This is a genomic window from Pseudovibrio denitrificans JCM 12308 (assembly GCF_001310815.1).
GTDB lineage: Bacteria > Pseudomonadota > Alphaproteobacteria > Rhizobiales > Stappiaceae > Pseudovibrio > Pseudovibrio denitrificans.
This window is the reverse complement of sequence record NZ_BAZK01000007.1, coordinates 1-115343: the sequence shown is the minus strand read 5'-3', so window position 1 is coordinate 115343 and position 115343 is coordinate 1. Positions and strand designations below refer to the sequence as shown.

Here is a 115343-nt window from a genome sequence, read left to right as displayed (position 1 = left end):
TGCCGCTGCCAGATCAGCAATCACAACTTCATAGAGCTCAGAAATCTTTTCAGCGCGCTCCACAACCATCATTGGCGTGTCCATGAGAACTGTCAGTTCCTGAAGGTAGACCTCACAATCAACTCCATCGCTCTGACCAGTACGGCAAGCATCAACAATTGCGCGGGACAACCGGTTCACAGTCCGTTTTGCTTCCTGCTCAGCACGCAGTCTTGCCTGGAAGGCGTCTCCAATCTGCTTGATTTCCGCAACACGCTGGCGTGCCGGTGAAAAATCAAAACCATACCCGCGGTCGATCTCACCACTTGCATCATTGCGGTAGATGAAGCGTCGGCCCGTGGAGCTGTCACGATAGGCAAGGATACCTGCTTCAACCAACCGCTTGAGCGCGCGGATTACCGTACGAGTTGAGCGGCACACATACTCGGCCAGCTTCTCGTTGGAGATTGCCACCAGCGGACGGCGGTCTTGTTTCCAGTCATCAGCCCGTGTCAGACCGATCAGGATATCCAGAATATGATAGGCAGTTCCGTCAATCCCCATGGCTGGGGCTGCCTTTTTGAGAGTGATTGCCACCTCGGCCTTTGTTGTTTTGACGATGTCATTCGCCATAGCCAGTCGCTGGCTTTCCAACATGCCGGGTGTCATTTTGCGAAAGGACGCAACACCGGTGCTTTGCATAGCAAACCCATTCACCGAGGGAAAACCCAAGGTGTTATCCAAGTAAGATTGGGGATTGAGCGCCCGAAAAAGCAAAAATGCGCCACAAAGGGTTTCAAGAAAGCATTGCTTACTTGATTCGCAGGGTGCGTTCGTCGTAGGATGATCGTGCTAAAGATGGTCCACGACGAGTATTACTACTCTCTTGGGCGACGATTTTGGGGCCTTGCTGATTGCCGTCAGCAGGGCCTTTCGTCATTCAGGGGCTACACCATCAGGCATCCTCCCCCTTCGTCTCTTCATACTTGGCAATCAGCCCCGGCAGTTCCTTCAGCAAAAACGCGCTGAAATCGCTTTGCGTTTTGCTATCAACGGAAAACACGGTTGCTTTGCCTGTGTGCTTGACCAGCACATGCTTGTTTCCAAGCCATTCAGAACTGTTTGCTTTGCGCGTATGCGCAGCCACTGGGATCTCACCGGCAGTCTGAGCAGAACTTGCTTCTGTCTCAGCAGGTGTTTCCTGCAACAACTGCAGCACTTCGCTGAAGCGTTCATCACTGTGCAGCTCGGTGAAGGAATCCAGAGCAAACAGTGAGGTCACGGCCTTCTCGTGGTTTGATGCCAGTCTTCCATCTTCAAAGAAGCTGGCCATCTCCTCCCACCGAGGGCGGCCGATCTTCGGTGCAGGACCGATCACACGCAAAAACTCCTCAGGCATGGTTGCCGCCAGCTTGCGAAGTTTGGAAACGAGTGATTTGTCTTTGCCGATCGCTTTCACAATCAGTGTCTGCGGATAATCCTGGGCCAGACGATAAACGAAGAGACAGGTTTCTATGAAACTCAGGTCCTTACGCTCATGGTTTTCCTGACCCTGAGCAACCAACAGCTCCTCATCGGAAAGCTCTTTGATCACACCGCGGACAGGTTTGCCCAATGCGCGGCAGGCCTTCCAACGACGGTGGCCGTAAGCGATCTGATAGACACCGCTTTCACCCGGGGCAGGGCGCACCAGAATAGGCACTTGCTGTCCGGTTTCAGCAATGGATTCTTTAAGCGCTTCAAAGGCAGGGTCAAACGCAACTTCCATGCGGTCTGCCACGAAAGAAGGCTGAACCTGTTCCGGATCCAGCTCAACCACGTTCACAGAAGACGCCATTTGCGTGTTCAGCGTTTTCAGCTCTTCACGCAGCCTGTCGCGTTCGTCCTTGATCAGATTGATCTCGGCAGCGCCAATAGCTCCGGAAGACAAGCGTGGGCGCGGAGCTGTTGCGTCTGCAACCATGCCTGCCATGCCGCCGCCTGAAAACAGCGTATCGAGTGCGTTTTTCCGGTCCTTAGCTTTGTTCATAGTGGTCGTCCCCAAGAGCCACGGAGGAGATCTTCAATTTCCCGGTTCACGGAATCCATGGATTCAAGCGCACGCTTCAGCGTTTCGCGGCCAATGGCTCCCGGCTCCAGCTCATAAAGCGATTTCTTTTCAAGACCCGCATTGGCAACCGCGGTGGATTCCAACGCCGGCGCAGTCAGCACATCCTCACCAAACAGGGCGCGGAGCAAGCCAACAACGCGGGTTTGCGGGCTGTCGTTTGGATTGTGGCGTGTCACGAGGAACCGCATCCAATCCAGGTTCATTTCGCCGCCATTGTTCTCAATCACTGCCATCAGGTCAGAGCTCATGCCGAGGAACTGGTTACAGCTCGCAAGATCCAACATCTGCGGGTGCAGCGTGATGAGCAGACCGGTCGACGCAAACAAAGCACCCAGTGTAAGGAAGCCAAGTTGCGGCGGGCAGTCGATTACAACAACATCATAGCGGTCATCAACTTCAGCTAGGACATTGCGAATACGGCGGAAAAAGATGTTCTCGCCTGTAGAGGCGCCGGATGCGATCGCTGTTGGCACAATGTGCTCAAACTCAGCCAGCTCAAGGTTGGCCGGGATCAGATCCAGATTATCAAAATAGGTTGGACGCACCACTTCGTTCAAAGAACGGCGGCCTTCATCATAACGAAGGGCACCAAACAAGGTGCAGTTCGGCTCAACGTCAAACTCTGGCTGCACACCAAACATGGCAGAAAGAGAGGCCTGCGGATCGAGGTCAATCGCGAGAACGCGATAGCCGCGCAGGGCCAGATAATGCGCCAAGTGGGTGCTGGTGGTGGTTTTTGCTGAGCCGCCTTTAAAGTTGGCACAGGAAATCACCTGCAGCTTCTCACCTTCACGGCGGTGCGGCAGGATATTGACCGCTTCATCGCCTTTTTTGCGTGCAGCCAGCACTTCGCGGATCGCGTTGATCTGCTCCAGCGTATAACTACGACGGCCATTGGCAAGGCGGGTCGGGGTAGGGCCTTCTCCATCCAGATCCAACTGGCGGATTGTGCTTTCAGAAACCCCGATAAGACGTGCAACGTCGACGGACGAAAAGGCGCGCAGAGCTTTGTGTGCTTCAGGCGGATAAAGTTCTTGCCTTAAGCGGTGCAGCTGGCCAGAAAGGAGCTGAGAATAACGGGAGATCTTCTCAGACGGAGTTTCCTCGCGCAAAAGAGTGTTGTTGCCGTATTCCACTTCGTTTAGCCCTCAAACGGTTCTAGTCATCTACAAACGGAAAGTGCGCCCATATGGCCCGTGTTTGCGTCGAAAGGGTAACTGACCTGTAGTTCAGTTCAATCCCTTTTTGGTTAACTCCCGTTAACTCCTGTGACCATCCACCGGATTACCGATGATTTCATCAGTAATTTCAATAGGATGGACTTATGCAGAGGCGTCAAAACGATGCGTGCATAAAATCGACGAAACAACCATTCTATTTCTGAAGAAACATATTCGCCCCTCAGATCACTCCGACTCACACTCCCTCCCGTTGATTCTCTTGGTCTGAACACGAGATATAACACCGCTCACACCAGCGGGGATAAGTTTGCGTAGCTGGGGTGATAAACTAAGCTCATAGCTGAAAGAAAACGGTCCCAGCAACTGGACAATGTTTTGGAAGAAGGCCAAATTCCATAGTCATTTACTGCTAATTTTTAGAACGTTGAATTGCCTATGAATATTCCTGAGCTCAAACCACATTACACATTTCCCAAGCTAACAACCAATGCAAGCGACAAGGCGTACGCGTTTGAAGCAAAGCGGGCTGCCATGGGGCCTTACATCGTTTCGCGTTGGGGCTGGGACGAAGACTTTCAGTGGCAGATGCACTTACAACGCTATGACGAGAAACCTTTTTTCGAAATTAGAAAAGAAGGTGACCGCCTTGGAACAGTATCCTTCCAGATTTTGACTGATCACGCGACATTTGGTGAGTTCTATCTGTTTCCTGATTTTCAAAGGCAGGGGATTGGATCAAAAATACTGGCACACTGCCTGGCGGTTGCTGACAAATTGCAACTACCAGTAAGGCTGGAGCATTTGCATTGGAACCCTGTCGGCTCCCTCTATCGCCGACATGGATTTAGAAAAACAGGACAATCAGAGATTCATTGCTTTATGGAGCGCCCTGCTAAGGTCAGTTCATGAGCAAAATTCTCAAACAGATACATGCAAAAGCTGATCTCCTATGCGATTCCACGATTTGAACTTGATAGGTGCCTCCGCCAACTTACATCAGAGCAGAAACACGGTCCGGAGGCACTAAAATGAGCAATCTATCACCTTTTACAGGGCGGATTGAGCAAGCATTTGTGAGATTTGAGCGGAGTTGCGGCTAATAGTTTCTCCCGTTTATATGGCGGGAAGAAAACCAGCAGAGTATAGTTGAGAATATTTTATTAAAATAGCGGATAAACTCTACTTCATCGCAACGAACTCTAAGTAAGTCCGATTCATATGCTGCATGAATAAGAAAGCACATGAAAAATTTTGCAAAAATAATCGATAATCTAGCATCTTTTTCCATCAAACGAGCTCGTTTTATTGGAAAGTTATGTCAGACCTACGCAATTTCATTGCTTTTATAGTTCAGATATTGTTTTACAATTGAGGGAACAAACTGGCCAGATCATATTGCAATTTAACTTGGCCGGATAACAAAGCTGAAGACCTAGTTTCCATAGCTAAGAAGAGAAACGCCAAATTGCATAGATAATAATTGTAAGGCAGATAACTTTGAAAATAGAGGATACCTTAGAAAGAGCCGTAACATCGGTCACTGCACAAAACGTCCCGTCATCCGCCTCTCTAATAGACAGGGCCTACGCGCACCTGCGGGCGGCAATCCTGTCTGGCCAATTGGAGCCGGGCAGCAAGCTGCGCATTCGCGAGATGTGCAGCACTTTTGATGTTGGACCAACACCTGTACGAGAAGCGCTTTCCCGTCTGGTTTCTCAGGGACTTGTTGCCACTCAATCGCACAAGGGATTTTATATTCCAGAACTTTCTCAAAAAGAGTTTCAGGATATTGTTGAGCAGCGCCGCCTTTTGGAAAGCGCGACGGTGAGAACCGCCGTTGAAAAGGGCGACGCACAATGGCGCGACCGCGTGCTGGACGCTTACCATGCATTGCAGGAAATTGAACGCACGTGGCAGGCGTCGCGGCGTGATTTCTGGAATGAGTGGGAAGAAGCCAACCGCGTGTTCCATATGACGCTGGTAGAAGGTGCAGGCTCCAGTTGGGCAAGCCGTTTCCTTCACATGCTTCATGACCAGTGCACTCGCTACCGCGCAGCCATGCGCCGTGCCGGTTTCATCTCTGAAGGCGTGCAGGACGATCACACTCAGCTGATCACTGCTGTGCGGACCGGAGATGGCGCTCTGGCTGAACAGACGATCAAAGCACATATTGATCGCCTGCCAGCATTGTGCATGCCATCTTAACACATTGATTTACAAAATTTATTGCCGGTGAGAGGCTTAGTCTCCCACCGCAATAGCTGCAGCGGTTTTCAGCGCAATCTTCACAGGTGAGCGCAAACGCAGCCAGGTTTGGTGTGCATCCGCCTCTGCAGTCACATCCGCATATCCCATCGCTTCATAAAACTTCAAAGCGGACTGATTGATCCGGTCCACCTTCAGCTCATGCGCGCAGCCGTAGTGTTCCAGCAGAAACTGCAGGGCCTGACGACCAAAGCCGCGTTTGTGGTGGGTGTAGCGGATGTAAAGGGAATGCAGGAAGTGTTCCGGCGTGAAATAGCCGATGAACCAACAATCTCACCGTCAGATCTTAAAACCCAGACATCTTCGCCCTCAATCAGGCTCTGAAACTGATCTGCATGGATGAAGCGCGTGTGATCGTAGGCAAAGGTGCGGCTTGCCACGTCTGCATAAAGCGCGGCAAGCTCATTGTGTTCTTCAGAGGTGTAGGGCGAAATCTGCAGCACAGGCACCCGTTTATTGACCGTCGAGGCACTCTGGCGGCAGAACGTCGGTTTTATTCTGAGAATCCAGGAAATGATCAAAGCTGTGATCGCCGGGTTGGCCCTCAACCCGCTCATAAGCAGCGCGGGACTGGGAGACCATGGCTTCCTGGAACTTCATGCGCTCTGATGACAGCGGCATGGCTTTCAGATGATCGGTCTGGTTCTGAGACAGCTCCGCGATGAAACCAGTGTAAGAGCCTTTCTGCTTCACACCTTTCAGGATCTGCGCAGATGGCGTCATGTCCGGATTATCCAGCTTCTCAGCCTGCGCGTTGACCGCATCTGTGTGGCCGGTACAGCCATAGACATCGTCCATAATCTCGGCAGTCACGCGCATTTCGTCGAGCACCTTGTGACCCGCAGCGCGAAGTTCCAGACCACCGTCACCATAAGCTGGCAGCACCAGATTTGGCAGACGACCCTGCCAGGCCACCATGCGCTGCTGATCGTTAAGCGCCTGCTGTTCAGCAGAGGTGATACAGGCGGAAGGTGCCAGCGTCATGTGGGTGAGGAACGCATTGAGGAAGTGGGCCTGCTGCTCACAAATACCAATTGGGTTCAACGGGTTAATGTCGAGAGACCGCAGCTCGATGTACTCAACGCCACGACGGCAGAGCGCGGCAATCGGGCGTTCGCCTTCTTCCGTGTTGCGCTTCGGACGCGCAGACCCGTACAGCTCGTTTTCAAGCTGCAGCTGGTGTGTGTTGATCTGCTTGTAGTCGCCCTCTTCAGCAACACCGATCTGCTCGTACTGGCGCACGGATGTGGCCAAAGCGCCGCGCAGGCCTTCGATGTAATCGCAAAGGGAGTTGTAGTGAATGTCCAGCTCACTCTGCACCACACTGGTATAACCCAGGTCGCTCATGCGCAGCGAGGTGGCGTATTCACCGAAATAGGTGTCGTCACCCAGCATGGAAAGGGTTGGGTGAGCGGATGGCAGGTAGCTCTTGTCAACCGCAGGGGAGGCGCCAAACAGATACAGCATCAGCCAGCCATGGCGCTGCAGGTTACGGATCAGACCCAGATATCCTGCACTGCGGAAGTCCTGAAGGCTGCTGCCGGAGGTACACTGCTCGTGGAATGCATGCCACAGACCATCGGAGATGGAGAAGTTGTAGTGAATACCGGAGATCGTCTGCATCCGCTTGCCATAGCGATGCGCCAATCCTTTGCGGTAGAGCGTCTTGATCTGCGCGGCGTTGGAGCTGCCGTACTCAGCGATGCGAATGGTTTCGTCGCTGGTAATTTCCGGCGGCATGGAGGCGTTCCACAGGTACTCGCCTGCTTCCGTCTTGCGCGCAGCAAAGGCCTGCAGTTCTTTCAGGAACTCAAGGCTTTCCTTAACTGAGTGCGCAGCAGGGGTGATGAACTCCAGCTGAGCTTCAGAGAAATCGGTCGTGATGAATTTGTGCGTTAGCGTCTTGCCCAGAGCGTCCGGGTGGTCACGCAATGACATAAAGTCATCTCTGCCAACACGCAGAGCTTCTTTTTCGATCCCCACGCGGAGTTCAGCAAGACCTTTGCGAACAGCGCTATTTTCCAACAGCTTCAGCGTGGCTTCACCTAATTTTGTCATTCTCGTTCCGTTAATCTGCGCAAAACGGTTATATGGGCTCAAAATATCCTAGCAAACCGCAGGGCTTACTCTCTGACATAGATACTTTGTAATTTCATGGATGCAAGAGTACAAAACCTGTCGAATTTTCCTTAGTGTTTTATGCGCAACTCCTATCATTAATGCGTGAACCAAGATCAATTCGAGAATAAAATTAAACTGAGAAAATGAAGAAATTCACGGCCTGACGATCAACACATCAGCAATATGTATTCCTGAGCACACTTCAATAATCAAAAAATATATACTTAATCCGACTAGCGGAACACTCAGACCTAAACTGCTGATTTTGCCGTAAAAGCCCTGCCTATTCTTTTAATAGGAAGACACCTCAGCCCGAACAACAAGCAGATGCGGGCCGGAATACAGTGCTGTGATCTGATAAAAAATACAGAATTTGCTCAGTCAGCTCACAAAGTTCGTGTGCATTTTGAACACTCTAACGGATATTTCGAACGCCGTGCGTTCTTTGGGGAAGCCTAAATCCTTCCGTGTAACCAGTACTCAGCTTCTACTGTTTGCAAAGTTTAAGCTGAACACATCTCAAGAGCATCGGCCTCACATAGGCCCTCTCAAGCAGCCTCATTCCATCAAGCATATTTGGAAGAAACCGCAGGTCTGACTGCAAAATCTTCAGTGGATCGCGTTTGGGATAACTTGGCCCACCACAATCACGCCTCACCAATCCTGAGGCTATCAGCAAAATAGCCTCAGCAAATCTGATGGATGTCTTCGCAAACTGCGGATCGTTAGGGTCATCACACCGATCTGATGAGGACACTGATTTGCCCAGCAAGCTCTCCCTGTGCGTTCTCGCCTTCACGCTTCCCGTTCTGGCCAGTTGCGTTTCTGATGAAGAGCGCATCCCGCAGGCGTACTCTCCAACCGTGGAGATTCCGCAAGGGGCCACGCTGATCACCGTCAACACCACACCAGATGGCGCCTTCTGCTATTTGCAGGGCTATAGGTCATCCATTTTCGTGAAGCATACGCCCGGCCCAATGGTGGTGCCTGCCGGGTTTGAAAACAAAAACCTCATTTGCGAGCTGAAAGGCTTCAAGACGACGCGCGGTGCTGTGTTGCCCGGCCCACCACCACCGGATGGCGACAAAATCATCATCCAGCGCGTGTTCATTCCGGTGGGTGTGAATGATCCCAACTCCAGTCCGGCCGGTGCCATCATACCGGATGGCTTCGTCGGCACCTATCGCCGCTAACCCAACACCGCCTCATACCGGGCTTTGAAGTTGGAGCTGAGATAATTCATCAGCTCCCGCACCCGGTGCAGCTGGTGCCGCGTTGGCGGGCTCACCAGCCACAGCGGTGTTGTCTGCTTCCAACCGGAAAGCATTTCCGTCAGTTCCCCGCGCTTGATCGGCGCATCGGTGTAAACATCCGCAAGCCGCGCAATACCAAGGCCTGCCACAGCAGCCTGACACATGACGCGGCCATTGGAGATCTGAAAGCCTTTCTCCGCCTGCACCACGATGCGTTCCTGGCCTCGCGTGAAAATCCACTCCTGCACACTGCCGGAGATAAACGGCAGGCCTTTCAGATCAGACGGGTGCCGGATTTTGGAGTGTGCCGCCACAAAGGAAGGGGAGGCCACATAGCGAGTGGTGATGGTGTGCAGTTTGCGGGCGATCAGCGTGCTGTCTTCCAGATCTCCCATGCGCAGCACAAGGTCAAAATCCGTCTCCAACAAATCCTCGCGGATGCTGGAGAAATCCAGCTTCACCTCGATCCCTGGATTGGCTTGCTGGTACTCAATTACCAGCGGTGCGATGAGCTCCTCACCAATCAACCCGCCAACGGCATTCATGCGGATAGGGCCAGTCAGACTGTCCGTCGCCTGGGACGCTAGGTCAGAGGCATCCTCAATCTGCTTCACGCCTGCGCGGCACATTTCATAGTAACGCTCACCGATCTCCGTCAGGCGCAGTTTGCGGGTAGTCCGGTAAAGCAGCTGAACGTCCAGATGCTCCTCCAACTGGCTGACCTGCTGACTTAAACTCGCTTTTGAAAGACCAGTTTCATCAGAAGCTAAGGTAAAACTGCCATGTTCCGCCACGGCCAGAAACGAGCGCAGACCATTCCAATAGATATTGTTCATTTCAGCCTAACAATCATTTTGAATTACCCTCATTTATCAGCGTGATCATTTTTGTACAATCGCCGCAACACAACGCAAGTCCATCTTGCTCAAGAAAAAGCTAACTAGGCAGGAAAACAAAATGACAAAGCCACTTATCATTATCACTGGCGCAAGTTCCGGCATTGGTGCAGCGATTGCGAAGTCTTTCAGCGCAGCTGGCCATCCACTTCTTCTGCTGGCACGTCGCGTTGAGCAGATGGAAGCTCTGGGTCTTCCAAACACTCTGTGCCGCGGTGTTGACGTCACTGATCGTGATCAGCTGATCGCTGCTATTAAAGAAGCTGAAGACAAGTTTGGTCCGGCAGACGCTATCGTCAACAACGCTGGCTGCATGCTGCTGGGTGATCTGTCTGTGCAGGATCCTTCTGAATGGGATCGCATGATCGACCTGAACGTGAAGGGCGTTCTGAACGGCATCCACGCTGTTCTGCCAGGCATGAAAGCACGCAAGGGCGGTTCCATCATCAACGTCAGCTCCATCGCTGGCCGTAAAACCTTCCCGGCACACGCAGCATACTGCGGCACCAAGTTCGCGGTTCACGCCATCAGCGAAAACCTGCGTGAAGAAGTGGCCGCGGACAATGTGCGTGTCATGACCATCGCTCCAGGTGCTGTGCAGACTGAACTGCTGTCCCACACCACTTCTCAGGAAATCATTGATGGTTATGAGCAGTGGAAGAAAGAAATGGGCGGCGTACTGGACCCACAGAACGTGGCAGACACTGTGCTGTTCGTTTATCAGCAGCCACAGAACGTCAACATCCGCGAAGTTCTACTCGCAGCAACTGGCCAGCCTGCATAAAGCTGAGTTAGACAGTTTGAATAGAAAGCCGGCTCATCCTCCAGAGCCGGCTTTTTTTTTGCAATAACGATACTTGTTAGGCCAGTTCAGCAATCTTCTGATTGGCTTTGCTCAGGCCCGCTTCAGCGGCTTGTGGCCCCATAGCCAGCCCTTTCGCATAGATGAACTCGATATCCGTGATGCCCATCAGGCCAAGGCAGATTTGAGGTAAGCCGTTGCCAGATCATGGGCAGTGCCAAGGAAGCTTCCTCCTTGCGTAATCGCCACATAACACTTTTTGCCTTCCAGCAGGCCAACCGGTCCGGTTTCCGTAAACTGAAAGGTCTGCCCTGCACGGGTCACGTAGTCGATCCATGACTTGAGCGTGGACGGGATCATCAGATTGTACATTGGCGCGCCAAGCACAATGAAATCTGCCTCTTTCAACTCAGAAACCAGCGTATCAGACAGCGCCAGTGCCGCTTGTTGTGCGGGCGTAACAGCAGCGTTTGGGTCATAGAAGCATTGAAAAAGGCTGTGTTCCAGATGCGGGATCGGATCTTTGCTCAGCTCGCGTTTGATGTGCCGCATGCCGGCAAAACGGGAGAGCAAGTTTTCTGCCATTTTGTCGGAAAGCTGCGAGGATTGAGAGTCTGTTTCCAGCATACTTGTGTTGATCTGCAACAGAGTTTTCATGTGCTTAGTCTCTTTCAAAAAATCAGGAGCGCTCCATCCCTTCATGGAGGCATGCCCATTGATTAATTTCATTTGCTGATGATACAAAGTTAGTTACTACCGCTTTTATCAATAGATTGGATGCAACTTGCCAAGCATCGAGCAATTGAAAATGTTCATCGCCGCCGCCGAATCCGGTAGTTTTTCTGCGGCAGGGAGAACACTGGGCAAAGGCCAGTCAGCCGTAAGCACGGGGATCGTGAATCTGGAGGTGGATCTGGGGTTCGAGCTTTTCGATCGCACCACACGCAAGCCCCAACTCACCGAAAACGGCGAACGTATGCTAACCTACGCTCGCGCTGTGCTGATGCAGGTCGACAACATGACCACCGCAGCCGACAGCATTTTTTCCGGCGATGAAACCAATGTTCGCCTCATGCTGGATGATGCTTTGCTGCTGCCCTCGCTCAGTCAGTTTCTGATCGAGTTTGGAGAGAGGTTTCCCGCCACACGCATCGATCTGCTCTCTGGTGTCAGTCCGGACATCCCCGGCATAGTGGCACAAGATCAGGCGGATATCGGACTGATGTTCTCTGGCGGCAGCGTGCAAAAAGGGGTGGAGCAGGTTTTCATCGGTAATCTGCCGTTTGTCTCCGTTTGCGTGCCTAACCATCCGCTCACCAAGTTGACCGAGATTGGCGCAAATGAGCTGCTGTCTCATCGCCAACTTCTGCTGCGTAGTCCGCAAGGCAGCGTGCTTGCTCAGTTTCCGGAGCTTTCAACTCAAGTCTGGCACGCAACCAGCTTCCACGCTCTTCGCGAACTGGTGATGCAAGGGGTTGGCTGGGCGTATCTGCCAGAACATCTGGTGAGCACAGCCATTGCTTCCGGCCAATTGGCCCGGCTGAACCTGCGGTTTGAGCACAAGCTCTGGAGCCCCCCAGTAGAATGCATCAAGCTCAAACACTCTCGCATGGGCCCTGCCGTTTCATGGCTGTTTGACAGTATCAAGAACGTGTTGTCGTGAGACCGGTGCTTACTGGCTCTCCAACTCAACCGTTTCCTGCTTCGTCAGATGACGTGCGATGGATTGAAACAGGGCGATTGATTTCATCTTCACCATCTCCTTATCCCGCTGGTAGGACGGATAGGTGGAGGTTTTGGCGATCACCACGTTTCGGGCAGGGTTGATGTAGAGGAACTGGCCGTGAATGCCGATGGCGGTGAAGTCACCATGATCAGATTCGAGCGGCAGCCACCACTGGTATTTGTAGCCGAGCGGGGAAGGGCTCTGCGGATTATCATAGCCCGGCATCAGACGCGGCTCATCCGGTGTTACAGAGGTCTTGATCCACTCTTCTGAAACAATGCGCTCACCCTTGTGGTTGGTACCGCCTCTTGCCAGCACCATGCCAACCCGCAGCATATCGCGCAGCCGAATGTTCACCCCGCCAAAGACCACCGGTTGACCTGCCTGATCCACCATGAGTTCAGCGGAGGACTCGGCACCAATTTTGGACCAGAGTTTTTCGTTGAACCACTCCTGATAGGGCTTACCCGTCGCCCCGCGCAGCACCCAGCCGACCACATGGGTATCGATGGAGGAATAGCGGTTGTACGTTCCCGGCTCCAGCTCTCGCGGAACATCCTTGGTGAACTCATCTTGCGAGCCAAGCAGGATCGCAACGACGGACTGCACGATATCAGAGTTCAGATCAGCGTAGTTCTCATTCCAGCGCACACCGGAGGACATCTCCAGCACATCTTTCAGACGCACGCCATCATAGGCAGTACCCTTCAGCTCCGGCACATACTTGACCACCTGATCTTCAACGCTGTCGATATAACCTTCATCCATCGCCACACCCACAAGGATCGAGGCCATGGATTTGGAAACAGACATCTGGATCGCATGGGTTTCAGCTGAGTTGCCGCGATCATAGTACTCATGGATCAGCTTACCATTGTGCATGATAGCAAGGCCGGTGGTGTGGGAATCCAGAATATAATCCGCTGTTGAAGCCGCTTCGCCTTTGTACATAAAGGTCGCTGGCATTGGAGAGGCCTGATACTGCCGCGGCAGCTGATAGGTCTCTTCCGGCGCTTCAACGGAGATGCTCGGATACTCAATGTAAAGAGAGCGGAACTTCTGATCGATGTTCTCAGGTTTAAATGCATCCGCATAGGCCATCACGGCACGGATCTCTGCAATGTCCTGTCGGAAGTAAAATGCGCCAGCGGCAAGCAGTACAACAACAGCCAGAACACCCCAGCCAATCTTCTTTAACATGATGTCCCCCCAAGATCGCGGTGAGAGGTTAAACCCTCCAGAGCGAGCTCCAAGCTTACGCATGGGTTAAAGACTTGTAAAGCGAGGAGGCTGCAACAAAAAAGCGATGTATTACCCATTTAAACGCAATTAAAACATAAGAACTCACATAGTCTTTGCCGGTCTCCTGTTTAATGGTTGCAGCCTTTATTTTCTCCGATTGGTGGGAGTATTTGTCATGCAGTCAAAAACAACAGTCTCTCTTATTGCACTGAGTTTCCTTGTGATTTCATCCAGCGCCGGTTTTACGCAGATTAATAACTTCGCTGAGGACCCAACCGCAAACGCGGATGCCAACCCGCTGAAGTCAGAATATCCCGACATTATCAGCCCGGTCTCCGATTGCCCCGGCATTGCTGAGAAATACCAATCCGGCGGCGCTGGTGCTGATCCGCTCGGTTATCCGCCCAACTTCGGTTTCGGTGATATGTCCGCCGCTGATCAAGAAGCCTGCATCAAGGAAATCAATAAGGACGGTAACATCAACGAGAAGCAGGAAACGGAAGAAGAAAACAACATCCTGCAGAACTAACTCATTGTTATTGCAAAGGAAGGAAGATCTCGACGAGGAGGTCTTCCGGCGCTGTATTCGTCGGGCTGTTCAGAAAAACCTCATAACACGGCTGGTCAGCAGCCTCTTCTCCAGAGGTTGGCAGCCAAACACCGTAAAGATAATGGAACGCGCCTCTCAGCCCGGCATACGGACCTTTGTGCTTTAACACCGCACAGCGACCACCGGGGATAACCAGAGGCTCAAGCCCCTCCGTATTCGCAAAGTTCTGCGGAACAACGGCCCCCACATGGGAGCGTAACTCGTCCAGCGGCACAATGGAGGGATCATCATAATAGATCCCGACAATAGGCCCACACTTGCGGATAACACCCCGTGACGACAACATCGCTGCCAGCTTGCTGAACACCACGCCCATCTCAAAATAAGACCCACGGTGAAACAATGCTTGCAGGCTTCGTTCCGGAACCTCTTTGATTTCAACGGGATGCATGGAAAAGATGCTTTCCTTCTCCGTTTCCAGCGTTGGCGCAGCATACTTGCTTTCACGAAATTGCCCCGGCGCCATGCCATACTCGCCTTTGAATGCACGGGAAAAACTCTGCGCACTGGGGTAGCCGTATTGCTCGGCAATCTCTGTAATCGGTTGTTTTGATTGAATAAGATCCAATGCGGCCCGGTTCAGCCTGATCCGACGAATAGAGGTCGCCAGCGTTTCGCCCCGCATGCTTTGAAACACCCGGTGCCAGTGAAACCGCGACATGCAGGCAACATCCGCCAGAGCATCCAGACTCAAATCCCCATCCAGATTGTTGTAGATGTACTCGAGAACACGCAGCATCCGCTTTTCATAGGCTGCTTTGTTCTGTTCCGGTTTCACTCTTAACGTCCCCCGTCAGTCGCCGTTAACTCCCTTACATCACAGAGGGACTGAACATATCTTGCTATTTTATCCCCGAAACATGCATGTAACTCCGACTCGCTCGCAAAACCACGTGATCGATATCCCGCGAGACAACTTGAGTATTTCCACCTATTGCTGCAATTGGCCTGCGGCTCACCTTACACGCTTTCTTCTTAAAACTGACAGTTCTTTGAGCCTGGATGGTGACTTAGTCACTTTCACGAGCAAATTTCTGAAATTTTACTTATAAAACGGTTGCTTTTGGGACCTTGGCTCGGATAAAGCGAAGGCAACAATTGGCCAAGTATCGGGCTCTGGCCTAATCAAAACAATCTAAGGATTGCACATGACCGACGCAGCGTTGGCCCCAGCTCCTGTGCTTGATCAGGAAGCCAAGACCGAATTTCCTATCCCAGCAAACGTTTTTGCTGAGAAAGTAGTGTCCGTACAGCACTACACCGACCGTCTGTTCAAATTCCGCATCACGCGCCCAGCTTCTTTCCGTTTCCGTTCTGGCGAGTTCGTCATGATCGGCCTGCCAAACGCTGAAAAGCCGGTTTTCCGCGCTTACTCCGTGGCAAGCCCTTCCTGGGACGAAGAGCTGGAGTTCTTCTCCATTAAAGTGCCAAACGGTCCACTGACGGAACACCTGCAGAAGATTCAGTCGGGCGACACTGTTCTTATGCGCAAAAAGCCAACCGGCACTCTTGTGAATGATGCCCTGATTCCAGGTAAGCGTCTTTACATGTTCTCTACCGGCACCGGTGTTGCACCTTTCGCTTCTCTGATCCGTGACCCGGAAACCTATGAGAAATTTGAAGAAGTTATCCTGACCCAGACCTGCCGCGAAGTGAACGAACTCACCTACGCGAAAGAACTGGTTGAAGAAGTGATTAACGATCCGCTCGTTGGTGAACTTGCTGCTGGCAAACTGCGCCTGCACACAGCAGCAACCCGTGAGCCTTATCCATGTCAGGAGCGCATCACCACTCTCATCGAGAATGGCAAGCTCTTTGAAGATCTGGGCGTTCCGCGTCTTGATCCGGCAGTTGACCGCGGCATGATCTGTGGTTCCATGGAAATGATCAACGACACCAAGGCTATCCTTGAAAAGCATGGCCTTGAAGAAGGGTCCAACGCGTCTCCTTCTACCTTTGTGGTTGAGCGCGCATTCGTCGGTTAATCCTTCGACACATCTGACTTTGAGAAGCCCGCTGTAATTTCAAGCGGGCTTTTCTTTTGCCTGTACGTCGAAACTCAAGCGTCTTCAGGCACTTTCATCGCATTCTCCAGCACCTGATTGAAGCGGTGCAGCGCGCCTTCAAAACGGCCAAAGGTCAGATACTCGTTGGCACCGCTGGCAAAACCTTGCTGTATTTCTTCACCTAACTCAAAGTCTTCCTCCAAGGTGGTCGTCGTGATCGCCTGATTGCGCATCCAGTGTTTCTGCATTTCTTCTGTTTGCGGAGCAGAGTTTGGAACCAATGTGGCTAACCGGACACGAGTACGGTCCACCGCAAGTGGCTCCAGGTGAACCCAGACCACATGGTCCTGCTGGACAAGCAATTGAGTTCCCGGGAAGATCGAGTAAATGATGTTAGCATGCTCGCGGATATTCCATGTCTTTCGCGGTTGATCGCGCAGCTCAAACAGAGTGATGCGCGGCAGAACGGACCGCATGTTGTCTCCCAACATCTGATAGGTGGAGAGGTTATCCGGAAAGTAGGGGCCAATTGTTTTGCGGTGTGCGACGCGGAAGTGATATGCCTCGATCCCGCCTTCAATAAGTGTTTTCCAATTGGCTGCAATCTCAAAGGTTTCTTCAACAGCGATCCTATGATCCGCCAAACCAAGCCAGTTCAGATCTTCACTGAGAGGAGCGAGTGATTTTTTGATTTCTCCAGTGTCTGAGCAAGAACTATCGGCGATCACCCACACAAAACCATAGGCTTCATAAACCGGCAGTTCTTTCAGAGAATGTTGGGATCTATCCAGATCCGGGAAGCCTTGGCTTTCTTGAGAAACGGCGATCAGCTCTCCCTGATTTGACCATGTCCACGCATGATAGGGGCAGGAGAAGCGCTTTTTGCAGCCAGCTTCATCCCGTACCAGCTTAGCGCCCCTGTGACGGCATACATTGAGGAATGCGTGCGCCAGACCATCCGCATCACGCGTTAAAAGAACAGGCAAGCCCGACACTAACCGGCTCAGGAAGGCATTGTTCTCAGCAAGTTCAAAGGATTGTGCAGCCGCTACTGGTTTACTACGGAACAAACCTTTCATTTCATCTGCAAACCGATCCGGGCAACTGTAACGCTCTATTGGAGATCGCGTAACGTTCTCATCCAAAAACTTACTGTTTTCAGCATCCAGCCCAAGCAGCTCTGCAATCAGGCCAATTTCCTCATCCCGCGTCATGGCACTCTCCTCACTTACCAATCGGTAAATATAGACTTACCACTTGGTAAGTTGTCAAGTTCAGGTTATACGAAGAGGAAAGGGAGAGTGATTTGGACCAGCACGCCGACAGCCCGAAAACGCGTTACATCTCAACAGCCAGCAGTGTTTTTGCTGAAAAGGGATACAACGCAGCAAGCCTAGCAGACATTGCAAATCAGCTTGACGTAACAAAACAAGCACTGCTGCATTTCTTTGGCTCAAAGGCAGCGCTTTATGAAGAGGTGCTGAAAGCTCTTTCAGACCGTTTGTTGTCTTCCATTCAGAACGTGGAGGGGACATCACCGGAAGAACATTTGCGCAACTTCTTTCTACAGCTCTCTACCACATCTCTCAAGAAACCAGCGGACACTCAACTGGTCCTTCGCGCACTGTTGGACGCGCAAGCCTCCAGCGGAAACTGGCCTCTAAAGCCATTTCTCGATGCATTGGGAGCTTTGGCGCATAAGACGAAACGGTGGTCACAAGCCTCTGACGCCGAGCTGTTCTGCTGGATCTATCAGCTCATTGGCTCAATCCAGCACTTCGCGATCTCACAAGTCACGCTCAAAGGAATGTATGGCGCTGAGGCATTCGACGTACTGCGAGAGACACACTCGGCTCAGCTTCGTACAGCTCTCGCAGATTTAGAGAAAAAACCAGGCTAACCGTTGAGTTCAAGCTGTTCGTGGATCTGCGCAATTTCACCTTTCCATTTCACCTGAAGGTGAGGCGACTGCCTGTTTGGGCGCCGTGCCAGATCTGCTTCCATCAGCTCTTCCAGCTCAATCAGTCGCTCAAGCTGCTCATCTTCAGAGGAACTGGCCTCAGCCTCAACCATTTCTTCGCGCTCAACCTCTAAAGGAGCTTCCTGCTCAGCAGCAACCTTGATCGGCTTCACCTGAGTTTCCGCAATCAGCGCGTAGGCAGCATCCACATCGTTGACTTCCTGCAATCGACCATTCTGAACCACCCAGAACCGGTTACAAGTCGCCTCCACCAAATGACGATCATGCGAGACGAGTAGGAATGAGCCACCAAACGACCGAAGCTGATGGGAAAGTTCGTTGCGGCCGTAAAGATCAAGGTGGTTGGTTGGCTCATCCAGCATCATTAGGTTGGCCTGCACTTGAGACAGCGAGACAAGCAACAAGCGCGCACGCTCCCCACCACTGAGTTTTGAGACCTTCTGCTGCAATTGATTGTATTTGAAACCAGCTGCAATGATGGTCTTCTCACAGTCGGGCACACGCAGGTCAACACCGAGTGCTTCACCAACAGCTACCATCCCCTCAACGAGATTAGACTCACCCGGCAACTGCTGAAGCGTTTGATCATAAAACGCAATCCGGCAGCGTGGATGAACGCGAACCTCGCCGTCATCGCTCTGTCGCTTCTCCCAACAGCAGCGCAGCAGGCTGGACTTACCGGTTCCGTTTGCGCCCATCACCGCAATCCGATCTCCCGGTCGAACGGCGATATCATCGATACGATAGAGGAACACATCCGCTACAGGCGGTGTCACATCCAGATCTTTGAGCTGCACCAGCCGATCTGCCTGAATAGTTTCACCCGCAATGGACAAGTTCCATGGATAGGCCTCAACGGCCTCCGTCTGGTCATCCTTCATGCGGTCAACCATCTTCTCCATGGACTTTGCCTTGCGCGACAGATCTTCGTTGTCGAAGGTGCGACCCCATTCTGCGATGCGTTTGGCGCTTGCTTCGACCCGCTTGATCTCTTTTTCCTCAGCCTCGCGCCGCGCAATCCGCGCTTTTGTCAGAACCTCATGTTCTTCAAGGGCTTTTGTACAAGGCAGATCAAACGCATGAAGCTTTCGATCCTGAAGGATCCATGTGCGATTTGTAACAGAATCCAGCAGTGTGGCGTCGTGCGAAATCATCAGGAAGCTGCCCTTCCAGGATTTCAGGAAGCTCTCCAGCCACATGATTGTCGGCAGATCCAGATGGTTGCTTGGCTCATCAAGAAGCAGCAGGTTGGGCTCGGTCATCAGCGCACGAGCCAACATCAGACGCGTCATCTGCCCACCACTGAGATCTTTGCAGAGCACCTCGGACTGATGAGGCTCAAACCCCATCTCCGGCAGGATCACCTCCACCTTCCAATCCATCCAGTCCCGCTTGTCATCCGGCAAGGCATCACGCACGGCTTCAGCAAGGCTGAGGTCAAAAAGATGCTTGGGAAGATGCTGCTCCACGCAGGAAACGACAGCAGCGCGGGAGACAGAAATACTGCCTTCACTCGACTCGCCACGACCCGCAAGGATGTTCAGAAACGTAGACTTACCACAGCCGTTATGTCCGACAAGGCCGATGCGATCACCCGCATTCAAGCCAAAGGAAAGATTCTCAAACAGCACACGTTCGGGCAACTGCTGCCACAGGCCACTGCCGGTTATCAATGGATTGCCACTGGACTTCGCCACAGGACCGTGCCTCCCAACACACAAACAAACACTCAGAAAGGGATTAGAGAAAAACCGCAGGGCTTCCAAGAGCACATCAGGTGTAATGCAGCAACGGCACCTCAACTTACGAGAGCACAGAGGTTTTCACGTCACACATTTCGATGAAAAACAGTGAAAATCCCTTGAATAACCGAGGCAAACACGGGGATTTCCCTCACATGCATATTGCAGGAATAATCTACATTACAGCAAAGCATATCAGCGCATTCGCGTTGAACGTTTCCCGAAATGAAAGACCTGAACCTGAGATGACAACCTCTGCTCACCTGCCTGCATCCAACTGGAACATGGGCATGCTCTTTTGCGTAGCTGCTTGTGTTCTTGCTCTGACCGCTGCAATTGGACTTGCTTATCTTGTAAACCCGAACCCAACTTCAAAATTGCACCTGGCAAAGTCAGAGGTTTCTCATTGCAGCGTGGCAGGTGCCATTGCGGTAATGGGCTCACGCGGCGAATGGAACTGCCGCGCGGCCCAATAAGGTGCTGAAAGAGCTCGTTACTTTGTATTTTGCTCTTTCATCTCGTTGTAGGCTTTTGTGAAACCCGTGGCGGAGAAGTTGATACCAACCTTCTTGCCTGCTCGGGACATCATGATAAAGCGCCCTTGCTCCGTTGCCGCTTTCATGGCCTTGATAAAGGTATCTTCTGTTTTGCCTTCAATAATACAGCCCTGCGCGGTACAGCGAGTGACACGGGCTACGGCCTGATAATCTCCCACATTTACGCCAACGCCCGGCGCAAGCAGAAAGTCCAGCGGCAGTACGTATTGCACGATGTCGGCATTGTCTTTCGGATTATGGCTGAGCGTTATCTGCATGATGGTCTGGCCGCTTTCGTTATGCACCACACGCTGCTGGATCTGGCAACTCATGCCATTCACTGCGGGGTCATAACACTCCAACATCCAATCCCCATGCTGCTGCCTGCTGACTTTAGGGCTGCTTTGAACAGCGGCCTCCGGTTTCGCGGCAGTTTGAGCAAAGCCTGACGTGGGCTCAAGAAATGCAACAGCTCCCATCGCAAGAGCTGTAATTGTACAAAGGGGAAAACCGAAAATCTTCATTTCAATATCTTGCTTACAACTATAACGATAGGACTGAGTTATCTATCTCACCATTCCAAATCTGTTGCAATATTGGAGATTTGCAGGAGAGTTCTCGTGTAGTCGCTCCCCGTTTTCCAAAGGAATTTAGTATGACCAAGTCCGGTAAAATCAATTACATCGAGCTTCCAGCTGCTGATCTGGAAGCCGCAAAAGCGTTTTATGGCAATGCACTAGGTTGGAAATTTGAGGACTACGGACCGGAATATGCCGCGTTCAACGATGGCGACTTTGACGGTGGGTTCTACAAGGCCGATATGTCATCTTCAGCTGCAAGCGGTGCAGCGCTTGTTGTGCTCTACGCAGAAGATTTGGAGGGATTGCAGGCAAAGCTTGAAGAAAACGGCGCCAAGATCTGCCGTGAGATCTTTTCCTTCCCAGGTGGACGCCGGTTCCATTTTCTTGATCCAAACAACAACGAGCTGGCCGTCTGGTCTGACAAGTAAGAAGAGAGCACTCAGCTCTCCCCTCCAAGGTATTACACTTGCTGCACTCTGAGCAGAAACTGCTCAGTTTGCTTGTTCAGTTGATCGATATGCTCTGAGATGTCGTCAGCGCTGCGTTGCAACTCTTCTGCCTGCGTACGGGTTTCGCCCGCCGCATTGGCAACCATCTCAAAGTTCGCTGTCGCAGCCTCTGTTCCCTGAGCAGAAGCTTGCGAGCTGCGGCTGATCTCTTCAGTCGAAGACTGCTGTTGCTCAACAGAACAACTGATCGCCGTCATGTAGCTGACAACTTGCTCAACTTCCTCACCAATCCGCTCCAGTGAGGCGACATTGCTCTCTGTTCGGCTGGAAGCGGAGAGCACGTGCGCTTCCAGTTCCTCAGCAGCTTTTTCCGTCTGCTCCGCCAGATCCTTCACCTCAGTGGCCACCACAGCAAAGCCCGCTCCATGAGCACCCGCACGTGCCGCTTCTATGGTCGCGTTCAGAGCCAGCAACTTGGTTTTATTGGAGATGCCTTTGATTTGCTCCAGAAACTCACTGACATCCAAGTTCAGCTTTTGCAGCACGACAGCATCTTCCTGGCAGTTAGCCGCCGTCGCCTTTGTATTGCCAACGAAACTCACAGTACGGTTGACCTGATCGCGGATTTCCTGAATGGAGGCCGTCAGCTCCTCAGACGCTGCCGCCACACTTTGCACGCTGGCGGAAGCCTGCTGTGCGCCTGTGGTGGCTGAGATCGCACCTTCTTCTGAGTTCTGCGCAAATTGGCGAAAGGAGAGGGCGGTGCCGCGCATTCTTTCAGCCAAGCTGTTCAGCACACCAACGGCGCTGGAGTATGTGTTGCGGAAGTCCTCCACGGCGTTCATAACAAGCTTCTCACGTTCAAGATTAGCTTCGTAGTTCTTGCGCGTTTCAGCTTCCATTTGCCGCTGCTGCTCAGCTTGGTCCCGAAACTTTGTCAACGCACGGGAGACATCACCCAGCTCATCCTGAGAATTGTTGTAGACACTCTCAAAATTCAGATTCCCGTTGGAAAGCTTCAGCAGGCTGGAACACAGCCATTCTACAGCCGCGGCCACACGTTTACCCAGCAAAAGCCCTATGATCAGGGAACCAAGCAGCAAAGGACCCAGGATCAGGAGAGGTTTCGAAATTGCCTCTTCCAAGTTCATGAACAGCTTGCTTTTCTGTACGCCCGTTCCGATTACCCATTCCCATTCCGGGAAGCTCTCAACATAGCTGAGCTTTGGGTTCGCCTCCCCATGCTCGTTAATGTAGTTGTAAGTGACATAACCGCTGCCATTTTGCTTGGCAGCGTCCACCATCTCCAGAACAAACGGCTTTCCGTCGCCATCCTTGGTGTTGCGCTGGTTTGCGCCAAGGAACGAGGAATTGAACGGGTGCATGACGCCATCATAGTCATAGCTGAAAATAAAGACGTACTCTTTGCCGTCGTAACGCAGCGCATTGAGAGCTGCTGATGCTGCGGCCTGAGCCTCCTCACGGGTAAGCGTGCCATCCACCTCGCGTTCATAATACTGCCGAGTAATTGAATTTGCTGCAGTAATAATCGAGGTCAGTTCACGGTTCTTCGCCGTGAGCAAGCTCTGGTAAAGCACATAGGATTGAAACGCTGCACCTATTAAGAAACATAGAAATAAGATTCCAAGAGCACCCCAAATTCTCGCCCTAAGGGTGCGTGGCATGAAAGAGGCCATCGCTAGCTCCGCCCAATATCAATAATCACATTTGAAATTACATCTCTGATATTGTTTGGTAATTAACGAAATGAACGCAGCAGAAATACCGCAATTTGCTTTATTTATTCCCGCCTGCCTCACTCAGATATATTAGTTAAATTTCTAATAGATTTATTAATTATATTGAGAGAACCTTCAATCAGCATTTTCTAATAAATAAAATGCTTTAAAACCCATGCATAAATTCAGATGTGTGTTATGAGAGTGGGAATGAAGTAGTTTTCTTCAGGCTTTGGGTGAAGTAGTGAAAACCCTTTATGCTTGAAATGATGCACCCTCAACTAAAACTATTCTAATGATAATTTACACTCAAAAGTTGTTGATAAATTGATTAAGCAAGCAGGGCCGCGGCAAGTCCTTCTCCAGCTAACCATCAGACTGCTCTGAAGGCTTACCTCTATTATTTGTGGGGGTGATTTTGGGGATTCACCCTGCTCAGCGAATAAGCGTAGCTTCCAAGCGCAATCCAGATTTTCAGGAGATTCGCGTGCGGACCGCCAAATCATCAGAAATTGGTTCTTTCAGCTCCCTTGTTTTAAAGGGAGCATCTGTCGGAGTTCTTGTTGCATCTGCAGCTTTGCTCGCCGCATGCCAATCCAACGTATTCGGGCCGGATCCTTCCAAACCACCTTCTGACGCCTATGTGGTCTCTATTGAAACCAAGCCTTCAGGCGCACAGTGCATTCTGGATGGCTTTGCAGAAAACCTGCACGTGAAGAGCCCCGGTCAACTGGTCATTCCTGAGGAGTACAAAGACGCACAGATCGTCTGTACCAAAGAAGGCCACGAAGAAGTTCGTGACGACTGGTATCCCGGCTCAAACGTAGAAATGCCGGCTGTCTCCTGGGTGAGAACACTTCCGAAGAAGAAATAGCCGGCGATGAAATTTGCTTTTTTGAGCGCTTAAGCGCTGGCTTCTGCGGAGATCGTGTTTGAGGACGCGATCTTTTCGGCTTTCTGTACCCGCGCGCCAAGAACCACCAGAACCAGCGCGATCCCACCAAACACGCAGAATGCGAAGGACAGCGGCAGCAGGGTCTGATCATAAAAACGACCAACCAGCACAGAAAGAATGAGCGCAATAAACGTGGTGGACGCACCAATCAGAGTGGCAGCCAAGCCAGCAATATGGCCAAGAGGCTCCATAGACATCGCATTGAGATTACCATTCAGCATCGGCTGACAGAAGAACGCAAAAGACAGATAGGTCATGAACAGCCACAAAGCAGGGGTACTGTCGACAAACAGCAGGTACAGTGCAAAGGCGAGGCTGGCGACAATCTGGATGCCAAGTGCAGCGCGGCACATGTTCTGTAGTCCAATACGACGCACGATGCGGCCATTAACGATGGATGCCATACCGAACACCACTGCAATTCCGGAGAAGTACAGCGGGAAGGTCTCATGCACGTCGTAGATGTCAGCAAACATCGGCTGCGCTGTGCTGAGGTAGGTCATCATGGTGCCGAACACGAAGCCAGAGGCGGCGGTATAAAGCAGGGTCGCCTTGTGGCTGACGACTTCCTCCAGGCCTTGCCAAAGCACTTTCGGCGTGATCGTGCGGCGGTTCTCCGGCTTAAGCGTTTCAGGCTGACGAACCGCAAGCCAGATACATCCAACAGAAGCCATGATCAGCATGATAACAAAGATCGCACGCCACCCAGCAGCAAACAGAATGCCCTGACCGATCAACGGTGCTAATGTTGGCACAATAATAAACACAGCTGTTACGAAAGACAGGATGCGTGCCATCTCCGCGCCAACATACTTGTCGCGGATAATCGCCATCACCACCGTCCGGTGCGCACTTGCACCAATACCTTGCAGCAGCCTTCCAAATAGCATCATGGGAAGAGATGTTGCCGTGGCCGCAAGAACAGCACCAAGCGCAAACACCACTGAGCCTGCATACACAGCAGGTTTGCGACCAAAGCGGTCTGATACCGGACCAAAGAAAAACTGTCCGACGCTGAGCCCAAGAAACAGCGCAGAAATAATGAACTGAACGTTGTTTGAGTTTTCAAGCTGCAGATCTTCTCCGATGACCGTAAAAGCAGGCAGCACTGCATCAATAGAGAGTGCAGTCAGGCTGGTCAGCGTAGCCATGAGGGCAACAAATTCAACCGTTCCCAGGCTCGCACCTGCGGTTTTCGGAGAGTCCGACATCTGGATATTCCTGTTTCATCCCGGCTGTTTTGCAGGTTCAGTCTAAAACCCAGAGCGCAGGACCTACCGTGATCACGGCATAATCTGTGGGAGCAATATCTCTCACCTATCAGGCAACAAATGTGAAATCAAGAAATGAGATGAGTTGAAACCAATGAACGGCTTTGACGTGTTCCAGCTTAGTTTTCGGTTAGTGTCATTGGCACGTTCTGCAAAACCTTAAGAAGACACTAGGATTCTTGATGCTATTACTCTCCCATATTTTGGGGGCATCATGATTTTGATTGAGCGATTTAGAGGCGCGCTTCTCACTGCAGTGTTGGGTGGGCTGGTCTTTATTCTTCTGGCAGCTATTGCATTTCGGTTGCTAGGCGAACAACCGGAAAGCAACTCATATGCGCTGTTAGCAGATGCATTCTTACAGGGCCGTTTTGATGCTGCGCGTTGTTTTGATCTGGATTGCGCACTCTTTGAAGAAAAGATCTTTGTGATTTTTCCGCCTGTGCCAGCACTAATCGCACTACCGTTTGTGGCTATCTTTGGTATCAGCTTTCATCACTTCATTGCACTGGGTTTGCTGTGTTTCGTCATAACCGGATTGGTTTGGTGGCAGATTACTCGGCAATATCAGACGGATTATCGCCTTGTTCTTCTGCTGGTTGCTGCCTTCCTGTTTGCGACACCGCTGCAGTATGTGGTGCTTCGATCTGATGGGGTCTGGTTCTTCGCTCAAGCGGTCGCGGCCATGTTGACGTCACTTGCCATCTGGTCTGCGCTGGTGAAGCGGAACGCGTGGCTGGTTGGCTTGTTCATTGGCCTTGCCTTCTTGACGCGGCAGATGAGCATTCTTTACATGCCGTTCTTCTTTGTCCTGATAACCCCGCCTGACAGATCAATCTTTGCGATCAACGCAGAGAGCATCAAACGGCTGCTCAAACTAGCTGTCTTCCCGGCCATCGCCATCGGCATTTACTTCGCCTACAACTACGCGCGCTTTGGCGATCCTATGCAGACGGGCTATGCTTATATTTTCCCGCCGGAGTGGGATGCGCTTGGAGATCCTGCTGCGGAATGGATTGAGGATAGGGTACAGGAACTTGGCCTGTTCCATAGAGACTATCTGCTCTTCAACCTGATACATTTCTTCGTGCAGGGGCCTGACATCGAGTTCTCAGGTAAGTACCTGACCGAGATGAGTGGTTTTGGAGACAAAGGCATCGCACTCTTTATCGGTGCGCCGTTCCTACTCTACTTCTTTCTGGCCAAATGGGATCGGGAATATCTCTTTGCAACACTCACGATTGCACTTATCGCTGGTGTGACACTGTTCTATCACTCCAACGGTTTCTCGCAGTATTCCGTCCAGCGCTACGTGTTGGATTGGCTACCGCTCATGATGCTGTTTGTGGTGAGAACCATTCAACGCGACAACCTCGGCATCTTTGCACTTCTGGTGGTGCAGGCATTGTTCCTGAACGTGGCCATGCAGGCGTTGGCTTTTGTCGCCAACGCCTAGCGGAAGGTAATCACCTTGTGACCAAGATAGTTGGTGACAGCACCAACAGCGATCGCAAAACCATGGGCAAGCGCCTGAGCAATAAAGAGAGGGAGTGCTGTTCGCAGCACTTCATTCACTCCAACGGATAGCCCAAGCACGATTAAAGCAGAGAACAGGTTCACTCCTAGAAAGATGAGAACCTGCCGTCTGACGCTCTCAGGCTTCTCTGCTCTGACAAACACAAAGTGCTTATAGAGTGTGTACCCAACGCTCATACCAATGAAGTAAGCCAGCAGGACTGCGAGCCAGAACGGCAAGAAGACCGAAAGGCCAATCCGCAAAAGCCAATTCACGAAGGCAGCAAAACCGCCCGCGAACAAAAAGCGGACGATCTGACGAAACTCGGGGCTCGTCTCATAAGAGGACTTGAGCGCCGCAAGGCGTGCAGCAACCATTAGAGCAAGTAGCCTCCAAACCAAGCACTTATAAACATCAAGCCAAGAACACCTCCAAGCATCAGGCTTTGCCGATCTTTCAATGCAAAGACCACCGGATCGTCATTCAGCTCCAATCGCTGGCATTTGAGCCAGACACGCCCCAACCAGAGGAACAGGATTGGCGGCATACCCCATAAGAGGGCAGGCGTTGAATAGAAGTCTGCGCTGAATGCCTCATTGGTCAGATAAAGCACCATCACCAGCGTTGCAGCCAACCCACTCGCCGCACCAAGAGCTAGCAGAACGGGAGATCTTTGTTCTGATAGCCTCGCCCCGACATCTCCCCATTGGTGCCAGCCTCCACATGGCGACCCAACTCTGTGTGCCTCTTTGCCAATGACAACGAGAGGAACAGATACATAGAAAAGACGAAGAGCCAAGGGGAGGGCGGTACATCAACAAGTGTAACACCAATGCCAAGACGCATGGTGAAGAGCATAGCGAGGACTGCGGTATCGAGAAGAGGTACGCGCTTCAAATAGAATGAGTAAGCAACCGTTGAGACAAGATAACAAAAGCATCCCAACACAACGAAGGGCCCTAAAACCGCTGCGATACTGAAGCTCAGGAGCAATCCGACTGGGATGGCGAATATGGCGTGGGCAATCTTTAGCTTGCCGGACGCCAACGGTCTGGCCTTCTTGCTCCAGTGCTGGCGATCAGCTTCGAGGTCCCAAAGATCGTTAAGCAAGTAAGTCGAGCTGGCCAAAATGCCGAGCGCGACAAAGCCAAGGAAGGCACTTCCCCAAGCTACTGGGTTCAGAGCCTGTCCGCCCAGGATGAGAGGAATAAAGAGCAGCGAATTCTTTGCCCATTGATGAAGGCGCAGGCTTTTCAGAAAGGGCTTCCAGAAACCATCTGGCCGGGCAAAAGTCATTTCAACTGCACCACACTCCTCAGCCCTTTTAGAGAATGAGCTGGAGGGGTGGACGATCAGCGACTGCAACGCCTTCTTGAACACGGGAAGATCAGAGAGGCTATCACCGGCGTATGCAAAGCCTTCTGGAAAACGGGTCTTAAGATAATCCGCCTTGTTTTCCGCCTTCAGGTTGATCTTGCCATTGCTTGCATGAACTTCTTCAACAAAGCCGAGTCGATCAGCAATTGCGAGTGCCAATAGTTCATCAGCGGCCGTCGCCATGTGAACCTTGCGCCCTTTGGCCGCTTCCGCCCGTGCATAGGCAACAACATCCTCATTTAAGGGAAGATTATCGATTTTTAAATCTACCCGGATCGCCAGCTGTTGCTTGACATAGGCTCTCCCATGGAAAAGCCACTGCAAAACGATGAATAAATTCAATGGGTTTGATTTTAGGAACAGAATGAGCGCTTCGAAAAAGCAATCTGTTCTTATCAGCGTGTGATCAAGATCTAATATGAGCGGAGGTTGTAATTCAGGATCCGCTGCCCTGTGAACTCTCTGAATTTCTTCCATATGCCCCACCCGAAGACTCTGCCCTGCAAAGAGTATGGGTTATGAATACCTAACTAATTACTCGCAATTTTGGTTAATAGTCATTCTGATTGATTCAGATATTTTTCTTTGGAAATTTTATTGGTCGCAAAACTACCTAAAAAGCTTCAAAAACCTAGGAATGTGCAAGCTTCCTAGCCTATCGTTCTAACTAGATTTCCCCCAGGATATGATGCAGCGGGCATTTCTTGCGAAGAATACAATTGAATAAGATAAAAACTACGTTAGAGTGCGTACCGGGATATGCGTATCTGCCAGCAGCGAGGGGAACTGAGCATAAAGCCACTCGTGGGGAGCTGCTAAACGGCGAAATAATTTCTATTTTGCGTTGCTCTCAGGAAAATATGCAATTTTTTGGGTTTGCCCTTCAATTGAGGTGAACTCCAGATCCTATTGAGAAATGTATCCAAGTCGGCGCTGTTGGGGAACAGGCGACCGATGTAGTGAGGAGATTCCTAGATGAAATTCAGCAAAAGCGCTCTTTTGGCGAGCGTAGTAGGCACCGCATTGCTCTCTACCTCTGCATTTGCTGCGGGTGTTCATCCAGAAACAGGCGAGAAACTCGCTGACGACCAGACTTTCACTTACCGTATTCTTGACGAGCACTCTTCTTTTGACCCACAGGTCAACGAAGACGTATCTGGCTCCGAGATCGCACGTAACCTGTTTGAAGGTCTGTACAACCAGGATAACCTCGGCAACCTGGTACCAGGTGTTGCTCTGAGCCACACCGTTTCTGATGACAAGCTGACATACACCTTCAAACTGCGCGACAACGCAAAGTGGTCTGATGGTAAGCCTGTAACAGCTGGCGACTTCGTATTCGCATGGCGCCGCCTTGCAAGCCCAGAACTGGCTTCTCCGTACCAGTGGTACGCTGAGCTGATGTCTGTAGAAAATGCTGATGCAATCGTTAAGGGCGAAATGAAGCCTGAAGAGCTAGGCATCAAAGCTATCGACGATCACACTCTCGAAGTTAAGCTGACCAAACCTCTGCCTTACTTCGCAGCAATGACCACTCACTCCAGCACTTTCCCATCCCCTTCCTGGGCGATCGAAGCACATGGTGCTGAATGGACAAAGCCTGAAAACATCGTTTCTAACGGTGCATACAAGCTGGTGAAGCACGTTCCGCAGGAAACTGCTATCATGGAACGTAACACCAACTACTGGGATAACGACGCGACCATCATCGACAAGGTTGAAACCCTTGTGATCAACGATGAAAACATCGCTCTGACCCGTTACCTGGCAGGTGAAACCGACCGTACTGAAGTTCCAGCTGGTCAGTTCCCACGTCTTCAGAAAGAGTATCCAGATCAGGCCGTGGTCTTCCCACGTCTCTGCTCTTACTACTACACCTTCAACCTGTCCGATTCCGGTCCGGAAGAGTTCAAGGACGTTCGTGTACGTAAGGCTCTGGCATACGCTCTTGACCGTCGCGTAATCACCGACGCTGTTCTTCAGGGTGGTCAGTTCCAGGCTTACACCTTCACTCCTGCAGTAACCGCTGGCTTCGACGTACCAAAAGTTGACTTTGCTGGTTGGTCTCAGGCTGAGCGTGATGCAAAAGCTAAAGAACTGATGGAAGCTGCTGGCTTCACCAAAGACAACCCACTTGAGTTCGATCTGGTGTACAACACTTCTGAAGGTCACAAGAAAATCGCTATCGCGATGACCCAGATGTGGAAGCAGAAGCTCGGCGTTAAAGTCAACATGAACAACATGGAATGGAAGACATTCCTGAATGAGCGTGGCAACCAGAACTTCGAGCTTGCTCGTGGCGCATGGTGCGGTGACTACAACGAAGCTTCTACCTTCCTTGACCTGATGGACTCCGAGTCCGGCTACAATGATGGTAAGTTTGTTAACGCAGAAGTTGACGAACTGCTGGAAGGCGCGAAGTCTGCAGCTGATCCTCAGCCAAACTACACCCGTGTAGAAGAGATCATGGCAGCTGAAATGCCAATCATTCCGATCTACCACTACACCAACGTTTACATGATGAACGCACAGTTGAAAAACTGGCCAATCAAAAACGCTGAGCAGAACTGGTACGCGAAAAACCTCTACAAGGTTGCGAAGTAATTCAGCAATCAAGAACACCGGTGTTTCTGACACCGGTGTTTTTGCATGTTTTTGTTGCTGAAACACCCGTTCTTCATACGAGACACTAATAACAATGCTCAGCTACATCCTACGAAGAGTGGCGATTGCAATTCCTACATTGCTGCTGCTCATAGTCATCTCATTCTTGCTCATGCATGCGGCACCCGGCGGCCCATTCACATCCGAGCGCCCGCTCCCACCTGCGGTTCTTGCAAACATTGAGGCCAAATACGGCCTTAACAATCCAATATACGTTCAGATCATCAACTATATTGGTGGAATCATTACGGAATTCGACTTCGGCCCATCCTTTAAGTACAAGGACCGGAGTGTTAACGACATCATTGCAAATGGCTTCCCGGTCACTCTGACCTATGGCTTCCTGTCATTCGCCGTGGCTGTCCTTGTTGGAGGCGCGCTAGGTATCGCAGCAGCGCTCAAACAGAACAGCTGGCTTGACTACTTTGCAGTTGGTGTTTCTATCGGCGCACAGGTACTGCCTAACTTCGTTATGGCACCAATCCTCGTTCTCACCTTCACCCTGTGGCTTGGCTGGTTGCCAGGCGGTGGCTGGAACGACGGCCAGTGGAACCACTTGATCCTGCCTGTGATCGCGCTTTCGACCAGTTACATGGCATCTGTCGCTCGTTTGACCCGCTCTTCCATGCTGGAAGTGCTGCATACAAACTTCATTCGCACAGCGATGGCGAAAGGCTTGCCGTACAGGGTTATCATCTTCAAGCACGCTCTTAAGCCTGCTCTGCTGCCAGTCATGTCCTATCTCGGCCCTGCGTTCGTCTCCATGATCACAGGTTCCGTTATCATCGACATGTACTTCTCTACTGGTGGTATTGGTCAGTTCTACGTGAACTCTGCACTCAACCGAGACTATGCAGTGATGATGGGTATCACCATCCTCGTTGGCGGTCTCACCATTCTCTTCAATCTCATTGTCGACATCCTGTATGCATGGGTCGACCCGAAGATTAGATACTGAGGGCTGAGCACATGATGGTAGATGTTCAAAAAATGGAGCAGTTGGCAGATAATCTGGCTGCTCAGGATGAAGTGCAAGGTCGTTCGCTCTTCGCAGATGCGCGCCGCCGCTTCCTCAAAAACAAAGCTGCTCTTGTCAGCCTGATCATTCTTATTGGCGTTCTCGCATTTTCCACCTTCGGTCATTTGATCGCCGCGTGGTCTAACGAAGAGATCGACTGGGGTGTTCTGGGCCAGATTGCAGAACTCGGTGCTCCAAGCATTGAAAATGGCCACTATTTTGGTGCTGATGAGCTTGGCCGCGACTTGTTCGCGCGTGTTGTTCAGGGTACCCAGATTTCTCTGATGGTTGGCGTGATCGGCGCTCTGATCGCAGTGGTCGTTGGTACTCTTTATGGCGCGATCGCTGGCTATACTGGCGGCAAGGTCGACAACGTGATGATGCGTATCGTCGATATTCTGCAGTCCATCCCTTACATGTTCGTTCTGATCCTTCTGCTGGTTGTGTTCGGGCGTTCCATCTTCATGCTCTTCGTGGGTATCGGCCTGATTTCCTGGCTGGACATGTCCCGTATTGCACGCGGTCAGACCCTGACGCTGAAGAACAAGGAGTTCGTGGAAGCTGCAATCGCGACAGGTGTAAAGCCAATTACGATCATTCTTCGTCACATCGTGCCGAACCTGCTGGGTGTTGTTGTTGTATACGCGACCCTTCTGGTTCCACAGATGATCCTGACCGAGAGCTTCATTTCCTTCCTTGGTCTGGGTGTTCAGGAGCCGAACACCAGCTGGGGTGCGTTGATCGCTGAAGGCGCGGGAACCATGCAGTATGGCACTTTGTGGCAGCTGGCATTCCCAATGTTCTTCTTCATCATCACTCTGTTCAGCTTTTTCTTTATCGGTGACGGTCTGCGCGATGCGCTTGACCCTAAAGACCGGTAGGAGGTGAAATCGTGGCACTTCTGGATATCCAAAACCTACGGATCACCTACGACACTCCTGACGGATTGGTGGAAGCCGTAAGAAACGTAAACCTGACGATCGACAAGGGCGAAACTCTTGCGATCGTGGGTGAATCCGGATCTGGTAAAAGCCAGACCGCCTTCGCGACCATGGGGCTTTTGCCGCACAACGCGCAGGTTTCCGGATCAATCAAGTATCAGGGACAGGAAGTTATCGGCCTTTCTCATGAGGAGATGAACAAGCTTCGATCCAATGAGATCGCGATGATCTTCCAGGATCCGATGACCTCCCTGAACCCTTACTTGCGTATTTCAGACCAGATGGCTGAGACGCTGATCTACAACTCGCCAGACGGCAAGCGCATGAAGAAGAAAGATGCGATTGCTGAATGTGTGCGTATGCTGGAAGCGGTGAAGATCCCGAATGCGAAGAACCGCATTCACCTTTACCCGCACGAATTCTCCGGTGGTATGCGCCAGCGTGTAATGATCGCGATGTCTCTGCTCTGCCGTCCAAAGCTACTGATTGCGGATGAGCCGACAACTGCGCTCGACGTAACTGTTCAGGCGCGCATCATGGACCTTCTGGTGGAACTTCAAGAAGAGTTCCACATGGCGATTGTTCTGATCACCCATAACCTTGGCATCGTGGCTGGCTCCTGTGAGCGTACCATGGTGATGTACAAGGGTGAGGTGATGGAGCAGGGCTCTACAGTTGATATCTTCGGCAAGCCAAGCCATCCATACACTAAGGGTCTGCTGAGTGCTGTTCCTCGTCTGGATCAGGACGAAGACCGCTTGATGACGCTGGACCGCAGCTTTGAATCCCAAATGGCGGAGGGCTAATTTTGAGCACGAAAGAGCCAATCTTATCCGTTCGCGACATGCGGGTGGAATTCAAAATCAAGAAGCAAAACGCTCTGCCTTGGCATCAGCCAGACATTCTGCGCGCGGTTAAAGGTGTTTCCTTTGATCTGGCAGAAGGTGAAACCCTCGGTATCGTGGGTGAATCCGGCTGTGGTAAGTCAACACTCGCTCGTGCAATCATTCGCATGATCCCGTCTCAGGGTGGCGAAGTGTTCTGGCAGGGCCGCGACCTGATGAAGATGAACGAGAAGGAACTGCTGGGTATCCGTAAGGAAATCCAGATGATCTTCCAGGATCCTCTCGCGTCTTTGAACCCACGTCTGACAGCCGGCCAGATCATTGCTGAACCGCTGAAGACACACTTCCCACAAACCTCAAAGGACGAAGTTAAAAAACGCGTTCGTGAGCTGATGGAAAAGGTGGGTCTGTCTGCCCGCATGATCAACCGCTATCCGCACGAGTTCTCTGGCGGTCAGTGTCAGCGTATTGGTATTGCCCGTGCGTTGATCACCAACCCGAAGATGATCATCTGTGATGAGCCGGTGTCTGCGCTTGATGTGTCTGTTCAGGCACAGGTGGTGAACCTGCTGATGGATCTGCAGCAAGAGTTGGGTCTGTCCCTGCTGTTCATTGCGCACGACCTCAGTGTGGTGAAGCACATCAGTAACCGCATCATGGTTCTGGAGTTTGGTGACATCGCAGAAATCGGCGAAGCTCACGATGTGATCCACAACCCGCAGAGCCCTTACACCAAAGAGCTCATCAACGCAGTTCCGATCCCGGATCCAATTGCGGAGCGTAAGCGCATTGCAGAGCGCCGCGCAGCGGAAGCAAACGCCTAAAACACAATTATGTATCAATGATACAACAGACGGCGGGGCAAAAGCTCCGCCGTTTTTTTATGCTTTGCAATTGAGAAGGCGCGCTGCCAAAGTGCGGCTCCATTCCATTTCTCTGCCCCTCAAGGCCATTATTATGCGCGAAACACATAAAGGCTCCTGCCTGTGCGGGACCGTTCAGTTTGAGATTCAAGCCACTTTCAAAAAGTTCTTCTTTTGCCATTGCAGCCATTGCCGGAAGGGAACCGGGTCTGCTCATGGTTCCAATCTCTTTGCATTCGATGCTGATTTCACCTGCAGCACTGGGGAAGAAGCTATTAAGTCCTACAATGTTCCGTCCAGCCGCCATCGCAGAAGTTTCTGCGAGAGCTGCGGCTCTCCTGTCCCAACCTATGACCGCGAGAATAGTTTTATCGTCGTTCCGGCAGGATCCTTGGACACACCGGTCTTAGCGGAACCAACAGCGCACATCTTCATGGGCAGCAAAGCCAACTGGGATGAGAAGCTGGAAGACGTGACCAAGTTCGACGAGTTACCCAAGTAACCTCAGGCTTTCTTCGTGGCCTGCTCTACTTGCAGGCCGCGCTGCTTCCAATCCATCCAGAACTTCAGGCCCATACCCACCAGCAGACCCCAGAATGCCGCGCCAATGCCGAAGAACGACAGGCCGGACGCGGTGATCAGGAATGTCAGGATCGCGGGCTCTCTGCCTTCAGCTTCTTTCAACATGCCTTGTACTGAGACGGTCAACGTACCAATCAGCGCCAGCCCTGCCACGCCGCCGATCAGAATGCGCGGTGCTAGTTCGACAACTCCGACGAAACCGGCTGAAAACACACCGAACACGATATAGACAACGCCAGCGACTACTGCAGACCAATAGCGTTTGGCCGGATCTTTGTGCGCATCCTCATTGGCGCAGATCGCTGCTGTAATAGCAGCGAGGCTAATGCCATGCCCGCCAAATGGCGCGCTGAGAACGGAGCCTACCCCAGTCCAGCTGAACAACGGCCCCGGAACCGGCTGATAGCCAAAGGACCGTAGGATGGAGACGCCGGGAATATTCTGCGAAGCCATGGTCACGATGTAAATCGGGATGCCAATGCCGATCAGCGCTGCCCAGGAGAACTCCGGCATCACGAAAACAGGGGCCTGAACCACTTCCAGAGATCCAAGCGCTGAAGTGTCCGCATGGAAGTACAGCACCACGAGGAATGCCAGCAAAGCAGCCGGAACTGCGAGAAGTTTGTTGACCTGCCCGGCGATAAACCACGCGATGACGACAGGTAGGGCAAGAGCAGGGATCTCAGCAACGGCCTCAAATGGCACCAGACACAGTGGCAGGATAACGCCTGCCAGCATCGCCTGTGCAAGCGTGACCGGGATAAGCCCTACAATACGCCCCAGAGGCTTCCAAAGCCCTGTGATGACCACGAGCAAGCCAGCGAACACGAACGCTCCCACAGCCGCCGCAAAACCGCCCTCAGGCAATCCTGAGGTCGCCAGCAGAGCTGCACTTGGTGTGGACCATGCCACAGAGATCGGAATGCGCTTCCAAAGGCTGAAGACGATACCACACAGGCCCATGGCGATTGCGAGCGCCATCAAACCAGACGTCGCCTGTTCAGCAGTAGCGCCAACACCGCTCAAGCCGTGCAAAACAATAGCAAAAGAACTGGCAAAACCAACGAATGCGGAGAGGATGCCAGCGCTGGTGGCACTAGCCGAAAAGGAGGAATTCATTAGAGCCCTGCAACATAGTGTTGGCGTGAACCTCTCAAGATTGGGGAACAGAGAAGTCACGCGAGGCGTGAGGAAATCTACGTACAATGCTAACAGCCATGCCGCTGTGAGCAAGTCTTCAACCAGCACATTTATTTGAAATTTGCTCAACAAAAGCGTGCAGAGCGGCATCTCTTTGAAAACACTCCCAATTATCGGTGGAGGTTTTTCAATATTTACCTCGCAAAGCAGGCTGATAGGCTTTTCCCAACTCTGACAATATTGCGGATTGGCCTCATGTTCTCACTTGATGATCGGCGCAGAATTCTTGTGACAGGTGGATCCGGTTTTCTCGGTTCCTATCTCAGTGAGAAGCTTTTGGAAGCAGGACACGAAGTGCTGTGTCTGGACAACTTCTTCACCGGCACCCGCATGAATGTGGAACACCTGCTGGACCACAAGCGCTTTGAGCTTCTGCGCCACGATGTGTGTCAGCCGCTGTTTGTGGAAGTAGACGAGATCTATAACCTCGCCTGCCCGGCCTCTCCCGTGCACTACCAGTTTGACCCTGTGCAGACTACCAAGACCAGTGTGCTTGGTGCGATCAACATGCTGGGGCTTGCAAAGCGGGTGAAAGCCAAGATCCTGCAGGCTTCGACCTCCGAGATTTACGGTGACCCGCAGGTTCACCCGCAGCCGGAAGAGTACTGGGGGAATGTGAACCCCATCGGTGTACGCTCTTGTTATGACGAAGGAAAACGCTGCGCTGAGACGCTGTTTTACGATTACTATCGGCAAAACAACATCAACATCCGGGTGATGCGCATCTTCAATACTTACGGACCACGTATGCACCCCAATGATGGGCGGGTGGTATCCAACTTCATCATGCAAGCGCTGATGAACAAACCGATTACGCTTTACGGCGATGGCATGCAGACGCGTTCGTTCTGTTATCGCGATGATCTGGTGGATGGCATGATCAAACTGATGAACGCACCCGATCATATCTCCATGCCGATCAACATCGGCAATCCCAAGGAGTTCACCATTAAGCAGCTTGCTGAGCTTGTGCTGGAGCTAACCGGGTCCAAGTCCCGGATCATCAGAGAACCACTTCCTCAGGATGATCCGCTCCAGCGCAAACCTGATATCACCCGCGCCAGAGATTATCTGGGATGGCGCCCAACCACAGAACTGCGGGAGGGGCTGGGCAAGACGATCCAGTATTTTGAGCAGCTTCTCTCCAAGCATGGAGAAGCCGAGGCAGTGAAGCTGATCCCAGCCGAGTAGAAGGTGTTACCAGTCCATTGGATGGTGATCGCTGAAGAAGCCACCGTTTGGTCCAGCTTCCGGCAGGGTCGCCAACCAAATCGCCGTTTCTGCGCCCTGTTCAGGCGTACGTGTCGCGGCGCTGCCGCCCATGCGAGTTTGAACCCAGCCAGGCACATGGAATTGATCTTGACGCAAGATGGCAGTTCGCGGGAAAGCGCAAGCGTCAACGCATTCAGCGCGGCTTTGGCGACACCGTAAGCGCCGGGTCCTCCCAATCCTTCAGCAAATGAGCCCCATTCAGAGCTCATGTTCACAATCCGCCCATATTGCCGGTCGATCATGGAAGGCGCGGCGCGTCGTATCATGTGATAGGGACCATGCACCATCACCTGCATGCTCTGTTCAAACTGGCGCGGATTTTCCAGCATAGGCTCTTCGTAAAGCACACCTGCGTTGTTCACCAGAACGTCAATAACCCCAATATCGTCATAGGCTTGTTCGATAGAGCGCAGGTCCGCCACATCCAGCTGTACATGCCCGCAGCCGATCTCTTTGGCCGCTTCAGCACCTGCTTCTGCATTGCGCGAGCCGATGATGACCTCAAGGCCTTCTTTCTTCAATCCTTTTGCGATGGCATACCCGATGCCTCTGTTGCCACCGGTAATCAACGCACGTCTGGCCATCTGGCACCTCTGTTGCAGTTCTTGTTTGACGTCACTCAATTTAGAAAGTGATTCATTTTTATATTATCATCAAGGTTCACTGGTTGGGAAGCTGTCAGGCTCTTTTCCCTCTTCAATGTCATAGGCAAAGCGGAAGGGTTCAGGATTAAAGTACTCCCGGTAATACTGTATCTTGCCATGGGGCACGTGGAACAATCCGCCATAAATCTGATTGTACTCCCGGCCCGTCGTCAGAATCTCCACTTCTCCGGTGAACTCCGCAAACACCCATTCCGGCGACATCATGGGGTAGAATTTGAGGTTGGAGGTGAAATCCGCTTCCCCGGCATTCTCCGGCCAGGCGCTGTAGTGCTTGATGAGGTTACTCTTGCCTTCCACCACATCGGGAAAACCATCAGGCGAGTAAGGCATATCCTGCACGGCTTTTTCTGACCAAACGTCTGCCAGTGCGTCCATATCCTTGTTTTCCAAGGCCTTTAAAAACCGGACAACAGCAGCCTGTGCTTTGCGGCGTTTTACGAACGGAGGAGGGTGGCCTTTGGCACGGTCTTTCGCGGTTTCAACAATGTCTCTATTACCGTTTTCAGATTTCAAAACAAAGCGTTGCTTGAAGATGCGCCAGTGGTTGCTACGTTTGTGCAAGCGGAACTGGTAGAGGCCTTCTACCTCCCAGACCTTCTCACTCAGATAAAGCTGTCCCACGACTGAACATGTGGTGATCGCGATGCCTTCCTCAATGCGCACGTTGAAGTCAGCAAGGGAATGACGAACAAGATCGAAACCGGGCAGCAAACCAGCCCAATCCATCAGCTGTTGTTCTCGGGTCTTCTTGTGCGCGGTGCCGCCGAACAAGGAGCTGTAATCCATCTCCACGTGATCGCTGTAGAGCGTGGCAAGGCTTTCATAATCCCCCCGATCAAAACAGTTGACCACCCCTTCTATAACCGAGGTTATGGCGGCGACATCCTTAGCCAGTTCAAGTTCGGAGGGGTCACTCATAGAAGTTCCTGCTCACATCGTTGAAAGGAAGTGCTCGGCAACAGCTTCCAAAGCACGATCAATGGGTTGGGCCTTGTCGTAGAAGTCGAACTGCGTCACATCTTCAAACCAGAGCGTCGTCGCTCTGTCGCCCATTCGCCGCGCAAACTCTCTTGCACCTTTAGGGATGGCCGCTGCTTCGCTGTGCACGATCAGGGTTGGCTGGTTCTGCTTTTCAGCGGTATGCACACCATCAAATGTCAGCCAGGCTTCCCAGGAGGCGAGGTTGAATTTGTTATCGAATTCGGGGATCAGACCGCGATCTTCCTCGGTGTAGTACTCCACATCGAACATCAGCGCCGTATCGTCTACTTTGCTCGCCGCGACGATGTAGCGTGGCTCTTCGTGGGTGAGGGCATCTCGGCCGACCTTCAGCAGTTCGCTGACGCCTTCTGCACCGCCATAAACCTCTGAAACGATTTCGGAATTATGCAGCCACGGCGCGACCAAGGCCAGCGAATGCACATGCCTGTTTCCACCTGTCGCCGCGCTCATATACCCCGCAGATGCACAGATGCCGAGGCCGCAAATCCTGTCGGGATCCACATCCGGACAGCGGCCCATGAAGTCGATCGCCGCGCGGATATCGTCGGTTTTGCGGGCTGGATCCTCCAGATACTTGGTCTTGCCGTCATGGGCAGAAAGTCCCCAGCCGCGGAAGTCAAACGCAAGCGCCACGAACCCGCGCATGGCCAGCTCTGAGGCATAAAGACCGGACATCTGCTCCTTCACGGAGGTCCATGCGCCCGTTACCACAACGCCGGGAAGTTTGCCAAAAGGCGGTCGTTTTTTAGGAAGATAGAGATCCCCGTGCAGCTTCTCGCCGTGGCACTCAAACTCCACCTGCCGCACTTCCACCTTATCCAGATTGCTCTCAAGTTTCTTCCGCTCAGGCATGTATCGATCCTTGGTTCTGCGCACCGTTATTGCCGCATAAGATCGCCCGTTGACTGGAAAAATGCCTTTAACAGACAACATGGGCTTGTCCGCATCGTAAAAACGTGACTGCAGAGACAGAGCAAAATCGCTTAAACTCCTAGCGGACAGAAGGAAGACGCTGGGTAATGACCGCAATACATTGATTGTAGATTAGAATTATCTAAATTATATGTTGCTTTCTTAGCCGGCTACTCCCATATATGCCCTGTTGCAAAGGCGAGGCCCGAGATGAACGAGAAAGTTGCACATTGGAACGCGGTTTATGATGCCCGCCAGGAAGAGCAGCTGACATGGTATGAAAACCAGCCAACGCTGTCTTATCAACTCGTTATCAGCTATCTTAAACTGGGTCAGAGCTTCATAGATGTAGGCGGTGGCGCCTCCAAGCTGACCAGCATTCTGCACGCCGCAGGCTATGGTCCGCTTTCGGTTCTGGACATCTCCTCAGTGGTGTTGGAAGCCGGGAAAGAGCGTCTGGGTGGCGTGGCTGATGATGTGGAGTGGATCGCAGCGGACGTTACCAAGTGGACGCCAGAGAGCACCTATCAGGTTTGGCATGACCGTGCGGTGTTTCATTTCCTCACCAACGAGCAGGACCAGAAAGCCTATACAGATGCGTTGGTTAAGTCCGTTCCTGTTGGTGGTATCGCCATCATTTCCACCTTTGCTGAGGATGGACCGGAGAAGTGTTCCGGCCTTCCTGTGCAGCGCTATTCTTCCCAGTCCTTGAACGAAAAACTGGAAGCACTTGCGCCGGGTGTTTTTGAGCAGATTGCAACGCAGGAACACACTCATATTACGCCGAAGAAAAACCAGCAAAAATTCCAGACAAGCGTGTTCAAGCGCGTAGCGTAATATGTAAAAGACCGACTTGAGCACCACGTAACTCATTATTAAAACAGCCGAATTCAGCAAGCGCTCGATCTTTATCAGAATTCATAGATGCCGATTTACCATCATCTTGGCAAAGTGTTGTTCCATCATGGGTTTCTAATCAGACTGCTTGCTCACACACAAAAGTAGCAGGCGTAGACGTGGAAAAGAGGCAGGTTATGAGTGACACGGACAGCACCCATGCAGGGTATTCAGAGAACTCTCCAGCCCCAGTCTCCAAGTCAGCAATTCTGGAAGCCGCGATCTGCTGCTTTGAAAAATTCGGTTATTTTGAAACCACTTACGCAGATATCGCAGCCAACGCCGGCCTGAAGGTTAAGGACGTCACGAGCATCTTTCCAACCAAGGATGAAGTGCTCGCGGAGTACATCACCACTTATGAAGACGACCTGCGCATGCAGCTGGAGGGGCATGAAGACCCTGATGCAACCCAGCTGGAGCAGATCTACTACATCTGCAAGACATCGTTGATTTTCCTGCGAACTCATAAGGTTATCACCGCGATCTGGTTTGAGTTCTATCGCCATAACGTGGCCAAGGTGGTTCTGCGCCGGTTCTTCGGGCAGATCAAAGCCCGCCTTGCCAAGCTGGTGCGCGAAGGCATTGAGCAGGGAACCATCAAGAAGAAGAACGAGCAGGATGTGGTGGAAGCCATCATTGCGCTTGTGGAAGGTACGCTGATCATTTCGCGGTTGGAGGAGTCTACTGACTTTGAGCAGCGCTTCGACAACTCGTGGGCGATCATGGAAGAGGGGCTGCGGGCATAACTGCGCCCCGGCCCAAACCTTCAGCACGCACAACCTGAGGCTTATCCCCGCCTGACATTTCCCGTCATGAAGTCAATGTGAAGAGACGTCATCAGGGATAATGCGAAGGGCACTAGACGACCGGTCTATTTTTAATTAAAACACTCCTTATGAAGATGAAGAAGAGTGAAGCCACCCGTCAACACATCTTGGAAACCGGTCGTAAGTTGATAGCAGAGCAGGGTTTTTCCAGCATGGGCCTGAGCGTACTGCTGAAAACTGCCGGAGTTCCGAAAGGCTCGTTTTATCATTACTTCGAATCCAAAGAGCACTTCGGTTGCGTATTGGTTCAGCAATACCTAGATGAGTATATGAAGAGCTTGGACGCGCTGTTTGAAACAGACGCGCTGAACATGCGAGAAAAGCTGTTCCAGTACTGGCACCTCTGGGAGAACTACCAGCATTCAGAGGATGCATCCAAGCACTGCTTGATCGTGAAGCTGAGCGCCGAGATCGCAGACATTTCTGAAGATATGAGAGAACTGCTGGCCCGAATGACCGCACAAGTCGAGAGGCGTCTTGGAGACGTTATCGAAGCGGGTGTTCAGGAAGGATCCATCGCTCCAAAACTGAATGCAAGAATGACAGCACAGATGCTCTACCAGATGTGGCTGGGTGCCAGCCTCATCGGGAAGGTCACAAGAGAAAAAACACCACTCCAGAAAGCACTGGAGGTCACTGAAATCATGCTGCCTGCTGCATAACGCCATCAACCCGTAAGACCCAAACGCCAGTCCAAAATCTAAGGTGAAGATATGAAAGTCTTCTATGAATCAGACACTAAAGCAGAGAACGGACGCTCCGGTAGCCCGACGTTGAGCGACGAAGCTGCGAAAATTCGAGTGACCCCGCCAGGAGTGGAGGGGCCAGGTGTAACGCCGGAGGAGCTCTTTGCCGTAGGCTATGCTTCCTGCTTTGAACACTCCCTCAAAATGGTCTCCGGCCATAAGGAATATCCGCTCAACGCGGTTGAGGTGCGTGCCGAAGGCAATGTCATCGAGAAGGACGAGGGCGGCTTTGTGCTGGACATTGATCTGCATCTTGAGTTCTCCGGTCTCACCCGTGAGCAGGCTGAAGATGTGATCCACACAGCCCATACGCTTTGCCCGTACTCCAACGCCATTTGTGGCAATGTGGATGTGCGCGTGTTCACCAAATTGAATTCATAAAATCAATAAAAACAAAGCATTACTGACATTAATTGAGGAACCTGAAATGCCGCAGAATACAGAAGTAAACCGCCAGATTGTGCTGGCGGAACGTCCTGTCGGGGCTCCGACATCTCAGAATTTCCGCCTGGAAGATGCTGCGATCCCAACGCCGGGTGAAGGTGAGATGCTGCTGCGGACGGTTTATCTCTCGCTGGATCCTTACATGCGTGGCCGCATGAGTGATGCCAAATCCTATGCTGACCCGGTGGAGATTGGCGCTCCAATGGTGGGCGGCACCGTGTCTGTGGTGGTGAAATCCAACCTGAAGGGCTTTGCCGAAGGTGACTGGGTGGTGAGCCTGGGTGGTTGGCAGGACTACTCAATTTCCAATGGCGAGATGGTGTTCAACCTCGGCAAAGAGCCAGCAATGCCATCCTGGGCGCTTGGCATTATGGGCATGCCGGGCTTCACAGCCTATGCAGGTCTTCTGGAAATCGGCGAACCGAAACCAGGCGAAACCATTGCTGTTGCAGCAGCAACCGGCCCTGTTGGTGCAACCGTTGGCCAGATCGGCAAGATCAAGGGTTGCCGTGTTGTTGGCATCGCAGGTGGCGCTGAAAAGTGCAAGCACGCCGTTGAGAATCTCGGCTTTGATGTTTGCCTCGACCGCAATTCCCCAACCTTTGCGCAGGACCTGAAAGACGCCTGCCCGGACGGAATTGACGTTTACTTTGAAAACGTTGGCGGTGCTGTGTTTGATGCGGTTCTGCCGCTGCTCAACCCGCATGCACGCATTCCGCTGTGCGGATTGATCTCCCAGTACAACGCCACAAGCCTGCCGGATGGTCCAGACCGGATCGGCATGCTGATGGGTACTTTGCTGGTCAAAAAGATCCGCATGCAGGGCTTCATCATCTTCGACAGTTTCCCAAATCTTTACCCTAAGTTCGCAGCGGATATGCAGCAGTGGATTGCGCAGGGTAAAGTGAAGTACCGCGAGCAAATGGTAGATGGTTTGGAGAATGCCCCGGAAGCATTCATGGGCCTCCTCGAAGGGAAAAACTTCGGCAAAGTTGTCGTAAAAGTCGGCGACTAACCTCTAAACGAGAACAACAAAAACAACATTAACATCAGTGCCTTCGGGCACTGGTGATCACTCCCCCTATGCCTGCTGAAAGGTAGATCACAATGAACGTGCTAATGGTCCTCACATCCCACGACAAGCTGGGCAACACAGGCGAGAAGACCGGCTTCTGGCTGGAAGAACTCGCGGCACCTTATTACGTCTTCAAAGACGCTGGCGCGACAATCACTCTGGCATCTCCCGCTGGTGGCAGCCTCCGCTGGACCCGAAAAGCGACCTGCCGGACTTCCAAACACCTGCCACCGATCGCTTCAAGGCAGACAACGCCGCCAATGAAGCCCTGGCAAACACTGTGAAGTTGGAGAGCATCTCTGCAGATGCATTTGATGCCGTGTTCTATCCGGGCGGCCATGGTCCCCTTTGGGATCTGGTGGACAATGCTGCCTCTATCTCATTGATTGAACAGCTGAACTCTGCGGACAAGCCAGTTGGCGTCGTCTGTCATGCGTCCGCTGCTCTTGTCAACGCAAAGGCTGCGGATGGCTCCGCTCTGGTGAAGGGCAAAAAGGTCACCGGCTTTTCCAACACGGAAGAAGACGCTGTTCAGCTGACTGATGTTGTGCCGCTGCTGGTGGAAGATGCCTTGCAGGAAAAAGGCGCGATCTACGAAAAAGGCCCGGACTGGGGTTCCTTTATTCTGGAAGATAGCAATCTCATCTCCGGTCAAAACCCAGCTTCCTCAGAAGCTGCTGCCAACGCCGTTCTGGCCCGCCTGCGCTAACATAGCAGACCTACACAGATACAAAGCCGGTGCAGACTTATGCTCTGCATCGGCTTTTTTCATGCCGCTTGCAGAAGGGGCATAAAGTTCACCGTTTCTGTTTGCGTTGAAATGTGCGTTGCTTTGCGTTCTTTTGGGTTTTCGTGCGTTCCTATGTGAAACTAACGCCGATCACGCGCTCTGCACTGCTCCGAGCAGAGCTTTGACCACCGCCTCCATTTTTTTCGAGTAGTCTTTCGCGTCCGCGCAGGAGACAAATACCCCTTTGGCGGCCATCACCAGCACCATGGTTGTCTCCGCCGGAGTAGGGGAGAGATGTCTGCTTCCGATGAATTTTTCTAAGCGTTGTTCAAAGCGATCGATGGGCGTTTCTGTCTTGGAGGCGATCAGCTGCATGCCGCCTTCCAGAATGTCGACACCATGGGGTGAGCTGCGCACCATGGCCACGTGATCACCACCCCAGCGCTCGAAGGCTTCCAGAATTGCATCCAGTGCGGCGTCTGCCGGTGCATTGTCCAAAACAGCAATCGCTGTCTCGTTGACCTCCCGCATGAACTCCAGCAGCGCCCAGTCGCGCACGCGGTCCTTGGTCTTGAACCGATTGTACAGCGTCTGCCGTGTGCATCCGACAGCCTCTGCCAGATTACCCATGGTCGCTTTCTGAATCCCGTAGTGGCTGAGCAGCTCGACCACGGGCATATGGTTGATCATCGATGCCATTTGACTCTTTTTACATTTTTTATATAACTTGTCAAAATTGAGTGACAAGAATCTTTGGTCGGATGCGTCCGGTTGAGGGAAAAGGAGAGTACCCATGAAACGCTACCGTGTCGGTTATATCGCAATGCCCGGGTTCAATGAATCCGAACTTGGCGAAATGCAGGCTGTTCTGGGCATTCATCCACTCAATCGAAGCTCAGTCATCGCGCCGTCCAAAACACCTGTAACCGGTCAACATGGCATGACCCTTGTGCCCAATGCCGACTTTCAGGACCGCACGCCGCTGGATGTGCTTGTCATTCCCGATATTCCTGAGGCCGCTCAGGATGATCCCGCGCTTCATGCCTTCCTGACAGATCAATGCGCCCGTGTTTCGCACGTTGTGGCGTCAAGCGGCGGTGTCGTTGCCCTTGCCAAGGCGGATGTGCTGGAGGGCAAAGCAGCAACGGCGGATGATCATGGCACTGCACTGCTGGCAGACTACGGTGCAAAGCCGGTGTTTGAGCGCAGAGCCGTGGTGGATGGCAAGTTCCACACCGCAGGCCACTCCACAGGCATGATCGAAGCCGCCTTTATGGTGCTGGAGAAGCTACGCGGCACCCGCTTTGCCAGATTTGCCGAGCTGACCCTGGAATACGATCCCCACTGCCAGTACACCGCCCACACGCCAAGCAGGCTGGTGGACCTGGCAGATTGCGATGCTCCAACCATCGCAATGGCACTGCCCTCAGGTTGTTATTTGCCAGACTACCTGGGGGCGGTGGAGGTGTTGAGTGTGTTCCCCAACTCAACGCTTCATGTGGTCTCCCATGATAAAACTCCGGTGCAATGTCTTCTTGGTCCAAAGGTGGTGCCAACCACCAGCTTTGAAGACTGCCCGCAAGTTGATTTTGTCATCATGGGCGCAACACAACCGTTTCTACTGAAAGATAAGCAGTTACTGGACTTTATCCGTCGGCAGGAGCCAAATGCCAAAGGCATGATCTCCGTATGCGCGGGCACATTGGTTTATGCCACTGCTGGCTTGTTGAACGGCAAAACCGCCACCTCCAACTATCACCACACCCCGCTGCTGGATAAGCTGGGCGCCAAATCCAGCGGCACCGAAGTGGCCTATGACGGCAAGTTCTACAGCGCAGGCCCAGCTATCGGCTCCTATGAGGTGGCCTTGAGAGCGGTGCAGGATGTCTATGGCAAAGATGTTGCCCACCACATTGAACAGCAGGTGCTGCAATTTGCGCCCAATCCGGTGTTCAACGTGGGCTCTCCAGAAAAGGCTGGCAAACTCATGGCGCTCTTCGGCAAGTACCTGTTTTCTCCCTCCTTGCCGATCTACCTCGCCTCTGGTCGCAAAGGAGCCAAATACGTCGCCTCAAAGGCATAAGCCGAAGCTGAGAGCCAATAAAAACAATTGATTAGCTTCTGACGGTTCCCCCTTCGCAAGAAGCAAACAGCGCGCAGTTGGTCTGACTGAGGACTGCGTGCCTGAGCCTTCCTGTGCCGTTTTTCTGTCAGAGCACACCATTCACACCGAAAGTAACTCTATGAAAAATCTTAGTTTATCGCTCCTCTCACTTACCATGATCGCAGCTTCCTCCGGCGCTTTTGCGCACGCAACGCTGGAACAGAAAGAGGCGGAGGTCGGCAGCACCTATAAGGGCGTGATCCGCATTGGCCACGGCTGCGACGGCCAGCCAACGCTGAAAGTGCGTGTTGAGATTCCAGAGGGCGTGGTTTCCGTCAAGCCAATGCCCAAAGCCGGATGGAAGCTGGAAACCCAAACCGGCCCGTATGCCAAGAGCTACGAGTATTACGGCAGAACCCTCAAGGAAGGCGTCAAGCAGATCACCTGGACCGGCACCCTGCAGCACGAGCACTACGACGAGTTCGTCTTCCGCGGCAAACTGCACAAAACGCTGGCTCCCGGCCAGACGCTCTACTTCAAAACCACACAGGAATGCGCTGATGGCGAGAACGCATGGGTCGAACTCCCTGCGGAGGGTCAGAACAGCCACGACCTGAAACGCCCAGCCCCCGGCGTGCACCTGACCAAACCATCCGAGCATTCCCACTGATCCAGTAGGCTTTCACAGCCGGACCATACCGCTGGCGGAACAGGCCCGGGCAGTCGCGTTTAGCCTTTCCCCAGCCGCATGCTGGAGCCCCAAGCCAAGCTCCAGCATGCTTTTGTTTGTGGGCGATCAGAACTTGTAGGACATGCGGCCGAAGAAGGCTGTGTCAGTTGTATTTTCGCCGTACTCGCCCAGCACGCCAACAGATGCTCCGAAGTTGCCTTTGGTGTAGTCCAGTGAGGCTGAAACGCGGGCCAGTGTCTGGTCAACATCATTGGTCGCGTATGCGACGCCGTTAGCTCCAGACCGCAGGATATCTTCAAAGCCACCATCACCGAGGATCTGACGCAGGCCAGCGCGAACATTGGCTTTCAACTCACCTTCTTCGAGCTCATAGGTACCCGTCCAGCCAAGGGATGCATCCACGGAGAACTGGTGGTTGCTGACCGCATCATAGCGAACATCCGGTGCATTCTGATTGTCGACGCTGAACGCGCCACGGGAATGCCAGAGATGGCTCAGGCCAACTTCCGGTGTGAAGGTCTTGTTGCCAAGCTCCCAGATGTATTGTGCCGCGACACGGGTTAGTAGGTTCTGGCTGGTGTAGCTTTCTTTGGCTTGAACAGAGCTGTCCTTGTAGGTGTTACTGGTGTGATAGAAGGTGCTCTGCGCACTGAAGAGCACATCATCCATGCGGTATGCACCCTGAACGCCAAACCCAAAGGTATCCACGCTCTCTTTGGCCTGATCATAAACACCATCAAACTCCAGCGCGCTGTGACCATAAAAAGCGTTGGCACCGATAATCAGTTCAGGAGAGATTACACGGTTGTAGCCTGTCAGAACGCCAGTTGTGTGGGCGGAGTAACCGAGTTCCTCAAAACCGTTGTTCTGGTAGAGGTGCAGAGGAGCTGCATAGAACACGCCATACTGCTCAACCGGCTGTTTCACACCTGCCATATCCGCAACAGCCTTCGCCGCATCTGATGTCGGCTGTCCGTCATAGGAAAGCAGCAGACCTTCACTCTCGGCAGCTTCCTGCCCAAACATCAGATCATTCAGCAACTGCGCCCCAACGCGCTGCGTCGCATCAATCACGCCGCGCTGCTGCTGCGCAACCAACTGTGGGCTGGAGACCTTCGGCGCGTATCTGAAGATGATTTGCTGATCCTTGGTATTCCAGCTGCTCTCAACAATCTCTGCGCCCCAACCATAGCCAACAATGCCATCCGTATTGAGCGTGGTGAACTGCTGAACATCCTTACCGGCAACAAGATCCGGCACTACATAGGCCTCATTGACCTTTGTGCTGTTGGAATGATGGACGTGAAGTGTGGCACTGTTGAACGTTACATTGGCCGGGTCATCAGCTTGAATGGTACCGCTGAAGTTTTCCTCCATATCGTCCTGGAAGAGAATACCGTAGGAAATCACAGTCAACGCATTAGACCAGCATGCACCTGATACGCCTCAGAACCCGCATTACCGGTCGCCGATGCCAGGATCAAACCACTGTTGTCGAGCGTTGCGTCATCTTTGAGCACCACACCATATGCAATAGCCTTGTCCTGAACACCATTTGCAGTGCCAGCAACCGCCTTTACATCAATGAGGTTTGAGTTGGTAAAATCACCTTCGATGCCATAACGCGTTGATCCGTCAACATAGCCGATACCGAAGGCGCGTGCGCCACCATTGGCTTGAGCAGCATCACCGCTCTCAGCCTTACCGCCAGTGGCACGCACAAAAATGGTTCCGCTGTTCGCTTCGGCATCTCCTTTGATCCCGACAGCAAGGCCTTCTGCATTGGCGGTCTTATTCACTTGCGTTTTTGCTGACTTTCCAACCGCTTGTGCTTCGATCAGCCCCTTATTCTCACCGCCAAGCGAGCCATCAAGACCCGTTACATCTGCGTAGCCATAAGCTGGGCCACCAACAGAACTCGCGGTGCCACCAGTACCGAGTGCCCTGACAACACCCAGATTATCGGGCTGTTCACCTGCACCAGTATCTCTGATGCCAAGGTAGACACCGATAGCCTCTGCTGAGGCACTGGCACTGCCTGAACCGTGCGCTATTGCGGTTCCGCCTCGAGTCTCAGCGAAAACGGTTCCTGTATTAGAACCCTCAAGGCGGCCAAAGAGGCCCATAACACGGGTATAGGAAGATGCGTTCCCGCTCCCTTTAGCTTCAGCTGTGCCACCATATCCGAGGGCAATCAGAGAGCCTGAGTTCTCTCCTTCCACCCCATTGTTGACGGCATACACGTTTGCTGTCGCCTCTGCTGAAAGCGCCCCTTCAGCCGTTGCTTTTCCGGCAACACCGCGTGCGTATACAATGCCGCTGTTACTTCCTCTTATGTAATTATTGACGCCCACAGCACTGGCAATTGCATCAGCCCGTCGCCAGTGGTTCCATCACTCTCTGCAGTTCCTGCAAGTGCTTCAATACGGATGACACCTGAGTTGTTGCCTTGGAGCGTATTTTCAACGCCAAACGCAGTTGCGTTCGCATTCGCACGAAGACCAGAAGCGGTTCCGGCACGAGCGATTACATCAACCTCACCCGAATTATCGCCATTCAGGTTAGCTTTCGTGCCGGACGCAATCGCAGATGCATTGGCATATCCGTTTTCCGAGGTTGCTTTTGCACCTTCTCCGGCAGCCCTCACAAAAATGAGGCCGCTGTTCGCATCAATGTAACCCTTCACACCAGCTGCAAGTGTTGCGGAATTTGCGGTTCCGTTGCCAACAGTCTCAGACTGACCGGCGCTCGAATACACACTTATCCGGCCCGTATTCTCAGCCTGTAGGTTTCCCTGAACGCCAAAGGCATCAGCTGCGGCGTTGGCTTCTCCTCCAGCCGATGTTGCTGTTGCAGTTCGGTTATCAGCATCAACAAGAATAGAACCGTTATTCGCATCAACGAAACCATTCACACCGACTGCCAGCGCCTTAGAGTTTGCAGTGGCACTGCCATCGGTCTTTGACTGGCCAGCTCTTGCGACCACATCAATCAAACCGGTGTTGCTTGTCTGAAGGTCTCCATAAAGACCATAGGCATCAGCCGCTGCCTTGGCTTCTCCACTTGCTGTGATCGCACTGGCATTGCTGTTGTCGGCAAGAACAAGAATGGAACCGCTGTTCGCGTCCGCATACCCTTTCACACCAATGGCCAGGGCATATACATCAACATTTCCTGCGCTCTCAGAGGTTGCCTGCCCACCTTTTGAAATAATGTCGATTAGGCCTTGTTCTCGCCTTCCAGATCTTCGTCAATGCCCGTGATGTCAGCATCTGCGTAGGCGATGCCTGTGCCAGTTTTCGCGGTTCCGGCGTAGCCTTCTGCTTTGATGGTACCTACGTTGTCGCTCTTAATACTGAGGTAGGTGCCAAAACCTTCGACGCTTGCATCTGCATTGCCGCTGCCAAGAGCTGTGGCAGTACCCGCCTGAGCAAAACTGGAGAGTGTCCCCAGATTGTCGCCTATCAGTCGGTCATCAATGGCCTTCACATTCACCTTTACACTGGCTTTACCACTACCCGATGTGACGGCATTTTGACTGGTGCCTTTGACAGAAATTGCTCCGAGATTGTCCTTTTCCAGAGTGCCTTCAACACCATCAATTGTAATCGCAGCGGTTGCACCTGAATTTGCACTGGTACTGCTATCCGCACTTCCGCCGCTGACATCAACTGAGATATTGCCGGTATTGTCTCCGGTGATATCGTAGCGAACACCGCGTATTGTTACTTCCGCTGTCGCTCCTGCACCAGAGGCTTCACCGCCAACGACTTCGACCTCCAGTTCCCCTGAGTAGTTAGAAAGAGGTCCTGTGATGACCTGAGTATCCAGAGATGCATCATTTGGAGCGCTGTTGGGTACGGTAATATTCACCGTCTGCGCCGCGGCTGGTACGACCAAAACACTGCTTAAAACGAGCGCGCATACGGAAACACTGCTCAAACTGCGAGATTTAAAAGTCACGGCCCCCCCAACTGTAATTATTCGTATTTTTATCGATAATTATAGTTGCAGGCGTCACACATCAAGGCAGACGCTTGGTCATCCACGTTTATATTAGATATTGCGTATAGTAGGATGTACTTGAATAAACTACCACTCAGGGTTTTGTCGCAGATCATCATTCGCGCGAAAACACGCCCAAAATCTTGACATTTGGCATCATAATCATAATATAATGCCATATGGCACTTTCAGTGTTTTGTTGGTTGGATGAGAGGGACGATGCCTAGTCTTCGAAAGATTGAGCAGCCTTTGGCGCCTGGGGGGCCTAAGTTCACGGAGGAAGAGGTCCATGCCATGCAGCGGGCCGTGATCAACCTGTTTGATCGCTGGCAGTTGACTGATGAGCAAGCCACTTTGTTGCTGGGCGATATTGCCAAGCGTACCTATCAACGCTGGAAGACCAAGCATTATGGCCGCGTGAGTGTGGACCTTGCCGCGCGCCTTTCCAACCTTCTCGGCATTCATAAAGCCCTGCGTTTGTTGTTCAGCGATCCGAACCGCGGATATGGCTGGGTGAAGCGGCCTAACACGGATTTTGGCGGTAAGACTGCTCTTGAGATTATGCTGGGCGGGCAATTGACAGATTTGATGCGCGTGCGCAGATATCTTGATGCGCAGCGAGGCAACTGGTGACCACGTTAACTCTGGTGGAGACGGACCTGAAAGCTCCAGAAACACATGTCAGCTGGCCCCAATATTATCGTCTGGTCAACTCGGCTTACCCACCCATAGATTTGTTTGAAGACATCGCTGATCCGGCAGACTGGGAGTTGCTGGCCGCTGCTGAAAGCCGCACAAACCCACGCCTTGCAGTGACCATAGGCAATCTGGATCTTGTCCCTGTGGAGCGTCGCGTGAACGGAACTGGCGCCTCATATCTGATGGCCCCGTTCACCCATGCTTCTCCAGACAGAGCAGGGCGCTTTCATGATGGCACCTATGGCGCGTTTTACGCAGCCAAGTCCTTTGAAACTGCGCTCTTTGAAACCGTCCACCACACCGGCAATTTTTATGCTGCCACACAGGAGGCTCCCGGCTGGATTGCGCAGATGCGTGAGCTGATTGGCAGTGTGGATGCAAAACTGGCAGACGTAACAGATCCCCGCTTTGATGTGCTTCTGCATCCCGATGATTACTCCGCCTCTCAGAATTTCGCGCGCAAACTGCTGGAAGATGGCGGTGACGGCATTCTTTACCCCAGCGTACGCGATGAAGGCGGCATGTGTATCGCGGCCTTCTATCCGGATGTGATTGAAGCCCCTGTTCAGGCACGTCACTTCAGTTACCACTGGAGTGGGGAGGCGATTGATATGATCAAAGACCTGAACTCCGGCGAAGTCTTTGAGATTGCCGATTAGGCCTGCCAGAACACATCACACTCATAGCTGAAATCAGGTGATAGCACGTACCTCAACAGCAAGCGCTGCGCAGGTTTCGGCGGCTAGCATCACGCCAATTGATTTTTAAAGGATAGTGATTGTGAGCATTTTCGGCGGAGGCGGATCCTCCTACAGCATTTCCAATTACAGCGTCGCCAAGTTTGTGAGCAGTGGCACCACATCGTTCGCGGCGCGCGCGACGCAGATCGCGCAACCGAAGGATGATGATTCAGAGAAGAACTCCACCAATGTGGACGTGACATCCATGCCTGACAACGCTGTCGATGCCCGGGCGAAACTGACCGAGCGCTATGGCGATCTGGACGCCACTTCTGCCAAGTACAAGGACGACATCGAGGGGTTTCGCAAAGAGATCTTTGACGATCTGAAGTTTGATCGCGCTACGCTCTTTCAAATCGCCAGCAACGACAACGGCTACTTCTCCAAGGAAGAGATCAAAGCTGCTGAGCTCGTGATGGAAGAGCAGCTGGAAAAGGCACTCAACAAGAGCGATCCTGATGCGGAGCCAACAGCTGACAATTACTTGTCGCTTCTGGAGTATCTTGAAAAGGAAAGCTCTGAGGAAGAGAAAGCAACCTTCGAATGGGCAATCAACAAGGCGAGCGCTCAGGCCAATTACAAACGGCTATCAAATGGCAAGGAAAGTGATCTTTTCTCTGATGACCCGGTCGTCAGCCTGCTCACAAAAGCCCATGAAGACCTGTTTGATGCGCAGAAAACCAATCCGGACGCCAAGCTGGACTCCATGTCTGCCTACGATTCCGCCCAGTATCAATGGGAGCGGAACAACAACACCTACGACGCCTACACGTCCCCAGATGCATGGTGGAAGTAGCATCACAGTAGACTATTTGATCCCTGTTTCAATCCTGGACAGGGATCACACAACACGTTGACATTGCAGCAACATCGGCACGTCTTTGCCCCAGAAGTCGATAAACTCTTCCAGAGGCTCAAATCCGACAGACGCGTAAAACTTCCGCGTCTTGGCATAAGCAGCATTCTCACGGGAAGGTCCGAGCGTTTTGACCGTCAGGAAGCCAGCGCCGCGCTCTTTTGCATAGCGCTTTGCGAGTTCAACAAATGCCCGGCCAATGCCAGCACCATGGTGCTCTGATCGGATCGCCAACAGATGGATATCAACGCAGGCCGCGCTGGTCTGTGTTAAGGCCATGAGGCCGACCTTCTCCCTTCCAATCTCAGCCACAAAGACAGGACGTGTTTTCACATCCTCCAGATAGTCTTTGTAGACCTCAAACGGCCCGAACCAGTCCGGCAGATCGGAGAGAACCTCGTCACAGAGCTTCACGCACTCTGTTTTGCAGGTAAGTTCTGTGAGTTGGAGCGTATCGATCATGGCGCAGGTGACACCGTCTCAAAAGGATATGAAACAATTGCACAACTGTGGTGTACTGGTCTCTCTTCTGTCAAACGTCTGCGCTGCAAACATACTCACCTTGCCTGAATAGTCCTGCCAAGTTCACGGCACCCCATCCATCTGCACACACAAAAATGGCCCGGCGATAAACCGGGCCATTTTCTTGAAAACTGCGTTTTCTGTTATTCAGCAGGTGCTTCTTCTGCGCCTTCTGGTTCGCCGTCTTCGGAGAAGAACTCCTTGGTCAACTTGAAGACAATCGGGCTGAGAAGAGCCAGCGCGATGAGGTTTGGAATAGCCATCATTGCGTTGAGCGTGTCAGCCAGCAGCCAGATGAAGCTGAGCTCTGCAGTCGCACCGAAGTAGATCGCAGCAACCCAGAGGATGCGGTATGGCTTCAGAGCACGAGGGCCGAAGAAGAAGCCAATGCACTTCTCACCGTAGAAGCTCCAGCCCAGGATGGTGGTGAACGCGAACACGGAGAGTGAGATCGCGATGATGTAACCACCAACGCCCGGCAGGGACGTCTCAAATGCCAGAGAGGTGAGCGCTGCACCGGAAGAACCGGAGGTCCACACGCCGGATGCCACAATCGCAAGACCAGTGATGGTACATACGATGATGGTGTCGATGAACGTGCCGAGCATCGCGATCAAACCCTGGTTTACAGGGCTCTTGGTTTCAGCAACCGCGTGAGCGATTGGTGCAGAACCCAGACCAGCTTCGTTGGAGAATACGCCGCGCGCAACACCAAAGCGGATAGCCGCCCACACAGCAGCACCAGCAAAGCCACCTTCAGCAGCAGTTGAGGTGAATGCCTGAGCGAAGACCAGCTGCAGAGCAGAACCGATGGAATCGATGTTCAGGATCAGAACAACCAGACCAGCAGTGATGTAAGCAACAGCCATGAATGGAACCAGCTTACCAGCAACGTTACCAATGCGAGTTACCCCTCCCAGAATAACTGCAGCGGTCAGCACCATCAGAATAACTGCGGTTGCCTGTGCCGGAATAGCGAAGTTTTCATTCAGTACGTTCGCAACGCTGTTGGCCTGTACACCGTTGCCGATGCCGAACGCAGCAACTGCGCCAAACGCGGCAAAGGTTGGAGCAAGCCAGTACCACTTACGGCCAAGACCGTTTTTGATGTAGTACATCGGACCGCCGACATAGTTGCCAGCGTTGTCACGCTCACGGTATTTCACCGCACAAACAGCTTCTGCATACTTGGTGGCCATACCCACAAGAGCGGTCATCCACATCCAGAAGAGTGCGCCAGGTCCGCCGAGGAACACTGCAGTCGCTACGCCTGCGATGTTACCGGTCCCGATTGTTGCTGAAAGAGAAGTCATCAGCGCGTTGAAGGGGCTGATTTCGCCACCACCTGCGCCTTGTCGACCTTTCCAGAGCAGGCTAAAGCCCGTGCCCAACTTAAAGATGGGCATTAGTTTGAGTCCGATCTGGAGGAAAAGTCCAACCCCGAGAATGGCTATAAGCATCACAGGGCCCCAAACGATAGAATTAATTTCGCCTAGGATATTCGTCATTGTTTCCATGGTTAGCCTCCCACCATGATTTTTATTATGATTTAGCTTACATCCTCAGCATGCATAGGGAATACATGTACAATAGAACTATTTCAAAGTTTTTCACTATATATCAATGACTTATTGCGTGAGATAGTGGGTTACCTATGGTAATCACGAAAATTTTTGGTGAAAAATTCCCGCCTAACGGGAAGAAAATATCGATTTCAACCGACCAGCCGGTACAAAAACGCAAAATTCATCCCCCATTTTGTAATTTATGAGCACATTCTCATTAACTAAGATAAGGGTATCCGCGTATTCCGTTAAGGGAAGGAAGGTTATTCTTCCTGGTAGATCTCATTTTCCGCAAAATCCCAGAAGCGAGTGACGGCGCTGTTGGTGGGAGTCGTTGGCAGGCGGGTTAAGAAGAGACTGCGCGGGGCAGGGGGATCAAGAGGCAGGGCCATCACACCTTCCAGATGCTCAGGCAGTGCCAGTTCAGCGATGATGGAACAGGCAAGGCCGGACCGGACGACAGCCAGAATGGAGGTGATCTGCTGAATGGAGTGATCCACGCGCGGTTCTGTATCTGAGCGGCTGAACCATTTACGCACCAGAGGTTCACTGCCGCCCTTGGTCATAATAAAGGGCTGGCGCTGAAAGTCCTCAGCGGACATCTGAGATGGCAACTCCATATCACGGGCAATAATGCCGACAAGCCGGTCACAGGCGATCGGAATGCTCTCGAACTCTTCATCTCCATCCAGACCTGGCACGACGGCCACATCCACCTCTCCACGGCGCAATGCGGCGATGATTTCCTGATCCTGCGCCTCCCGCAGTTCCAGCGCGATACCGGGATAGAGGCGGGAGAAGCGTTTCATTACATCTGGCAGCAGACGCGTGGAGGCAGATGGGCCGGACGATCCGATCCGTACACGCCCTCCTTTGTTCTGGCGCAGGTCATTGATGCGAGCCAATGCGTTTTCTTCTGCCGCTTGCACGCTCAGCGCATACTGCACGATCAAATCGCCTTCATCCGTCAACTGCACCGGCTGTGCCCCGCGACGGAGCACCTTCACCCCAAGTCGCTTCTCCAGTTCCGCGATGGACTGGCTCACCGCGGACTGACTGACACCCAACCGATGCGCCGTTTTGGTGACAGAGCCAACGGCCTGCACCAGAGGCAGAGCACGCACGGCTAGTTCCGGCAGGCGAGTTGCGAAATTGTTGAATCCATCAGGTTTGGTCATAGACTGCCATCACACATTATAAGCTCAGCTTATTATCTTATCTATTTTCATTAGCCTAAGACATAGCAACAGGAAAGACCAGCCAAACCGTGAGGAGAAAGCGCATGGGGATCGCGATGGCATTGCTGCCAAGTCTGGGCTTGCTGGCTTTGGGCGGTGTGTTTGGCAAACGTCTGGATCAGACAGTGTGGCGCGGCATTGATACGCTGAACTTTCAGCTGCTGTTTCCGGCACTGATGTTTTCAGCAGCGGCGGCCCGGCCCATCAATCTTGATGATGCAGCCATCATCGGATTGGGCGTTTGGGGTATTTTGGGTGTCGGGCTGTTGTTGGGGTGGTTGCTGCGCCCGTTTGGTCCGGATCGGTTTCTGGATTTCGCCGCTGGCTGGCAAACGGCATGGCGGTTCAACACAGCAATCGGGTTTGTGGCCATCAACGCGCTGGACGCGGACAGCGCTTCTCTGATGGCCATTGCCATTGGCTTTGCGGTGCCAATGGCGAACCTGATGGCTGTGACAGCTCTTTCCATGGGCAAAGGTCTTGGTCTGCGCAAGGCGGTTGGAAAGGTGGCTCTCAATCCATTCTTTTTGGCCGCCCTTGGCGGTGTTGCGGTGGGCTTGAGTGGTTATCCGCTTCCCTCAGTCCTTTCGGAAGGTCTCAATCAACTGGCTCTGGCCGCCATCCCCCTAGCATTGTTGGCGATTGGAGCGACACTTGATTGGCAGGGGCTTATGAAGCTGGATATCTATACCGGCGGGCTGAACTCCATCAAACTGCTGGCCTTGCCCTGCATCGCCTGGTTTGTGGTGCACAGCTTTGCCATTCCAAAAGAACAGGCATCCGTGCTGGTGTTGTTCGCAGCTTTGCCCACCGCTTCAGCCGCCCACGTGCTGGCCGCTGCCTTTGGTGCTGATTGCCGCCAACCGGCAACGCTGATTGCCCAGTCCACTTTACTTTCCTGCATCAGCCTGCCGCTTTGGATCGCGCTACAGACCAGCATGTAAAAGGGCCCTGCGGTAAACCGCAGAGCCCAGCCATTAGATAAGGAAGGTTTATAAGGTCAGAGCATGGGAGGCTCTGTTAAGCGGCTTGTTTAAAAGCCGTAGGCTTGAATTCCAGAACCCAGCAAGCTTCCAGCTTGTTTCTCTTCCAAGGCAGGAAGGAGCGGACACGGTACTTCACTTGGCGAAGTTCCAGATAGTCCGGCAAGCTTGCACCGGGGCCGGCAGACTTTTGAATAAGCTCCGCCCAATCCCGTGCCAACTTGGTGGGTTCTTCAACGACTGGCATTCCGTCGCTGCTTTCACCGGTAGGTTTGGAGATCAGCTGTTTGTAAACTGATGGGTTCAGCAGAGCCTTCAGCGCACCACTCAAACCATGCAGGTCTTCACCAAAGGCCTGATCTTCTTCATCTGCGATGTTACCGGCGTTTTCCTTGTCTCGTTCCGTTGGTTCGTTCAGCACAACACTGTTTGCTTCTGTGGTGCCATGTTCAACTTCCTTGACGACCACGTTGTACTGATCCTTCTTACCGCCTTCCATTGGCGTGATTTCAACACGGAACATGGCTGACCAAGGTTGTTCCTTTGCCCATCTCAGAATCTTACGGATGCTTGTGCCATTGCTCATCTTGGCCATGACTTCCTGCATTGCGTGATCTTGCAAGCTGCTGATTGCATCATGCGCATTACCATAGCTTTGCAGCAGGCCATCACCCTTGGAGCTGAGGAAATCATCCAGATGGCTCCGCTTGTCCTGAATCTCATCGTTCTTCTTCGTCTGGTCTTCCCGCAGATCGGACATGTTCAATGCCAGATCTCCAAGATCACCCGCGATGGCTCGTGGCAGGTTGTTGATCAGGTTCACTTCCGCAACTGTGTCGGAGGTTGGTTTCTGTTCAACCACCCATGCGGTCTTCACGGTATCGGTGTTTGAGAAGAAGCCCTTCTTGATGTCGTGATAGCGCACTTGCTTCAAAGTCATGTAATCTGGCAGCTGATCGCTGATGTCCCGGCCACCTTCCTGTGCGCGGGCAAGGGTTTCACCCCAGTTCATCGCCAGGTCACTTGGCTTTTCGACAAATGGGATATCGTCATTGCTGGCTTCACCCGTGGCCTTGCTGGTCAGGGCGGCCATCATTTCCGGTGAGCGCAAACCGTTGAAGATGAGCTCAGGATTGTACATGAGCTTTTCTTTTGAAAGGTTCCGCTGTGCCAGGTCGGTGTTTTCGTCGATATCAAGACCATCGGTGTCTTCGTTCTGCGGACTGTTGTCCCGCAGCTCGGCTTCAATGTTGAAGTAGTCACCCTTTGTAGTGATGTCGATATCAACGAGCTTTGCCCATGGCTGGGTTTCAACCCACTTCATGGTCTTGCGAGGACTGTTTGTCTGGGCGAGGTGGTCGTTGACCATGTTCCTTGCCATCTTTGCAAGGCCGGACGCGGCGTTTAGCGCACGGTCGTTCTGTTCTGCAAGTTCATCAACGGCGGAGTTGACGGTTTCGCCAAAGCTGATGGCGGACTGCACATCATTGGTGGTGTTCAGGGCCATACCCAGCTGCCGTGCAACAGCCATGCGGTATTCAATAACTTCCTGTTCTATTTCTTCCAGCTTTTGCCGCTCAGCATCAGAAACGGCATTTTCCTTCGCATTGTCGATGGTATCGCTCATGGCCTTACCGAAAGCGTGCTGGCGATACAGTTCGTTGACGTCCTTCACGAGGGAGTTGCCAAGCTTGACCATGTTCTGACTCATGAACACCAGCATTTCGCGGTGAGCCGGGGTCAGTTGCTTAGGATTGGAGTTAGCTGCATTTTGCAGGAACTCTGTGAAGCGAGGATCATCAGCCTGAGAGTCAAAGATCTCCTTGGTGACACTCCGGGATTCATCCTTTAGGTCTTTCTTCAGATCACGAGTGAACTGCTGCTTGACCATTTCATCAGCTTTTTCCTGAGGCATACCCAGAACATCTTTCACATGATGTTCCCATTTGGCAGCTGCAGGGTCAGCATAAGCTGTGGCAAGCGGATCTTTTAAGAAGGCTTCCCTCTTCTGCTGGAAGTCACGTAATCGACCCAGTTGCTCGCGAAGAGTTTCGGATTGTGGGAGGCCAATTTCCTCAAAGACAGCATGGACAGGACTAGGCTTGGAGCCATTTTGTCGTTCTGGAGGAGGAGTGTCGACGACGACATAGTCGCTCAAATCCGGTTCGGCAGTGCCATTGCGCTGGTCATGAGTGCCATTCACGCCGTTGGCCTGCTTGTTTGAGGCTTGCGCTGTCAGATTGGTTTCATCCCCTTCTTCCTCGGGGAAGTTCCAATGCATGTTTTGGTAAACAGCCTTGGCCCAATCGTGTTGTTCAGCATTCAACTTATTTACAGGCATGACACGTCTCCTGCTAACTAAGTTTTGTTATTGGCTAATAAAGTTGTGCTCCTCCTATCCGTTTATTTTAAGGCACGTAATCGACTTTAGTATAATAAGTTAAGACTGATTAAACCGCTCTGCTCAAATGCGACCGAGATCTTCATTTAGATCCAATTGGGCGATCACATTTTCCCAAAAACATCAATCACATCCGCTGATAGCGCAATCACGGAAGCATTGCCCAATTCTCCTGAACTCAGTGGCCAGCCCCTCAAATTTGCCTCTTATTTGAGGGGCTGAAACTGCCTGTTTGCAATGAAACCTGCTTAGGATCTGCCGGAACAGGAACAACTGGACCATCACGGATGTTGTATCTGACGTCACGCATGCGATTTTCTGATCTGAGTGAGCAGCAGGTTCTTGCCCTTGCCATCTCCTCAGAAGAAGACGACGCCCGCATCTACCGCGGCTTTGCAGCCAGATTGCATGAAGACTATCCGGGTACAGCCGCCATCTTTTCAGAAATGGCGAATGAAGAAGACCAGCACCGCATCTCCTTGATCGAACTGCATCAGAAACGCTTTGGCGATACCATTCCGCTGATCCGCCGCGAGCATGTCTCCGGCTTCTATGCCCGCAAACCCACGTGGCTCTCAGCTCACCTGACCCTCGACCAGATCCGCCACATCTCCGAGAACATGGAGACCGCTTCGCGAACCTTCTACGAGAACGCAGAGAAAAGAAGTACGGATGCAGATACTAGGCGCTTGCTGGGAGATCTGGCAGCTGTTGAAGCAAGCCATCAGGACAAAGCCCGGTTCTTGACTCAATCACACATGGAGACGGAAGCGGAGAGCGAGGATGAAACGGCGCACCGCAAGCTGGTGCTGACACTCATTCAGCCGGGTCTGGCCGGGTTGATGGATGGTTCAGTCTCCACGTTGGCCCCTGTGTTTGCTACCGCGTTCGCTACGGGCAACACATGGACCACGTTTCTGGTCGGCCTTGCAGCTCCATCGGCGCGGGCATTTCCATGGGCTTTACGGAAGCGGTCTCTGATGACGGGCAGATCTCAGGGCGCGGCTCTCCCACACTGCGCGGGCTGGCATCTGGCGTGATGACGGCCATTGGTGGGCTGGGGCACACTATCCCTTATCTCATCAGCGAGTTCTGGATAGCCACGTCTATCGCGTTCTTTGTTGTGGCTGTCGAGCTCTGCGCCATTGCGTGGATCCAGAGCAAATACATGGAAACGCCGCTCTTGCGGGCGACGTTTCAGGTTGTTCTTGGCGGCTCACTGGTGTTTGCCGCAGGCGTGCTCATCGGCGGGGGTTAGCTGCCCTGCTTTACAGGGACGCCCCACCTTCCTCGAACACATGCAGGAACTCGCGGTTGACTGAAACCGGCAACATATCCCCTTCACGCACAGTGATGGAATGGTCCACCCGCATGGTCAACGGATCAGAGGAGAAGCTGGTTTGCAGGTAGGCGAGGGACTCTGACCCCAGCTCTTCAACCAGTTCCACCTTTGCGGAGAAATCACAGGCCTCTGTATCAGAGATGCGCATGTGCTCCGGACGAATGCCGAGCGTGATCGCCCCATTGGCATGGGCCTTCTGCGCATCGGTGATGTTGAAGCCATCCAGCTGGATTGCACCTTGCTGCGCGGTTGCACCGATGAAGTTCATGGATGGCGCCCCAAGGAACCCGGCCACAAACTTGTTGGCTGGGCGCTCATAAAGATCAATCGGGCGACCAACCTGCTCGATTACACCGTGGTTGAACACCACAATCCGGTCCGCAAGCGTCATCGCCTCTGTCTGGTCGTGGGTCACGTAGATGATCGTCGCACCAAGACGCTTGTGAAGGCGGGCGATCTCCAAACGCATCTGGACACGCAGGGCGGCGTCCAGATTGGAGAGCGGCTCATCAAACAGGAACACCTGCGGATTACGGATGATCGCACGGCCAATAGCCACGCGCTGACGCTGACCACCAGAAAGCTGACGCGGGAAGCGCTCCAGCAAGTGCGTGATTTGTAGCGTATCGGCCACTTCATTCACGCGGCGCTTCACCTCATCTTTTGGCGTTTTACCAAGGCGCAGACCAAAGCTGATGTTGTCCGCAACGCTCATATGAGGAAACAGCGCGTAGGACTGGAACACCATCGCAATTTCACGCTTGGACGGGTGGGCGCGGGTTACATCCTTGTCCGCGATGCTGATCTGGCCGGACGTGACTTCCTCCAGACCGGAGATCATACGCAGCATGGTGGACTTGCCGCAGCCGGACGGCCCGACGAAGACGATGAACTCACCCTTTTCGACCTCAAGATCCACCCCATGGATGACCTCATGTTGGCCGTATGACTTCTTGATGTTTTTCAGTGACAAACTACTCATAATGTCCCCGATTATCCTTTCACGGCACCCATGGTCATGCCTTTGATGAAGTAGCGCTGGAAGAACAGGAATACGATCAGCGTTGGCAGGCTGGCGATCAGCGACATGGCGCCCTGAATGCCCCAGGCAACGGAGTATTGGCCCTTCATGAACACGAGCCCCAGCATGATGGTGCGTTTCTCATCCGACTGAGTGAAGATCAGCGGCCAGAGGAAATCGTTCCAGATCCAGGTGAATTGAAGCGTCGCCAGCACCGCAATGGCTGGCAGGCTGATGGGCAGTGCAATCTTGGTCAGCACCTGCCATTCACTGGCGCCTTCCAGAATAGCCGCTTCGCGCAGCGGGTTCGGCACTGTGGCGAAGAAATTGCGCATCAGCAGGGTACAGATTGGGATACCCAGCGCGGTGTGCACAATGATCATCGGCCACAGCGTATCAATCAGCCCCATCAGGTTGAACAGACGAAACAGCGGGATCAGGATCACCTGCGGCGGGAAGAACATACCCGACACCACCAGCAGAAAAACCAGATCACTGCCTTTGAACGGAAGCTTGGCAAACACGTAGCCCGCCAGCACACCAAGCGCGATGGAAAACGCCGTTGCCGGTGCTGCCACGAGGAATGTGTTGAGCATGTAACCATGCACTGCCGGATTGCTCAGCACCTCAACATAGTTGCCCCAGTACATGCTGCTTGGGATCGCCCAAAGATCCCCGAGTGCGATATCCCGCGTTGTTTTGACGGAAGAGAGCAGCACGCCGAAGGTTGGCGCAAGAAACAGGATTGCCAGCGTAAACAGGCAGATGAAGATGACAACAGGCCACGGATTGAACCGCTTCGGCGCCACATAATCGCCGCTGGTGCTGCCCAGAGTAGCCGTATCAGCCATAGATCTCGTCCACCTTTTTAAGCTGTTTGAAATAGAGGCGAATGATGGTCAGCGCGACGAGGAACAGCACGACGGAAATGGCACTGCCATAGCCCATCAGGTACTTCTTGAAGCTCTCGTTATACATATGCATGGCCAGCGTATCGGAGCTGTTGAACGGCCCGCCGCCTGTCATGATGTACAGAATGTCAAAGCCCTTCAGCGAGTTAATCACGCTCAGTGCAACAACAACCACCGTGGCTGGTGTCAGCAAGGGAAGGATGACGTGGCGAATGCGCTGCCATGTAGTTGCGCCTTCCAGCTCACACACTTCCAGCAGGTCACCGGGAATAGCTGTCAGGCCCGCAAGGTAGATCACCATGGACAGGCCGGTTGCCTGCCAGGACCAGGCCACGATGACCGAGTAAAGCGCACTGTCCGGTTTCGCCAGCCAGGCGTAGTTGAAACGGTCATTGGTGACGTACTCGATGATGGTGTTCAGAAGGCCCCAGTCTGGCTGGTAGATCCAGACCCAGACCTGACCAACCACCACGGCAGACAGACAAATTGGCAGATAGAAGATGGTTTTGAAGATCGGGCCACCGGGCACATGACTGTCGATGAGCAGCGCCAGCGAGAGGCCAAGAACGGTTGGAAGAACCACCGCGATGGCCATCCAGATAATCGTATTTATTGCCGCAGACATGAAGAGGCGATCGGAAAACAGCTTCCCGAAATTCTCAAAGCCAACGAAATCATAATTGTCACTGAAACCGTTCCAGTTGGTAAACCCGTAATAGAACGAGCTTAGGAGCGGCCAGATGATGATCAGCGCGAAAACGCTGAGGGGGAGCGCCAAAAGGGCAACGCGCCAGAATGTGTTGCTTTGATTCATACCCGTCTCAGAAAAAGCCTGCCTCAGATGTGCGCATATCCTGCTGCAAGACCAGCGATATGCTTGATGTTATAGAGGCAAGCCGACCGCAACCCTGTTGCGACCGGCTCTGTTTGGATTGCGATGCTTACTCGGCGAATGCGCTTGCTGCACTGGCCTGAGTTTCATCCAGAATGGTATCCACGTTGGATGGGTCATCCATGAAGCGAGCGAACATGGACAAGCCAACTTCCGCCACTGGTGGAGGCGTGGACAGGTCGTAGTTGAACGCGAAGGTCTGCGCAGCATCGATGGTATCGAGCGCTTTGAGCATCACAGCGTTGTAGTTGGACTTCGCAACATTCACGTTGGCAGACAGAGCGCCCTGAATGTTAGCCCACTTGGCCTGTGCTTCCGGATCTGACACCAGATACTCAAGCAGCTGCTCAGCACCCTCAGGGTTCTTCGCGTTTGCGGAGATCACCAGACCATCAACCGGACCAACAACAGCGTTAGGCACGCCAGCTGTCACTTCCGGGAATGGGTAGAAGTCATAGTCTTCACCCGGCTTCAGGCCGATAGAGTTCCAGTAACCGGTGATCCATGTGCCCATCAGGGTCATAGCTGCATCACCGCGGGCAACCTTGTCAGACGCATCTGTCCAGCTGTCTGCGTTTGCATTTTCAACAAAGTAGCCTTTGTCGACCATGCTCTTCCAGAGATCCATCGCCTTCTTCACTTCAGGATCGGCATAAGAGGCTGTGCCGTTCATGAGCTTCGCGCGGTAGTCAGGGCCCGCGGTGCGAAGGATAAGATAGTCAAACCAGAACTGTGCAGGCCAGCGGTTCTTGGAACCCAGCGCGATAGGGGTCACACCGTTTGCTTTCAGCTTCTCACAGGCTGCGAGGAACTCTTCCCAGGTTTTAGGAGCTTCGGTAATGCCAGCCTTTTCCATAACAGCTTTGTTAAAGAACAGACCGGAGTAGTGGTAGCCGAATGGCACCAGATAACGCTTGCCGTCATACTTGGTTGCACCGTCCGCAACAGACTTGGCGACCACGTTGTCCAGACCAGCCTTGTCCCACATGCCGTCGATTGGACGCAGGTCACCTGCATCAATGACGAATTGCGTGCGCGCACCAGCCCAATAAGAGAAGACATCTGGCAATGCGTTGCCCGCCGCACGCACCAGAATGCCGGTTTTGAAGTCTTCGTGACCGATTGGGCTGTCTTTCACAGTGATGCCGGACTTGGCTTTGAAGCCATCCAGAATCTCTTTCAGGCCTTTCTGGCCCAGCTCACCGGTGAAGTAGTGAGAAATGGTGACTTCGTCTGCTGCAAATGATGGAACCATGGATGCTGTCGCCATAACAGGCGCAAGCACCGCAGCAAGCAAAAGTTGCCTTCTGCGCTTATTCATATTTCAATCCCCTCCCAAGAGTTTGCATATGTTTTACAAAATCATTTCATCAATAAGTTGCCATATGTGCAACAAAACTGAATATACGTCCCATTTCGCCGCGCATTTCGCAAAATGTCAAGCTTATTTTGTACAAAAATACGTATACGGCCTCTTGCACTCCTGTAAAACCTGTGTCAATTCTGAAGCCAGACGCAGGAATTTTGTTGCCCTATGTTTAACTTTGTGCAATTAGTTGTCCATATTTCAACTTATTCCAGCGTGTTAGTGGAGATTGACGTTGCGCCTTTTACAATCGCTATCCCGTGGACTTCAGACGCTCGACTATCTTGTTGAGCAGGCTAAACCTTTGCGGCTTACGGATATCGCGAGTTACCTTGGTGTCGACAAGTCCAATGCGACGCATATTCTGCGTACTTTGGTTGCATGCGGTTACGCTACGCAAGGGACTGACCGACGCTATGCAGCAAGCGAAAAAATGACCAGTTCCCAAGGATCTGGGCCAACGGCGGAGGCAATTGTCGCAACACGGCAGCAGTGGCAACCTGTCCTGAAACAGCTCACACGCGAGACGGGAGAGTGCTCGCATATGGCTGTTCTGGCCAGTTCGCAGGTCTGGTATGTGGATAAAATCGATTCTGAGCTCCCGCTCAAGGTCGATCACCCCATCGGCTCTCTTGGCCCACTGCACTGCACCGCCCTTGGCAAGGCTTTTCTGGCCTTTGGTGATGCAGAGGCAGAGCAGGAGCTGAAGCAGTTCACCCCTGCAACCCTGACCGACCATAAGGCACTGGCTACTGAGATCTCCAAAAGCAGAGATCGCGGATACGCGATTGACGACGAAGAATTTACCTCCGGCATCCGCTGCGTGGCGGGACCGGTTTTTGATGAGCATGGGGTGATGATCGCCGCGATCGGCGTGTCAGGACCGACAGTTCGAATTAATGACAAGCGATTTGAGGAGCTCGGTGCGCTTGTCGAGAAAATGTGTTTTATGAGGGAGTAAGGGATGGGGAACCAGCCGGTTCGCGTTGCCATTCTGGGCACAGGTCGCATTTCGGATTTGCATGCCATTGAGTATAAGCAGAACCCGAAAGGCAATATTGTTGCCTTGTGTGATCGAAACGTAAAGCAGGCCCAGTCTCAGGCAGAGGCATGGGGCATTGATGATGCGATCATCAGTGACGACTACAAAGAGATTCTGGCTCGTCCGGATATCGATCTAGTCGAGATTCTGCTGCCACACCATTTGCATTTGCAAGCCGCGCTGGACGCGATCAACGCTGGCAAAATGGTCTCTCTGCAAAAGCCCATGTGTATGAACATGGAAGAGGCCAACACGCTGGTAGAGGCCGTTGACGGCTATGATCGCCCTTTCAAGATCTTCGAAAACTTCATCTTTCATCCTCCAGTCTTAAAAGCCAAAGAGCTGGTGGATGCAGGCGCGATTGGAGACCCGATTTCCATCCGCATCAAATCCAATCCGGGCAAAAGTAAAACCGCCTGGAAGGTGCCAGCAGCTGCCAATGCGTGGCGGCAGATGAAAGACATGGCTGGCGGCGGCCCGCTGGTGTTTGATGACGGTCACCACAAGTTCGCCCTAGCCTGGCACTTCATGGGCATGCCGTCTGACGTCCATGCCTTCATCGGCCAGACCGAGGTGTTCAAAGGCATCTATCTGGATGCTCCATCCATGGTCTCTTTCCGCTTTCCGGGCAACAAAATCGGCAATCTGGAAGTGGTTTACTCCCCAGAGCTGGAAATCGCGACCAAGCACTACGCGCAGGATGACCGTGTTGAGATCACCGGAACGCAAGGCGTTCTCTGGATCAACTGCGGCCACGGCTCCATTGGAGATCCAGCACCACTGGTGCATTACCGCGAAGGCAACGTCACCGAGTACCGCGATATCTATGCGGGCTGGGAGCAGAGCTTCGTCAACTCCACACGCCATTACCTTGATGCAATCACCGAGGGCGGCGACCCCATTCTGACAGCGCGGCAGGGCCGTGATGTCTTAAGCTTTGCGCTGGCGGCAGAAGAATCTGCACGCACAGGCCAGACAATCAGCTTTTAAGCAGCGGGAGTACAGACATGTCTTTATCTGTTCCCACCAGCATGCAAGAGCGAGCCAACTGGCTTCAAGCTCAGGGCGGTCTGGATGCCGCCATCGCCAATGGTCATTTTGCCGAGCAAGTGACCATGACGCTCTCTGAAGCGCTGGTTCTGGGCCTGATGCGGCAAGGCGTCACCAAGTATCTGGCAATCTTCGGCCATGGCTCCACAGAGCTGGGAGAGGTACTGCGCATCTATGAGGATGCTGGTCTTGTACGCACATGGCAGTTCCGCAATGAGGTGGAAATGGCCCATGCTGGTACAGCGCTGCGCTGGGTGTATGGCGAGGTGTGCGCGGTAGTGACCTCCATCGGCCCCGGTGCATTGCAGGCCATGGCTGGTTCACTGGCAGCAGCCTCCAATGGCATCGGCCTCTATCACATCTATGGTGATGAAACGACCTATGGCGAAGGCTACAACATGCAGCAGGTGCCAAAGCCGCAGCAGGGTCTGTTCCAGCAGATCACCTCGCTATGTCACAAGCCTACACGCTGCACACGCCAGAAGCCCTGCGCAATGCACTGCGTATGGGAGCCAGCTGCGTCTATCATCCGTTCAAGGCAGCCCCGTTCTACCTGAACCTGCCTTTGAACACGCAACCTCAGAAACTAGATATCCGGCTGGACAGCCTGCCGACTATTCCAACTTATGAGCCAACCATTCCAGCAGCGGATCATAACCTGCTAGAAGCCGTGGAACTGCTGAAGTCCACCGGTAAAGTCGCCATCAAAGCAGGCGGCGGTTCTCGCCCGTTCGCTTCGCAAGTTCGCGCACTGGCCGAAGCTGCAGGTGCAGTGGTGGTGGAAGCTCCGGGGTCACTGGGCATCCTTCCAGATTCCCACCCCCAGAACATGCATGTAGGGGGTTCCAAAGGTTCCATCAGCGGCAACTATGCCATGCAGGAGGCTGATCTTCTGGTCGCTATCGGTTCCCGCGCGGTATGTCAGAGTGATTGCTCCGGCATGGGCTGGCCCAAAGCTAAACACGTCATCAACATCAACGCCGACCCGGTGGACGTGCAACACTATGCCCAAACCACGGCTTTGAACGGCGATATTGGCGAAGTAGTCAAACTGTTGCTCTCAGAGCTCTCCAAAGGCGGTGTCAGCAACAAAGCTGAGTGGCTGAAAGACTGTGCTGCCAAGAAGGGCGATTGGACTGCCTTCAAATCAGACCTTTATGCAGCAGGCGCAGTCAATGACGAGGTTTGGCATCGCGGTGTGATGACCCAGCCTCAGGCCATCAAAGCGGCAGCAGATTTCTGCAAGAAGCACGATGCCATCAAGTTCTTTGATGCAGGCGATGTGCAGGCCAACGGCTTTCAGGTGGTGGAAGACGACCGTGTTGGTGAAACCATCACCGAAACCGGCGCCTCTTACATGGGCTTTGCCGTCTCTGCTCTCATTGCAGGCGGCGTGGCGGAGGAGGGCAGATACTCTGTCGCCTTCACCGGGGACGGTTCCTTCATGATGAACCCGCAGGTGCTGATTGATGGCGTGGAGCATGGCGTGCATGGCACGATCATCATCTTCGACAACCGCCGCATGGCCGCCATTAGCCACCTTCAGCTCGCCCAATACGGCAACGACTACCGCACCAATGACGGTGTCGCTGTTGACTACATCGCCATGGCCAATGCGGTCGAGGGTGTGCTGGCTATTTCTGGTGGTCACAGCGCCGAAGATCTGAGCGAAGCTCTTGAGAAAGCCAGAGCGCATAAAGGCCTCAGCGTGGTTCATGTGCCGGTTTATCACGGCGAAAACCCGATTGGCGGCATGGGCGCTTATGGCAACTGGAACGTTGGTAACTGGTGCGATGACGTTCAGGACAAATATTTGAAAATGAGCATTTAATCATGACAGATGCGAAACTTCTTATTGGTGGCGAGTGGGTGGCTGCCAGCAGCGGTGATACCCGCGATGTACACAGCCCGGTCACCGGCAAAACCATCGGCACCATCGCCGCAGCAAGTGCAGACGACATTGCCTCTGCACTGAAGCTGTCGAAGGATACCTTCCCGAAATGGGCTGCCGTTCCAGCATGGGAACGCGCCAAGGTTCTGCGCAAAGCCGCAGACCTGATCCGCGAACGCACGCAAGATATTGCCCGCGTGATGAGCACGGAAACCGGCAAGCCACTGGCGGAAGCTGTTGGCGAAACCGGAGCAGCGGCGGATCAGTTTGAATGGTACGCCGAAGAAGCCAAGCGCATCTACGGCCAGACCATTCCGGGCCGCAACGCAGATGAGCGGCTGACTGTAAACTACCAGCCGGTTGGCCCGTCTCTGGCGCTGTCCGCCTGGAACTTTCCGGCACTTCTGCCAGCCCGCAAGATCGCGGCAGCACTGGCCGCTGGATGTACTGTTATCGCTCGTCCGGCTTCTGAAGCGGCTGGCCCATGCTTTGCCATTGGTCAGGCCCTGATGGATGCTGGCCTGATGCCTGGTGCACTGGCAATCCTGACCGGTGACAGCCGCACGCTTGCACCTGCCCTGATCAACGCGCCTGAAATCCGCAAAGTGTCCCTGACTGGTTCCGTGCCGGTGGGCAAAGACGTGATGCGGCAGTGCGCAGATGGCATGAAGAAAGTCACCATGGAGCTGGGTGGCCATGCCCCCGTGGTCATCCATAAGGACTTTGACCCGATTGCAGCGGCGCAGAAGCTGGCTGCCACCAAGTTCCGCAACTGCGGGCAGGTTTGCATTTCGCCAAGCCGGTTCTATGTGCATTCTTCCATCGCGAAGGAGTTCGCGGAAGAGTTCGCTCGCTACGCCAAGTCTCTGGTGGTTGGCGATGGTTTGGAAGAGGGCGTCACCACTGGCCCGCTCATTCGCCAACGCGCCGTCGACCATGCACTGCGCCTGACTGAAGATGCCATTGCCAAGGGTGCTGAGTTGCTCGCAGGTGGCCAACAGCCGAAAAACCTGCCGGAGGGCAGTTTCCTTGAGCCGACGGTTTTGATGAACGTGCCAGATGAAGCCGCGATCATGATCGAAGAACCCTTCGCTCCAGTCGCGCCGATCTCCACCTTCGACGACGTGGAAGACGTGATCGAACGCGCCAACAACACACCATTTGGTCTGGCGGCCTATGTGTTCTCCTATGACAGCGCATTGGCAATCAAAACCGCTGAGCGGCTGGAAGCCGGCATGGTTGGTATCAACGAAACACTACTGGCAACCGCGGAAGCACCGTTTGGTGGCAACAAGGAAAGTGGCTTTGGCCGTGAGGGCGGTTCGCTCGGCATCATGGATTACCTTGTGCCGAAATACACCCGCCACCTGCTAATCTCCCGAGAGATCTGATGAGCAAAAAAGTACAGGGGCTGGAAAACGGCCTGACAAACTATGGCGACAAGGGCTTTGCCCGCTACCTGCGCCGTTCCTTCGCCAAGTCCATGGGCTACACAGATGCCAGCCTCGACAAACCAATCGTCGGCATCTGCTACACTGAAAGCGGTTTTAACAACTGCCACCGGCATTTCCCTGAGATGCTGGAAGCCATCAAGCGCGGGGTGCTGGCTTCCGGCGCACTGCCGGTACCATTCCCGATCATGTCTCTGGGCGAGGTGTTCCTGAGCCCAACCTCCATGGTCTATCGCAACATGATGGCCATGGCCGTGGAAGAGATGATCACCGCACAGCCAATGGACTCCGTCGTGCTGATGGGTGGCTGCGACAAGACTGTTCCGGCCCTGCTGATGGGCGCGGCATCTGCTGGCAAACCAGCCACGATGGTTGTGGCTGGCCCCATGATGACAGGCCGCCACAAGGGCGAGCGCCTCGGTGCCTGCACTGACTGCCGCCGCTTCTGGGCGCAGTACCGCGCGGGCACAGTGGATGAGCAGGAGATCAACCAGATCGAAGGCCGCCTTGCGACCACTGCGGGCACCTGCGCCGTGATGGGCACCGCCAGTTCCATGGCTGTGATTGCCGAAACCCTCGGTATGATCCTGCCCGGCTCCGCTGGTATTCCGGCTGTCCACGCTGACCGCCTTCGCAATGCAGAAGAAACCGGTGTTGTGGCAGCTCAAATGGCGCTCTCAGAGAACGCCCTGACACCAGACAAAATCATGACGCATGAAGCGGTCGAGAATGCCCTGCGTGTTCTGCTTGCTGTGTCCGGCTCCACCAACGCGATCATCCACCTAACCGCTGTTGCAGGTCGCCTCGGCATCGATATCTCGCTGGACCGCATGAACCAGCTTTCCGATGAAACACCGGTTGTTGTGGACCTGAAGCCAGTTGGCCAAGGTACATGGAAGACTTCCATAGTGCTGGCGGATTGGATGGTGTTCTGGAAGCGATCAAGGACAAAGTACACCGTAGTCCAATCAACATTGAGGGCGTTAGCCTTGGTGAGCGTTTGGATGCGCCAAAGGCTGATCCGATCGACCACAATGTAATCCGCACTGCTGACAATCCGGTTGACCCACAAGGCGGACTGATTGCACTAACAGGTTCATTGGCACCAGAAGGTGCTATTCTGAAGCGCGCGGCTGCTACGCCTGAACTGCTGGAGCATGAGGGCAGGGCGGTTGTGTTCTCTTCTCTGGAAGACCTCGCCAATCGCATCGATGACCCAGATCTGGACATCAACGCCGATGACGTAATGGTGCTGCAAAACGCAGGGCCACGCAGCCCATCGGGCATGCCGGAGGCTGGGTATCTTCCAATCCCGAAAAAACTGGCCCGTGCTGGCGTGAAGGACATGGTCCGCATTTCCGATGCCCGCATGAGCGGCACAGCATTCGGCACCATCGTTCTGCACGTGACACCGGAAGCGGATCTGGGCGGCCCACTGGCACTGGTGCAGAACGGCGACCGCATCCGTCTTTCAGCTCAAAACAAGAGCATCGATCTGTTGGTTCCTGAGGAAGAGTTGGAGCACCGCCGCGCGGCCTTCACCTCACCAAACCCGGAACCAGCCCGCGGCTACAAGCAGCTGTATCACAACACAGTTCTGCCAGCGACAAAGGGCTGCGACTTCGACTTCCTGCAGAAAGTCTGAGGGCTCCCACAAAACAAGTGAGCAGGGAAATCTCTGCTCACATAGGCTCACCGAGCCTTAAGCAGGCTCCACGCGTTTGGCAGAGCTTGCAATGGTCCGCAGGTTGCTCACTTCCGGCGATGTGGGCGAGGCTGCGGAAGGCAAACGAACACCTGGCAGCGTACAAACATCCAGCATTTCCTTCACCACACCGCTGAAACGGATCCACTCCACCACATTGCCAGTGTCTAAGTTGACGATCTGCACACCACACCACGGATCAGCATCCCGTTTCTTCAACTCATCATCCAGCGGCAGGCCTTTAAACGATCCATCGCGCGGAAGCGAGAGCCCAACGATGGCATGGCCATTGTGGAACGAAAGCCCGCGCGCGAACCCAGGCAGGAAGCAAACCTCCTGAAATGCCCCGCTCGCCGTATCCACCCAGCCAAGATGGCCAGTACCTGAATTCACTACCCACAACTTGCCTTGATGCCAGCGTGGCGAGTGAGGCATGGAGAGGTTTTCTGTCACCACCTCATTACTGCGCACATCAATGATGCAGCCACCAAGATCCCGTCGATCCCGCCAGCCATTAACCACATCCGCACGGCTCACCATGGTCACATAGGCCGGCCTACCTCCACGAAGCGCTATGCCATTGAGGTGACACCGATCTTCCGCCGCAAGTTTTGAGATGAAGTCCGGTGTCCACCAAGCGGCAAAGGAGTGTACCGGATGCAAGGTGGAAAGGCAGGAGTATATAGTGTTGGCAAAGACGATACTGCCATCTTTCAGTTTCACAATGTCATGGATGTCCAGATCACCGGTCGTATGCGCAACACGGGGCACATAGTACTTGTCTGCATCTCCAATACGCTGGTTCTCTTCCAGAATATTCTCAAAGCGAATGACCTGATTGGCGGTCGCGAGGATCAACGTCTGTGGCTCCGCCCACAAACCCATAGCACGATTTGTGCCCACCGCATGAAAGTGAATGCCGCCACTGGGTTTCACGCCCACCAGAAACAACTGTCCGGTCTGGTAAGAGGAAAGCGCCAACGATACCTGATGGGTGCTGAGCCATGTTGCCAACCCACGTGAGCAGGCGATATCACCCGGCCCCAACCGAACCGGCGCGTCTGTTGTCTGGCCTGCTTGTTCTGATGCAGCGCTCATCTCATCCCCTCATGTGTTGCGAGCTTAAGCAACTATAAGGGCTTTGCGTTGCCCAAACTTCAGGCAGATCTTGGGGTTAGACATGTTTGAGCATCAGAACCTGATGGTGAAATCCAGCTCGATCACATGGATCGTCGCGTTGTCACCAAACTGGCCGTTGTACTCCGCATTCAGGAAGAGGTTTTCCGTCGCCCGCGCATCAATCCCTGCTTCCAGCTCAAAGGCATCTTGTGAGATGGGCGCTCCGTCCACACCGAAGGCCGTGCTGCCACCGAAGGCCAGCAGCGCTGACGGATCTACATCCCCATAGGCATGTCGCCAGCTGAGAGATGCATTGACGTTGACCCAATCAAGAACGTTGTAAGCACCCCTCACACCCAGATTGGTGAAGGTGCTGTCAAAACTACCACCTCGTTTCGTGAGCGCTGCAATGCCGCCGTCCTCAGTGAAACCATCTGTGCGCACATCAATGTAAGACACACCAAAGAATGGCTCAAACACGAAGGCATCAATCAAAGGAAACTCGTAGTTCGCCTCCGCATAGAATTGCCAGCCGCGTCCGTTGTAGCTGCTGTGCTCCCGCTCATCGATTGTAGAGAAATCAACCGTCCTTGCCCCTTCAAGGAAGTGCCAGTTGTAGATACCTGCCAGAACGAAGCCAACGTCCTTCACATCAGTCTCACCATAAATCCCGATGGACCATGTGGTCGCTGATCCGCTGGACGAGCGCGCATCCTGCTTCACATTGGTGCGTCCGTATCCGCCCAGAACGCCTGCCAGGAAGTTATCATCAAACTCCCGATCATACCCGAAGAGCAAGCCGCCCAGACTGTTGTCGAGCGAAGCCGTATCACTTGTGCTGAAGGTGTTGGACCACGCTCCATAACCAATGCCCCAAAGACCGTTGCGACGGTCCTTTTCAGGGTCAAGCGGATCCTGTTCAGGCGCGAGAGACGCTGAGATCGCACCGAGAGAAGCATCAGCGTTGCGGATGCGGTTGTTGATCAACGCCATGCGGCGGTAGTTGTTTTCAACCAGCGCACCCTGAATGGAAGCGTAAATCTCGCCGGAGAGATCATCATAAGCCGCCTGCGCCTCTGCTCCATTGGAAAGCCCTAGCACCGCCTGCGGCAAGGGGTCTGAAAGCGGCAGACTGTCCAACCCAACACAGGCTACGGAACGTTGGTTTTCATTGCCTGCCAAACCGCAGAAGTTGTTGGCCAGTGCTGTTGCCGTCAGCGTGACGGCGGTCGCTCCATAGTTCAGCTCCCAGTCGATAAACAAGGTATCGACCACACTATCAAACGTTCCCGTAACGCCTCCTGCTGCATCCACAATGGTGAACGCACCAACCGGCGCAAATGTTGCCCCACTGGTTTGCACTACACCACCATTCAATGTGGCTGTGCCGGAGATATCCAGCGTGTCACTCGTCGTCATATCCGCATTGAAGGTGACCATATAAGTCGAAGAGGCCTCATTCTGGAAATCGCCAGTGATATCCGTTTCCTGAATATTGGCATCCCCGCCGGGCGAGAGAATCCCGGCGTTTGTCAGCAGATTGCCCGCTCCCAGAATGACTTCAGCCCCGGAGTTAAATCGCGCGCCACTCAGGTTATTGAAGGCGTTGGTTCCGGCATCAAGATCAATGCCATTGGTAGAGGTCAGCGTGCCAGAGTTGTTGATCGTGTCATCCCCGGCACCACCTTTAATGTCGTCTACAACGCCCGAGATGGCGTTGGTGCCGGTAAGCGTAAAGGTGGTATCACCGACTGTCTGAATGTTGATACCAAACGACTGTGCATTGATGGTGCTGTTGGTGAGGTTGACCTGAAAAGTACTCGCAGGTGCAAGGCCATCTGAAATAAGTATCCCATCCGAGCTCGCCCCATTAGCATTGATCGTTCCGCTGTGGGTTACAGTGGCGGTGTTTTCTGAATACACCATAATGCCGTGTGCTGAGTTGCCGCTCGTTGTAATTGTGCCGCTCTGATCAATCGTAACGGCCCCAACGCCGCGAGCACGTGCAAAAATACCGCGCGAGTCGTTACCGGCGGTGGTCAGCGTTCCAACATGCGTGATGCTAACATCTCCCGTCCCATCAGAACGTGCAAACAAGGCTGTACTTGATGTATCCAATGTATCGACATTGCCGGTCTGAGAGATGGTTATGGCACCAGTACTGCCACCTTGCGTGGTGGCGTAAATCCCTTGAGCATACATGTTGCCGGTAGTGGTGATATCACCGGTATGGGTGATCGTAATCTCTTGAGACAAAACAACTTCAATGCCCCGGCTGTAATAGCCGTCCGTTGTAATATCGCCGCTCTGGGTGATTGTCACTGCATCAGCGTCCCTCACCTCAACACCAGAGGCGTATTGGCTTATTGTCTGAATATCACCAGTGTGCGTGAGAGAGACGTTCCCGCCATCTGGGTCTATCTCAATTGCGTTTCGGCCATCTGTCGAGATGAAAAAATCACCGGTATCACTGTTGATCGTGATGTTGCCATTGGAATCAAACTGAATGCCCGGCAGAAAGAAGGAGGGCGTGATATTGCTCGTCACGTCTTCAATAATCAGCGTGGTGTAGGCTCCTCCCGCACCACCCTGAACATCCACTCCAACGGACAAATCACCTGAACACGTCACCGTCGTCCCACTGATCTGACACTGTGGCTGTGGGGAGACTGACTGCGCTCTTGCGGGAACAGTGGCCGCAACAGGCAAGGCGATAAGCGCGGTGGAGAGGAGGAGGGACTGGTATAGCCTGCTGGAAGATACCACTCGCTGTGACTTTACTGATGTGACGGTGCCGCGCATTTAAACCCTCAGACTACTGAACTAAGGCACTTAAACTTCTCGAAATACGCCGAGCACAAAACTCCACCCGTCAATTTGTGCAATGTATGCCGGGCAGTTACGCTTGGATCACTCAGACAGGTTCAACGGCTGGCTCACCACAGAACACAGGCCAAACGATTCCAAAAACAAAGAGTTAACAGTTATGCTGACCATGCATCTGGCAGGTCGCAATCTTTGAAAATTGAGGGCACAGGTTCAGTTGGATTCAACTGACGAGGCGAAGAGCAGATTCTCATTGAATCAAGTTGTCGATCTTGCCGCTTTACGCATGCAGCACGCACTTAATTGTCGCAGTTAAGATCAGGAAAGCAAATCCAGCGCGTGATCTTCAAAACCGACTAAGCGTATAACATCCTATAGAAACAAGGAGTTTTCCAGTTTCAGTGGAAAGCCAGCTAAACTTTACTTCACATATCGGTGAGGGTGCCCAATCAAAACAATCGATAAAGCATTCATTAACGCCTCTTCAGCTAGGGGATCTCCCTTATATTTGCTTAGGGGAGAGCATTGTGTCGTTTCTAGGAAGAGTTGTAGGCAGTCTGTCTGCTGCCGTTGTGTTGGGGCTCACCGGATCTCCTCTGAGTGCTGCAGACATTAATTCACTCAAAGAACAGTATCGCCGACCATTGGAAATCCCTTTTCCAGACAGCGCGCCTTACTCACCGCAGATGGCGACACTCGGCAAAATGCTGTTCTTTGATCCACGCCTGTCTGGCAACAAAAACATCAACTGCGTCAGCTGCCATAACCCGTCATTTGGCTACGAGGTTCCGGTGCCTACCGCTGTTGGATCCGCCAACACGCATCTGGGACGACAGGCACCCACCGTACTGAACGCTGCCTGGGTTGCGCCTATGTTCTGGGATGGCCGCGCAGAAACGCTAGAAGAGCAGGCCGCAGGCCCAATCACCAATCCGGAAGAAATGGACGGAAAGTTCGAGACCATCATCGAGGTCCTTGATGAGATTCCGGGCTACAATAAATGGTTCGGCTCCGTGTTCCCGAATGAAGGGATCACCCGTGACACTGTGCTCACCGCTATTGCCACCTACGAGCGCACCGTGGTTTCCGGTTGGGCACCGTTTGATCGCTGGGTTGAAGGCGATGAAGGAGCAATCTCTGCCTCTGCCAAGCGCGGGTTTGAGTTGTTCAACGACAAAGCCAACTGCGCGCCGTGTCACTCCGGCTGGAACTTCACCGACAACAAGTTCCACGACATCGGCACACCAACAGAAGATATCGGCCGTGGGCTTTATGAGGAAGACAATCCGAAAGCCCAGTTTGCTTTCAAAACTCCGGGCCTGCGCAATCTGACATATCGTGCCCCGTTTACCCATAATGGCAGCATTCCTGATCTTGAAACCATGATCGCCCATTACAACGCTGGCGGTATTGAGCGTCCATCCCGATCAGAGCATGTGCGTCCGCTGGATCTGTCAGAGCAGGAAGTGGAAGATCTCAAGAACTTCCTCGTTTCGCTGACTGCTGAGCGCACCGAAACGCCAATGCCAACGCTGCCAAACTAAGGGCCGGAATCCATGACCATTCGCTACAAAATCTTTATTCCGATCCTCAGCCTCATCATCGTTGCAATGGCTTTGATGGCCTTCCTCGTCTGGCAGGCCGCAGAAGGCCGCGAGAACCTTGGCCGCGTCACACTGAAAGCGCTGGAAGCACAGCGGCTTTCCTTCACCATCGTGAATGACTTTGAGCACGCCAAGGAAGTCGTTGATACAGCACTGGCAATGACGACCTTCATTGAGCCGGAAGAGTTCCGCCGCGAGTTCAACGATATCAATGCGTCTTTGGGTATGGATATTGAGCAGACGCTTGATGTGGCGCTCAATGACGAGATGCGACAGGCCGTGACCTCTGCGCAAACGGCCTTTAAAAACTGGAGCAAGGATGCTGCGATCCTGCTCGGCATCACACCATCTCGCATGATCCCAACCAAGGAGAAGATTGAGCGCCACAATCAGGCTCTGCGCAGCTCCATCAATGCGATTGTGTCTTCCACCGTCTCTGCCAGCCAATCCGCTCTGGCACAGGCCAATGCGGATGCACGCCGGGTGAACATCATCTCCCTCAGCTTTGCGTTGGTTGTTGGCCTTGCCGGCCTTGGCTTTGCTCTGTGGTTAGCGAATGGTCTCAGCAAGCCGATTGTGGCACTGACTTCTAAGATGGGTGAGCTTGCCTCCGGTGCCGTAGATGTGGACCTCAATCTGGCGGCCCGTAAAGATGAGATCGGTAAGATGCAGGACGCAGTGATTGTGTTTCGCGAAAACGCCATTGCCCGCCGTGATCTGGAAGAACAAGCAAAAACAGAGCGCTCCCGCGAGTTGACCCGTCAGCAGAAGAAGGAAGAGGTTGTCGAGCAGTTCCGTGTGGTTCTGGAGCGAAACGTCTCCATGCTTTCTAACCAGTCTATGGAAATGCGCAGCTCTTCTGAGCGTTTGTTTGACGTGGCCAATCAGGCAACCCAGCAAGCGAATAGCGCTGGTGAAGCTTCTGCAAGCGCTTCTCAAAACGTAGAGACTGTGGCTGCAGCGGCAGAAGAACTGGCTGTTTCCATCCAGAAGATCTCCAACCAGTCCACGCGCGCTAATACGCTGGTGGCATCCACCTCTCAGATCGCACAGAACACGGACAACGAGGTCATTGCACTGGCTAAGTCCGCCGAGCAAATCGGCACTGTGCTCAACCTGATCCGTGACATCGCTGAGCAGACCAACCTGCTGGCTTTGAACGCGACCATTGAAGCGGCACGCGCAGGCGATGCAGGAAAGGGTTTTGCTGTGGTGGCGACCGAGGTGAAAACACTGGCAAGCCAGACCGCCCATGCAACTGAGGAAATCTCAGCACAGATCAACGGCATCCAGAGTTCAACCCGCAGCACGGTAGAGGCCATTGGCTCCATCACCGCAGCGGTGAAGGAAATCAGCGAGCTGACCTCGTCCATTTCCGATGCGGTGGAACAGCAGCAGAGGGCAACTGCTGAAATTGCAGAAGCTGTTCAAGCGGCGTCTGATGGAACCGCCAAAGCAGCCAGCAACGTTGTTTCCGTAAGCGGTGCCATCAACGAGACCACCAGTGAGGCAGGTGCAGCCAACCAGTCCTCCGCTCTGCTGGAACAGGTCACCAACGACCTTTCAGCAGAAGTCGACAGCTTCCTCATCCGCATTGCAGAAGAAGAAACCGCACTTCAGGCTGCTTCAGCTTAAGAGACCTGAGATCAACCGGGCTGTCCACTGGGACAGCTCGGGCACTTTCCAGACATCCCCTTCGGCACCCAAAACCCAAAATCCACCTGTGTTACAAATCTGTACATTTTTTGGGTTGCGCGAACTTCATATTAGAATATTAGAAAGTAATAACTAACAAGTCACAGCAGAGGTGGTCCTGTGACCCATCACAATGCGCCAAACAAAGATTTGCCTTTGGAAGACACTGGCATTTCTTCCATTTCCGGTAAAGCACGCAAGGGCTTACCGTTTAAGCGGATCATTCTGCTCATCCCTGTTTTCATCGCCATCATGTTCACTGGTGGAGTCATGGGCATGTACTTCCAACCCGCTGGCCTACGCCTGTTCTATGAAATGACAGGCCTTGAACCGGGGGGAGGAAGTGATCAGAAAATCGCTGTTCCCATCAATACAACCGTTACACCAGAAGACATCAAAGCGCTGGAAGCTGGCGCTGTTGTCGCGCTTGGCAAGTTGATCCCGCGGGACGGCGTGTCAACAATTGCTCTGCCATTTGGAGCAGGGGATGCCCGCATTGCGGACCTTCCTGTTTCAGTCGGGGATTGGGTTGAGAAGGGCACCATCCTCGCATCCCTCGACAATCGCCCGTCTTTGGAGGCAAGTGTTGAAGCAGCAAAAGCTGAGGTAGCAGTTTCTGAAGCCTCGCTCAGCCAAGTTCAGCTTTCCATCAAAGCCAGTCAGGTTGAGAACGAAGCAGATCTGAACCGCGCCAAAACCAATGCGGATCTGGCACGCGCCGAACTGGAACGCACGAAGTCCCTATTTGCCCGCAAGGTTGTAACGGAGGCTCAACTGGATCGTGCAAAGGCGGAAGCAGAGAGTGCGCTGCTGGATGTGGCCCGCAAAGAAGCAACGCTCAAGCGATACAGCAGCACGGCAGATATCTCTCAGGCAGATGTGGAGCTCGCCAAGCGCAAGCTTCAGTCCGCTCAAATCGCACTGCGCACTGCTGAGGTTAATCTGGAGAAATCTATCGTTCGTGCGCCCTTTGATGGCACCGTTCTGGACCTACTGGTGCAACCCGGCGAGCGACCATCTTCTGCGGGCCTGATCGAGTTCGGCAACACCCGTGAGATGACCGCTGAGATGGAGATCTACCAGAACCAGATCGGACGCCTAAACATAGGTGATACCGTGGTTTTGCGGGCCGAAGCTCTGGCGCAGGAACTGCGTGGTACATTGACCGAGATCGGTCTGATTGTAGGTCGCCAGAACATCATTAGCGTAGATCCAGCTGCGAACACCGATGCACGTGTAGTAACGGTGGTCGTTACATTAGATGAGACTTCCTCCGAGTTGGCGGCAAACCTGACCAATCTGGAAATCCTCGGCTACTTTCAACCTGCATCTGAGAGGGACACCAAGTGACCCGCTTTCTCACATGGCTGCTGGGCCGCCTGCCCATAGGCTGGTTGCAGCTGACACACAACAAAGGGCGCTTCGCTGCGGCTCTGGCGGGTGTTGCCTTCGCCAACGTGCTGGTGTTCGTGCAGCTCGGTATGATGGGGGCGCTGACTGGCTCTACACTACAGCCCTACGAGTTGTTTGAGGCGGATATTCTCATCTCTGCCTCCGACGCCAAGTCCCTGACCGAAGGCGGTAACGTTGCCCGCGTGCATATGTTGCAAGCGCTGACGGTGCCTGAGGTGGCTTCAGCTGCACCAGTTTACATCACCAAAGTCGACTGGCGTGTGCAGGAAGATCAGATTGCGGGTTTGCAATTGGTGGGTCTTCCCATTGAGGCCATCGACTTTATGGCGCCAGTGCTGCGTCCTCAGTTCCTGCAATTAGCCTTGCCAGATACGGCGCTGGTTGATCGTAAGACCCGGGGCGGGACAGAAGAGTTTTTCAACTCACTCTCGCCGGAAACGCCCGCAATCTTTGAAATGAACAACCGCCAGATCAAACTGGTTGGCACCTTGCAGATTGGCGCTGGTTTTAGTGCTGATGGTAATCTGGTGATGTCCGACCAAAGCGTACTGCGTTTGTCCCCTTCGCGCAGCTCTGGCGCACCGGACCATATCCTGCTGAAAGTTCAACCCGGCGCCTCTATTGAGCGGGCTGTGGAGCTGCTGAAGCAGGTTCTGCCGACAGATACCCTGAAGATCAGAAGCTTTGCCAAGGCGGCGGCAGATGAGCAAGCCTACCAGACCTCAGAAAAGCCGGTTGGCATCATCTTTGGCTTTGGCACCATCATTGGCGTGCTTGTAGGGATCGTTATTGTTTATCAGGTTCTCAGCACTGACGTAGCTGATCATCTGAAAGAGTACGCCACCTTCAAAGCCATGGGTTTCAGCCAGGGCTTCTTCCTCGGCATCATCTTTGAAGAAGCCATGATCCTTGCCGTGCTTGGATTCTTCCCCGGCGCACTGGCAGCAACGGGCATTTACAAAATGCTGGCGCTGAAGTCTGGACTGCCTGTCGGATTAACACTGGCTCGTGCGCTGATCGTGTTTGTTGGCACACTCGCGGCCTGCGCCCTTTCCGGAACCATCGCAACACGTCGATTGGCACATGCTGATCCGGCTGATCTGTTCTAGGGGGCTGCATGACATACACACCACACGCCCCGATCAGCGTTTCTGGCCTCAGTCATTGGTTTGGTGAAGGGGAAGCGCGCAAGCAGGCGATCTTTGACGTCAATTTTGAGATCGAAAAAGGCAGCCTGACTGTGCTGATGGGGCCATCAGGTTCTGGCAAAACCACATTGCTCACTCTCATGGGCTGCTTGCGAGATGTGCAAAAGGGCCAGCTTTCCTTGCTGGGTCATGAGCTACACGGCGCAGATGAGACTATGAAGATCATGCTGCGCCGTCGTCTTGGGTTTATCTTTCAAGCTCACAACCTGCATGAAAGCCTGACAGCAACACAAAACGTTCTGATGGGCCTTCAGGTTCACCAGAGCGGAGTGAAGGCAACCGTGGATGCAGCGCAGCAGGAAAAAGCAGCGCGGCACATGCTGAGCTTGCTGGGACTGGAAGACCGGCTCGACTATCTGCCAGCTCACCTTTCCGGCGGCCAGAAACAACGCGTTGCTATTGCACGTGCGCTGGTTTCCTCACCGGATATCGTGTTCGCAGATGAACCAACAGCAGCACTGGACAAGGACACAGGTTTGACGGTGGTCGAGCTGCTGAAGGAGCTGGGCGGCAAGCGTGGCATCACCACCGTAATGGTCACCCATGACAACCGTATCCTGCAGCTGGCGGACCGTATTCTGACCATGGATGAAGGGCATCTGGTTGAGGAGGCTGTGCCAGCATGATCTCGCCAACCCAAACATGCAGATGCCCGTTACACCTTGCGACAAACTATTACAACATTCCCATTGAAGCGTTGTTTTGCTCATCTATTCTCAACGAAGACAAGCACAAACGCGACTTATACGGGTATATACATAGATACAGCAGGAATACATAAAAGATCCGATCTGATTTTCAATCAGATGAGAAATCTATATTTCCAATAAGACAAACAAAACCAACCAAACCTCATCAAATACTTTCCAATCACCAAACACGGAGAAATCCATGCGTAAACTATTGATCACCGCACTGGTCGCCATGACTGCAACAACGGCTTATGCAGCCGATGCCAACAAGGAAGACGTGGTCGATGCACGCCGCGCTTACTTCACTCTGCTTGGACATGACATGGGTGCACTGGCAGCGATGGCCAAAGGTGAAGTTGAATACAGCGCCGAGAAAGCAAAAGCAGCTGCAGGCAACATGATGACAGTTGCAAGCTACAACGCAGCAGGCCTTTACATGCCAGGCACCTCAAACGCTGACCTGCCAGGCAAAACCCGTGCTCGTCCAGTGATCTGGGAAGACATGGCTGGCTATCAGGCCAAAGGAAAAGACTTCTATCAAGCACTTGTTGCACTCAACGAAGTCGCTGGCGAAGGCCGTCCTGCACTGGGCAAAGCGCTCGGCCAACTGGGCGGCACTTGCAAAGGCTGCCACAAAGAATTTCGCGCGAAGGACTTTTAAGAAATGACGACTGCGAGCACTGATCATCCTTTGGAAACGCAGGAGAAAATAGGCACCCGTATCTGGGACCTGCCGCTGCGCCTGTTCCACTGGCTTTTTGCAGGCTGTGTGGCCGCCGCGTGGGGTTTAGGCAAGTTCGGGCCTGACGTGATGACGCTGCACTTCTGGTTTGGTTATGCAGTGCTCGCGCTCATTGCGTTCCGCTTGATTTGGGGTTTCATCGGGTCAGAGACAGCCCGTTTCTCAAGCTTCATTTATAGCCCCAAAGCATTGCTCTGTTACATCGCAAAACTGCCAAAACGGCAGGCAAGCAACTGGAAGGGACACAACCCGCTTGGCGGCCTGTTCGTTTTCCTATTGCTGGGCGTCATCGGAGCACAGGCGGCGCTTGGATTGTTCGTGGATCCGGAAGACTACATCAATGTAGGGCCATTCGCTTCATGGGTGGGCATCGACAGCGCCCGCACCGCATTGGCGTGGCATGGCATTCTGGCCCGCGCAACGCTTATTCTGGTGATCCTGCATGTGGCAGCTATCTTCTTCTACCGTTTCTGGAAGAGGGAAGACCTTGTCACACCAATGATTACAGGTCACCGAAAAGCCAAGTGATCAACGCAAAGTTTCAAGCCGGAGCGGAATCATCTGCTCCGGCTTTTTCATGACTAAGTCGCCTCTGTTTCTCGCGCCTGAGCCGTGCGTTTGATTGGTGGCTCTTCAATCGGGCTCTTTTCCATCATCCACGGCTTGTAGTTCATCTCAGGATTATCAACCCGCTTAAACACACTCGGATGAACATGTGGTTGCCCGCGCTCTCTGGCGTTCAGATCCAGCCTCGGCCACACACGTTGCTTCACTTTGTAGATGTACTCAAAGATACCCTCACGCGGGTTATGGATGGTGCCGGTTTCGTCTGGTTTCATCTTGGCAATCACTGCTTTGCGGCTACCTTCGTGAATACGCAGGCCATTGCGCTCCGCGTGCTCCAACATCCAGTTGAAAGTGATATCGGAGAGACGGGAATCTTCATAACCACCCCCAACATCCGTATGCACACCTGCAAACCACGTCTGCTGCATAATCTGGTTGGGAGCTGTACTCTCGTTCCACAAAACCGGATGAAACACCTCACGCTCGTCATCAATGGATAGCGCGTGGTAGGCATTCTTCACCGCTGCTGGCAAAGTCAGGTCGTGGAACTCGTGTTTGAAGCCGGGGAGCTTGTTAATGGCAGCTGAGAGCGGCTTCCATGGCAGGCCGAGTGCGGCAACGGTGTCCCACACGCCGATAAACTCAATCTCCGCCCACATGTTGTGGTGCTTTTCACGAAACTCCTGCGCCTTAGCTTTACGCGCGTGGCCATCACTGATCTGATAGATTTTGTAGGCTTGGTCGATCAGCTCGGGGCGGGATTTCGGTAGGATGCCAAACATCTCAATAAAACCTGCAAGGCTGCGCACGGTGGTGGCGCCACGGCTAAAGCCAAACAGATAAATCTTATCCTTCGCCTGATAGTTCTCGAAAATGAACTGGTAGCATTCCTTCAGGTTCTTGCTGATGCCAAATCCCGTGGCATTGCCCAAAAACCGCGTAAGGCGAGAGCGATGGGCTTTGGTCCCCAGGCCACGATCATAGAACAGCACCTGTCGCTTGGTTCTGTTTTCGCAGATTTTGAAGAGCTTATAGACGTTCGTGTCCGGACCATCGCCACCCTCCTGACCGGTCCCGTCTGAAAACACCACTATATTCTTCGCCATCGCCACCTCCCAAAACTGCAGGGCCACATAAACCTAACGAGCAATCGCAGGTAAGTACAGCTTATGCGGGTATCCACACCTCATGCACCCCGCATATTCTCATGAGCCAGACGTAAAGAAGCCCGGAGAGGGGGATCTCCGGGCTTCTGTTTGAGAAGAGAGGGTTCGGATGGAGGTGGCCGTCCTAGCCCTTATGCTTCTGGCAAAAAGGCCAGCCCCTCTTCTTTCAGGTGGATGAAGGCTTCTGTGCCTGTTGGAACCACAGTTGCACTCAGGTTGTGATCAATGGCGAACAGTTTGCCCATTCCAGTGTTGAGGGAGTACTGGATCTGGTTGCCGAGATAAGCTGCATAGGAGACGCCAGCAGCAATTCCATTGGTCGCACTCTGAGATACGGAGATTCCTTCCGGACGGATCGCCAGCTTTCCGTGCTGACATGTCGGACCGGAGTAAGGCAGCACAACAGTTGCCCCACCAACATTCAGCGAAACGGTGCCTTCGCCGAAACCTACAATTTCACAGTCCACCACGTTTGCGTCACCAATAAAGTCAGCAATAAACGCTGAGTTTGGCTGGTTGTAGAGCTCACGTGGTGTGCCGGACTGTGCAATCTCTGCTTTGTTCATCACGATGATGCGGTCAGAAACCGCCATCGCTTCTTCCTGATCGTGCGTCACGTAGACAGCGGTTAGACCAAGCTTTTGCTGAATTTCGCGGATCTCTTCACGCACGTGACGACGCAGCTTTGCGTCAAGGTTGGAGAGCGGCTCATCCAGCAACAGAACTTCTGGCTCCAGAACCACAGCACGGGCAACTGCCACTCGCTGCTGCTGACCACCGGAAAGCTCTGATGGCAGACGTTCGCCGTAGCCAGCCAGACCAACCATTGCCAAACCTTCTTCCGCTTTGGCTTTGGCTTCCTTAGCTGGCACCTTGTTGACGCGCAGACCGTACGACACGTTGTCGACAACACTCATGTGCGGGAACAAGGCGTAGGACTGGAACACCATGGAGACATTGCGGTAGGTCGCAGTCAGGTGAGTGACATCCTTGCCGCCAATGTAGATGGTGCCTTCAGTGGCTGCTTCCAGGCCTGCAATAAGACGCAGAGTGGTGGTTTTGCCGCAACCACTTGGTCCTAGCAGAGTGACAAGCTCACCCTGCTGAATGTCCAGATTGAGAGGCTTCAGTGCGGTGACAGAACCGTATTTTTTGACAACATCCCGGAACTGTACAGAGCCTGCTTTTTGCATAATAGACATGATTTACTCCAGAAACTCTAGGATTAAGCTGAAGCCAGCTCTTTGTTCTTGTTAGAGGTTTGCAGACGGTTCTGACGGCGCAACTTACGCTGCCCAATGACGACCTGCAGCAGCAAGATGGCCACAAGCATGGTGATGATCAGCACGGAGGAGTACGCAATCGCGATGCCATACTCACCATGTTCAACACGACCCACGATGAACGAGGTTGCCATGTTGTGGCGTGCACTCACCAGGAAGATCACCGCACTCACAGAAGTGATGGCGCGAACGAAGCTGTAAGCCAGAGCCGCAAGGATCGCTGGTCCCATCAGAGGCAGGATCACTTTGCGAACAGTGGTAAAGCTATTTGCACCAAGGGTGATGGACGCTTCATCCAGGCTCTTATCCAGCTGGGACATAGCCGCAATGCCACCACGGACACCCACTGGCATGTTGCGGAACACAAACACGATGATCAGGATGATGCTGGTGCCAGTCAGCTCGATTGGTGGTGTGTTGAAGGCCATGATGTAAGCCACACCAATCACAGTGCCCGGAATTGCAAAGCTGAGCATTGTGCTGAACTCAAACATGTTCTTGCCAGCAAACTTCTGGCGCACCAGCAGATACGCGGTGAGCAGACCAACAACAGCGGTCAGCGGAGCTGCCATGGTGGAGATGGTCAGCGTGGTGAAGTAACTATCCCATGCCACACCGGTCCAGCGGATACCGTTGTTGAAGCTGACGGAGAACGCGCGGATGTAGTGATCAAGCGTGAAAGTGTTGTCGTAACCCCAAAGCTTCACGAAACTACCGAACACAATCATGGAGTACACAACTGCGGTAAACGCTGCCCAAGGAAGCGCGAAGCCGTAGCAAGCCCACTTCAGAGCCGGGTTCAGCGGTGAATGCTGACCAGAGTCGGCCTTACCGGTGACAGTTGCGTAAGACTTCTTGCCGAGCCAGAGACGCTGCGCGATGAAGGCAGACAGGGTGAGCATGAGCAGAACCACAGCTAGCACAGCCGCACGGGATGGATCAGCCACAGCACCCACAATCGCAAAATAGATCTCAGTGGAAAGGACGTTGTAGTTACCGCCCAGAACCAACGGGTTGCCGAAGTCAGCGATACTTTCAATGAAGCCCAGCAGGAAGGCGTTTGCCAGACCTGGGCGCATCAAAGGCCAAGTGACGTTCTTGAAGGTTTGCCACTGGGTTGCGTTCAGTGTCTGAGAGGCTTCTTCCATGGATGGGCTGACGCCCTCAACCACACCAATCAGCACAAGGAACGCGATCGGCGTAAAGGAAAGCAGCTGCGCGAGATAAATGCCGGAGAAGCCGTAGAGCCACCGGCTCTTGGAGATGTCGAACATCTCATGCAGCACATCTGTCACTACACCAGCACGGCCGAACATAAGGATCAGCGCAAGACCAATCACAAAGGGAGGAGTGATGATTGGAATGATGGTGAGAACGCGCAGCAGCTTTTTCGCAGGAAACGCGGTTTTGGTCGCGATCAACGCAAAGGCGAGACCGAGAAGGGTTGTACCAGCACCGGTGAGCACTGCGAGGAAAACGGAATTCCATGCCGGACCACAGGTCTTGCCACCAGCAAGGCAGGCAAGACTCCAGATATCGCTGGAGAAGAAGCGGGTAAAGAAGGCCGTAATATCAAAGCTGCCATCTGATGCTTCAAAAGCGCGGATCAGGATTTGGGAGACCGGATAGAAGACGAAGGTCACTACCAGTGCAATGATGAGGCCGATACTGCCGACGATGAACGCATCACCGCGGCCCTGACCGAGACCTGAGATGCTGGTGGTGAGGATGAAGAGCAGAGCGCCAGCGGTGAGCATGGCACCGGCACCAAAGCCAATCTGTCCAGACGCAGCTGAACCGAAGTTAAGCGCATCATTGAACAGTTCAGGGCCGGTTCTGCCAATTGCAAAGCCCTGCGCAAACAACAGAACGATGCCTGTAATGGACAGAATAACAAGGGCTTTTGCACGGGTGCGTTCATCTTTCAGCACAGCAAACGACAGGGCAATGCCCACGAATGCCAGTGCCAATGGAACAAACCACCAGCGGCCATAAAGCAGAGCTTGGAAGAGGGCAGGTGCGGCGTCTTCGCTGAGGAATTCGCTGAACAACCAGCTAAAAGACCAAAAGCCGCTATCTACTGAGTACCAGGGAAATATGCAAAATCCCACTATTCCGGCGGCGAGCCAGAGCGCAATTGTCTTTCGCATGATGTTGATCCGAGAGTTTTGTATTGGCGCAAGCGCGAATACGAAGCAATGCATGTAAGGGAAGGGCGGACGGGTCCGCCCTTCAGCGCTTGATTTACTTAGTGAGAAGCGTTTTTAACTTCTTCGTTCCAGCGCTTCAGAAGGCGTTCACGAGTAGAACGCTCACCGTATGTTGCAAAGTCGTAGTCGATCAGCTTGATGCTTGCCAGATCTGGGGACTCAGGAGCAACAGATGCTTTAGAGTTGGAAGGAACCTGGAAAGATTTCACTTCAACAGAGCGGGACTGAACATCTGGACGCAGAGCGTATTCAACGAACTGTTTTGCCAGCTCAGGGTGCTTAGCACCTTTGATCACACTCACAGCACCCACTTCGTAACCGGTACCTTCGCAAGGAGCCACAATCTTCAGCGGGAAGCCGGAACCTGCCAGTTTCACCATATCGTGCATGAAGCCGATGGAGATGGTGGTTTCGCCGCGAGCCGCAGCTTTACTTGGTGCAGAACCGGACTTGGTGTACTGGTTCACGTTCTTGCCGATTTCAGTCAGCAGACGATAAGCTTCATCTTCACCAAACAGCTGAACGAATGTTGCCAGCTCAGTGTAAGCAGTGCCAGAGCTGTTCGGGTTCGCTACCTGAATTTCACCCGCATATGCTGGGTTGGTCAGGTCTTTCCAGCAAGCTGGTGCTGGCAGGCCGCGCTCTTCCAGAACTTCAGAGTTGTAAGCGATGCCCAGAGCGCCTGCGTAGATGCCCACGGTGCCACCGTTGGAGATCTTGTGCATGTTGGATGCCCAGCCAAGCAGCTCGCTGGTGTCAACGCCTGGATCCTGTGTCAGGCCTTCAAACGCTGCGATCAGGTGTGGATCGCCGGTGCCGCCCCACCAAACGTCGATTTTAGGGTTGCTTGCTTCTGCACGCACCTGAGCGAGGGTTTCACCGGTGCTCTTACGAACCATCAGAACTTCATTGCCGGTTTCTTCCTCAAAACCGCGCGCCATCAGTTCACACCAATCCTGCTCAGCACCGCAGACCATGTTGAGTTCTTCTGCAGAAGCCGTTGCAGGAAGTGCAGCAAGGAGGCCAACAGCAGCAAGACCACCTAAAAGAGCGTTTTTCATTATCTTCTCCCAAGTTAAAACGCATGTAAGTGTAACAACTTATAAGTACACCCACATCATCACGTAACTTGATTTGAAAATTACATGAAACATCACAGGAACGCTTATGATTTACCGTTAAGTATGTTCTCATTTAGCAGATATATATTTTAAATGTTACATTTATTACAGAAATGAGTTACATATGAAATATTAGAATTATTGATGACAAGGCACTTTCCCGTGCATTGTCGCCGCAATCTGAAAAAATCAAAACGACCTCCGAGTATGCGTCTGGGAGCATGGTACGGGTTGCGAGGAAGGTTACGTCAATGACCGAGAGTTGGGATAGGTCGCCCTCAAAGGTAGCTGTCGTCGATGATGATCCGGCTATCCGTGAGGTGTTGCAGGAGTTGCTGCACGAGTATGGATTTCAGGCACTGCCTTGCCATGGGAGTAAAGACCTTATTGAGCTGAAGGAGCTGGAAAGCCTTGATCTGGCTATCATCGATCTGAAACTGGACGGTGAGAGCGGCATGATGCTGGCTCAACGCCTGCGCACGTCCTATGACTTTCCAATCATCCTGCTGACTGGCACCGGCGATGAGGTAGACAAGATCGTAGGACTGGAAACCGGTGCCGATGATTTCTTGATGAAGCCGTTCAATCCGCGTGAGCTCATTGCGCGCATTCGTGCGGTTCTGCGTCGTTACAAACGCAACGTTCCGGCTGAACCTGAGCCAACTGTTGCTAAAGCACCGGCTCCACAAGCTTCAAGTGCTGGGATCATTCCACTCGGCGAGCTCTCCTTCATCTGCGATGAACGGCGTTTGCTGGATACGAACCTACGGGAAGTAAACCTGACAAACTCCGAGTTACGCCTGCTAGAGTTCCTCATCGAAAACCCGAACCGACCAATAGATCGGGTTGAGCTGCTGGAGCATCTGGGCGGCGATCTCTCTCGCTACATGGACCGCACCGTTGATGTGCTGATCCTGCGTTTGCGTCGGAAAATTGAGGCTAATCCTTCCAAACCGGTCTTTTTGCAAACCCGACGTGGCAAAGGTTATGTCTTCGCGCTGGAAGATGCGGCTATAGATCTGCCATGACCCTACTGCCTCAACGTGTGAAAGCCCTGCTTTCCATCAAAACACGCCTGCTTGCAGCCATCACTCTGCTGACCTTCGCAACTTTGTTTGCAGGGTCCATCGCGTGGTACTGGCTGGATCAGGCCAATGTGAAACTCGTTGGGCATTATCAGAAAACCATCGAAGCCATTGCAAGCTCCCTGCAGCTTGCCAACAAATCCGCTGGTCTGGTCAGTTCTGCTCCGTTCATTCTGAACCTTTCCTCTGTCTATCAGATCGAAAACGAAGGCTCCCGGTTGCTGGTGGAGCTGAGCAAGGCAGAACAGCAGTATCGCGACAACTTTCCTCTGTCTCGTCAGGAAGGAAGCCTTGGACGGTTCCTACCTGAAGTGCAGAAGAACCTCTCCCTTATGCGTTCGCAAGTGGCCGTGCTGGTCAACGCGGCTCAGCAGATCAGCGAGTCTGAAGATCAGGTGCGCCGCGTTCTTGTAGACCTGACAAAGATGGAACGTCTGGCCGTCAAAAACTCCTCCACGTTCTACCAGAGTGCAGAGGAGCGCAAAGCATGGCAAGGGATTGGACAAGCCGCCAATCTGTTGATCTCCGCAGCCCATGTCACCGACTTCCTCAGCCTTGGTGAACTGCGCCGCCGCTATCACGTGCAGATGACGGATCTTGATGGGATGCCAGCGCCAGAAATTCAGCAGGCAATTCAGGCTCTAAAAGCCATCGCCGAAGATGAAACAGGGCTTTATGCCACCCGCCATTTGGCCATGGCTGGACAGCTGGAAGCGCGCAACGCTCTTTTCAAAATCAAATCCAGCGCTCAGACGATCAACCAGCTTGTTGCTGAGTTTGTACGCTTGTCTGGTGAGGAGATCGCCAAACAGCGACAGGAAACCTACTCCTACATCTCCAGCGCCCAGCTCGTCGTTCTGGTTACCGGGATAGCCAGTATCACTCTGGCTTTGATCTCAGCGCACTACATTGCAGGATACGTTACCAAGAACATCAACCGCATCTCCCGCGCCATGTCCAATCTGGCAAAGGGAGATCATTCCACCGTACTGCCGCGTCCGGCCAGACAGGACGATGAGATCACACGTCTGCTGCACTCCTTCCGTATCTTCCGCGCCAACTCCATTCGCTTGAGACGCATTTATGGACAGCTGCAGCGCAAGACGGAGCTGTTTGAGACCACCTTCAACTGCATTGCTGAAGGGCTGGTGTTGACCAATGACTCGTTGGATATGACGGCTTGGAATCCACGCCTTGCAGAAACTCTCCGCATCAAAGAAACCGACATCAAAGCGGCTAAGGACATTCGTATCCTCATCCAGAATTCCGGCTTTCGATGGAAAGACGCGAATGTACGCCCCCATGGCAGCCGCTTCCGGTTCGCTGAGTTGATCCATGATGATGGTATCCTGATCGAAGTGCGTAAGAGCCTTTACCGGAAGGTGGTGCTGTCTGGTCATTCTCGGATGCAACAGATCGCCGCTTTGTACAGGAGCAGGCGCGGCAAAAGCAGAAGCTGGAGAGCCTTGGTCAGCTGACAGGTGAAGTGGCCCATGACTTCAATAACATCCTCACCAGCATATCTGGCAGCGTGGGCGTCATTGAGCGTAAGAGTGACAAGCTGATTGACCTGAAAGGCAATATCCAACGCATTCATAGTGCGGTTGAGATGGCAACCAACCTCACGCAGCGTCTGCTCGCCTTCGCCCGTAAACAGCACCTTGAGCCTGAGGTTATCGAGATCAACCATCTCATTGAGAGCGTTGCTGAGATCATCTCGCTGAGTGTTGATGAGCGGATCATTTTGATCACGGACCTGCCCGAGGAAGAAACTTACGTCCGCATCGATCCGGGCCAACTGGAAAGCGCTCTGCTCAACCTCTGCATCAACAGTTCGCACGCGATTGCAGAGGATGGCACCATCTCCATTCGGGTTGAGGTCAATGGTGTGGAGAGCGTCTCCATCAGCGTAACAGACAATGGCTGCGGTATGGATCAAGAGACGCTGGACCGAGTGTACGAGCCGTTCTTCACCACCCGTAGAACGTCAGCAGGCTCAGGTCTTGGTCTGAGTATGGTGTTCGGCTTCATCAAGCAATCCGGCGGTGAAATGGGCATCACCAGTGAAAAAGGGGAGGGCACAACAGTCACCCTCGTCATCCCGCAGGCGCCAGTTGAGGAGTTGGTACCCAACACAGCAATCACCTTTGACAAGCCCTATCGCATTCTGCTGGTTGAGGACGACCTGCAAACCCTGCTGCGCGCAAAAACCATGCTGCAGGAGATGGGTTTGGTGTGCATTGAAGCCAACAGCTATGGTTCGGCGAAGGTGCTGATCGATAACGGAACATTCTTTGATGTTCTGTTCACTGACGTTCAGCTGGAAGACGGCAAAACCGGCTGGGATCTGGCCGAGGCCAGTATCAAAGCTTGCGCAGACCAAAAGGTGGTTGTCACGTCAGGCCGGTTCCCCAAAGCGTTGGAGCCGGAAGGCGAGAGCCTTGAAAAAATCACCCGCCTCGCCAAACCTTATACCAAAGAAGAGCTCGCCGAAGCGCTGCACCAACAACTGCAACGCTTCAACATGGTCGGCTTCACAAAGCACTGAAATCATTCAGTGCTTCTGATGTGATCAGGCGTAGAATCTATTGGAAGATAACCCTTCCTCTTTTTGAAATGTTACTTCAGCTGAGAAATGGAGGATCGGCACCGTTCCATCTCGTGCAACGCGAGTTTTGTAGTACTCAACAGGATCAACACGTTTCGCACCATCAGATAGGCTATCAACTTCGAACCAATCGCCGTGTTCATTTTTGCGAAGTGCAACAAAGTGGCCACCTTGACCAAAGACCAATCGGTCAGTCTCACCAATAATCTTCGTCAGGCTTGCAACATTCTGATTCAACTTCGCTTCATCCTTTGGCTCAATTAACCAAGTGGATTTAAACTCAGGGACGCCAAGTGTGTCACGTTTTGCATTAATAATATCAACCCCAAAGTTAGCCTGTGATCCATGTCGACGAATATGATCAGCAGGGGAATGTCCGTTGAACATTGCAAACTCCGCAGCTGCTGTTTCCCGATAAAGCTTTAGTGGATCACGATGGAACTCACGTTGCAGATCTGCAGGTTTACGACGCAAGTAATTCGAAGCTTCCCGGAGGAAAGCCTCTTCAGACTTCTGCTTGTATCCCTCGATGAAGCCTGCCACTTGTTGATCAACCAGATCATCGACGGTCACGGCTTCAAACCCAAGACAAGCATTCAAAGCATGCTTCAGGCAGTATTGGCTCTGTTGCTTTTCGCAGTAGAAATCTGGATTTACACCAGCAGGTTTCTCACGTGCATCAACATTACTTCTGTGTGTTGCCGTTGTGTGGGCAGAGCCGTAACGCACACGATCTTCCTTAGGCGGAGCTGACACCTCTTCAGGAATTGTCGGTTCAATTTTATGTTCAACCTTCCTGATCAGTTCATTCAGCTCATTCGTTTGTAAAGACAGGTGCTCATGCCGATCTTCGCTATAGAGCTTCTGACGATAAAGATCCTGGTTCTGTAATTGGATTTCATCGTCAAGCTGGTTTGCCGCTGCGCGCAAATCCTGAAGCTGCAGAGATTGGTAGGTTGGGGGAGCATCCTCAAACGACACATCACGAACATTCTCAAACAGCTTTTCGGCCTGCTGCAAAGTGCTTTTTGCTTTGTTCTCAAGCAGTGTGTAGTCGTTCAGATCGGACAGTTTCACATTCTCATGAGAGATAGCTTCACTTAAAGCTTCTGAGAAATCAGACCGCCCCAAAGCGCTGAGAAGTTCGGCTGTAGTCGCGAACTCTTGTTCAGAGATAGCTTGTGCTTCCTGAAAGGCTGTACCACTAATTGAAGAAATAACCCGGACAACTTCTCCCAAGAACTTATCTCTGCTGTCAGACTCCACCGGATTATCATGCTCCGCATGGTCATATCTGATGTTGCATTGACACGCATCTGTAGCTGTTTCGATTGCTTGAAGTTTTGCAACGAGCAGCTCTTTCGCGCTCTTAACATCTACAATGCCTTGCTTAATGTCAGCAGTGAGATTGTCGAGATCCCGAAGAGCATCATTAAGTTTCCCGAGATCTTGTTTCAGTCCTTGCAGATCCTGAAAGTACTCCGAGGTTTTAAATATTTTGCCCTCGATGGAGCCTTTCTCAGCATGTAAAAAATGCTCAATCTTACTTATGACAGTTGAGACTACTTTATAGAGCGCTTTCACACCAAAAATTGAAGGCGAAGTACGATTGGTTTCCTTAATTACTTCTGCGCTCAAAACTTTACTGGCATCGTGCAAAACATGAGCGACATCTTTTTTAAGTTCAGCTTGCTTATGAGAGACCGTCTCAACAGCGTTCTGCTGACCAGATGGTATCGATGAACTGTGGTTGCCCTGAGCCGGAGTAATCGACGGGTGCTGAGAGGATGAAACTCCGAGTGTCATGAAAATGTTCCCTGGCATTTATACTAATGTTCTTGCCATACACATTAGCGACATCGTGCCGGGGGGAAGTGACATTTAAAACAGGATTTTCAAAAACATCGTGTTTCTTCGGTTCAAGCAGTTTGGTCAGGAAAAGCATCGATAGTTACCTCCTACGCATCAACGTTTTCTCGAAAGACAATTGGCAGAAAGTGGATCAGGTAGAGCCCGAAGGCCAACGCAAACAAGCTCCAGGCAATCTGCATAACATCCAGATCCGGCACGAGGAGCGGTCCGAGAGAGCGAACCAGACACGCTCCAATGAGAGACAGGATCGCGAGCCCTAACACCTTAGGCAGCTGCAAAGAATAGCCTGCGTGACGCAGCCCCGCGATGGTCAGAACCATGAATGTCGCTAGAGACAATCCGCCAATAAAAATCATATGTTGCCCGGATACATAAGAACCAGCAGACAACACCCCAAGCAGGCCACCGGCTTCCAAAGCAAAGCCAACTCCGAAGAACCAGTAGACCAGATAAAGCGTCTTTGCGAATGGGGTTCTTAGTGATCCGGCCTGATGCCAATCCTGCAGTATATTTAAAACGGCACAAGCGGACGCCAGTGCCAACCATCCTTGCAAGGCATCCGAAACACCCAGCACTTTGGCGAGCGTGAAAGCAGAGATGCAGAACAGCGCGGCGCGTCTCATTGGCGGGCGAAGAATAAACACCGCACCATCTTCGCGAGTTGAGAGTGCATCATTCACAATCACCATGGAGACCGGTGCCAGAGCGGTTAAAACCATCAGTACGAATGCACCTTCAGCGATCGCAAGCCCCTGATTAAGCACGCCAAGCTCGGTATACTCCCAAAAGCAAACAAGCTGCGCGACACAAAGCATCAAAACGGGCCACATGAGGTGACGCATCTTTGCTCTCAAGAGTCTTGGCAAAACCACAACAAGCAAGGCTGCTGGGAAGAGAGCCTGTATGCCGAAGACAATGGCACTCGGGAAAATATCGAGCGTCCAGAAAGCTACTCGGCCTGCCAGCCACAAGGCACCGAGGCCAGCGAGTTCAGCACCAGCTATCTTTGGTGTGTTCGACCAGGAAGGTACAGCTGTCGTCAGAAAGCCTGCCATTGCACCTGCGAACAAGCCAAAGAACATTTCGTATTGATGGAACAACAGAGGATCAGCATCGAAAGGCACTGGCAGAACATCCGCCAGAACGAGGCCCCACATAGCGATGGAAAACAAAGCATAAAGCGCCGTTAAAGGGAAGAAAACCCGAAACCCCTCCGAAAAAACAGGAGCATCGAAAAAGGAGGCTTGATGCTCAGGCATGCGCACGACATCAGTCATACCAGTTTCTCCCAGTTGCTCATGTTAAACAGGCTAGCGATGCGATCATCTGCCAGCAGACCTGCTTCCAGATCCATCAGGTTTTGGCGTGTACGCTCAGAACGCGGCAATGGCACTTCGTACTCTTTGGCAAAATGGCCCGGATCTGGCGCCATGATGAGGACACGATCACTCAAGGCCAGTGCTTCTGTCACATCGTGAGTGACCATTAAAACAGAGCACTGCTTCTGATCCACCTCGTGCAGCACCTGCCGATAAAGGTCACGACGGCGACCAATATCGAGCGCACTGAATGGTTCATCCAGAAACAGCAGATCAGGTTCAACTGCCAAGCGCGGGCCAAGGCTCCACGCTGGCGCATACCGCCAGAGAGCTCTGAGGGATACTTGATCAGATCATCCTCAGAAAAGCCCATGGCGTACGCCACTTCACGCGCCTTTTTCATACGCTGAAACTTAGTTAGCTTCTGGCCCTGCAATCCGAAACTGATGTTGTTGAGCAAGCTCTTCCATGGCAGCAGCCTGTGCTCCTGGAATAGGATTGCGGCACGCTTTGACGCGTTTGAGATTTTGCCTTCACTGGCTTCAATCAATCCAGCAGCAATGCGAAGGAAAGTGGACTTTCCGCATCCAGACGGACCGATGATGCTGACAACTTCGCCTTTTGCAAGCTCCAGCGTGCATGGTGCCAATGTCTGCTGCAGCGGATGGTATCGGTGATCTTTCACCGTAACGGACAGGGCTGATGGTTTTGGGTCAACTGACGTGTTTGGCACGACAGAGAGCAAAGGAGCGGTTTCATTCGGCATGCTTCCAGCCCTCCACATAGTCTTTGACAGGGTTAAGCAACATACCTTCGATCACCAGCAACAGGCCTACAACAATCACGATCCATGCCATAGTAGAGGCGGTGTCGATGTTTACGCGCGCTTCTGCCAAACCAGCACCTATTCCGCGCGTGCTGGAGAGCAGTTCAGCCATCACCACCACTTTCCAGCTCAACCCCAACGCTGTTGCCCACGCCGGAAAGAGGTAGGAGACGATCTGCGGTGCTTGCACCTGCCAAAACCGCTGTATCAGCGGCACATGAAAGCTCTTCGCCATTTCATCCAGCTCTTTCTCCCGCATCCGCACGCCTTGTAAGGCACCCGCGAAAATGAGCGGAAGCGTTGAGATGAACACGGTGAAGATCGGAGTTCCGTCGTCACCTCCAAACCACAGCAAGGCAAGGACGATCCACGCGATGGGAGGGACGCCGAGAGCGACGGTGATAAATGGCTTACACAGCAGAGAAAGCGTGTTGGACCAACCGGCAATCAATCCAAAGGAGATGCCGAAAGCGCTGGCCAGCAGGAAGCCAGCGAAAGCGCGCTTTGCGGTGATCAGAATGTACTCAAAACCGGAAGGCAATGCGACCAGATCAATCAGCCGGCCAAGTGCTTCCATAGGCGCGGGTAGTACCAGAGAGCCGAATGCCTCAAATCCAATCTGCCACAACGCAAATATGAGAAATACACCGGCAAGTGTGCCCCACCCACTCCAAAGTTTATTGAGCAGCGTTGATAGCATGTGATGGATCATGAGGCATTTTCTCGTTGTTCTTTAAAGGGCTCAGCAGACCAGTTGACCGTAACCTATGAGCGGCCTGCCGAGCCGACTTAGCTAGAGATAGAAGTCCGCGCTTGGAAGCTTCCCGCCAATGATGGAAGGATTTTTCTCTGCCAGAATGGAGTAGAACTGCTCCAGCTCTACCTGGATGTCTTTGGCGCGTTCTGCTGTCAGGTGCGTGTGCGGCACCGATTTGGCGATCACTGGTGCGGGAAGCTTAATGTTTTCGGCAGCGACTGCCGCTGCTTCCTTCGGATTTGCCTTAACCCATTGGGTGCCTTCAATGCAGGCCTTATGGAAACCTTCAATCAGCTCTGGCTGTACATTCAACAGGTCTTCATGCACCATCATGCCCGCCATCGGGAAACGGCCTTTGCCGCTGGTGACAGAAGCCCATTCATTTGCCAGATCGATTGACCGGTGGATCTTCTTGCCAAGCTTTTTGCCTTTCACCATGCCAGCGGTTGCTGCTGGTTCTGGCAATACGCAATGTTTGATACGGCCCGAAAGCAGGAGCTGCAGCGCCTCAAACGGAGTGCTGACATAATGCAGCGTGTAGTCTTTGCCTTCGGTCAGGCCGTTCTGCTGCATGACACGACCAAACACGAGGTCCGGCATATCATTCCGGAAGAACATGCCGATCTTCTCGCCCGCCAGATCAGCCGGTGACTTTACAGAACCATCATAGCTGAGCACGTAGAGCATGCCCCAGGTCATGATGTTGAGCATCTTAACCGGTAGGCCTTTATTGGAAAGGTTCGCAGCCACATAAGATGGAGTGCCTGCCAGTTTCCAATCTCCAGAAACAAAGCCTGCACGCAGAACATCTGGTGACTTATAGACGGAGAAATCCACCTTTGACGTGTACTCAGACAGCAAACCTTTGTTGGCGATGTAAGACAGCACAACAGATGGACCGACCGGAGGCCCATAAAGGGATAGGCTTGGCGCAGCTGCATTTGCATGATTGGCAAAGATCCGCCAATTGAGGCGGCGGCAGCAAAGCAGCAGAATGGCTCAAAAAAGAACGACGTGTGATCATTACGGGGCTTCCATCGAAACGGGATAGAAAACGGGCAGTTCGCAAATGCGAATGAGTTGCAAGAACTGTAGATCACGTTCCCGAGCGCTCTTATTTGACGAAAGTCAATAATATGAGATTTTAACTCATATTAAATCACACAGCACCCAAAATCTTAAAAAATAGACTGCGCGCAAGATTGGTTTCATCCTGCGCGCACCAAAACTCAGAGGATTGCTCCTAAGAAAACAACTTCATCGTTTTCTTAAGCTTCATTTTTTGAAAGAAGTTGCCATTTCCAGAGGGGAGGCGCTTGGTAACGAACTTTCCCTCGTAGGCATCAAAGTGATGATACCATGGGGCAGGCTTCAGAGGCCCACGCCCAAGCAGCAGCTTCACAGCCTGTGCTCCCACAACTCCAGCAGCTAACTGACACCCGGCAGCTGTAGAGGGGCCACGCTCCTCACTCAAGTTCAACTGAGAGGTATCAACCAATGAATGGCGATGCAACGCACTTGGAGCAAGACCGAGCAGGAACTTGAAGTACTGATGCAGCTCGTCTTCGCCTTCAAACTGGAAGTAGTCCTCAAAGCTCATGCCATCCGGTGTGAAGCATAGATAGGCAGTCCCCATACCAAGAGGTGCGGCAGTTACAGCCGGGATGCCAAGTTCACGACACTTCGCAAACACTTTGCGTCGCATGCCAAGCACGAAGAAATCGAACCCATCAACGAACATGTCCACGCCTTCCAGGAAGGCATCGATGTTCTCATCTGTTACGCCATCAGGAAACACACGAAGGTCCGCCTCCGGATTGATGTTTCGTACTTGCTCTGACATCACCGAGACCTTCGGCTCCTGCAGTGTGCTGACGGTTGCGCCAATCTGGCGATTGAAGTTAACGATATCGAAGTGATCAAAATCTGCGACACTGAACGCACCAATGCCCAGACGCGCCAGCGTGACGGCATGGATGCCACCGACACCACCCATTCCGGCAATGGCAACCCGCTTGCCTCGAAGCAGTTGTTGCTCCTCTTCAGTGACCCATCCAATGTTTCTGGAAAATGCAGCTTCATAGGAAAATCCGGTATTTGCGACCGGTGATACCTCATGAACTTGGGATGCAGCTAAAACAGTCAATGCCTTCCTCCACAAATAAAACGTGAATTCAATCTAAGTGCTCATCGCGCTCAGTAATATAATTTATCGATTGCGCTTAAATTTAAAACACAACCCAACTAAGCATATTTTTGACTCAACAAGTATTTGTCAATGTTAATTGTAATATTAACGTTAATATTATTTTTATTCTATTCAGATTCATCAAAGCATTGCAGAATTATAACTTTAGGTAATTTCGATTTTTATTCTGCAACAAGCGAGATTGTTCAAGTAAAGGTTATTGAGCATGATCAATACAAATCAGCACTGCGCAAATCACGAAGCAGCCAGATCGCGAAAGTTTTCCATTTTCCGGAGAAGAGTAAAGCTGCAAAACAGCCCTCCTGCAGGTGTCATTTTCAAACAAGCGGATACACCTGAAGAGCTCACTCAGGTCTGCAAGTTACTCTACAACTCTTACACTCAGGTGGGTTACATGAAGGAGGATGGCACGGGCTACAGGTTCACGCCCTACTACATTCTCCCATCCAGCTACACTCTCATCGCAAAGCAGGGCGATACCGTCATCGCAACCACAACGGTTATCGTGAAGTCTCAGGAAGAACTGCCTGTTGAGCAGATTTTCTCTCTCGATCACATCGCCAAATGGGACCGGCGCATCGCTGAAGCATCCTCACTCACAGTTCACCCGGATTACCGCTCGCAGGAGGGGTCACTCATCCACGCCTTGCTGAAGTACATGTTTCAGGTCGCAAGAGAGGATTTGGGCATCCACGATCTCGTCATGGCCTGCACTCCAAAGCACATGGATTTCTACGAGGCACTTCTGCTCTTCAGGCGCTTAAGCACGAAGTGATTGATGCGTTCGATTACGTGAACGGCACAACAGCAACCGGAGCTTATCTAAACTTCACTGAGATGCACGCCGATTACCTGAGGGTCTATGGCGACACTCCCGAGGAGCGCAACCTCTTCAAATACTACATGGAATATGAGTTCGACAGCTTTCAAAAGCTAAGCAAAGTGTCGGCAGCTTATGACGGTAATCGCTGGAGTGCAAAAGAGTTGGAGCACTTCCTTCATGGCCCAATCCAGGGCGCAGCTTCGCTGACACCGGATGAGCTGAAACTGCTCCGGCGCCACTACCCCACACATGAGCACGATCACCTTTTCGGCGCACAGGAGGTGACCTCCGCACTCATGGACACGGATATAGCGGGTCTTGTACGCCTCAGAACCAACATGGAAACGCCAGTTGTCCTGCGCCGCATCGAGACCGACAGAGTCCATCTGACCACGCCCAAACCTTATGAGTTACTGAATGCAAAGGAGCTCCGGCTGCTTCTTGGCACCTACGCACAATCGCCTATAAAGGTACAATCCATCACGCTGACTGGCGGACCGAATGCGATTGTTCGTTTCGACCCGACTTCATCCCCACAAGTAAGGGAACTACTCAACAATGCGACATCGCCAAAGCCACCAGCACGCCTGACAGATATCCTTGCGGAGGCTTTTCATCCGCCAGAACTGGCACATGCAGGCTAAACCAGAGACAGTAGCCACACTTTTCATCCTGCAATGAATGTGCAAAGTCTGTCTTGGAAAGAAGATTGTGCGCATTCGCCGCAGGGGTAACCTTGCGTAGATCAAACTAGGATTATTACAGTTTGATATGAGAGTTTTCACATAGCTGAAAAAACAGAAGCGCAAGGAAGACCCCAGATGAGAATTGCTTACACCCTGCCAAAAGGGAAACTGGTGCTGACAGAACTCTCCGAGAAACTTCGGGAAGACGGCATACGGACTTGCGGTATCGTGCAGGCAGAAACAGTGAACGAAGATCGTCACCGCTGCGATATGGACGTGCTCGTCCTGCCAGATGGCCCACAGATCTCGATCACTCAATCTCTCGGCAAGGAATCTTCCGGTTGCCGACTGGACACATCGGCCCTTGCGCAAGCTGCAGGCGAGGTGGCTCAGCGCATTGACCAGCCGTTTGATGTGTTCATCCTGAACAAGTTTGGCGAACAGGAAGCCAATGGCAGCGGCTTTAGGGATCTGATTGTAAAAGCGCTGGAAAGCGGCGCGTCAGTGCTCGTGGGCACGAATGACATCAACATTGACGCCTTCAAAGAGTTCTCAGGTGGCATGGCGGAGTTTGTTGAGCCAAACGTAGCCGACCTGAAAGCGTGGATTGAGAGCCGCTAAGCACCATATCCTCAAGATCATTCGTGAGGCACACTTGCGAATGATCCTTCAATGAATGGAAAGCGGCCAAACTTCCCAATACGTAACAGTGGTAATTATTCTTCACCTCTTTGCAGAGCGTAGAGTTTTGAAGAGATGAGTTCACGGCGTTGCTGATCCTGCCCCAGACGGAAAGACGTCTCCACGAAGTCAATATGGCGATGCGCAGCTTCTTCTGCTTTAGCGCCATTACGACTAAAGATCGCGCGACCAATCTCCTCATGCTGCTCCAGCAGCTGCTCACCTGTTCCGTCGATCGACCGCAGAAACTCGCGGTTATAGAAGACGCCTTTTTGTGTCAGCTCATAAATAGATGACATCATATGAATGAGCATGGCGTTGTGACTGGCATCAACGATTGCAAGATGGAAGGCGATGTCGTTCTTTTTTGAGGCGATATCATCCGCCCGAGCCTGTGCATCCCGCAGGTTTTCAAGGATCGCCTCTAGGCGCTCAAGGTCCAACTTCGTTGCACGCTCCGCAGCCAAACGAGCTGCAAAACCCTCCTGAACTCGGCGATATTCAAGGTAATCGTAAAAAGCCGTCTGGTTTCGACTGATCAGATTGATCAGGGCAGGGCTCATTGCCGCGCTGATCAAAGGCGCGATGAACGATCCTTCCCCATGACGAATGGTAATGAGATTGGAATCTTCCAGTCGCTTTAAAGCTTCACGAACCTTGGGACGAGACACACCCATACGCTCTGAAATGTCCCTTTCAGAAGGCAGCTTCGTGCCTTCTTTCAGTACACCGGCCAGAATGAGACCCTCGATCTGTTCAGTTACAGAATCCACCACCGTATCGTGATCGATCGGCTCAAAAAGATTATCTACAGACACCATTTTACACTTCCTGCCGGACACAAATCCAATATTGGTCGATTTTATTTTCCAATTCAAGAGGAAGAGGCCGGAGAGCCACAGTATTGATATATCAAAGCATGTATTACGCACTAATACGTTGTTTTACCGCTTAATTTCCATTCCTTAAGCACGAAACTCCCCAAATTATACGCAACCGCACCATTAGTATTTACACGCGTGTCAAGCCCGAAAAACGGCTAAAAACGCAAAATATATTTCTTGATTTATTTTAGAGGTCAATATTATTTACCATCAATCAGCTGCTTGGGAGGACAGCGCAAAAGCGCGTTTAGCAGCCGAATGCCATTTGGAGGAAACATGAAAAAATCTGTCTTAAGCCTTGCTCTCGCCGCCTCTGTCGCTGCATCTGTGCTCGCAGCTCCAATTGCGAATGCAGCCGACAAGCTGCTGCTCAAGACGCCAATCGCTTTCTCAACCTCTCTGCCAGGTCTGGGTAGCCCAATTCCTCGCGTCGCTGACCAGCTGAAGCTGATGTCTGGCGGCTCTATCAAAATGAAGGTGTATGAGCCGGGCAAGCTGGTTCCACCATTCGAAATTCTCGACGCCGTTTCTTCCGGCAAGATCAACTCCGGTTACACCACAGCAGGTTACTGGGCAGGTAAAATCCCAGCTGCCCCGCTGTTTTCTGCCGTTCCGTTCGGCCCGGAAGCTGGTGAATACGCTGCATGGCTCTACTACGGTAACGGCCTGTCCCTTTATCAGGAAATGTACGATCAGGCTGGCTACAACGTAAAAGTTCTGCCATGTGCGATCATCGCTCCTGAGACATCCGGCTGGTTCTCCAAAGAGATCAACTCCCCAGAAGACCTCAAAGGCCTGAAGATGCGTTTCTTCGGTCTTGGCGGTAAGGTGATGCAGAAACTCGGCGTTGCGACTTCTCTGCTGCCAGGCGGTGAAATCTTCCCGGCACTTGAAAAAGGCGCGATCGACGCGACTGAGTTCTCCATGCCAGCGATCGATGCACGCCTCGGCTTCCACAAACTGGTAAAGTATAATTACTTCCCAGGTTGGCACCAGCAGGCAACTGTCTTTGAGCTGCTGATCAACAAAGACGTCTGGAACAAAACCAGCGACACCAACAGAGCAATCATCGAGAACGCCTGTAAGGCATCTGTGACTGACAGCTTTGCGGAAGGTGAAGCAATCCAGCACGAAGCTCTGCTCGACAACGTCAACAACAATGGCGTTCAGATCAAGCAGTGGTCTCCTGAAATGCTCGACGTATTCCGCTCAACCTGGGACGAAGTTGCTCAGGAAGAAGCTGCGAACGATGCGTTCTTCGCGAAGGTTCTGGCTGACCTAAACCAGTTCCGCGACAACTACAAAATCTGGAAAGAAAACGCGTTCCTGCCGCGTAAATAATAAAAACTTGGGAGCGGCTCCCCCTTTTGCCGCTCCCTTTTTTGCTATTGGCCTCAGCCTTCCAGCCCAGATAGTTGCGGCGTTGACCTGCAAGAGTGAATGCTATGATAAAAAATCCTCAGGACACTTCAGATCCAATTGAGCTCTTTGAAGAAATTCTCGAGCACGAAGACACTGACAAACAACCCATAGCCGTTGCACTGGATCACTTTGTAAAGGGCGTTGGCCATGTGGTTATGTGGGCCAACCTGTTCCTGATCCTCGCAATCGTCACTCAGGTAACAATGCGCTACCTGTTTAACTACAACTTCCCCAAGCTCGATGAACTTCAATGGCACCTCTACGGTCTGGTGACCATGGTGGGTATTTCCTACGCACTGGTGACGGACAGTCACGTGCGCGTTGATCTGCTGCACATGCAGCTGAGCCCACGCACACAGCGCTTCATCGAGATTGTCGGCATTCTGGCACTGCTGGTTCCATTCATCTATCTGATGGTGGATCAGGGTTACGACTATTTCTACGACAGTTTCCGCGTTGGCGAACGCTCCTCCAGCCCAACAGGCTTGCCTGCGCGTTGGGCCTTCAAAGCAATCATCCCCTTAAGCTTTGTCCTTCTTGGAGTTGCAGCGCTCGCCCGCCTTATTCACGACGTTCACGCAATCTGGGTCAACAGTGAGAGCGAGCGAAAAGGGAAGGGCATCCGCCTCATACTCCTCGCATTCCTTGGCTTTGCTGTGGTTGCTTACGGCCTGTCTTTCCTCGTGGAGACAACCGAAGAGAAGCTCGTCATCGCAATGTTCCTCACCTTCATTGCGCTGCTCTTCTCTGGCTATCCAGTTGCATGGGTGCTGGCAGGTGTCGGCATTGCCTATTGCGGTCTGGCTTATCTGTTTGATAACGACCACATGGCGTGGACTGGCCTTGAGAGCACGTTCACTGGCCTTGACTACCTGACACTGGGCGCAACCGTAAACCGCGTTTATGCGACCATGTCCAACGCTGTGCTCGTCGCATTGCCAATGTTCATCTTCATGGGCCTGATGCTGGATGAAAGTGGTGTGGCTGAGCGCCTGATGACTTCCATGCAGAAGCTGTTTGGTACAGTGCGTGGTGGTCTTGCAATTACGGTTACGCTGATCGGTATCATCCTTGCAGCCTCCACTGGCATCATCGGTGCGTCTGTTGTGCTGCTCGGTGTGCTGTCCCTGCCATCCATGATGCAGCAGAAGTATTCCAAGTCGCTCGCAGCAGGTGTTGTGTCAGCATCTGGTACGCTTGGCATTCTCATTCCCCCATCCATCATGCTGGTGATCATGGCAGATCAGATGGCTCTGTCCGTGGGTGACCTGTTCATGGCAGCTGTGTTCCCGGGCATCATCATCGGCATGCTGTACTTGCTGTACATCTTCGTGATTGCCTTGGTGAAGCGTGATGCGGCTCCCGTGCCAGAAGGTGCAAAGGCTCCGGATTGGCACGCGATCAAAGATGTTCTGATTGCAGCGCTACCAACCCTGCTGCTGATCCTCGCTGTGCTTGGTTCCATCTTCGCAGGCCTGACCACTCCAACTGAAGCCTCCGGTATCGGTGCTCTGGGTGCAACCCTGCTGGCTCTTGGCTACCGCAAGCTCACATTCCGCAAGCTGGTCAACGTGCTGAAGTCTACCTTCAACACCACAGCTTACATCTTCGCCATCTTCCTCGGCGCGACCATCTTCTCTTACGTCCTGCGTGAGATGGGCGGTGATGCGCTGATCGAAGAAATGGTGGCCTCCACCGGGTTTGGTGCGAACGGAACGGTTCTGTTCATCCTGTTTATCGTCTTCCTGCTCGGCTTCGTGCTGGACTGGATCGAGATCACCCTGATTGTGCTGCCTCTGATGCGTCCAATCATCAACGGCCTTGGTCTCGACATTGGCGGCTATGGCGTGATTGATGAGCCTGCACTGATCTGGTTCGTGATCCTTGTGGCGGTGACACTGCAGACATCGTTCCTGACACCGCCCGTTGGCTTCGCCTTGTTCTACCTGAAGGGCGTATGCCCGCCAGAGATCAAACTGACTGACATCTACCGCGGTATCATTCCATTCGTGCTGCTGCAGTTGCTGGGTCTGATGCTGGTGTACTACATGCCTCCGCTGGCCACATGGCTGCCATCCGTCGCCTACTAGGATGTCGTGATGACCAACGCAGAACTGATCAAGCAGTTTGAGAGCATCGTTGGCAGCCGCCACACTCTCAGCGACCCAAAGAAAACAGAGCGGTTCCGTAAAGGGTTCCGCTCTGGAGAAGGGGAAGCCATCGCAGTTGTCCGCCCCGGCACATTGCTGGAGCAATGGAAAGTTCTCGAAGCCTGTGTTGCTGCAGATAAGATCGTCATCATGCAGGCGGCCAACACGGGTCTCACAGAAGGCTCAACACCGAAGGGTGTATATGAGCGCGATGTAGTGCTCATTAACACCAACCGCATGACTCAGATCCAGCCACTGGATGGCGGTAAGCAGATCATCAGCTTTCCGGGCTCAACCTTGTTCGAGCTAGAGAAACTGTTGGAACCGCTTGGTCGTCAGGCCCATTCGGTCATTGGATCATCCTGTATCGGTGCGTCTATCATCGGTGGCGTCTGCAACAACTCCGGCGGGTCACTGGTCAATCGCGGCCCGTCTTACACCGAGCTTTCTCTTTTTGCGCAGCTCAACGCAAATGGTGAGCTGGTGCTGGTCAATCACCTCGGCATAGAGCTTGGTAACTCCGCTGAAGAGATCCTCACCAATCTGGAAAACGGTAGCTACACATCCGCAGATGTGAAGGACACCAACCAGAAAGCTTCCGACAGTGAGTATCACAGCCGCGTTCGGCAAGTGGATGCCTCAACCCCCGCCCGTTTCAACGCAGACAAACGTCGCCTTTATGAGGCCAGCGGCTGTGCAGGTAAGCTGGGTGTGTTTGCTGTTCGTCTGGATACGTTCCCCAAAGCTGGCGCAGAAAAGACTTTCTACATCGGCACCAATGATCCGGCTGAACTGACTGAACTGCGCCGCCATATCCTCTCGCATTTCGAGAACCTGCCGGTTTCCGCTGAGTACATGCATCGCGAAGCCTACGACATCTCAGAGAAGTACGGCAAAGACACCGTGGTGATGATCAATCATCTCGGGACAGATCGCCTGCCCATGTTCTTTGCACTGAAAGGTGCGATGGATGCTTATCTGAACAAGATCAGCTTCCTGCCAAAGAACCTGACAGATCGCTTCATGCAGGTGCTAGCAAAAATCTGGCCAAGTGTGCTGCCAGAACGCATGACCCGGTATCGTCAAGACTACGAGCATCATCTCATCTTGAAGATGAGCGATGAAGGGATTGATGAGGCAGGGGCCTTCCTGAAAGACTTCTTTGCATCTCGCTCAGGGGACTATTTTGAGTGTGATACCACCGAAGGCAAAATGGCAGCGCTCCATCGCTTTGCTGCTGCTGGTGCGGCCGTGCGCTACAAAGCCGTTCATGGTGATGCTGCTGAAGATATTCTCGCATTGGATATTGCGCTACGCCGCGATGATCGTAGCTGGTTTGAGCAACTGCCTGACCACATCGAAGACAAGCTGATCCACCGGCTCTATTACGGGCACTTCATGTGCCATGTGCTTCATCAGGATTACATCGTGAAGAAGGGCGTTGATGTGTCTGCACTCAAGCAGGAAATGCTTGAGATTCTGGACACTCGCGGTGCGGAGTATCCGGCAGAACATAATGTCGGGCACATCTACAAAGCCAAACCGGATCTGGTCGAGTTTTACAAATCAATCGACCCGACAAACAGCTTCAACCCGGGGCTGGGCAAAACATCCCGCTGCAAACACTACCACTGATCAAAGGGCCAGAGTGACCGCTCTGGCCTAAGACCTTCTGGTGCTCTCGCGCACGCAGATATGATAGCTCAGGTCAACGATCGGATCAGTCGGCGCATCTTCTTTGCCAATCACCATCGCACCCGCCAGTCGGCCGATTTCGCGTAGGTTTGTAGAGACCGAGGTGACGCTTGGCACGGTTTCCGATGAGACGCCCAGGTCGTTAAAGCCGCAGATGCCGAACTCTTCCGGAACCTTGATTCCGCGGCGCTGACACTCAAACAAAACACCAATCGCCAGGTCATCGTTGTTGCACAAAACCGCATCGCACTCAGGAAATTGCGAAGTCAGCTTCCCAAACAATGTACCCCCAAGTTGCACATTGGAGGGCTTGTTGGTTACCGCGATGCTCTTCTCCTGCAGCTCACCATTGGCTTTGATCGCCTTCTTGAAACCTGCCAGACGCTTTTGAGCACGAGGATCCATCTGTGCGCCCATAAAGCCGATGTTTTTGTAGCCTGAATCGATGAGATGCTGCGTTGCCGTTTCAGCTGCCTTGTCGTGAGAAAACCCCACGATCTTGTCGATCGGATCTTCGCTGATGTCCATAATCTGAACAACAGGAACGCCTGCATTTTCGAGCATCTGCTTGGTTTCGGGGGTTTGCTCGATACCAGAAATAATCACACCTGAGGGAGTAGGGTTCAGGAACGACCGCAGGATACGCTCTTCCTCCAGCGAGTCGTAGTTGGTGTAACCGATCTGCATGTTGAAGCGCGATCCATACAGTGAGTCGCTGATTCCCCCGAGCACATCTGTGAACACGTTGTTCGAGATGGAAGGGACCATAACCACGATGGAACTGGACTTATTTGACGCTAGAGTAGAAGCGGACTGGTTCGGCACATAGCCAAGTTTTTTCACAGCAATTTCAACTTTGGCGCGCAAAGCCTCCGACACCTTTTCCGGTGAGCGAAGAGCGCGGGAAACTGTGATTGCGCTAACTCCAGCTTCTCGTCCAACATCTACAAGCGTCGGTTTTGGCATCAAAAAATACTCCCTATTCCTGAGCGCCTTTTTAGATATTTCAGATACCCCTTGCAAAATGATTGCGCAATCATTTATGATCAAATTCTCTTAGGAGGAAAACTAGGGCCGTGGAAGACTATAAAAAATCAGTATTTGTCGTCATGGGTGTTTGTGGCGTCGGAAAAACTTCAGTGGCACGCGCTTTGGCTACGTGTTTACCGGCGACCTATGTCGAGGCCGATGATTTTCATCCTGAAGACAATATTGAAGCAATGGGCCGGGGGCATCCGTTAACGGATGAAATGCGCCGGCCTTGGCTGAACGATCTTTCACAAGCGATTGTTGACCTGTCCAAGCAAGAGGCAACACCTGCTGTTGTTGTTGCATGCTCCGCTCTCAAGCGGTCGTACCGCGATATCATCCGCAGTTACGTGCCTCATGCCTGTTTTATCTTCCTTTCAGGATCAAAAGATCTCATTCGCGAAAGAATGGTGAATCGGCAGGATCATTTCATGCCGCTTGAGCTGCTCGACAGCCAACTGGAAATCCTGCAGCCCCCGTCATCTGACGAGCTGCACATAAACATCGATGTGAGTGGCGCCAAAACTGAAATCATCAATCAAATTTTGCGCCAAATCATGCCGGAAACTGTGGCCTGAGGTCACCAATATACTGAATACTCTTCAGGGAGGTACTGTGAGTATGAAACTTTTGAAATTTGCAGCTGCAGCAGTGATTGCAGCATCCACCGCAACCACGGCACTTGCAGCAGATTTTTCGCTGCGTTTCCAGTCTTCTGACCCAGCTGGTAACCCAAACTTTGAACTGCAGCAGGCTTGGGCGAAGCGCGTTGGCGTTCTCACCAATGACCGTGTGAACATCGAAATGCTGCCAGTAGGCACCATCGTTCAGCACACTGAAACCCAGGACGCTGTTGCTGCAGGCATCATCGACGGTCACATCACCGACACCTCTTACTTCACCGGTAAAGACGCTGCTTTCGGTTTGATCGCTAACCCAGTTGGTGCTTACGGCTCTCCTTCCGAAATGCTGAACTTCATGGAGTACGGTGGCGGTAAGCAGCTGATGAACGAACTGCTGAACCCATATGGTCTTCAGTTCATCGGTGCAACAACCCCAGGTCTTGAAGCATTCATTTCCAAGGTTCCACTGAACGGCGTTGAAGACCTGAAAGGTCTGAAAATGCGCGCACCTGAAGGTCTGGTTCAGAACGTATTTGCAGCAGCTGGCGCAGCACCTGTGAACCTGCCTGGTTCTGAAGTGTTCACCGCTCTCGATAAAGGCGTGATCGACGCAGCTGACTACACTGTGTTCTCCACCAACCACCAGCAGGGCATGCACGGCGTCGCTGGCCACCCAGTGTACCCAGGCTTCCACTCCATGCCACTGGTTGAAGTTTCCATGAACAAAGCAACATGGGACACAATGCCAGCTGACATTCAGGCAATCCTGGAAATGTCCGTTCGTGACTACGCACGTGACATCACCGCTCAGCTTTCCATGCGTGACGCTGTTGCAGTGGCAGAAGCTATTGCAGATCCAAACATCACCGTTCACAACTGGTCTGCAGAAGAACGTGCTAAGTTCCGTACAATCGCACGCTCTCAGTGGGAAAAAGTTGCTGAAAAATCTGAGAACGCAAAACGCGTTTACGCGGTACTGTCTGCTTACCTGAAAGAGCAAGGTCTGCTTGCTGAGTAAGCCGATTTTAATCGCGTGAAACATACCGGACCGTCAAATTCCCCGACGGTTCGGTACCTAGCGGGGGAGGCAAGGTGAATGTCAGATCAAGAAGATAAGGACAAAGGCCAGAAGGCCATACCTGAAGCAGGTCTGTTCGGGAGCATAATAGCAAGACTCGGCACGCTGTTTTCACTCACAATCGTATTGTCTGCGGCAATTCTGATTGTGGAAGTCGCAATGCGATATCTGTTTAACTCACCTACCACCTGGGCCCATGAAACCGTTATTTTTTTAACGGCGACAACCTTCCTGTTTGGTGGTCTTTACTGCGCATCCACGAACAAGCACATCCGTGTGGTTCTCATCTACGATGCACTTTCTCCCGAAATGCGGCGCGTTTTCAACGTTGCCATTTCCGTTGCCTGTGCGCTCGCCAGTGCCTTGTTCTCCTGGGCAGGCTGGCTCGTTGTGAAGCGCGCAATCTGGACACCTTCCGGCGATTTTCGTCTGGAGACATCCGGCTCGGCATGGAACCCGCCAACACCAGGGCTGCTGAAGCTATTCCTGCTTGGCATCCTCATTCTTATGTGCCTGCAATTTGCAATTCTGGCCGTCAACTACGCTAAGAAAAAATGACCGATTTACTCTTCCTGATCCCGGATTTTAAAGCTCTGGGCATCGAGGTGGCTACGCTTCTGATGTTCGGCTCATTGCTTCTCCTGCTGCTGACGGGCATGCCTCTTGCGTTCGTCACACTGCTGGTTGCTCTCATCTTCGCATTGGGCTGGTTCGGCCCGGGCGCGGTGCCGCTCATCGTCAGCCGCATCTTCAGCTTTGTGAACTCCTTTGTTTTCGTCTCGGTTCCCATGTTCGTGCTCATGGCCGCGATCCTTGATCGGTCGGGCATCGCCAGGGATCTGTTTGACGCCATGCGCCTGGTCGGCGGGCGCCTGCGCGGTGGTATCGCCATCCAGACACTTCTCGTGGCTGTTGTTTTGGCAGCTATGTCCGGCATCATCGGCGGTGAGGTGGTTCTTCTCGGCGTGATCGCCCTGCCACAGATGTTACGCCTTGGTTATGATCGCAAACTCGCCATTGGCGTATGCTGCGCGGGTGGTGCACTGGGAACCATGATCCCACCATCCATCGTGCTGATCATCTATGGCCTGACGGCCAGCGTTTCCATTGGCGATCTGTTCACCGCAGCATTCTTCCCGGGCCTGATGCTGGCAGCCATGTATGCGGCCTATATTCTGATCCGCGCTTACTCCAACCCTGAAGTCGCACCTATTCCGGAAGCAGGTGAGATCCCATTTTCCGAAAAGATCCGTCTTCTGAAAGGCCTGTTCCTGCCGATCCTCGTTGTGGTCTTCGTGCTCGGCTCCATCTATGGCGGCATCGCCAGTGTGACGGAAGCCTCTGCGATTGGCGTTCTGGGCGTAACTATCTCCACCATCATCCGCCGCGAGTTCACCCTGAAACTCATCATGGGTGCAGCAAAGCAGACCCTGTCTACCGTCGGTATGATCGTATGGATTGGTGTTGGTGCATCTGCACTGGTCGGCGTGTTCAACCTGATGGGCGGCATTCGCTTCGTTCAAGCACTGATCACCGGGATATCTGATGACCCAACCATCGTGATCCTGTTCATGATGCTGATCTTGTTCGTGCTCGGCATGTTCCTGGATTGGGTTGGCATCGCACTACTCACCATGCCGATCTTCGTGCCAATCGTCTCACAGCTTGGCTACGATCCGATCTGGTTTGGTGTTGTATTCGCCATGAATATGCAGGTGAGCTTCCTGTCACCGCCATTCGGTCCCGCCGCCTTCTACTTAAAGAGCGTGGCACCACCCGACATAAGCCTCGGCGAGATCTTCAAGGCCCTGCTGCCTTTCATCATGATCCAGATCGTCGCCGTAGCCCTGCTGATCATCTTCCCAGGTATCGCAGTCAGCTAACAACAATAATAACACCGCTGAACAAGAAGCCTGCGCCCCGCGCAGGCTTCTTTTGTTGTAAGCCCACCTCCGGTGGAGGACTAGAAGAGTTCTACATTTTCAGTAAGAGACCTCCCTGCTTGGGCCATTGGCGTGGCCTTTCCACAATGGAGCAGGGAGGTTTTTTATGGATACCGATCACCTTAATCACAGTACTTGGGACTGTAAATATCACGTTGTCTTTACGAGTAAGTACCGGACTAAGCGTCTTTATGGTGAGTTGCGGCGAGAGCTGAAAGATAGGTTTGTTACGTTAGCGTTGCAAAAGAGTTGCCTAATTGAAGAGGTAGAGCTGATGCCAGACCATGTGCACATGCTGATCTCAATCCCACCCAAATACTCTGTCTCCCATATTGTTGGCTTTTTGAAGGGGAAGACTTCGCTTTATGTTGCCAACAAGTATGCGAAGAAACGGCGCTACAAAGGCTATCATTTTTGGGCGCGGGGATACTTTGTCTCAACCACGGGCTATTAAGAACAGGTCGTTAGACGCTACATCCAAAATCAAGAGAAGAAGGATAAGGCAAGTGAC

Annotated in this window: 104 protein-coding genes and 6 pseudogenes (1 of these 110 running past the window's edge); 60 read left to right on the top strand and 50 right to left on the bottom strand. The window is 52.8% G+C overall.

Annotated elements, in window-relative coordinates; all coding sequences use genetic code 11:
* From repC to repA, 3 genes are all read right to left on the bottom strand, one after another.
* Positions 1–681, bottom strand: partial view of a plasmid replication protein RepC gene (gene repC, locus JCM12308_RS10635; protein ID WP_054783693.1) — the 5' portion only. It extends 621 nt beyond the left edge of the window; 681 of the gene's 1302 nt are visible here — the first part of the coding sequence; the start codon lies at positions 679–681; its stop codon lies off the left edge, out of view.
* A gap of 253 nt (positions 682–934) precedes the next feature.
* Positions 935–2008, bottom strand: a complete 1074-nt coding sequence (repB, locus tag JCM12308_RS10630; RefSeq protein ID WP_054783692.1) for a plasmid partitioning protein RepB — start codon at positions 2006–2008, stop codon at positions 935–937.
* Complete coding sequence (gene repA / locus JCM12308_RS10625; RefSeq protein WP_014284695.1) at positions 2005–3225, bottom strand: plasmid partitioning protein RepA; 1221 nt, start codon at positions 3223–3225, stop codon at positions 2005–2007. Before repA ends, repB begins: the two co-directional genes overlap by 4 nt.
* A 480-nt stretch (positions 3226–3705) precedes the next feature.
* Between repA and JCM12308_RS10620 the strand changes: the two genes are divergently transcribed.
* Positions 3706–4179, top strand: a complete 474-nt coding sequence (locus tag JCM12308_RS10620; RefSeq protein ID WP_054783691.1) for a GNAT family N-acetyltransferase — start codon at positions 3706–3708, stop codon at positions 4177–4179.
* A gap of 588 nt (positions 4180–4767) precedes the next feature.
* Entirely contained in the window at positions 4768–5475 is a 708-nt protein-coding gene (locus JCM12308_RS10615) for a GntR family transcriptional regulator (RefSeq protein ID WP_208609185.1), read from the top strand.
* A gap of 36 nt (positions 5476–5511) precedes the next feature.
* On the opposite strand, the gene JCM12308_RS29590 is transcribed toward JCM12308_RS10615, so the two are convergent.
* The 3 genes from JCM12308_RS29590 to gshA are packed head-to-tail and all read right to left on the bottom strand — an operon-like array spanning position 5512 to position 7593.
* A complete protein-coding gene (locus JCM12308_RS29590) occupies positions 5512–5754 on the bottom strand; it encodes a GNAT family N-acetyltransferase (protein ID WP_244271884.1) in 243 nt (80 codons plus the stop codon).
* Positions 5670–5978 (bottom strand): GNAT family N-acetyltransferase, encoded by a 309-nt coding sequence (locus tag JCM12308_RS31470; protein ID WP_244271875.1) that lies wholly within the window; start codon positions 5976–5978, stop codon positions 5670–5672. The genes JCM12308_RS29590 and JCM12308_RS31470 overlap by 85 nt, the downstream gene beginning before the upstream one ends.
* 10 nt (positions 5979–5988) lie before the next feature.
* Positions 5989–7593: a glutamate--cysteine ligase gene (gene gshA / locus JCM12308_RS10605; RefSeq protein WP_054783690.1), complete on the bottom strand. Its 1605-nt coding sequence runs from the start codon at positions 7591–7593 to the stop codon at positions 5989–5991.
* A gap of 761 nt (positions 7594–8354) precedes the next feature.
* On the opposite strand from gshA, the gene JCM12308_RS10600 reads away from it, so the two are divergent.
* On the top strand, positions 8355–8849 hold the full coding sequence (locus JCM12308_RS10600; protein ID WP_128647372.1) for a hypothetical protein: 495 nt from the start codon (positions 8355–8357) through the stop codon (positions 8847–8849).
* Here JCM12308_RS10600 and JCM12308_RS10595 read toward each other — a convergent pair.
* A complete protein-coding gene (locus JCM12308_RS10595; protein ID WP_014284690.1) occupies positions 8846–9745 on the bottom strand; it encodes a LysR family transcriptional regulator in 900 nt (299 codons plus the stop codon). The genes JCM12308_RS10600 and JCM12308_RS10595 overlap by 4 nt on opposite strands.
* A 121-nt stretch (positions 9746–9866) precedes the next feature.
* On the opposite strand from JCM12308_RS10595, the gene JCM12308_RS10590 reads away from it, so the two are divergent.
* Positions 9867–10589, top strand: a complete 723-nt coding sequence (locus JCM12308_RS10590) for an SDR family oxidoreductase (protein ID WP_054783688.1) — start codon at positions 9867–9869, stop codon at positions 10587–10589.
* 186 nt (positions 10590–10775) lie between these two features.
* Here JCM12308_RS10590 and JCM12308_RS10585 read toward each other — a convergent pair whose 3' ends face one another.
* The gene (locus JCM12308_RS10585) at positions 10776–11264 is read right to left on the bottom strand and encodes an FMN-dependent NADH-azoreductase (RefSeq protein ID WP_208978441.1); all 489 of its coding nucleotides are present in this window, start codon (positions 11262–11264) and stop codon (positions 10776–10778) included.
* 127 nt (positions 11265–11391) lie between these two features.
* On the opposite strand from JCM12308_RS10585, the gene JCM12308_RS10580 reads away from it, so the two are divergent.
* Complete coding sequence (locus JCM12308_RS10580; protein WP_208609182.1) at positions 11392–12270, top strand: LysR family transcriptional regulator; 879 nt, start codon at positions 11392–11394, stop codon at positions 12268–12270.
* A gap of 9 nt (positions 12271–12279) precedes the next feature.
* On the opposite strand, the gene JCM12308_RS10575 is transcribed toward JCM12308_RS10580, so the two are convergent.
* Positions 12280–13533 (bottom strand): serine hydrolase domain-containing protein, encoded by a 1254-nt coding sequence (locus JCM12308_RS10575; protein ID WP_054783686.1) that lies wholly within the window; start codon positions 13531–13533, stop codon positions 12280–12282.
* Positions 13534–13750: 217 nt separating this feature from the next.
* On the opposite strand from JCM12308_RS10575, the gene JCM12308_RS10570 reads away from it, so the two are divergent.
* Positions 13751–14104 carry a hypothetical protein gene (locus JCM12308_RS10570; RefSeq protein WP_054783685.1) on the top strand — a complete coding sequence of 118 codons (354 nt, stop codon included), beginning with the start codon at positions 13751–13753 and terminating at the stop codon, positions 14102–14104.
* Positions 14105–14111: 7 nt separating this feature from the next.
* Here JCM12308_RS10570 and JCM12308_RS10565 read toward each other — a convergent pair whose 3' ends face one another.
* Positions 14112–14963, bottom strand: a complete 852-nt coding sequence (locus tag JCM12308_RS10565; protein ID WP_054783684.1) for an AraC family transcriptional regulator — start codon at positions 14961–14963, stop codon at positions 14112–14114.
* A 370-nt stretch (positions 14964–15333) separates the two neighbouring features.
* On the opposite strand from JCM12308_RS10565, the gene JCM12308_RS10560 reads away from it, so the two are divergent.
* Complete coding sequence (locus JCM12308_RS10560; protein ID WP_083417310.1) at positions 15334–16170, top strand: ferredoxin--NADP reductase; 837 nt, start codon at positions 15334–15336, stop codon at positions 16168–16170.
* A gap of 74 nt (positions 16171–16244) precedes the next feature.
* Here the strand turns inward: JCM12308_RS10560 and JCM12308_RS10555 are convergent, their stop codons facing one another.
* Positions 16245–17405 carry an aromatic ring-hydroxylating oxygenase subunit alpha gene (locus JCM12308_RS10555; RefSeq protein WP_054783683.1) on the bottom strand — a complete coding sequence of 387 codons (1161 nt, stop codon included), beginning with the start codon at positions 17403–17405 and terminating at the stop codon, positions 16245–16247.
* A gap of 92 nt (positions 17406–17497) precedes the next feature.
* Between JCM12308_RS10555 and JCM12308_RS10550 the strand changes: the two genes are divergently transcribed.
* Entirely contained in the window at positions 17498–18091 is a 594-nt protein-coding gene (locus JCM12308_RS10550) for a TetR/AcrR family transcriptional regulator (protein WP_054783682.1), read from the top strand.
* Here the strand turns inward: JCM12308_RS10550 and JCM12308_RS10545 are convergent.
* Positions 18088–19869, bottom strand: a complete 1782-nt coding sequence (locus tag JCM12308_RS10545; RefSeq protein WP_054783681.1) for an ABC-F family ATP-binding cassette domain-containing protein — start codon at positions 19867–19869, stop codon at positions 18088–18090. The genes JCM12308_RS10550 and JCM12308_RS10545 overlap by 4 nt on opposite strands.
* 143 nt (positions 19870–20012) lie before the next feature.
* Here JCM12308_RS10545 and JCM12308_RS10540 point away from each other — a divergent pair, with 143 nt between their 5' ends.
* Entirely contained in the window at positions 20013–20390 is a 378-nt protein-coding gene (locus JCM12308_RS10540; protein WP_208609181.1) for a hypothetical protein, read from the top strand.
* Between the two features lie 17 nt (positions 20391–20407).
* Here the strand turns inward: JCM12308_RS10540 and JCM12308_RS10535 are convergent, their stop codons facing one another.
* The gene (locus tag JCM12308_RS10535; RefSeq protein WP_054783679.1) at positions 20408–20974 is read right to left on the bottom strand and encodes an invasion associated locus B family protein; all 567 of its coding nucleotides are present in this window, start codon (positions 20972–20974) and stop codon (positions 20408–20410) included.
* Positions 20975–21105: 131 nt separating this feature from the next.
* Here JCM12308_RS10535 and JCM12308_RS10530 point away from each other — a divergent pair, with 131 nt between their 5' ends.
* Complete coding sequence (locus JCM12308_RS10530) at positions 21106–21459, top strand: VOC family protein (RefSeq protein WP_008549331.1); 354 nt, start codon at positions 21106–21108, stop codon at positions 21457–21459.
* A gap of 32 nt (positions 21460–21491) precedes the next feature.
* Here JCM12308_RS10530 and JCM12308_RS10525 read toward each other — a convergent pair whose 3' ends face one another.
* A complete protein-coding gene (locus JCM12308_RS10525; protein ID WP_054783678.1) occupies positions 21492–23078 on the bottom strand; it encodes a cache domain-containing protein in 1587 nt (528 codons plus the stop codon).
* Between the two features lie 628 nt (positions 23079–23706).
* Between JCM12308_RS10525 and JCM12308_RS10520 the strand changes: the two genes are divergently transcribed.
* Positions 23707–24093 carry a hypothetical protein gene (locus JCM12308_RS10520; RefSeq protein WP_083417309.1) on the top strand — a complete coding sequence of 129 codons (387 nt, stop codon included), beginning with the start codon at positions 23707–23709 and terminating at the stop codon, positions 24091–24093.
* Positions 24094–24122: 29 nt separating this feature from the next.
* Here JCM12308_RS10520 and JCM12308_RS10515 read toward each other — a convergent pair whose 3' ends face one another.
* The gene (locus tag JCM12308_RS10515; protein WP_008549442.1) at positions 24123–25385 is read right to left on the bottom strand and encodes a multidrug effflux MFS transporter; all 1263 of its coding nucleotides are present in this window, start codon (positions 25383–25385) and stop codon (positions 24123–24125) included.
* Between the two features lie 274 nt (positions 25386–25659).
* On the opposite strand from JCM12308_RS10515, the gene JCM12308_RS10510 reads away from it, so the two are divergent.
* A complete protein-coding gene (locus tag JCM12308_RS10510) occupies positions 25660–26901 on the top strand; it encodes a hypothetical protein (protein WP_054783676.1) in 1242 nt (413 codons plus the stop codon).
* On the opposite strand, the gene JCM12308_RS10505 is transcribed toward JCM12308_RS10510, so the two are convergent.
* The 3 genes from JCM12308_RS10505 to JCM12308_RS10495 are packed head-to-tail and all read right to left on the bottom strand — an operon-like array spanning position 26898 to position 28815.
* A complete protein-coding gene (locus tag JCM12308_RS10505; protein ID WP_054783675.1) occupies positions 26898–27338 on the bottom strand; it encodes a GtrA family protein in 441 nt (146 codons plus the stop codon). The two genes, JCM12308_RS10510 and JCM12308_RS10505, sit on opposite strands and share 4 nt — an antisense overlap.
* Positions 27338–27595, bottom strand: coding sequence for a hypothetical protein (locus tag JCM12308_RS29585; RefSeq protein ID WP_054783674.1), 258 nt, complete (start codon positions 27593–27595; stop codon positions 27338–27340). Before JCM12308_RS29585 ends, JCM12308_RS10505 begins: the two co-directional genes overlap by 1 nt.
* Positions 27596–27615: 20 nt before the next feature.
* Positions 27616–28815, bottom strand: a complete 1200-nt coding sequence (locus JCM12308_RS10495) for a UbiA family prenyltransferase (RefSeq protein WP_054783673.1) — start codon at positions 28813–28815, stop codon at positions 27616–27618.
* Between the two features lie 498 nt (positions 28816–29313).
* On the opposite strand from JCM12308_RS10495, the gene JCM12308_RS10490 reads away from it, so the two are divergent.
* The 7 genes and pseudogenes from JCM12308_RS10490 (at position 29314) to JCM12308_RS31465 (ending at position 35171) form a co-directional block, all read left to right on the top strand.
* Positions 29314–30942, top strand: a complete 1629-nt coding sequence (locus JCM12308_RS10490; protein ID WP_054783672.1) for a peptide ABC transporter substrate-binding protein — start codon at positions 29314–29316, stop codon at positions 30940–30942.
* A gap of 94 nt (positions 30943–31036) precedes the next feature.
* Positions 31037–31960: an oligopeptide ABC transporter permease OppB gene (gene oppB, locus JCM12308_RS10485; protein ID WP_037036634.1), complete on the top strand. Its 924-nt coding sequence runs from the start codon at positions 31037–31039 to the stop codon at positions 31958–31960.
* An 11-nt stretch (positions 31961–31971) separates the two neighbouring features.
* A complete protein-coding gene (locus JCM12308_RS10480) occupies positions 31972–32901 on the top strand; it encodes an ABC transporter permease subunit (protein WP_008549445.1) in 930 nt (309 codons plus the stop codon).
* 11 nt (positions 32902–32912) lie between these two features.
* Complete coding sequence (locus JCM12308_RS10475) at positions 32913–33767, top strand: ATP-binding cassette domain-containing protein (RefSeq protein ID WP_008549061.1); 855 nt, start codon at positions 32913–32915, stop codon at positions 33765–33767.
* A 2-nt stretch (positions 33768–33769) separates the two neighbouring features.
* Positions 33770–34630 (top strand): ATP-binding cassette domain-containing protein, encoded by an 861-nt coding sequence (locus JCM12308_RS10470; RefSeq protein WP_054783671.1) that lies wholly within the window; start codon positions 33770–33772, stop codon positions 34628–34630.
* Between the two features lie 133 nt (positions 34631–34763).
* Positions 34764–35048, top strand: a pseudogene (locus JCM12308_RS10465) (GFA family protein); the annotation flags it as partial.
* Between the two features lie 12 nt (positions 35049–35060).
* Complete coding sequence (locus JCM12308_RS31465) at positions 35061–35171, top strand: aldehyde-activating protein (RefSeq protein ID WP_244271887.1); 111 nt, start codon at positions 35061–35063, stop codon at positions 35169–35171.
* Positions 35172–35173: 2 nt separating this feature from the next.
* On the opposite strand, the gene JCM12308_RS10460 is transcribed toward JCM12308_RS31465, so the two are convergent.
* On the bottom strand, positions 35174–36370 hold the full coding sequence (locus tag JCM12308_RS10460; protein WP_054783669.1) for a benzoate/H(+) symporter BenE family transporter: 1197 nt from the start codon (positions 36368–36370) through the stop codon (positions 35174–35176).
* Between the two features lie 276 nt (positions 36371–36646).
* On the opposite strand from JCM12308_RS10460, the gene JCM12308_RS10455 reads away from it, so the two are divergent.
* Entirely contained in the window at positions 36647–37642 is a 996-nt protein-coding gene (locus JCM12308_RS10455) for a UDP-glucuronic acid decarboxylase family protein (RefSeq protein WP_008549074.1), read from the top strand.
* Between the two features lie 197 nt (positions 37643–37839).
* Here the strand turns inward: JCM12308_RS10455 and JCM12308_RS31460 are convergent.
* The 3 genes and pseudogenes from JCM12308_RS31460 to JCM12308_RS10440 all read right to left on the bottom strand — a co-directional run.
* Positions 37840–38307, bottom strand: a pseudogene (locus tag JCM12308_RS31460) (SDR family NAD(P)-dependent oxidoreductase); the annotation flags it as partial.
* Between the two features lie 69 nt (positions 38308–38376).
* Positions 38377–39306, bottom strand: a complete 930-nt coding sequence (locus JCM12308_RS10445; RefSeq protein WP_054783668.1) for a nuclear transport factor 2 family protein — start codon at positions 39304–39306, stop codon at positions 38377–38379.
* Positions 39307–39318: 12 nt separating this feature from the next.
* Positions 39319–40242: an alpha/beta hydrolase gene (locus JCM12308_RS10440; RefSeq protein WP_014284665.1), complete on the bottom strand. Its 924-nt coding sequence runs from the start codon at positions 40240–40242 to the stop codon at positions 39319–39321.
* Between the two features lie 270 nt (positions 40243–40512).
* Between JCM12308_RS10440 and JCM12308_RS10435 the strand changes: the two genes are divergently transcribed.
* From JCM12308_RS10435 to JCM12308_RS10410, 6 genes and pseudogenes are all read left to right on the top strand, one after another.
* Complete coding sequence (locus tag JCM12308_RS10435) at positions 40513–41139, top strand: class I SAM-dependent methyltransferase (protein ID WP_054783667.1); 627 nt, start codon at positions 40513–40515, stop codon at positions 41137–41139.
* 197 nt (positions 41140–41336) lie between these two features.
* A complete protein-coding gene (locus tag JCM12308_RS10430; RefSeq protein ID WP_054783666.1) occupies positions 41337–41945 on the top strand; it encodes a TetR/AcrR family transcriptional regulator in 609 nt (202 codons plus the stop codon).
* A 149-nt stretch (positions 41946–42094) separates the two neighbouring features.
* The gene (locus tag JCM12308_RS10425; RefSeq protein WP_008549271.1) at positions 42095–42688 is read left to right on the top strand and encodes a TetR/AcrR family transcriptional regulator; all 594 of its coding nucleotides are present in this window, start codon (positions 42095–42097) and stop codon (positions 42686–42688) included.
* A gap of 51 nt (positions 42689–42739) precedes the next feature.
* Positions 42740–43153, top strand: a complete 414-nt coding sequence (locus JCM12308_RS10420; RefSeq protein WP_083417307.1) for an Ohr family peroxiredoxin — start codon at positions 42740–42742, stop codon at positions 43151–43153.
* Between the two features lie 46 nt (positions 43154–43199).
* Positions 43200–44231 carry an NADPH-dependent curcumin/dihydrocurcumin reductase gene (gene curA, locus JCM12308_RS10415; RefSeq protein ID WP_054783665.1) on the top strand — a complete coding sequence of 344 codons (1032 nt, stop codon included), beginning with the start codon at positions 43200–43202 and terminating at the stop codon, positions 44229–44231.
* A gap of 92 nt (positions 44232–44323) precedes the next feature.
* Positions 44324–45000 (top strand): annotated as a pseudogene (locus JCM12308_RS10410) (type 1 glutamine amidotransferase domain-containing protein).
* A 171-nt stretch (positions 45001–45171) separates the two neighbouring features.
* Here JCM12308_RS10410 and JCM12308_RS10405 read toward each other — a convergent pair.
* Positions 45172–45720, bottom strand: a complete 549-nt coding sequence (locus tag JCM12308_RS10405) for a TetR/AcrR family transcriptional regulator (RefSeq protein WP_208978440.1) — start codon at positions 45718–45720, stop codon at positions 45172–45174.
* Between the two features lie 94 nt (positions 45721–45814).
* Here JCM12308_RS10405 and JCM12308_RS10400 point away from each other — a divergent pair, with 94 nt between their 5' ends.
* Complete coding sequence (locus JCM12308_RS10400) at positions 45815–47104, top strand: DJ-1/PfpI family protein (protein WP_054783663.1); 1290 nt, start codon at positions 45815–45817, stop codon at positions 47102–47104.
* Between the two features lie 160 nt (positions 47105–47264).
* Positions 47265–47795: a YcnI family protein gene (locus tag JCM12308_RS10395; RefSeq protein WP_054783813.1), complete on the top strand. Its 531-nt coding sequence runs from the start codon at positions 47265–47267 to the stop codon at positions 47793–47795.
* 126 nt (positions 47796–47921) lie between these two features.
* On the opposite strand, the gene JCM12308_RS29580 is transcribed toward JCM12308_RS10395, so the two are convergent.
* The 4 genes from JCM12308_RS29580 to JCM12308_RS29565 all read right to left on the bottom strand — a co-directional run bounded on the left by JCM12308_RS29580 (position 47922) and on the right by JCM12308_RS29565 (position 51779).
* On the bottom strand, positions 47922–49226 hold the full coding sequence (locus JCM12308_RS29580; protein WP_244271883.1) for an autotransporter outer membrane beta-barrel domain-containing protein: 1305 nt from the start codon (positions 49224–49226) through the stop codon (positions 47922–47924).
* 2 nt (positions 49227–49228) lie between these two features.
* Positions 49229–50170 carry a hypothetical protein gene (locus JCM12308_RS29575; protein ID WP_208978438.1) on the bottom strand — a complete coding sequence of 314 codons (942 nt, stop codon included), beginning with the start codon at positions 50168–50170 and terminating at the stop codon, positions 49229–49231.
* The gene (locus JCM12308_RS29570) at positions 50149–50958 is read right to left on the bottom strand and encodes a hypothetical protein (protein ID WP_208978437.1); all 810 of its coding nucleotides are present in this window, start codon (positions 50956–50958) and stop codon (positions 50149–50151) included. The genes JCM12308_RS29575 and JCM12308_RS29570 overlap by 22 nt, the downstream gene beginning before the upstream one ends.
* 77 nt (positions 50959–51035) lie before the next feature.
* Entirely contained in the window at positions 51036–51779 is a 744-nt protein-coding gene (locus JCM12308_RS29565; protein ID WP_208978436.1) for a hypothetical protein, read from the bottom strand.
* Positions 51780–52115: 336 nt separating this feature from the next.
* On the opposite strand from JCM12308_RS29565, the gene JCM12308_RS10380 reads away from it, so the two are divergent.
* The 3 genes from JCM12308_RS10380 (at position 52116) to JCM12308_RS10370 (ending at position 54056) form a co-directional block, all read left to right on the top strand.
* A complete protein-coding gene (locus tag JCM12308_RS10380; protein ID WP_008548976.1) occupies positions 52116–52454 on the top strand; it encodes an MbcA/ParS/Xre antitoxin family protein in 339 nt (112 codons plus the stop codon).
* A complete protein-coding gene (locus tag JCM12308_RS10375; protein WP_244271874.1) occupies positions 52451–53179 on the top strand; it encodes an RES family NAD+ phosphorylase in 729 nt (242 codons plus the stop codon). Before JCM12308_RS10380 ends, JCM12308_RS10375 begins: the two co-directional genes overlap by 4 nt.
* A gap of 121 nt (positions 53180–53300) precedes the next feature.
* Complete coding sequence (locus JCM12308_RS10370) at positions 53301–54056, top strand: hypothetical protein (RefSeq protein ID WP_208609177.1); 756 nt, start codon at positions 53301–53303, stop codon at positions 54054–54056.
* A gap of 45 nt (positions 54057–54101) precedes the next feature.
* On the opposite strand, the gene JCM12308_RS10365 is transcribed toward JCM12308_RS10370, so the two are convergent.
* From JCM12308_RS10365 to JCM12308_RS10355, 3 genes are all read right to left on the bottom strand, one after another.
* Positions 54102–54530, bottom strand: coding sequence for a GNAT family N-acetyltransferase (locus JCM12308_RS10365; protein ID WP_164845288.1), 429 nt, complete (start codon positions 54528–54530; stop codon positions 54102–54104).
* 251 nt (positions 54531–54781) lie between these two features.
* On the bottom strand, positions 54782–56146 hold the full coding sequence (locus JCM12308_RS10360; RefSeq protein WP_506344896.1) for an alanine/glycine:cation symporter family protein: 1365 nt from the start codon (positions 56144–56146) through the stop codon (positions 54782–54784).
* 320 nt (positions 56147–56466) lie between these two features.
* Complete coding sequence (locus tag JCM12308_RS10355) at positions 56467–57381, bottom strand: LysR family transcriptional regulator (RefSeq protein WP_054783659.1); 915 nt, start codon at positions 57379–57381, stop codon at positions 56467–56469.
* Positions 57382–57485: 104 nt separating this feature from the next.
* On the opposite strand from JCM12308_RS10355, the gene JCM12308_RS10350 reads away from it, so the two are divergent.
* The gene (locus JCM12308_RS10350; protein WP_054783658.1) at positions 57486–58385 is read left to right on the top strand and encodes an AEC family transporter; all 900 of its coding nucleotides are present in this window, start codon (positions 57486–57488) and stop codon (positions 58383–58385) included.
* Positions 58386–58461: 76 nt separating this feature from the next.
* Here the strand turns inward: JCM12308_RS10350 and JCM12308_RS10345 are convergent, their stop codons facing one another.
* A complete protein-coding gene (locus JCM12308_RS10345) occupies positions 58462–60765 on the bottom strand; it encodes a hypothetical protein (RefSeq protein ID WP_054783657.1) in 2304 nt (767 codons plus the stop codon).
* Between the two features lie 347 nt (positions 60766–61112).
* On the opposite strand from JCM12308_RS10345, the pseudogene mbfA reads away from it, so the two are divergent.
* Positions 61113–62083, top strand: a pseudogene (gene mbfA, locus JCM12308_RS10340) (iron exporter MbfA).
* Between the two features lie 10 nt (positions 62084–62093).
* Here the strand turns inward: mbfA and JCM12308_RS10335 are convergent.
* The 4 genes from JCM12308_RS10335 to JCM12308_RS10320 all read right to left on the bottom strand — a co-directional run bounded on the left by JCM12308_RS10335 (position 62094) and on the right by JCM12308_RS10320 (position 66312).
* Positions 62094–63149 (bottom strand): ABC transporter ATP-binding protein, encoded by a 1056-nt coding sequence (locus tag JCM12308_RS10335; RefSeq protein ID WP_014284645.1) that lies wholly within the window; start codon positions 63147–63149, stop codon positions 62094–62096.
* Positions 63150–63160: 11 nt separating this feature from the next.
* Positions 63161–64039, bottom strand: coding sequence for a carbohydrate ABC transporter permease (locus JCM12308_RS10330; protein ID WP_008548945.1), 879 nt, complete (start codon positions 64037–64039; stop codon positions 63161–63163).
* Positions 64032–64913: a carbohydrate ABC transporter permease gene (locus JCM12308_RS10325; RefSeq protein WP_054783656.1), complete on the bottom strand. Its 882-nt coding sequence runs from the start codon at positions 64911–64913 to the stop codon at positions 64032–64034. The genes JCM12308_RS10330 and JCM12308_RS10325 overlap by 8 nt, the downstream gene beginning before the upstream one ends.
* 127 nt (positions 64914–65040) lie before the next feature.
* Positions 65041–66312 (bottom strand): ABC transporter substrate-binding protein, encoded by a 1272-nt coding sequence (locus JCM12308_RS10320; RefSeq protein ID WP_014284643.1) that lies wholly within the window; start codon positions 66310–66312, stop codon positions 65041–65043.
* Positions 66313–66592: 280 nt separating this feature from the next.
* On the opposite strand from JCM12308_RS10320, the gene JCM12308_RS10315 reads away from it, so the two are divergent.
* From JCM12308_RS10315 to JCM12308_RS10295, 6 genes and pseudogenes are all read left to right on the top strand, one after another.
* Positions 66593–67318: an IclR family transcriptional regulator gene (locus JCM12308_RS10315; protein ID WP_054783655.1), complete on the top strand. Its 726-nt coding sequence runs from the start codon at positions 66593–66595 to the stop codon at positions 67316–67318.
* Between the two features lie 3 nt (positions 67319–67321).
* Positions 67322–68389: a Gfo/Idh/MocA family protein gene (locus JCM12308_RS10310; protein ID WP_054783654.1), complete on the top strand. Its 1068-nt coding sequence runs from the start codon at positions 67322–67324 to the stop codon at positions 68387–68389.
* A 17-nt stretch (positions 68390–68406) separates the two neighbouring features.
* A complete protein-coding gene (locus JCM12308_RS31455) occupies positions 68407–69006 on the top strand; it encodes a thiamine pyrophosphate-binding protein (protein WP_244271873.1) in 600 nt (199 codons plus the stop codon).
* Complete coding sequence (locus JCM12308_RS10305; RefSeq protein WP_244271872.1) at positions 68901–70280, top strand: thiamine pyrophosphate-dependent enzyme; 1380 nt, start codon at positions 68901–68903, stop codon at positions 70278–70280. Before JCM12308_RS31455 ends, JCM12308_RS10305 begins: the two co-directional genes overlap by 106 nt.
* A 2-nt stretch (positions 70281–70282) precedes the next feature.
* Complete coding sequence (locus JCM12308_RS10300) at positions 70283–71731, top strand: NAD-dependent succinate-semialdehyde dehydrogenase (RefSeq protein ID WP_054783653.1); 1449 nt, start codon at positions 70283–70285, stop codon at positions 71729–71731.
* A pseudogene (locus tag JCM12308_RS10295) lies at positions 71731–73436 on the top strand (dihydroxy-acid dehydratase). Before JCM12308_RS10300 ends, JCM12308_RS10295 begins: the two are co-directional and overlap by 1 nt.
* A 57-nt stretch (positions 73437–73493) precedes the next feature.
* Here the strand turns inward: JCM12308_RS10295 and JCM12308_RS10290 are convergent.
* The gene (locus tag JCM12308_RS10290) at positions 73494–74594 is read right to left on the bottom strand and encodes a TIGR03032 family protein (protein ID WP_054783652.1); all 1101 of its coding nucleotides are present in this window, start codon (positions 74592–74594) and stop codon (positions 73494–73496) included.
* Positions 74595–74687: 93 nt separating this feature from the next.
* On the bottom strand, positions 74688–77417 hold the full coding sequence (locus JCM12308_RS10285; protein WP_208609176.1) for an autotransporter family protein: 2730 nt from the start codon (positions 77415–77417) through the stop codon (positions 74688–74690).
* A gap of 551 nt (positions 77418–77968) precedes the next feature.
* Here JCM12308_RS10285 and JCM12308_RS10280 point away from each other — a divergent pair.
* The 7 genes from JCM12308_RS10280 (at position 77969) to JCM12308_RS10250 (ending at position 85323) form a co-directional block, all read left to right on the top strand.
* Positions 77969–78985 carry a cytochrome-c peroxidase gene (locus JCM12308_RS10280; RefSeq protein WP_373282351.1) on the top strand — a complete coding sequence of 339 codons (1017 nt, stop codon included), beginning with the start codon at positions 77969–77971 and terminating at the stop codon, positions 78983–78985.
* 12 nt (positions 78986–78997) lie between these two features.
* A complete protein-coding gene (locus tag JCM12308_RS10275) occupies positions 78998–80680 on the top strand; it encodes a methyl-accepting chemotaxis protein (protein WP_054783651.1) in 1683 nt (560 codons plus the stop codon).
* 180 nt (positions 80681–80860) lie between these two features.
* Positions 80861–82090, top strand: a complete 1230-nt coding sequence (locus tag JCM12308_RS10270; RefSeq protein WP_054783650.1) for an HlyD family efflux transporter periplasmic adaptor subunit — start codon at positions 80861–80863, stop codon at positions 82088–82090.
* The gene (devC, locus tag JCM12308_RS10265; RefSeq protein ID WP_054783649.1) at positions 82087–83262 is read left to right on the top strand and encodes an ABC transporter permease DevC; all 1176 of its coding nucleotides are present in this window, start codon (positions 82087–82089) and stop codon (positions 83260–83262) included. Before JCM12308_RS10270 ends, devC begins: the two co-directional genes overlap by 4 nt.
* Before the next feature lie 8 nt (positions 83263–83270).
* A complete protein-coding gene (locus JCM12308_RS10260) occupies positions 83271–83987 on the top strand; it encodes an ATP-binding cassette domain-containing protein (RefSeq protein WP_054783648.1) in 717 nt (238 codons plus the stop codon).
* A 265-nt stretch (positions 83988–84252) separates the two neighbouring features.
* On the top strand, positions 84253–84714 hold the full coding sequence (locus tag JCM12308_RS10255; protein WP_008549133.1) for a c-type cytochrome: 462 nt from the start codon (positions 84253–84255) through the stop codon (positions 84712–84714).
* A 3-nt stretch (positions 84715–84717) separates the two neighbouring features.
* Positions 84718–85323, top strand: coding sequence for a cytochrome b/b6 domain-containing protein (locus tag JCM12308_RS10250; protein ID WP_054783647.1), 606 nt, complete (start codon positions 84718–84720; stop codon positions 85321–85323).
* 53 nt (positions 85324–85376) lie between these two features.
* Here the strand turns inward: JCM12308_RS10250 and JCM12308_RS10245 are convergent, their stop codons facing one another.
* The 4 genes from JCM12308_RS10245 to JCM12308_RS10230 form a co-directional block, all read right to left on the bottom strand.
* Positions 85377–86468, bottom strand: a complete 1092-nt coding sequence (locus tag JCM12308_RS10245) for a T6SS phospholipase effector Tle1-like catalytic domain-containing protein (protein WP_054783646.1) — start codon at positions 86466–86468, stop codon at positions 85377–85379.
* A 191-nt stretch (positions 86469–86659) separates the two neighbouring features.
* Positions 86660–87730 (bottom strand): ABC transporter ATP-binding protein, encoded by a 1071-nt coding sequence (locus tag JCM12308_RS10240; protein WP_054783645.1) that lies wholly within the window; start codon positions 87728–87730, stop codon positions 86660–86662.
* Positions 87731–87753: 23 nt separating this feature from the next.
* Complete coding sequence (locus tag JCM12308_RS10235; protein WP_054783809.1) at positions 87754–89961, bottom strand: ABC transporter permease; 2208 nt, start codon at positions 89959–89961, stop codon at positions 87754–87756.
* A 98-nt stretch (positions 89962–90059) separates the two neighbouring features.
* Positions 90060–91082 carry an ABC transporter substrate-binding protein gene (locus tag JCM12308_RS10230; protein WP_014284624.1) on the bottom strand — a complete coding sequence of 341 codons (1023 nt, stop codon included), beginning with the start codon at positions 91080–91082 and terminating at the stop codon, positions 90060–90062.
* Between the two features lie 311 nt (positions 91083–91393).
* On the opposite strand from JCM12308_RS10230, the gene JCM12308_RS10225 reads away from it, so the two are divergent.
* Genes JCM12308_RS10225 through JCM12308_RS29555 form a run of 3 tightly spaced genes read left to right on the top strand, consistent with a single transcriptional unit; the run spans position 91394 to position 94775 of the window.
* The gene (locus tag JCM12308_RS10225; protein ID WP_054783644.1) at positions 91394–92170 is read left to right on the top strand and encodes a response regulator; all 777 of its coding nucleotides are present in this window, start codon (positions 91394–91396) and stop codon (positions 92168–92170) included.
* Positions 92167–93705 (top strand): HAMP domain-containing protein, encoded by a 1539-nt coding sequence (locus JCM12308_RS29560; protein WP_208978435.1) that lies wholly within the window; start codon positions 92167–92169, stop codon positions 93703–93705. Before JCM12308_RS10225 ends, JCM12308_RS29560 begins: the two co-directional genes overlap by 4 nt.
* 8 nt (positions 93706–93713) lie before the next feature.
* Complete coding sequence (locus tag JCM12308_RS29555; RefSeq protein ID WP_208978434.1) at positions 93714–94775, top strand: ATP-binding protein; 1062 nt, start codon at positions 93714–93716, stop codon at positions 94773–94775.
* A 24-nt stretch (positions 94776–94799) separates the two neighbouring features.
* Here JCM12308_RS29555 and JCM12308_RS10215 read toward each other — a convergent pair whose 3' ends face one another.
* The 7 genes from JCM12308_RS10215 to JCM12308_RS10190 form a co-directional block, all read right to left on the bottom strand.
* Positions 94800–96641 carry a hypothetical protein gene (locus JCM12308_RS10215; protein ID WP_128647370.1) on the bottom strand — a complete coding sequence of 614 codons (1842 nt, stop codon included), beginning with the start codon at positions 96639–96641 and terminating at the stop codon, positions 94800–94802.
* A gap of 152 nt (positions 96642–96793) precedes the next feature.
* The gene (locus JCM12308_RS10210; protein WP_054783642.1) at positions 96794–97984 is read right to left on the bottom strand and encodes an NnrS family protein; all 1191 of its coding nucleotides are present in this window, start codon (positions 97982–97984) and stop codon (positions 96794–96796) included.
* Positions 97981–98193, bottom strand: coding sequence for a hypothetical protein (locus tag JCM12308_RS29550; RefSeq protein ID WP_208978433.1), 213 nt, complete (start codon positions 98191–98193; stop codon positions 97981–97983). The genes JCM12308_RS10210 and JCM12308_RS29550 overlap by 4 nt, the downstream gene beginning before the upstream one ends.
* Positions 98193–98792 (bottom strand): ATP-binding cassette domain-containing protein, encoded by a 600-nt coding sequence (locus JCM12308_RS10205; RefSeq protein ID WP_208978432.1) that lies wholly within the window; start codon positions 98790–98792, stop codon positions 98193–98195. Before JCM12308_RS10205 ends, JCM12308_RS29550 begins: the two co-directional genes overlap by 1 nt.
* Positions 98782–99564 carry an ABC transporter permease gene (locus JCM12308_RS10200; RefSeq protein ID WP_054783641.1) on the bottom strand — a complete coding sequence of 261 codons (783 nt, stop codon included), beginning with the start codon at positions 99562–99564 and terminating at the stop codon, positions 98782–98784. The genes JCM12308_RS10205 and JCM12308_RS10200 overlap by 11 nt, the downstream gene beginning before the upstream one ends.
* 81 nt (positions 99565–99645) lie before the next feature.
* Positions 99646–100497, bottom strand: coding sequence for an ABC transporter substrate-binding protein (locus tag JCM12308_RS10195; protein WP_208978431.1), 852 nt, complete (start codon positions 100495–100497; stop codon positions 99646–99648).
* 355 nt (positions 100498–100852) lie between these two features.
* Positions 100853–101755, bottom strand: a complete 903-nt coding sequence (locus JCM12308_RS10190; protein ID WP_054783640.1) for a ThiF family adenylyltransferase — start codon at positions 101753–101755, stop codon at positions 100853–100855.
* Between the two features lie 268 nt (positions 101756–102023).
* Between JCM12308_RS10190 and JCM12308_RS29545 the strand changes: the two genes are divergently transcribed.
* From JCM12308_RS29545 to JCM12308_RS10180, 3 genes are all read left to right on the top strand, one after another.
* On the top strand, positions 102024–102593 hold the full coding sequence (locus JCM12308_RS29545) for an N-acyl amino acid synthase FeeM domain-containing protein (protein WP_208978430.1): 570 nt from the start codon (positions 102024–102026) through the stop codon (positions 102591–102593).
* The gene (locus JCM12308_RS29540) at positions 102590–103285 is read left to right on the top strand and encodes a hypothetical protein (RefSeq protein ID WP_208978429.1); all 696 of its coding nucleotides are present in this window, start codon (positions 102590–102592) and stop codon (positions 103283–103285) included. Before JCM12308_RS29545 ends, JCM12308_RS29540 begins: the two co-directional genes overlap by 4 nt.
* Positions 103286–103462: 177 nt before the next feature.
* The gene (locus JCM12308_RS10180) at positions 103463–103948 is read left to right on the top strand and encodes a DUF2478 domain-containing protein (protein ID WP_054783639.1); all 486 of its coding nucleotides are present in this window, start codon (positions 103463–103465) and stop codon (positions 103946–103948) included.
* Between the two features lie 95 nt (positions 103949–104043).
* On the opposite strand, the gene JCM12308_RS10175 is transcribed toward JCM12308_RS10180, so the two are convergent.
* Complete coding sequence (locus tag JCM12308_RS10175; RefSeq protein WP_008549269.1) at positions 104044–104829, bottom strand: FadR/GntR family transcriptional regulator; 786 nt, start codon at positions 104827–104829, stop codon at positions 104044–104046.
* Between the two features lie 339 nt (positions 104830–105168).
* On the opposite strand from JCM12308_RS10175, the gene JCM12308_RS10170 reads away from it, so the two are divergent.
* The 3 genes from JCM12308_RS10170 (at position 105169) to dld (ending at position 110099) form a co-directional block, all read left to right on the top strand.
* Positions 105169–106233, top strand: coding sequence for a TRAP transporter substrate-binding protein (locus JCM12308_RS10170; RefSeq protein WP_008549002.1), 1065 nt, complete (start codon positions 105169–105171; stop codon positions 106231–106233).
* 104 nt (positions 106234–106337) lie between these two features.
* The gene (locus JCM12308_RS10165; protein WP_014284612.1) at positions 106338–108404 is read left to right on the top strand and encodes a TRAP transporter large permease subunit; all 2067 of its coding nucleotides are present in this window, start codon (positions 106338–106340) and stop codon (positions 108402–108404) included.
* Positions 108405–108413: 9 nt separating this feature from the next.
* Positions 108414–110099: a D-lactate dehydrogenase gene (gene dld / locus JCM12308_RS10160; protein ID WP_054783638.1), complete on the top strand. Its 1686-nt coding sequence runs from the start codon at positions 108414–108416 to the stop codon at positions 110097–110099.
* Between the two features lie 27 nt (positions 110100–110126).
* Here the strand turns inward: dld and gntR are convergent, their stop codons facing one another.
* Positions 110127–111125 (bottom strand): HTH-type transcriptional regulator GntR, encoded by a 999-nt coding sequence (gene gntR, locus JCM12308_RS10155; RefSeq protein WP_008549262.1) that lies wholly within the window; start codon positions 111123–111125, stop codon positions 110127–110129.
* 110 nt (positions 111126–111235) lie between these two features.
* Here gntR and JCM12308_RS10150 point away from each other — a divergent pair, with 110 nt between their 5' ends.
* From JCM12308_RS10150 to tnpA, 5 genes and pseudogenes are all read left to right on the top strand, one after another.
* Positions 111236–111766, top strand: coding sequence for a gluconokinase (locus JCM12308_RS10150; protein ID WP_008549178.1), 531 nt, complete (start codon positions 111236–111238; stop codon positions 111764–111766).
* Positions 111767–111809: 43 nt separating this feature from the next.
* Positions 111810–112829: a TRAP transporter substrate-binding protein gene (locus JCM12308_RS10145; protein WP_008549437.1), complete on the top strand. Its 1020-nt coding sequence runs from the start codon at positions 111810–111812 to the stop codon at positions 112827–112829.
* A 78-nt stretch (positions 112830–112907) separates the two neighbouring features.
* Positions 112908–113447 carry a TRAP transporter small permease subunit gene (locus JCM12308_RS10140; RefSeq protein ID WP_054783637.1) on the top strand — a complete coding sequence of 180 codons (540 nt, stop codon included), beginning with the start codon at positions 112908–112910 and terminating at the stop codon, positions 113445–113447.
* A complete protein-coding gene (locus tag JCM12308_RS10135; protein ID WP_054783636.1) occupies positions 113444–114772 on the top strand; it encodes a TRAP transporter large permease in 1329 nt (442 codons plus the stop codon). The genes JCM12308_RS10140 and JCM12308_RS10135 overlap by 4 nt, the downstream gene beginning before the upstream one ends.
* A gap of 166 nt (positions 114773–114938) precedes the next feature.
* A pseudogene (tnpA, locus tag JCM12308_RS10130) lies at positions 114939–115283 on the top strand (IS200/IS605 family transposase); the annotation flags it as partial.
* Positions 115284–115343 lie beyond the last annotated feature (60 nt).

Excerpts from the sequence above, each read along its gene's own strand:
- repB (WP_054783692.1), bottom strand. The coding sequence starts at position 2,008 with ATGAACAAAGCTAAGGACCGGAAAAACGCACTCGATACGCTGTTTTCA.
- JCM12308_RS10620 (WP_054783691.1), top strand. The coding sequence starts at position 3,706 with ATGAATATTCCTGAGCTCAAACCACATTACACATTTCCCAAGCTAACA.
- gshA (WP_054783690.1), bottom strand. The coding sequence starts at position 7,593 with ATGACAAAATTAGGTGAAGCCACGCTGAAGCTGTTGGAAAATAGCGCT.
- JCM12308_RS10600 (WP_128647372.1), top strand. The coding sequence starts at position 8,355 with ATGGATGTCTTCGCAAACTGCGGATCGTTAGGGTCATCACACCGATCT.
- JCM12308_RS10595 (WP_014284690.1), bottom strand. The coding sequence starts at position 9,745 with ATGAACAATATCTATTGGAATGGTCTGCGCTCGTTTCTGGCCGTGGCG.
- JCM12308_RS10590 (WP_054783688.1), top strand. The coding sequence starts at position 9,867 with ATGACAAAGCCACTTATCATTATCACTGGCGCAAGTTCCGGCATTGGT.
- JCM12308_RS10585 (WP_208978441.1), bottom strand. The coding sequence starts at position 11,264 with ATGAAAACTCTGTTGCAGATCAACACAAGTATGCTGGAAACAGACTCT.
- JCM12308_RS10575 (WP_054783686.1), bottom strand. The coding sequence starts at position 13,533 with ATGTTAAAGAAGATTGGCTGGGGTGTTCTGGCTGTTGTTGTACTGCTT.
- JCM12308_RS10570 (WP_054783685.1), top strand. The coding sequence starts at position 13,751 with ATGCAGTCAAAAACAACAGTCTCTCTTATTGCACTGAGTTTCCTTGTG.
- JCM12308_RS10560 (WP_083417310.1), top strand. The coding sequence starts at position 15,334 with ATGACCGACGCAGCGTTGGCCCCAGCTCCTGTGCTTGATCAGGAAGCC.
- JCM12308_RS10555 (WP_054783683.1), bottom strand. The coding sequence starts at position 17,405 with ATGACGCGGGATGAGGAAATTGGCCTGATTGCAGAGCTGCTTGGGCTG.
- JCM12308_RS10540 (WP_208609181.1), top strand. The coding sequence starts at position 20,013 with ATGAAAAACAGTGAAAATCCCTTGAATAACCGAGGCAAACACGGGGAT.
- JCM12308_RS10535 (WP_054783679.1), bottom strand. The coding sequence starts at position 20,974 with ATGAAGATTTTCGGTTTTCCCCTTTGTACAATTACAGCTCTTGCGATG.
- JCM12308_RS10530 (WP_008549331.1), top strand. The coding sequence starts at position 21,106 with ATGACCAAGTCCGGTAAAATCAATTACATCGAGCTTCCAGCTGCTGAT.
- JCM12308_RS10515 (WP_008549442.1), bottom strand. The coding sequence starts at position 25,385 with ATGTCGGACTCTCCGAAAACCGCAGGTGCGAGCCTGGGAACGGTTGAA.
- JCM12308_RS10510 (WP_054783676.1), top strand. The coding sequence starts at position 25,660 with ATGATTTTGATTGAGCGATTTAGAGGCGCGCTTCTCACTGCAGTGTTG.
- JCM12308_RS10505 (WP_054783675.1), bottom strand. The coding sequence starts at position 27,338 with ATGGTTGCTGCACGCCTTGCGGCGCTCAAGTCCTCTTATGAGACGAGC.
- JCM12308_RS10495 (WP_054783673.1), bottom strand. The coding sequence starts at position 28,815 with ATGGAAGAAATTCAGAGAGTTCACAGGGCAGCGGATCCTGAATTACAA.
- JCM12308_RS10490 (WP_054783672.1), top strand. The coding sequence starts at position 29,314 with ATGAAATTCAGCAAAAGCGCTCTTTTGGCGAGCGTAGTAGGCACCGCA.
- oppB (WP_037036634.1), top strand. The coding sequence starts at position 31,037 with ATGCTCAGCTACATCCTACGAAGAGTGGCGATTGCAATTCCTACATTG.
- JCM12308_RS10480 (WP_008549445.1), top strand. The coding sequence starts at position 31,972 with ATGATGGTAGATGTTCAAAAAATGGAGCAGTTGGCAGATAATCTGGCT.
- JCM12308_RS10460 (WP_054783669.1), bottom strand. The coding sequence starts at position 36,370 with ATGAATTCCTCCTTTTCGGCTAGTGCCACCAGCGCTGGCATCCTCTCC.
- JCM12308_RS10455 (WP_008549074.1), top strand. The coding sequence starts at position 36,647 with ATGTTCTCACTTGATGATCGGCGCAGAATTCTTGTGACAGGTGGATCC.
- JCM12308_RS10445 (WP_054783668.1), bottom strand. The coding sequence starts at position 39,306 with ATGAGTGACCCCTCCGAACTTGAACTGGCTAAGGATGTCGCCGCCATA.
- JCM12308_RS10440 (WP_014284665.1), bottom strand. The coding sequence starts at position 40,242 with ATGCCTGAGCGGAAGAAACTTGAGAGCAATCTGGATAAGGTGGAAGTG.
- JCM12308_RS10435 (WP_054783667.1), top strand. The coding sequence starts at position 40,513 with ATGAACGAGAAAGTTGCACATTGGAACGCGGTTTATGATGCCCGCCAG.
- JCM12308_RS10430 (WP_054783666.1), top strand. The coding sequence starts at position 41,337 with ATGAGTGACACGGACAGCACCCATGCAGGGTATTCAGAGAACTCTCCA.
- JCM12308_RS10425 (WP_008549271.1), top strand. The coding sequence starts at position 42,095 with ATGAAGATGAAGAAGAGTGAAGCCACCCGTCAACACATCTTGGAAACC.
- JCM12308_RS10420 (WP_083417307.1), top strand. The coding sequence starts at position 42,740 with ATGAAAGTCTTCTATGAATCAGACACTAAAGCAGAGAACGGACGCTCC.
- curA (WP_054783665.1), top strand. The coding sequence starts at position 43,200 with ATGCCGCAGAATACAGAAGTAAACCGCCAGATTGTGCTGGCGGAACGT.
- JCM12308_RS10405 (WP_208978440.1), bottom strand. The coding sequence starts at position 45,720 with ATGGCATCGATGATCAACCATATGCCCGTGGTCGAGCTGCTCAGCCAC.
- JCM12308_RS10400 (WP_054783663.1), top strand. The coding sequence starts at position 45,815 with ATGAAACGCTACCGTGTCGGTTATATCGCAATGCCCGGGTTCAATGAA.
- JCM12308_RS10395 (WP_054783813.1), top strand. The coding sequence starts at position 47,265 with ATGAAAAATCTTAGTTTATCGCTCCTCTCACTTACCATGATCGCAGCT.
- JCM12308_RS10380 (WP_008548976.1), top strand. The coding sequence starts at position 52,116 with ATGCAGCGGGCCGTGATCAACCTGTTTGATCGCTGGCAGTTGACTGAT.
- JCM12308_RS10360 (WP_506344896.1), bottom strand. The coding sequence starts at position 56,146 with ATGACGAATATCCTAGGCGAAATTAATTCTATCGTTTGGGGCCCTGTG.
- JCM12308_RS10355 (WP_054783659.1), bottom strand. The coding sequence starts at position 57,381 with ATGACCAAACCTGATGGATTCAACAATTTCGCAACTCGCCTGCCGGAA.
- JCM12308_RS10350 (WP_054783658.1), top strand. The coding sequence starts at position 57,486 with ATGGGGATCGCGATGGCATTGCTGCCAAGTCTGGGCTTGCTGGCTTTG.
- JCM12308_RS10345 (WP_054783657.1), bottom strand. The coding sequence starts at position 60,765 with ATGCCTGTAAATAAGTTGAATGCTGAACAACACGATTGGGCCAAGGCT.
- JCM12308_RS10335 (WP_014284645.1), bottom strand. The coding sequence starts at position 63,149 with ATGAGTAGTTTGTCACTGAAAAACATCAAGAAGTCATACGGCCAACAT.
- JCM12308_RS10330 (WP_008548945.1), bottom strand. The coding sequence starts at position 64,039 with ATGGCTGATACGGCTACTCTGGGCAGCACCAGCGGCGATTATGTGGCG.
- JCM12308_RS10325 (WP_054783656.1), bottom strand. The coding sequence starts at position 64,913 with ATGAATCAAAGCAACACATTCTGGCGCGTTGCCCTTTTGGCGCTCCCC.
- JCM12308_RS10320 (WP_014284643.1), bottom strand. The coding sequence starts at position 66,312 with ATGAATAAGCGCAGAAGGCAACTTTTGCTTGCTGCGGTGCTTGCGCCT.
- JCM12308_RS10310 (WP_054783654.1), top strand. The coding sequence starts at position 67,322 with ATGGGGAACCAGCCGGTTCGCGTTGCCATTCTGGGCACAGGTCGCATT.
- JCM12308_RS31455 (WP_244271873.1), top strand. The coding sequence starts at position 68,407 with ATGTCTTTATCTGTTCCCACCAGCATGCAAGAGCGAGCCAACTGGCTT.
- JCM12308_RS10305 (WP_244271872.1), top strand. The coding sequence starts at position 68,901 with ATGTCACAAGCCTACACGCTGCACACGCCAGAAGCCCTGCGCAATGCA.
- JCM12308_RS10300 (WP_054783653.1), top strand. The coding sequence starts at position 70,283 with ATGACAGATGCGAAACTTCTTATTGGTGGCGAGTGGGTGGCTGCCAGC.
- JCM12308_RS10290 (WP_054783652.1), bottom strand. The coding sequence starts at position 74,594 with ATGAGCGCTGCATCAGAACAAGCAGGCCAGACAACAGACGCGCCGGTT.
- JCM12308_RS10285 (WP_208609176.1), bottom strand. The coding sequence starts at position 77,417 with ATGCGCGGCACCGTCACATCAGTAAAGTCACAGCGAGTGGTATCTTCC.
- JCM12308_RS10275 (WP_054783651.1), top strand. The coding sequence starts at position 78,998 with ATGACCATTCGCTACAAAATCTTTATTCCGATCCTCAGCCTCATCATC.
- JCM12308_RS10260 (WP_054783648.1), top strand. The coding sequence starts at position 83,271 with ATGACATACACACCACACGCCCCGATCAGCGTTTCTGGCCTCAGTCAT.
- JCM12308_RS10255 (WP_008549133.1), top strand. The coding sequence starts at position 84,253 with ATGCGTAAACTATTGATCACCGCACTGGTCGCCATGACTGCAACAACG.
- JCM12308_RS10250 (WP_054783647.1), top strand. The coding sequence starts at position 84,718 with ATGACGACTGCGAGCACTGATCATCCTTTGGAAACGCAGGAGAAAATA.
- JCM12308_RS10245 (WP_054783646.1), bottom strand. The coding sequence starts at position 86,468 with ATGGCGAAGAATATAGTGGTGTTTTCAGACGGGACCGGTCAGGAGGGT.
- JCM12308_RS10240 (WP_054783645.1), bottom strand. The coding sequence starts at position 87,730 with ATGTCTATTATGCAAAAAGCAGGCTCTGTACAGTTCCGGGATGTTGTC.
- JCM12308_RS10235 (WP_054783809.1), bottom strand. The coding sequence starts at position 89,961 with ATGCGAAAGACAATTGCGCTCTGGCTCGCCGCCGGAATAGTGGGATTT.
- JCM12308_RS10230 (WP_014284624.1), bottom strand. The coding sequence starts at position 91,082 with ATGAAAAACGCTCTTTTAGGTGGTCTTGCTGCTGTTGGCCTCCTTGCT.
- JCM12308_RS10225 (WP_054783644.1), top strand. The coding sequence starts at position 91,394 with ATGACCGAGAGTTGGGATAGGTCGCCCTCAAAGGTAGCTGTCGTCGAT.
- JCM12308_RS29560 (WP_208978435.1), top strand. The coding sequence starts at position 92,167 with ATGACCCTACTGCCTCAACGTGTGAAAGCCCTGCTTTCCATCAAAACA.
- JCM12308_RS10215 (WP_128647370.1), bottom strand. The coding sequence starts at position 96,641 with ATGACACTCGGAGTTTCATCCTCTCAGCACCCGTCGATTACTCCGGCT.
- JCM12308_RS10210 (WP_054783642.1), bottom strand. The coding sequence starts at position 97,984 with ATGACTGATGTCGTGCGCATGCCTGAGCATCAAGCCTCCTTTTTCGAT.
- JCM12308_RS29550 (WP_208978433.1), bottom strand. The coding sequence starts at position 98,193 with ATGGTCACTCACGATGTGACAGAAGCACTGGCCTTGAGTGATCGTGTC.
- JCM12308_RS10205 (WP_208978432.1), bottom strand. The coding sequence starts at position 98,792 with ATGCCGAATGAAACCGCTCCTTTGCTCTCTGTCGTGCCAAACACGTCA.
- JCM12308_RS10200 (WP_054783641.1), bottom strand. The coding sequence starts at position 99,564 with ATGATCCATCACATGCTATCAACGCTGCTCAATAAACTTTGGAGTGGG.
- JCM12308_RS29545 (WP_208978430.1), top strand. The coding sequence starts at position 102,024 with ATGATCAATACAAATCAGCACTGCGCAAATCACGAAGCAGCCAGATCG.
- JCM12308_RS10180 (WP_054783639.1), top strand. The coding sequence starts at position 103,463 with ATGAGAATTGCTTACACCCTGCCAAAAGGGAAACTGGTGCTGACAGAA.
- JCM12308_RS10175 (WP_008549269.1), bottom strand. The coding sequence starts at position 104,829 with ATGGTGTCTGTAGATAATCTTTTTGAGCCGATCGATCACGATACGGTG.
- JCM12308_RS10170 (WP_008549002.1), top strand. The coding sequence starts at position 105,169 with ATGAAAAAATCTGTCTTAAGCCTTGCTCTCGCCGCCTCTGTCGCTGCA.
- JCM12308_RS10165 (WP_014284612.1), top strand. The coding sequence starts at position 106,338 with ATGATAAAAAATCCTCAGGACACTTCAGATCCAATTGAGCTCTTTGAA.
- dld (WP_054783638.1), top strand. The coding sequence starts at position 108,414 with ATGACCAACGCAGAACTGATCAAGCAGTTTGAGAGCATCGTTGGCAGC.
- gntR (WP_008549262.1), bottom strand. The coding sequence starts at position 111,125 with ATGCCAAAACCGACGCTTGTAGATGTTGGACGAGAAGCTGGAGTTAGC.
- JCM12308_RS10145 (WP_008549437.1), top strand. The coding sequence starts at position 111,810 with ATGAAACTTTTGAAATTTGCAGCTGCAGCAGTGATTGCAGCATCCACC.
- JCM12308_RS10140 (WP_054783637.1), top strand. The coding sequence starts at position 112,908 with ATGTCAGATCAAGAAGATAAGGACAAAGGCCAGAAGGCCATACCTGAA.
- JCM12308_RS10135 (WP_054783636.1), top strand. The coding sequence starts at position 113,444 with ATGACCGATTTACTCTTCCTGATCCCGGATTTTAAAGCTCTGGGCATC.